82 protein-coding genes, 1 tRNA gene, 1 rRNA gene and 1 other RNA gene are annotated in these 105014 nt (G+C 70.9%); 30 read left to right on the top strand and 55 right to left on the bottom strand.

Going from position 1 to position 105014, the window contains the following annotated elements; all coding sequences use genetic code 11:
- Positions 1-302: 302 nt before the first annotated feature.
- Both ACWC2B_RS29185 and ACWC2B_RS29180 read right to left on the bottom strand, forming a co-directional pair.
- A complete protein-coding gene (locus tag ACWC2B_RS29185) occupies positions 303-2087 on the bottom strand; it encodes a DEAD/DEAH box helicase (protein ID WP_189966194.1) in 1785 nt (594 codons plus the stop codon).
- A 483-nt stretch (positions 2088-2570) separates the two neighbouring features.
- Complete coding sequence (locus ACWC2B_RS29180) at positions 2571-4007, bottom strand: MFS transporter (RefSeq protein ID WP_450721732.1); 1437 nt, start codon at positions 4005-4007, stop codon at positions 2571-2573.
- Between the two features lie 182 nt (positions 4008-4189).
- Here ACWC2B_RS29180 and ACWC2B_RS29175 point away from each other — a divergent pair.
- Positions 4190-4264, top strand: a tRNA-Cys gene (locus tag ACWC2B_RS29175).
- A 6-nt stretch (positions 4265-4270) separates the two neighbouring features.
- Here the strand turns inward: ACWC2B_RS29175 and ACWC2B_RS29170 are convergent.
- The 3 genes from ACWC2B_RS29170 to ACWC2B_RS29160 all read right to left on the bottom strand — a co-directional run bounded on the left by ACWC2B_RS29170 (position 4271) and on the right by ACWC2B_RS29160 (position 7730).
- The gene (locus ACWC2B_RS29170; protein ID WP_450721727.1) at positions 4271-4711 is read right to left on the bottom strand and encodes a hypothetical protein; all 441 of its coding nucleotides are present in this window, start codon (positions 4709-4711) and stop codon (positions 4271-4273) included.
- Between the two features lie 209 nt (positions 4712-4920).
- Positions 4921-7227: a hypothetical protein gene (locus ACWC2B_RS29165; protein ID WP_450721725.1), complete on the bottom strand. Its 2307-nt coding sequence runs from the start codon at positions 7225-7227 to the stop codon at positions 4921-4923.
- Between the two features lie 143 nt (positions 7228-7370).
- On the bottom strand, positions 7371-7730 hold the full coding sequence (locus ACWC2B_RS29160) for a hypothetical protein (RefSeq protein ID WP_450721723.1): 360 nt from the start codon (positions 7728-7730) through the stop codon (positions 7371-7373).
- Positions 7731-8143: 413 nt separating this feature from the next.
- Here ACWC2B_RS29160 and ACWC2B_RS29155 point away from each other — a divergent pair, with 413 nt between their 5' ends.
- The gene (locus ACWC2B_RS29155) at positions 8144-9022 is read left to right on the top strand and encodes an N-acetyltransferase family protein (protein ID WP_450721721.1); all 879 of its coding nucleotides are present in this window, start codon (positions 8144-8146) and stop codon (positions 9020-9022) included.
- Between the two features lie 64 nt (positions 9023-9086).
- Here ACWC2B_RS29155 and ACWC2B_RS29150 read toward each other — a convergent pair whose 3' ends face one another.
- From ACWC2B_RS29150 to ACWC2B_RS29110, 9 genes are all read right to left on the bottom strand, one after another.
- The gene (locus ACWC2B_RS29150; protein ID WP_450721719.1) at positions 9087-11405 is read right to left on the bottom strand and encodes a xanthine dehydrogenase family protein molybdopterin-binding subunit; all 2319 of its coding nucleotides are present in this window, start codon (positions 11403-11405) and stop codon (positions 9087-9089) included.
- On the bottom strand, positions 11402-13048 hold the full coding sequence (locus ACWC2B_RS29145; protein ID WP_450721717.1) for a 2Fe-2S iron-sulfur cluster-binding protein: 1647 nt from the start codon (positions 13046-13048) through the stop codon (positions 11402-11404). The genes ACWC2B_RS29150 and ACWC2B_RS29145 overlap by 4 nt, the downstream gene beginning before the upstream one ends.
- A complete protein-coding gene (locus tag ACWC2B_RS29140) occupies positions 13045-13944 on the bottom strand; it encodes an FAD binding domain-containing protein (RefSeq protein WP_393136561.1) in 900 nt (299 codons plus the stop codon). Before ACWC2B_RS29140 ends, ACWC2B_RS29145 begins: the two co-directional genes overlap by 4 nt.
- A 334-nt stretch (positions 13945-14278) precedes the next feature.
- Complete coding sequence (locus tag ACWC2B_RS29135) at positions 14279-15961, bottom strand: beta-N-acetylhexosaminidase (protein ID WP_450721714.1); 1683 nt, start codon at positions 15959-15961, stop codon at positions 14279-14281.
- 1464 nt (positions 15962-17425) lie between these two features.
- On the bottom strand, positions 17426-18262 hold the full coding sequence (locus ACWC2B_RS29130) for a carbohydrate ABC transporter permease (protein WP_450721712.1): 837 nt from the start codon (positions 18260-18262) through the stop codon (positions 17426-17428).
- Positions 18259-19203: a carbohydrate ABC transporter permease gene (locus ACWC2B_RS29125; protein WP_450721710.1), complete on the bottom strand. Its 945-nt coding sequence runs from the start codon at positions 19201-19203 to the stop codon at positions 18259-18261. Before ACWC2B_RS29125 ends, ACWC2B_RS29130 begins: the two co-directional genes overlap by 4 nt.
- A gap of 5 nt (positions 19204-19208) precedes the next feature.
- Positions 19209-20534: an extracellular solute-binding protein gene (locus tag ACWC2B_RS29120; RefSeq protein WP_450721708.1), complete on the bottom strand. Its 1326-nt coding sequence runs from the start codon at positions 20532-20534 to the stop codon at positions 19209-19211.
- 223 nt (positions 20535-20757) lie between these two features.
- Positions 20758-21045, bottom strand: coding sequence for a DUF3039 domain-containing protein (locus ACWC2B_RS29115; protein ID WP_450721706.1), 288 nt, complete (start codon positions 21043-21045; stop codon positions 20758-20760).
- A gap of 64 nt (positions 21046-21109) precedes the next feature.
- Positions 21110-21670, bottom strand: coding sequence for a YqgE/AlgH family protein (locus ACWC2B_RS29110; RefSeq protein WP_053727200.1), 561 nt, complete (start codon positions 21668-21670; stop codon positions 21110-21112).
- A gap of 240 nt (positions 21671-21910) precedes the next feature.
- Here ACWC2B_RS29110 and murA point away from each other — a divergent pair, with 240 nt between their 5' ends.
- A complete protein-coding gene (gene murA, locus ACWC2B_RS29105) occupies positions 21911-23251 on the top strand; it encodes a UDP-N-acetylglucosamine 1-carboxyvinyltransferase (RefSeq protein ID WP_450721703.1) in 1341 nt (446 codons plus the stop codon).
- Positions 23252-23342: 91 nt separating this feature from the next.
- Here the strand turns inward: murA and ACWC2B_RS29100 are convergent, their stop codons facing one another.
- The 10 genes from ACWC2B_RS29100 to ACWC2B_RS29055 form a co-directional block, all read right to left on the bottom strand.
- Positions 23343-23624, bottom strand: coding sequence for an HU family DNA-binding protein (locus ACWC2B_RS29100; RefSeq protein ID WP_003968811.1), 282 nt, complete (start codon positions 23622-23624; stop codon positions 23343-23345).
- Positions 23625-23970: 346 nt separating this feature from the next.
- Positions 23971-25404: a malic enzyme-like NAD(P)-binding protein gene (locus ACWC2B_RS29095; RefSeq protein ID WP_450721701.1), complete on the bottom strand. Its 1434-nt coding sequence runs from the start codon at positions 25402-25404 to the stop codon at positions 23971-23973.
- A gap of 436 nt (positions 25405-25840) precedes the next feature.
- Positions 25841-28246, bottom strand: a complete 2406-nt coding sequence (locus tag ACWC2B_RS29090) for a HelD family protein (protein ID WP_450721699.1) — start codon at positions 28244-28246, stop codon at positions 25841-25843.
- 117 nt (positions 28247-28363) lie between these two features.
- Complete coding sequence (locus ACWC2B_RS29085; RefSeq protein WP_450721697.1) at positions 28364-29125, bottom strand: anti-sigma factor family protein; 762 nt, start codon at positions 29123-29125, stop codon at positions 28364-28366.
- The gene (locus ACWC2B_RS29080; RefSeq protein WP_078966511.1) at positions 29122-29709 is read right to left on the bottom strand and encodes a sigma-70 family RNA polymerase sigma factor; all 588 of its coding nucleotides are present in this window, start codon (positions 29707-29709) and stop codon (positions 29122-29124) included. The genes ACWC2B_RS29085 and ACWC2B_RS29080 overlap by 4 nt, the downstream gene beginning before the upstream one ends.
- A 92-nt stretch (positions 29710-29801) precedes the next feature.
- Positions 29802-30362 carry a CGNR zinc finger domain-containing protein gene (locus ACWC2B_RS29075; protein ID WP_450721695.1) on the bottom strand — a complete coding sequence of 187 codons (561 nt, stop codon included), beginning with the start codon at positions 30360-30362 and terminating at the stop codon, positions 29802-29804.
- Between the two features lie 259 nt (positions 30363-30621).
- Complete coding sequence (locus tag ACWC2B_RS29070; protein WP_450721693.1) at positions 30622-30978, bottom strand: hypothetical protein; 357 nt, start codon at positions 30976-30978, stop codon at positions 30622-30624.
- A 513-nt stretch (positions 30979-31491) separates the two neighbouring features.
- The gene (locus ACWC2B_RS29065) at positions 31492-31776 is read right to left on the bottom strand and encodes a hypothetical protein (protein WP_450721691.1); all 285 of its coding nucleotides are present in this window, start codon (positions 31774-31776) and stop codon (positions 31492-31494) included.
- A 363-nt stretch (positions 31777-32139) separates the two neighbouring features.
- The gene (locus ACWC2B_RS29060) at positions 32140-32490 is read right to left on the bottom strand and encodes a hypothetical protein (RefSeq protein WP_450721689.1); all 351 of its coding nucleotides are present in this window, start codon (positions 32488-32490) and stop codon (positions 32140-32142) included.
- A gap of 270 nt (positions 32491-32760) precedes the next feature.
- Positions 32761-33006 carry a hypothetical protein gene (locus ACWC2B_RS29055; RefSeq protein ID WP_450721687.1) on the bottom strand — a complete coding sequence of 82 codons (246 nt, stop codon included), beginning with the start codon at positions 33004-33006 and terminating at the stop codon, positions 32761-32763.
- Positions 33007-33365: 359 nt separating this feature from the next.
- On the opposite strand from ACWC2B_RS29055, the gene ACWC2B_RS29050 reads away from it, so the two are divergent.
- Entirely contained in the window at positions 33366-34790 is a 1425-nt protein-coding gene (locus tag ACWC2B_RS29050; RefSeq protein WP_450721685.1) for a condensation domain-containing protein, read from the top strand.
- A 203-nt stretch (positions 34791-34993) separates the two neighbouring features.
- On the opposite strand, the gene ACWC2B_RS29045 is transcribed toward ACWC2B_RS29050, so the two are convergent.
- The 3 genes from ACWC2B_RS29045 to ACWC2B_RS29035 form a co-directional block, all read right to left on the bottom strand.
- Positions 34994-35287 (bottom strand): hypothetical protein, encoded by a 294-nt coding sequence (locus ACWC2B_RS29045; protein ID WP_450721683.1) that lies wholly within the window; start codon positions 35285-35287, stop codon positions 34994-34996.
- Between the two features lie 885 nt (positions 35288-36172).
- Complete coding sequence (locus ACWC2B_RS29040) at positions 36173-36454, bottom strand: hypothetical protein (RefSeq protein ID WP_053727213.1); 282 nt, start codon at positions 36452-36454, stop codon at positions 36173-36175.
- A 466-nt stretch (positions 36455-36920) separates the two neighbouring features.
- The gene (locus ACWC2B_RS29035; protein ID WP_450721681.1) at positions 36921-37394 is read right to left on the bottom strand and encodes a hypothetical protein; all 474 of its coding nucleotides are present in this window, start codon (positions 37392-37394) and stop codon (positions 36921-36923) included.
- A 537-nt stretch (positions 37395-37931) separates the two neighbouring features.
- Here ACWC2B_RS29035 and ACWC2B_RS29030 point away from each other — a divergent pair.
- The 4 genes from ACWC2B_RS29030 (at position 37932) to ACWC2B_RS29015 (ending at position 40449) form a co-directional block, all read left to right on the top strand.
- Positions 37932-38681: a hypothetical protein gene (locus ACWC2B_RS29030; RefSeq protein WP_450721679.1), complete on the top strand. Its 750-nt coding sequence runs from the start codon at positions 37932-37934 to the stop codon at positions 38679-38681.
- A gap of 74 nt (positions 38682-38755) precedes the next feature.
- Positions 38756-39031: a hypothetical protein gene (locus ACWC2B_RS29025; protein WP_450721677.1), complete on the top strand. Its 276-nt coding sequence runs from the start codon at positions 38756-38758 to the stop codon at positions 39029-39031.
- A 509-nt stretch (positions 39032-39540) separates the two neighbouring features.
- On the top strand, positions 39541-39717 hold the full coding sequence (locus ACWC2B_RS29020) for a hypothetical protein (RefSeq protein WP_450721675.1): 177 nt from the start codon (positions 39541-39543) through the stop codon (positions 39715-39717).
- 48 nt (positions 39718-39765) lie between these two features.
- A complete protein-coding gene (locus ACWC2B_RS29015) occupies positions 39766-40449 on the top strand; it encodes a DUF2637 domain-containing protein (RefSeq protein ID WP_450721673.1) in 684 nt (227 codons plus the stop codon).
- Between the two features lie 17 nt (positions 40450-40466).
- Here ACWC2B_RS29015 and ACWC2B_RS29010 read toward each other — a convergent pair whose 3' ends face one another.
- From ACWC2B_RS29010 to ACWC2B_RS28980, 7 genes are all read right to left on the bottom strand, one after another.
- The gene (locus ACWC2B_RS29010; RefSeq protein ID WP_450721671.1) at positions 40467-40985 is read right to left on the bottom strand and encodes a GNAT family N-acetyltransferase; all 519 of its coding nucleotides are present in this window, start codon (positions 40983-40985) and stop codon (positions 40467-40469) included.
- Between the two features lie 32 nt (positions 40986-41017).
- Complete coding sequence (locus ACWC2B_RS29005; protein ID WP_450721669.1) at positions 41018-42172, bottom strand: uroporphyrinogen-III synthase; 1155 nt, start codon at positions 42170-42172, stop codon at positions 41018-41020.
- A gap of 103 nt (positions 42173-42275) precedes the next feature.
- The gene (locus ACWC2B_RS29000; RefSeq protein WP_450721740.1) at positions 42276-43613 is read right to left on the bottom strand and encodes a nitrate/nitrite transporter; all 1338 of its coding nucleotides are present in this window, start codon (positions 43611-43613) and stop codon (positions 42276-42278) included.
- Between the two features lie 143 nt (positions 43614-43756).
- Entirely contained in the window at positions 43757-44914 is a 1158-nt protein-coding gene (locus ACWC2B_RS28995) for an acyltransferase family protein (protein ID WP_450721667.1), read from the bottom strand.
- On the bottom strand, positions 44911-47013 hold the full coding sequence (locus ACWC2B_RS28990; RefSeq protein ID WP_450721738.1) for a bifunctional polysaccharide deacetylase/glycosyltransferase family 2 protein: 2103 nt from the start codon (positions 47011-47013) through the stop codon (positions 44911-44913). Before ACWC2B_RS28990 ends, ACWC2B_RS28995 begins: the two co-directional genes overlap by 4 nt.
- Before the next feature lie 277 nt (positions 47014-47290).
- Positions 47291-48013, bottom strand: a complete 723-nt coding sequence (locus ACWC2B_RS28985) for a hypothetical protein (protein WP_450721665.1) — start codon at positions 48011-48013, stop codon at positions 47291-47293.
- Positions 48014-48264: 251 nt separating this feature from the next.
- Positions 48265-49275, bottom strand: a complete 1011-nt coding sequence (locus ACWC2B_RS28980; RefSeq protein WP_450721663.1) for a LysR family transcriptional regulator — start codon at positions 49273-49275, stop codon at positions 48265-48267.
- 103 nt (positions 49276-49378) lie between these two features.
- On the opposite strand from ACWC2B_RS28980, the gene ACWC2B_RS28975 reads away from it, so the two are divergent.
- Both ACWC2B_RS28975 and ACWC2B_RS28970 read left to right on the top strand, forming a co-directional pair.
- Positions 49379-50677, top strand: coding sequence for an MFS transporter (locus tag ACWC2B_RS28975; protein ID WP_450721661.1), 1299 nt, complete (start codon positions 49379-49381; stop codon positions 50675-50677).
- A gap of 59 nt (positions 50678-50736) precedes the next feature.
- On the top strand, positions 50737-51156 hold the full coding sequence (locus ACWC2B_RS28970; RefSeq protein WP_450721659.1) for a hypothetical protein: 420 nt from the start codon (positions 50737-50739) through the stop codon (positions 51154-51156).
- A gap of 64 nt (positions 51157-51220) precedes the next feature.
- On the opposite strand, the gene ssrA is transcribed toward ACWC2B_RS28970, so the two are convergent.
- From ssrA to ftsE, 5 genes are all read right to left on the bottom strand, one after another.
- Positions 51221-51590, bottom strand: a transfer-messenger RNA (tmRNA) gene (ssrA, locus tag ACWC2B_RS28965).
- Positions 51591-51691: 101 nt separating this feature from the next.
- Positions 51692-52204 carry an SsrA-binding protein SmpB gene (gene smpB / locus ACWC2B_RS28960; protein WP_399492966.1) on the bottom strand — a complete coding sequence of 171 codons (513 nt, stop codon included), beginning with the start codon at positions 52202-52204 and terminating at the stop codon, positions 51692-51694.
- A gap of 34 nt (positions 52205-52238) precedes the next feature.
- A complete protein-coding gene (locus tag ACWC2B_RS28955) occupies positions 52239-53435 on the bottom strand; it encodes a S41 family peptidase (protein ID WP_450721657.1) in 1197 nt (398 codons plus the stop codon).
- 80 nt (positions 53436-53515) lie between these two features.
- Complete coding sequence (gene ftsX / locus ACWC2B_RS28950) at positions 53516-54433, bottom strand: permease-like cell division protein FtsX (RefSeq protein ID WP_450721655.1); 918 nt, start codon at positions 54431-54433, stop codon at positions 53516-53518.
- A gap of 46 nt (positions 54434-54479) precedes the next feature.
- Entirely contained in the window at positions 54480-55169 is a 690-nt protein-coding gene (gene ftsE, locus ACWC2B_RS28945; protein WP_393137390.1) for a cell division ATP-binding protein FtsE, read from the bottom strand.
- 264 nt (positions 55170-55433) lie between these two features.
- On the opposite strand from ftsE, the gene ACWC2B_RS28940 reads away from it, so the two are divergent.
- Entirely contained in the window at positions 55434-55625 is a 192-nt protein-coding gene (locus ACWC2B_RS28940) for a hypothetical protein (protein ID WP_450721652.1), read from the top strand.
- Between the two features lie 123 nt (positions 55626-55748).
- The gene (locus ACWC2B_RS28935; protein WP_450721650.1) at positions 55749-56540 is read left to right on the top strand and encodes a hypothetical protein; all 792 of its coding nucleotides are present in this window, start codon (positions 55749-55751) and stop codon (positions 56538-56540) included.
- A 575-nt stretch (positions 56541-57115) separates the two neighbouring features.
- Here ACWC2B_RS28935 and prfB read toward each other — a convergent pair.
- From prfB to ACWC2B_RS28920, 3 genes are all read right to left on the bottom strand, one after another.
- Positions 57116-58222, bottom strand: coding sequence for a peptide chain release factor 2 (gene prfB / locus ACWC2B_RS28930; protein WP_450721648.1), 1107 nt, complete (start codon positions 58220-58222; stop codon positions 57116-57118).
- Positions 58223-58281: 59 nt separating this feature from the next.
- Positions 58282-59529, bottom strand: coding sequence for a serine/threonine-protein kinase (locus ACWC2B_RS28925; protein ID WP_450721646.1), 1248 nt, complete (start codon positions 59527-59529; stop codon positions 58282-58284).
- 142 nt (positions 59530-59671) lie between these two features.
- Entirely contained in the window at positions 59672-61330 is a 1659-nt protein-coding gene (locus ACWC2B_RS28920; protein WP_450721644.1) for a serine/threonine-protein kinase, read from the bottom strand.
- 399 nt (positions 61331-61729) lie between these two features.
- Here ACWC2B_RS28920 and ACWC2B_RS28915 point away from each other — a divergent pair, with 399 nt between their 5' ends.
- The 5 genes from ACWC2B_RS28915 to ACWC2B_RS28895 all read left to right on the top strand — a co-directional run bounded on the left by ACWC2B_RS28915 (position 61730) and on the right by ACWC2B_RS28895 (position 71191).
- Positions 61730-64813: an FtsK/SpoIIIE domain-containing protein gene (locus ACWC2B_RS28915; protein ID WP_450721642.1), complete on the top strand. Its 3084-nt coding sequence runs from the start codon at positions 61730-61732 to the stop codon at positions 64811-64813.
- A 232-nt stretch (positions 64814-65045) separates the two neighbouring features.
- Positions 65046-66443, top strand: a complete 1398-nt coding sequence (locus tag ACWC2B_RS28910) for an ABC transporter substrate-binding protein (protein WP_450721640.1) — start codon at positions 65046-65048, stop codon at positions 66441-66443.
- Between the two features lie 7 nt (positions 66444-66450).
- The gene (locus tag ACWC2B_RS28905; protein WP_450721638.1) at positions 66451-67803 is read left to right on the top strand and encodes a carbohydrate ABC transporter permease; all 1353 of its coding nucleotides are present in this window, start codon (positions 66451-66453) and stop codon (positions 67801-67803) included.
- A gap of 70 nt (positions 67804-67873) precedes the next feature.
- Positions 67874-68755 carry a carbohydrate ABC transporter permease gene (locus tag ACWC2B_RS28900; protein ID WP_450721636.1) on the top strand — a complete coding sequence of 294 codons (882 nt, stop codon included), beginning with the start codon at positions 67874-67876 and terminating at the stop codon, positions 68753-68755.
- Between the two features lie 186 nt (positions 68756-68941).
- A complete protein-coding gene (locus ACWC2B_RS28895; protein WP_450721634.1) occupies positions 68942-71191 on the top strand; it encodes a bifunctional glycosyltransferase/CDP-glycerol:glycerophosphate glycerophosphotransferase in 2250 nt (749 codons plus the stop codon).
- Positions 71192-71369: 178 nt separating this feature from the next.
- On the opposite strand, the gene ACWC2B_RS28890 is transcribed toward ACWC2B_RS28895, so the two are convergent.
- On the bottom strand, positions 71370-72002 hold the full coding sequence (locus tag ACWC2B_RS28890; protein ID WP_450721632.1) for a TetR/AcrR family transcriptional regulator: 633 nt from the start codon (positions 72000-72002) through the stop codon (positions 71370-71372).
- Positions 72003-72195: 193 nt separating this feature from the next.
- Here ACWC2B_RS28890 and ACWC2B_RS28885 point away from each other — a divergent pair, with 193 nt between their 5' ends.
- From ACWC2B_RS28885 to ACWC2B_RS28870, 4 genes are all read left to right on the top strand, one after another.
- Positions 72196-73095: an ABC transporter permease gene (locus ACWC2B_RS28885; protein WP_450721736.1), complete on the top strand. Its 900-nt coding sequence runs from the start codon at positions 72196-72198 to the stop codon at positions 73093-73095.
- Positions 73088-73897, top strand: coding sequence for an ABC transporter ATP-binding protein (locus tag ACWC2B_RS28880; RefSeq protein ID WP_450721630.1), 810 nt, complete (start codon positions 73088-73090; stop codon positions 73895-73897). The genes ACWC2B_RS28885 and ACWC2B_RS28880 overlap by 8 nt, the downstream gene beginning before the upstream one ends.
- 158 nt (positions 73898-74055) lie before the next feature.
- The gene (locus ACWC2B_RS28875) at positions 74056-75348 is read left to right on the top strand and encodes a glycosyltransferase 87 family protein (protein WP_450721628.1); all 1293 of its coding nucleotides are present in this window, start codon (positions 74056-74058) and stop codon (positions 75346-75348) included.
- Between the two features lie 272 nt (positions 75349-75620).
- The gene (locus tag ACWC2B_RS28870; protein ID WP_450721734.1) at positions 75621-77381 is read left to right on the top strand and encodes a serine/threonine-protein kinase; all 1761 of its coding nucleotides are present in this window, start codon (positions 75621-75623) and stop codon (positions 77379-77381) included.
- A 72-nt stretch (positions 77382-77453) separates the two neighbouring features.
- Here the strand turns inward: ACWC2B_RS28870 and ACWC2B_RS28865 are convergent, their stop codons facing one another.
- The gene (locus ACWC2B_RS28865; RefSeq protein ID WP_450721626.1) at positions 77454-82445 is read right to left on the bottom strand and encodes an NAD-glutamate dehydrogenase; all 4992 of its coding nucleotides are present in this window, start codon (positions 82443-82445) and stop codon (positions 77454-77456) included.
- A 461-nt stretch (positions 82446-82906) separates the two neighbouring features.
- On the opposite strand from ACWC2B_RS28865, the gene ACWC2B_RS28860 reads away from it, so the two are divergent.
- Positions 82907-83473: a DJ-1/PfpI family protein gene (locus ACWC2B_RS28860; RefSeq protein ID WP_450721624.1), complete on the top strand. Its 567-nt coding sequence runs from the start codon at positions 82907-82909 to the stop codon at positions 83471-83473.
- A 235-nt stretch (positions 83474-83708) separates the two neighbouring features.
- Here ACWC2B_RS28860 and ACWC2B_RS28855 read toward each other — a convergent pair whose 3' ends face one another.
- Complete coding sequence (locus tag ACWC2B_RS28855; protein ID WP_450721622.1) at positions 83709-84404, bottom strand: HAD family hydrolase; 696 nt, start codon at positions 84402-84404, stop codon at positions 83709-83711.
- Between the two features lie 68 nt (positions 84405-84472).
- Entirely contained in the window at positions 84473-84979 is a 507-nt protein-coding gene (locus ACWC2B_RS28850) for a DUF6912 family protein (RefSeq protein WP_450721620.1), read from the bottom strand.
- 279 nt (positions 84980-85258) lie between these two features.
- On the opposite strand from ACWC2B_RS28850, the gene ACWC2B_RS28845 reads away from it, so the two are divergent.
- Positions 85259-85666 carry an Rv3235 family protein gene (locus ACWC2B_RS28845; RefSeq protein WP_450721618.1) on the top strand — a complete coding sequence of 136 codons (408 nt, stop codon included), beginning with the start codon at positions 85259-85261 and terminating at the stop codon, positions 85664-85666.
- A gap of 91 nt (positions 85667-85757) precedes the next feature.
- Here the strand turns inward: ACWC2B_RS28845 and secA are convergent, their stop codons facing one another.
- Positions 85758-88610 (bottom strand): preprotein translocase subunit SecA, encoded by a 2853-nt coding sequence (gene secA, locus ACWC2B_RS28840; protein WP_450721616.1) that lies wholly within the window; start codon positions 88608-88610, stop codon positions 85758-85760.
- A 197-nt stretch (positions 88611-88807) separates the two neighbouring features.
- Here secA and ACWC2B_RS28835 point away from each other — a divergent pair, with 197 nt between their 5' ends.
- The gene (locus ACWC2B_RS28835) at positions 88808-89380 is read left to right on the top strand and encodes a GNAT family N-acetyltransferase (protein ID WP_450721614.1); all 573 of its coding nucleotides are present in this window, start codon (positions 88808-88810) and stop codon (positions 89378-89380) included.
- Between the two features lie 44 nt (positions 89381-89424).
- Positions 89425-90591, top strand: a complete 1167-nt coding sequence (locus tag ACWC2B_RS28830) for a winged helix-turn-helix domain-containing protein (RefSeq protein WP_450721612.1) — start codon at positions 89425-89427, stop codon at positions 90589-90591.
- Here the strand turns inward: ACWC2B_RS28830 and ACWC2B_RS28825 are convergent.
- The 7 genes from ACWC2B_RS28825 to mtnA form a co-directional block, all read right to left on the bottom strand.
- A complete protein-coding gene (locus ACWC2B_RS28825; RefSeq protein ID WP_450721610.1) occupies positions 90584-91342 on the bottom strand; it encodes a response regulator in 759 nt (252 codons plus the stop codon). The two genes, ACWC2B_RS28830 and ACWC2B_RS28825, sit on opposite strands and share 8 nt — an antisense overlap.
- Before the next feature lie 249 nt (positions 91343-91591).
- Positions 91592-92281 carry a ribosome hibernation-promoting factor, HPF/YfiA family gene (hpf, locus tag ACWC2B_RS28820; RefSeq protein ID WP_450721608.1) on the bottom strand — a complete coding sequence of 230 codons (690 nt, stop codon included), beginning with the start codon at positions 92279-92281 and terminating at the stop codon, positions 91592-91594.
- Positions 92282-92595: 314 nt separating this feature from the next.
- A complete protein-coding gene (locus ACWC2B_RS28815; RefSeq protein ID WP_450721606.1) occupies positions 92596-93423 on the bottom strand; it encodes a ComF family protein in 828 nt (275 codons plus the stop codon).
- Positions 93424-93492: 69 nt separating this feature from the next.
- Complete coding sequence (locus ACWC2B_RS28810) at positions 93493-95400, bottom strand: LpqB family beta-propeller domain-containing protein (RefSeq protein WP_450721604.1); 1908 nt, start codon at positions 95398-95400, stop codon at positions 93493-93495.
- A complete protein-coding gene (mtrB, locus tag ACWC2B_RS28805) occupies positions 95390-97390 on the bottom strand; it encodes an MtrAB system histidine kinase MtrB (RefSeq protein WP_450721602.1) in 2001 nt (666 codons plus the stop codon). The genes ACWC2B_RS28810 and mtrB overlap by 11 nt, the downstream gene beginning before the upstream one ends.
- A 1-nt stretch (position 97391) precedes the next feature.
- Complete coding sequence (gene mtrA, locus ACWC2B_RS28800) at positions 97392-98081, bottom strand: two-component system response regulator MtrA (RefSeq protein ID WP_189389435.1); 690 nt, start codon at positions 98079-98081, stop codon at positions 97392-97394.
- A gap of 4 nt (positions 98082-98085) precedes the next feature.
- Positions 98086-99234, bottom strand: coding sequence for an S-methyl-5-thioribose-1-phosphate isomerase (mtnA, locus tag ACWC2B_RS28795; protein WP_450721599.1), 1149 nt, complete (start codon positions 99232-99234; stop codon positions 98086-98088).
- A gap of 155 nt (positions 99235-99389) precedes the next feature.
- On the opposite strand from mtnA, the gene ACWC2B_RS28790 reads away from it, so the two are divergent.
- From ACWC2B_RS28790 to ACWC2B_RS28770, 5 genes are read left to right on the top strand one after another with little or no spacing between them, the layout of a single operon-like run.
- A complete protein-coding gene (locus ACWC2B_RS28790) occupies positions 99390-100634 on the top strand; it encodes a hypothetical protein (RefSeq protein ID WP_450721597.1) in 1245 nt (414 codons plus the stop codon).
- A gap of 4 nt (positions 100635-100638) precedes the next feature.
- Entirely contained in the window at positions 100639-101328 is a 690-nt protein-coding gene (locus tag ACWC2B_RS28785; RefSeq protein WP_450721595.1) for a DUF4129 domain-containing protein, read from the top strand.
- Positions 101325-102509, top strand: a complete 1185-nt coding sequence (locus tag ACWC2B_RS28780) for a DUF4350 domain-containing protein (protein ID WP_450721593.1) — start codon at positions 101325-101327, stop codon at positions 102507-102509. The genes ACWC2B_RS28785 and ACWC2B_RS28780 overlap by 4 nt, the downstream gene beginning before the upstream one ends.
- On the top strand, positions 102506-103489 hold the full coding sequence (locus ACWC2B_RS28775; RefSeq protein ID WP_450721591.1) for an AAA family ATPase: 984 nt from the start codon (positions 102506-102508) through the stop codon (positions 103487-103489). The genes ACWC2B_RS28780 and ACWC2B_RS28775 overlap by 4 nt, the downstream gene beginning before the upstream one ends.
- A gap of 9 nt (positions 103490-103498) precedes the next feature.
- The gene (locus ACWC2B_RS28770; RefSeq protein WP_450721589.1) at positions 103499-104809 is read left to right on the top strand and encodes a DUF58 domain-containing protein; all 1311 of its coding nucleotides are present in this window, start codon (positions 103499-103501) and stop codon (positions 104807-104809) included.
- A gap of 117 nt (positions 104810-104926) precedes the next feature.
- Here ACWC2B_RS28770 and rrf read toward each other — a convergent pair.
- A 5S ribosomal RNA gene (gene rrf, locus ACWC2B_RS28765) occupies positions 104927-105014 on the bottom strand; the annotation flags it as partial.

Raw genomic sequence — 105014 nt, 5'->3', positions numbered from 1 at the left:
ACGAAAGGGCTCCCACTTCCTCGCCTTCCTCGGCCTCGCAGCTGCCCTGACCTGCTACAAGAAGCTCGCAAAAATCGCCACATGAGACACGCTCTAAGTCCGTCTGAGGGAGGACCTTGGGCGGCCGGAATGGATTTACCGGGACATTACTGTGGCAGTCGTTCGAGGGGCGTCCGTGGGGGCCGGTCCTCGGGCTCATCCCGTAGTGGGGTCCTCGGGGCCATCCCGTACCCATGGGATCAAGCGGGGGAACGAGCGGGGCCCGGCAGCGCATGCCGGGCCCCGTTCGCCGTACGGGCCCGCTACTTCATGCGGGTGGCCCACTCCTGGACCTTCTTGATCCGCTCGCGGAGCTGGCCTGCCGTGGCCTCCGCGCTCGGCGGCCCGCCGCACACCCGGCGCAGCTCGGTGTGGATGACGCCGTGCGGCTTGCCGCTCTGGTGGACGTACGCGCCGACCATCGTGTTCAGCGACTTGCGCAGTTCCAGCAGTTCCTTGTGCGAGACGACGGGGCGCCGCTCGGCGGGCATTTCGAGCAGATCGGCCTGCTCGGCCGGCTTCTGGCGGCTGTGCGCGATCTGCCGGGCCTGCCGCTTCTGCAGCAGCATCTGCACCTGGTCGGGTTCGAGGAGCCCGGGAATCCCGAGATAGTCCTGCTCCTCCTCGCTTCCCGGGTGGGCCTGCATGCCGAATTCGGCGCCGTTGTACATGACCCGGTCGAAGACCGCATCGGATTCGAGGGCCTCGAAGGGGAGCATGTCGTCCCCGGTGTCCTCGTCCTGCTGCTTGTTCGCGTCGTCCATTTCCTGTTCGGACTCGGCGTACGGGTCTTCTTCCTCGCCGTCCTTCTTCGGCTTGTCGAGTACGTGGTCGCGCTCGACCTCCATCTCGTTGGCGAAGCCGAGGAGCATCGGAATGGTGGGGAGGAAAACGGAAGCGGTCTCACCGCGTCGCCGCGAACGCACGAAACGGCCGACGGCCTGGGCGAAGAAGAGGGGGGTGGAAATGGTGGTGGCATACACGCCGACGGCCAGGCGCGGCACGTCGACGCCCTCGGACACCATGCGGACGGCGACCATCCACCGGGAGTCGCCCTCGCTGAACTCGTCGATCCGCTTGGAGGCGCCGGTGTCGTCGGAGAGCACGACGGTGGCCTTGGTGCCGGTGATCTCGCGGATCAGCTTGGCGTAGGCGCGGGCGGAGTCCTGATCGGAGGCGATGACGAGCGCCCCGGCGTCCGGGATCGCCTTCCTGACTTCGGTCAGCCGCTGGTCGGCGGCCCGCAGCACATTGGGCATCCAGTCGCCGCGCGGGTCGAGCGCGGTGCGCCAGGCCTGCGAGATGGCGTCCTTGGTCATGGGCTCGCCGAGCCGGGCGGCGATCTCGTCACCGGCCTTGGTGCGCCAGCGCATGTTGCCGCTGTAGCTCATGAATATGACGGGCCGCACGACACCGTCGGCGAGCGCGTTGCCGTATCCGTACGTGTAGTCGGCGGAGGACCGCCGGATGCCGTCGTTCCCCTCCTCGTACGTCACGAAGGGGATGGGGTTGGTGTCGGACCGGAAGGGCGTACCGGTGAGCGCGAGCCGTCGGGTAGCGGGATCGAAGGCCTCAAGACATGCCTCACCCCACGACTTGCTGTCCCCGGCGTGGTGGATCTCGTCCAGAATCACCAGGGTCTTGCGCTGCTCGCAGCGGTTGCGGTGCAGCATGGGACGCACGCCGACACCGGCGTAGGTGACGGCGACCCCGTGGTACTCGCGGCTCAGCGGGCCTGCGCTGTAGTCCGGGTCGAGCTTGATGCCGACGCGGGCCGCCGCGTCCGCCCACTGCTTCTTGAGGTGCTCGGTCGGTGCGACGACGGTGATCTGCTGGACGACGTGGTGGTGCAGCAGCCACGACGCGAGCGTCAGCGCGAACGTCGTCTTGCCGGCGCCGGGCGTCGCGACGGCGAGGAAGTCGCGCGGCTGCTCCTGGACATACCTCTCCAGGGCACCCTGCTGCCAGGCACGCAGCTTGTTGGCGGTGCCCCAGGGGGCGCGGCCGGGGAAGGCGGGTGAGAGGTGGTGGGAGGCGGTAGTAGTCACGGTCTCCGGTTCGGGGCTCTCGGTTGTACGGGGTCAGGGGCATCCGGGGCGGGCCCCGGGGGAGCTGGCTTCTGAGCAGGTGCCCGAGCGTGGTTCGGGGACCGGCTCTTAGAGCCTGTGTCTGAACCCCGCCCGGATCAGGCCGGGGCGTCTGGTGCGTGCGATCGCAAGGCGCCGGAGCGTCCTCGTAGCGGAGCTACTAGGGCGTTTCGGCAACGCGGCGAGCGTGCGTGCCAGACGTCACGGGCCCGGGCGGGGTTCAGACACAGGCTCTTACGTACGACAACCGGGCCACCTTACCGGCGCGGGCCGGCGGCCCCCGGCGGATCGCCTCCCGGCGGGGCGGGGGTGAGAGCGGGGTCACAGGAGGTGCCGGGGCTCCGCCCCAGCCCCCGGCGGGGTCCGCCCACCCGTCCACCCGTATGCGCGGGGTCGCACGGCGGAGCCGCGGAGTGTTGCGGCGGGAAGGGGTGGGGTGGGGGCTCAACTCCCCCGCACCCGCCCCGCGACGAACGCCCCGCCCAACGCCACCACCCCCATCGGCAGGAACACCACCAGGAACGCCCCCGGGTGGGAGACCGAGGCCGCATCGGACACCGCACCCCCACCCAGCGCGGCGAACCCCGCCCCGCCCGCCGCGAGCAGCAGCACGTTGGACAGGCCGTCCGAGATCTGGAGGGCGGCGGAGTTCGCGCCCGCCTCCTGCGGGGCCGACAGCTTCAGGAGCAGCACACTCGTCGAGGCGATCACCACGCCCATGCCGAAGCAGCCCACGCCCCACGCGACGCCGACCACCCACACCGGCACCGCCGTGACGAGCACGCTCGGCGCGGCCACGATCGCGAGGGCCACGAGCACCATCCCGGCCACCATCAGCCGCTCCCGGTGCGCCTCCATCCGCGGCCGGGCCTGTACGTACGAGCCCAGCGCCCAGGTCGCCCCGCCGACGGCCAGCGAGAGACCGGCCATCGTCGGGGTGAGACCGCGCTGGGTGACGAGCATGAGCGGCACGAACGACTCCGCCGCGATGAACGACCCCGCCGCCACCCCGCGCAGCAGCACCACCGAGGGCAGCCCGCGCGCAGCCCGCCAGGTGCCGTGCGGCAGCAGGGCGCGCCGTCCCGCGACCGCCGGCGCGAGCAGGGCCACGCCCGCCACGAACGGCAGCACGGACAGCCACCTCAGTTCCTGTCCCGCGTACTGCAGCAGCCCGGCCCCGACCGAGATCCCCAGCGCCAGCTTGATCCGGCGCCGGTCGAAGGGCTCGACGGGCGCCGACGGATCGGCCGGCCCCGACGCCATCCGCCGCGTCGCGGGCAGCGCGAGCGCCAGCGGGAACACCACGAGCACCGGAATCCCGATGAACACCCAGCGCCAGCCGAGCTGTTCGGTGGCCGTCCCCGCCAGGAGCGGCCCGACCACCGAGGGCACCACCCAGCCCGCCGCGAACGCCGCCATGATCGCCGGCTGGAGCCGCGCGGGGTAGGCCCGCCCGATCACGACGTACAGCGCGACGATCACCAGTCCCCCGCCGAGCCCCTGCACGGCCCGCCCCGCGATGAACGTCCACATGTTCAGCGCCGTCCCGGACAGCAGCAGCCCCGCCGCGAACCCCGACATCCCGACACCGAGCGCCCCGAGCGGCCCGCGCCGGTCGGCCCACTGCCCCGCGACGACCATCCCGAACAGGCTCGTCGTGAAGTACGCGGAGAAGGCGAACGCGTACAGCGACACCCCGTCGAGCTCCCGCGCCGCGACGGGCATGGCCGTACCCACGGCGGTCGCCTCGAAGGCGACGAGCAGCACGACGGCGAGGATCCCGAAGCTCAGCGCGCGGTGCTCCCGCCCGAGAATTCCCCCGGCGGGGAGCTCGGCCACGGGGGTGCCCGCACGGGCATCGGACGATTCAAGGGCGCTCATCCGCCCACAGTAAGAGGCGTACCGCGCCCCGACCCGTGTCAAAGGACGGGACTACGGCTACGTAAATAGTCGTAGTCCCCGCCCCAACATGAACGCCGCATGGCAGTCCCGTTGCACCCCACCGGCTGCCCTTCCCCATCCCCCGCGCGGCCCCCTACGGTCATGTCAACGCACCAGCACACGGCCGTGTGCCCGAGTGGTTGAGGGGCTCGCCTGCAAAGCGAGTTACGCGGGTTCGATTCCCGCCACGGCCTCCAACAGCCCTATCCATTGCGACACTTGAGCTCCCGTTTGGCGAACTGGACGTACTGCTGCATCAGGGTGGTGAGCACGTCTTTCACGTGCTGCGTGCGGGGTGCGCTGTTTGCGCTCAGGCCCAGCTCGACAATCTTGACCTCCGCCGGAGAGACATTGCGCGGTGATGGCGGCAGGTCGGGGCGCTCGCAGCGGAAGTAAGCCCTGGCGCCGCCGCGGTAGACGATGCCCTTCTCGCCCGCCGCGATGGGCGTGGGCTCAAGCGGTGTCAACGAGCTCCAGACGTGCTTCTCCAGATCGCCGCCGTCGGACCACGAGCGGTCTCCCCAGGCGGCGAACCGGGACTCTCCATCGACATCGATCTGGCATCCCGCAGACTTGAAGCGCCCGTAGAGGTCGAAGACCGCGTCACCCTTGATCTCCGCGTTCGGATCCTCAGCCTTTGGCAACAGAGGGAGCACCGAGGTCCCGTCGAACGCTCGCCAGCAGACCTTCGGCGGCAGCGAGGGCCTGACGTGGTCGCCCTCCTTCGAACTGTCTGAGCATCCACCGAGCGCCGGTATCGCGATCAGCGCGACAGCGAGCGAAATCGACGCCCTCCTGCTCCTCCTGCCTCCGCGGGCACGGCCCGCGGAACGCGAGCCCCACCGGCGACGGGTCACTTCCCCGCACCGCTGGCCGTCGAACTGGCCATGAAGCCCCGGCCTGCCACATGACCAGCGGCGGCGCCGGTGGAAGCCGTCCCCCTGTACTCCTGGAGGTCATGCCCTGCGGCACCCGCGCTCCTGCCTGCGGTCGACACGGCGTCCGCCGCGGATCGCTTCACCTTCTCCTCGGCCTGCGAATACGCGGTCGCCGCCTCTTGAGCTGCCACGCCTGATGAGTCCTGATGGGCGTTCTCGACGGCGGACTTGGTAATTTCCTCCTTCAGCCAATCCACGGCGTCTCCTCCGACCGGGATCATCTCCACGTATTTAGCACCGACCGCGTCGATGATGCGGTTCGTCCATTCGACGTTGTTCTCGACAGCGGCGTTGAACTCGGAATCCGCAGCCGAATGCTTCTCGTAAATCGCCTCGACTCGCGCCTGGGTCATGATTCCCGCGATCTCTCCCCCCGGGTAGACCGCGTTCCGAATGGCCTCACCTACGTCGGATCCGTGGTTCTCCGGGTGGGCGAACACGTCTCGTACCAGCAGCGTCGTATACGCCTGCTGGGCGTTCGTGATCGCGCCGTACGCATCGGGGTCCTGGGCCACGGCCCCCAGAAAGTGGGCCACTTGGCCGGCGTCGGCGAACTTGGCCAGAACCCCGAAGGGTTTAGCCTGGTCCGCCCCATTCTCCACTCTCGCCTGCATATCAGCCATATACTCCGCAGCCATATCCCCAAAGTTCCCCGAAAGCCCCCCCAGCTTCCCCGGCGCGTCATCCTCGCCCAGGATCAAAGACGGATCCGCGCCGATCTTCGCGACGACCTTTTCCATCACGCTCGCCATCGCCGCCGTGTGCTCCACCGGCTTCGCCGCGCCGTCGCCCGGGACGCGGCCCGTGACGGCTGCCTCCAGGGCGTTGCCCAGGGCGGACTGGTACGGGGTGCGGTCGCCGGGGAGGGTGTCGTATCGGTCGTCCGTGGGGGGCTTGTCCAGGAGGTGGTCGACCATGCTGAGTTGGCCGCCCCCGGGGGCTCGGACGGCCGCGTCGTCCGCTGTCACCAGACCGTTGCCGTCGCTGTCCGCCCGGACGGGCTCGTTGAAGAACTGGGAGGACGAGTCCGGGTTGTTGGACAGCGCCGACATCAAGCCGGTCAGGGGGTCGAAGCCCCGGCCGCCCGACGGGTCGAGGTTGAACCTCATGTCGGCGACCTGGGGTACACCCCGCTCGAACACCTTCGGATTCTGGTGCTCGAAGCCCACCATGTCGCGGGCGACCGGCAGCAGGAACTCCTTGTCGTACGTGCCGTGCCGCAGCAGCGCGCCAAGGGCCTGGTACCCGTACACCTGCGTGGCCGCGCCCGCGAAGCCCCCGACGTCGATCGGCCGGCGGCCCGCCCGCATCAGGTCGGTCGTCCAGTAGGACGGCAGGTGGCCCGCGGTGTGCGGGTTCGTGGCGAGGCCCAGCATCGGGCCCAGGTCGTCCTGCACGTGGCGGACCATCGCGACCCGGTCCAGGCCCGCCGGGCCGAGGGCCGTCGCGTCGAGGGAGAGCCGGGTGTAGAACTCCAGCGTTCCCTGCGCGCCGAGGCGCCGGTAGAAGGCGGTCGAGAACTCGGGGTCGTGGGCGTTCGCGTCCAGCAGCGTCTGGAGCCGCTTGAGCTCCGCCACGTTGCGGGCCGTGCCGCCCTCGCCCGTGACCCGCTTGGCCAGGTCCACCGCCCGCGCGGCCTCCTCGTCGTCCAGGGAGGCGAACCGCGGCGCGGTGAAATCGTGTTCGTGCGGGACGTTCGCCGTCAGGGCGAGGCGCAGCGACTCGTCCGCCGCGTCGCACCCGGCGATCAGCGCGTCCACCTTGCGCTGCCATGCGGCCACGTTCGCCTGCTCGGCCTTCAGGTCCTTCGCGAGTCCCGCGTACTGGGGGTCGTGCCGCTTCGCGACATCGTCCGCGACCGGGTGGCGGGCGGCGACCCGGCCCTTCGCGTCCACCGCGATGCCGCTCTGCCACGCGCCGTCGAGGATGGCCTGCAGCCCGTCCTTCGCCTTCTTGAACTCCGTGTACGCCTCAAGGAGGAGCCGGTGCACACCCTCGGCCTCCTTCTCGGCGTCCGCGAACTCCTTCACCGTCTTGCGGATGAACTCGCGGGTGACCCCCGCGTTCACCCCGGCCCACCTGGCCGTCTCGGCATGCACCCGCATCCCGTCGTGGGCCTCGGCGGACAGCTTCTTCAGCCGGATCGCCATGTCCGACCAGTCGTCCACCGCTGTTTTGAGCTTGCCGACCGGCGCGTTCAGCACGTCCGCGTACTTCAGCAACTACAGCTCCGCTCCCTGTCCGGCACCTCGACAACTACTGCTCTGCTCCATGTCCAAGACCTCAACCCCCTACGACTCCCCCGGCCCCTCCGGCACCTCACCCCGCTCCCCCCTGACCGCCGTCAACTACCGATTCCCACCTGCTAGTTGATGTAGCCGCTGATGACCGACACCGCCGCCAGGGATCCCCGCACGCGCGCGTCGTCCTTCGCGTGCTGGGCGGTCGAGTAGTCGAGGTGGTTCGCGATCTGCGCGCAGGCGTCGCGGAACGTCGTGTACTGGCTCTGCCAGGTGTCGTGGACCTTCATCAGGGCGGCCCCGCTGGTGAAGTTGTCCGCGCTGAGCGCCCGCGCCGCCTCGAAGGTGGCTGCCCTCGCGTGGTCCCCGTCGCGCCGGAATGCGTCGTACAGCTTGTACGCGTCCGAGCCGATCAGCCCGAGATCATCGGCATGCGCTACGAGATCCCCGCCGCCCGAACCCTGCGCTGCCACCCCTGACGCCATCCCCAACTCCCGTTCCACACGCGCGAATTACGGATTCTTTGCCGTCAGCGTACGGGAGGGGGCTCCGCGAATCTGGTGTCAGCAGGCGCTCAGGGGTGAAAGCGCGTCCGCACTCATGTCCCGGGCATCACCCCGCAAACAGGGCGTCCCCGCACCCGGCCTGACAAGGCCGGGCGGACAAGGTGCGGGCGGACAAGGCGTTCGGCTCCCGGAGCAACAGCGGCGCCTACCTGCCTTGAGTCGACCCCTTTTAATCCTTTGCCGAGGAACCGATCGGCCAGCTAAGTTCACCCAGCCGTCCATCTCGTACCGGACCGGCGCCGTCAACGAGGAGGTGTGGAGCACATGCGCAGGAGTGCCCAGCAGTTGAGCCCGCGTACTGCCCTTTGCCACCTCCTCACGACGGAGACACCTTGTCGCTGCACATCACCCCACTGACCGACCCCGCTCACGGGGCGCACAGCCGACGCCTTGCATGGCTGGCGTCCGACGCCGATTCCATCCCCGTCGGGACGGCCTTTCTGCGCCTGTTCGACGGCGGACAGGAGCACCTGGCCGAACTGACCCTCCACGTCCACCCCGTGGAGCGCCGCGAGGGCGTCGGCTCCCGGCTCCTCAAGACGGCTGTGGCCGCCGCCCGGGACAACGCCCGACGCTGCGTCAGCGCGCAGGCCGAGGCCGGATCTCCCGGCGACCGCTTTCTGCAGGCCCGCGGCTTCCGCAAGGTGCTCACCTTGAGGTTCGCCCGCTTGTCACTGGCCGACGTGGACACCACCGTTCTCGCCGAGATCATCGAGCGTCCGCGTCCCGGCTACCGGATGACGTCATGGCAGGGGACCGTCCCCGACGCCCTCGCCCAGACCTTCGCCGACTCACGCCGCGCCATGGACGACATGCCCATGGAAGACACCGACTTCGGCACCGTGGCCTGGGACGTGGACCGGGTCCGGGCCGCGGCGAAGGCCGTCGAACAGCGCGGCGACCTGCTGCACACCGTCGTCGCCATCGATGCCCACGACGGCTCGATCGCCGGGTTCACCGAACTCGTCGTCCCCGGCAGCGGCAAGGGCGACGCCCAGCACTACGGCACCGGCGTGCTGCCCGAGCACCGCGGACACGGCCTCGGCCGATGGATGAAGGCCGAGTCGATCCGCCAAGCCCGCGAGCGCTACCCGGACCTCGGCGGCCTCCTGACCGACACCGCCGACAGCAACACGCACATGAGACACATCAGCGACAGCCTCGGTTACGTGCCCACGCACACGACACTCCAGTACCAGCTCGACCTGTAGGGACGAACGGACGGGCCGGACCCGGGCATCGCCTGGTCCGGCCCGTCAGTACTTCACAAAGGCCCTAGCCCTGCTGGACCACCGCCGCCTGCGGCCGGATCGGGAGGCGGTTGACCGGGCGGCCGGTCGCGGCGCGGACCGCGGAGGCGATCGCGGCCGGGGAGGTGACCACCGGGACGGCGCTCGCGGCCTTCGCGCCGAAGGGCGCGACCACGTCCCGCTCCTCGACCAGTTTCACGATGCGGATGTCGGGGGCGTCGAGCGCGGTCGGCAGGGCGTAGCCCGTGAGGTCGGGATGGCGGATCTGGCCGCGTACCGTACGGAGGTTCTCGGTCAGGGCCGCGCCCACGCCCTGCGTGACCCCGGCCTCGATACGGGCCGCGAGCTGGCGGGGGTTGAGGATGCGGCCGACGTCCTGGGCCACGGCGAGTTCCACGACCCGGACCGAGCCGAGTTCGATGTCCACGTCCACCACCGCGCGGATCGCGCAGAACGCGAGGCCCACGAACGCGTCGCCCTGGCCCGTCTCGTCGAGCGGCTCGGTGGGGTGCGGGCGGCACTGGGCGGTGGCCCAGAGTTCCTTGCCGTCCATCGCCTCCGTCACCGTGGTCGACAGGACACCGTCGTACGACGTGATCTTGCCGTCCGCGATCTGGAGCAGTTCCGTGGACATGCCGAACTTGTGCGCCAGGGGCTGGAGCAGTTGGGTGCGGACCATCTTGGCGGCGCGTTCCACCGCGCCGCCGGACACCCAGGTGTGGCGGCCGTGGGTGGCGGGGCCCGCCGGGGGCTGGTCGGTGTCGACGGGGGCGACGTGGACCTCGTCGATGCCCAGGGTCTCCTGGACGATCTGGCGGGCCAGGGTGGTGAAGCCCTGGCCGGTCTCGACGGCCGCGCAGATGACCGTCGCGACGCCGTCCTGGACCTTGACGGTGGCAGTGGAGACCTCGTCGGTGCCCTCCGCGCCGAGCATGTGGACCATGCCGAGCGCGTAGCCGACGCCGCGCCGCACCGCGTCCGGATCACCCGCGCCCTCGGGGCCGCCCGGCAGCAGCCAGTCGTCCTCGGGAGCGTCCTTGGGCAGGACCGGGAGCGGGAAGTCCCGTACGGCTGCGAGGAGTTCGGCCACGGGGGCGGGGCAGGTGACGGTCTGGCCGGTGGGGAGCAGGTCGCCGGTGGCGAGGACGTTGCGCATGCGCAGCTCGGCCGGGTCGATGCCCAACTTCGTTGCCAGCTTGTCCATTTGACCCTCGTACGCCGCGCACACCTGCATGGCGCCCTCACCCCGGACGTGCCCGGACGGCGGGTTGTTGGTTCGCACCGCCCAGCCCTCGACGAAGGCGTGCGGCACGACGTACGGGCCGCACGCGAACGCGACGGCCGCGGCAAGGGATTCGGAGGAGGCCTCGGCGTAGGCGCCCGCGTCGAGGAGGATCTGCGCCTCGACCTTGACGAGGCGGCCCTCGGCGTCCGCGTGGTGGCGGTAGCGGAGCAGCGTCGGGTGGCGGTGGGCGTGCCCGAGGAAGGACTCCTCACGGGTCGCGGTCAGCTTGACCGGGCAACCCGTCTTCAACGCCAGGAGCCCCAGCGGGAGTTGGAAGCCGAGGTCCTCGCGGTCGCCGGTCGCGCCGGGCACGCCGGTGACGACGACCTTCACCCGGTCCGGCTCAAGGCCGAAGCAGGCGGCGGCCAGATCGCGGTCGCTGTGCGGGTCGGTGGACGCGGTGTACAGCTCGACGCCGCCGTCGGGCCGGGGCACCGCGAGGCCGGCTTCGGCGCCGATCGGGGCCGGGTCCTGGCGGCCGATCCGGTACAGACCCTCGACCACGACCTCGCCGGTCACCTCGGGGTCGCCGTACTGGAGCGGGATGTGCCGGATCAGGTTGCCGTCGGGGTGCAGCGGTTCCGCCGCGAACGCCTTCTCCGGGTCGGTGATCGGTTCGAGCACCTCGTACTCGACCGCGATCGCGGCGGCCGCGAGGCGCGCGGTGTCCGGGTGGTCGGCGGCCACGGCGGCGATGGGCTCGCCGTGGTGGCGTACGAACTCGGCCGCGAAGACGGGGCGGTCGGCGATGCGGCGGCCGAACGACGGGTCGCCCGGCACGTCGGCGTGGGTCACCACGGCCCGTACGCCCGGCATGCCGACGGCGGCCGAGGTGTCGATGGAGACGATGCGGGCGTACGCATGCGGGGCTCGCAGCACGGCCGCCCACAGCAGGCCCTCGGCCCACAGGTCGGCCGCGTAGGGGAAGGTGCCCTCGGCCTTGGCCCGGGCGTCGACCGGGGCGAGCGAGGCGCCGATCCCGTGCGCGGGAGCCTGCTGCTCCGGCCCCGCCACCGGGGTGGCGCCGTCGACCGTCGCGGTGGCTGCGTCGTTGCTCACGCCATGCCTCCGTCGTGCGTGTGCTGGGGCTTGGCACTGCCGGCCCCGGGGGGTGCCTGGTGCGGAATGCGGGCCTCTTCGGCGTGGGCCGCCCCGGCCGCCTCCCGGCCCGCCACGACGTCCTTCACCGCGTCGAGCACGCCACGATAGCCGGAGCAGCGGCACAGGTTGCCGCAGAGCGCCTGGCGGGTTTCGAGCTCGGTGGGGGCGTGGTTGCCTTCGAGCAGGTCGTGCACGGTCATGGCCATGCCGGGGATGCAGAAGCCGCACTGCACGGCGCCGCTCTCGGCGAGCGCCCGCTGTACGTCGGAGGGTTCGCCGCCGGTGGCGAGCCCCTCGACGGTACGGACCTCGCTGCCGGCCGTGGTCGCCGCGGGCACCAGGCAGGAGGCGACGAGCCGCCCGTCCACCTGGACGTTGCAGGCCCCGCACTCGCCCTGCGAGCACCCGTCCTTGGCCCCGGCGAGCCCGAGCCGCTCACGCAGCACGTACAGCAGCGACTCCCCGACCCAGGCCTCGGTGACCGGCCGGTCGGCGCCGTTGACGCGCAGGACGTAGGAGGCGCGGGGGTGTTCCAGGTCGGGGGCGGGCGCGGACACGACGACGGGCTCGGCGTCCGAGCCGGAGTCGGCGTCGGAGCCGGTGGCGATCCCGGGTTCGACGGTGGCGTCGGGCGCGGCCTCGGACTCGGAGTCGGCTCCGGGCTGGGGCTCGGCTCCGGGCTTGGGCTCGGGGTGTTCGGCCGATTCTGGCGCTTGGGGCGCTTGGGGCGGTTCAGCCGACCCGGGTGTTACGGCCGCTCCGGGCCCCTCGGCCCCGGGAACGGCTTCGGCGGCGGCCTCCGGAAGCGGCTCGGACGCGAGCGGCGCTTCGGCTTCCGGCTGCGGCTGCGACTCCGGGGCGGCGCCGTTCGCCGGGCCGGCAGCACCCGATACGTCCCGTACTTCCGATACGTCCCGCGCATCCGGGATGCCGGCCGCCTGGGCCTCCGGCGCGAGCTCCTGCGCCTCGGGCCGAGCCTCGGGCCGGGCATCCGGCTGGGGCTCGGGCCGGGCATCCGGGAGCTGGTTCGCCCAGGGGGCGGGCGCGCCGCCGGGGAGGGTGGCGGGCGGGGTCGAGCCCCACTGCTCGATCAGCGAGGAGGTGGTGAACTCGCCCGATTCTTCGGGGAGTTCACCCTCGGCGACGGGAATGTTCCACTGGCCGGTGCCCGCGAGGGAGGGCTCGTCGGCGAAGTTCCACTGGGCGGTGGCGGCCGGGTCGTGGGCGGGCTCCGACGGGGTTGCGGGCGAGGGGGCGGGCGCGGCGGGCTCCGGCCACACCACGGTCTGCGCACCGGACGCGGGGTCGGTGTCGGGCGCGGGCCGCCCGGTCGGCTCGGTCGGGATGCGCCAGACGCCGGTCGCGCCCGGGTCCGTCGCGGCGGCCGGGGTGAGCGGCACGATCATCGGCGGTACGTAGCCGTGGCCGGGGGCCGCCAGCGGGGCGCCCATCATGTCCATGTCCGGGGGCAGCTGGACGAACGCCGTGGCGTCGGGCTCGTACTCGCCGCCGTGCGGAACCGGCTCCCAGCCGCCGTGGCGGGGCACCTGACCGTAGCCGTGCTCGTGCTCGTGTTCGCGCTCGTTGTTCCGGTCGGTCACGACAGCGCCCTCCCCAGTGCTCGTCGGGCCAACGCGGCGACGGTGCGCCGCAGATGCAGTACGGCCGGCGAGAGGGGCGGCGGCGGTGAGCCGTCCGCGGGTGGCGCCGGGTCCGGGATGCAGGCGGCGGCCACGTACTCGCCGAACGCGCCGAGCGCCTCCGGGGCCAGCGCCGCGCGCTCGCCGTCCCAGTCGATGAGCGAGGCGATCCAGCGCTCGGCCTCCAGGGGGCGCAGCGGCATCGGCGCGATGGCGCCGACCGCGCAGCGCACCCCGCGCCGGGCCGGGTCCAGGACGACCGCGACCGAGGCGGTGGCGCGGCCGGGCCCGGTGCGCCCGGTGGCCTTGAGGAAAACTTGGGGAGCGTGCAGCAGCGGCACCCGGACATAACCGATCAACTCGGCCGGGGCGAGCATGTCCCGGCCGGCCAGCAGGTGCGACACGGGAATTTCACGCCGGGCGCCGTCGGGGCCCGCGATGACGAGGGTGGCTTCGAGCGCGGCGAGCACGGGCAGTGCGTCGCCGGTCGGCGCGGCGGAGGCGATGTTGCCGCCGAGGGTGCCCGCGTTGCGGATCTGCGGGGGGCCTGCGGCGCGCGCGGCCGCGGCGAGCGCCGGAATGAGCGCCGCGAAGTCCGGGCGCCCCATGCGGGCGTGGGTGAGGCCGGCGCCGAGCAGGGCGTGGCCGTCCTGGTACTGCCAGCCGCGGATCTCGTTGATCCGGCCGAGTCCGACCAGGCCGGCCGGGCGCAGGAGGCCCCGGTTCACGGCCGCCATCAGATCGGTGCCGCCCGCTACGGGCACGGCGGCAGGCATGGCCGCGAGCGCCGCCACGGCCTCGTCCAGTGAGGCAGGCAGCGTCACGGACTGCGCCGCCTGCGGTGCGTGCGTGGTCAACCCAGCTGCCCCTTCCCGGTGTCCCGGCCGTACGACTGTGCCGTCTGTGGCCACCTGCTGATGGCCGTACCGTACGTGCTCACAGCCCGGACGTGGCAACTCTGGCACATCTTCCGGACCGGCCGACGGGAGGGTCCACGAAGCACGCTTCCGTCCCCGACCTGGGGAATGTTCCGGTTTGGAAAGCCTTGTACGACTTATGCGGTACGCCTGATTCCGCACGCCGGGTGTTCTTCACAGCGGTCTTCCTCGCAGCTGGTCAGGGCCGGGGCGGCCGTGACCTGGGGTCACGCTCCCAGGGACACGACCGCCGGGCATCCTCTTGAGCTCGGGCTCACCTGTTTGGGGGCGCCCCCTCGATCGGGCGTCCGAGCACACCTGGGCGCTGCTGCCACGGCAACGGGCCGGTGGGCGGACGGTAATCGACGCCGAGTGCGTCAAGTCGCTTGTAATGGGCCGCCATTCGCCGTTCGAAATCGGCGAAGTCGCGGTCGGCGGGGGCGGGCAGGGAACTCCAGGCCACCTCGGCGAAGGCGGCGAGCCGGGGGAACACCTGGTAGTCGACGCGGGACTGGTTCTCCATCACCTCGGTCCACACATTGGCCTGGGTGCCGAGAACGTGGGCGGCGGCCTCGGGGCCGAGCTGCGGCGGCACGGGCTCGAACCGGTAGACGTCCTCAAGGGTGCGTACGTATCCGATGGGCATCGGCTCGTCCTCGCCGGCGGCCTGGCGGTGGTCCAGGTAGACGTGCTGCTCCGGGCACATCACGACGTCGTGCCCGGCCTCGGCGGCCGCGATACCGGCGCCGTAGCCGCGCCAGGAGGAGACGGCGGCGCCGGGCGCGAGGCCGCCCTCCAGGATCTCGTCCCAGCCGATGAGCCGGCGCCCGCGCGCGCCGAGCCAGCTGTCGAAGTGCCGGATGAGCCAGGACTGGAGCTCGTTCTCACCCGCGAGCCCGAGCTCACGGATCCGCTCCTGTACGAGGTCCGACTTCTGCCACTGCTCCTTGGGGCACTCGTCCCCGCCGATGTGAATGAACGGCGAGACGTCCTCGGGGAAGAGATCCAGCACCTCCTCCAGCACCCCTTCGTAGAAGCGGAGGGTGTTGTCAGTGGGGGCGAGTACGTTCGGATTGACGCCCCAGGTGTCCCAGACGGAGAGGGAGGCGGTGTCGATGACGTCGGTGTTGCCGAGTTCGGGGTACGCGGCGATGGCGGCCTGCGAGTGCCCCGGGATGTCGATCTCGGGGACGACGCGGATATGCCGCTCGGCGGCGTACGCGACGATCTCGCGGATGTCGTCCTGGGTGTAGTAGCCCCCGTGCGGCTTCTCGTCCCACAGGGGCGATGCGCGATGCCCCCACTTGGTGCGCGAGCGCCACGCCCCGACCTCCGTGAGCCGGGGATAGCGCTTGATCTCGATCCGCCACCCCTGGTCGTCGGTGAGGTGGAAGTGGAAGACGTTGAGCTTGTGGGCGGCGATGAGGTCGAGGTAGCGCAGCACGCCGTCCTTCGGCATGAAGTGCCGCGAGACGTCGAGCATGAGGCCGCGCCAGGCGAAGCGGGGCCCGTCCTCGACGGTGACCTCGGGGAGGTCCCAGCGCCGGGCGCCTTCCAGCGGGGCCCGCCGGAAGGCCTCGGCGCCCAGCAACTGACGGAACGTCTGCATCCCCCGGAACACACCTGCCGCGCTGCCGCCCTCGATGAGTACGGCGACGTCGTCGACGGAGCCGTCGGTGGAGAGCCGGTACCCCTCGGGGCCGTGCCGCCCCGCGACCTCAGGGCTGATCCGCAGCACGATGCGGTCCTGCCCGGCGGCACCGTCGGGGAGCGCCAGCCCGGTGGCGGCACCGATCGTCCCTCGCAGGAGGGCGGCGAGGGGTTCTGTGCCGGGGGTGGTGTGGAGGGTGGTGTGGGGGGCGAGGGGGCGGCGGGTGGGGGGTTCGTGGGCGGTGTGCGGGGAGGTGGGGGCGGTGTGCAAGGTGCTGGGGGCGGGGATGAGGCTGTTGATGTCCATCAGGGGGGTTCCTTTCGTTCGGGGTGGTTCGGGGGTGGTTCGGGGGTGATTCGGGGGTGGTTCGGGGGTGGTTCGGGCGATGTGGTGCTGCGGTGTTTGTTTTGCCCCACCCCGCCCCTTCCCTAGACCCTCCGGGGGCAAGGTGGGTGGAGGCACGTTCCCCCGAGCTGCGCCCCGGGCCCCCTCGGGCTGCCGCCTTCGGTCGGCCCCTTCGGTTGACCCCTTCGGGTTGGCTCCTTCGGGTTGGTCCGCGGAACCGCGCGTGGCTGGTCCGCGGAACCGTGCAGATGGCTGATCCGGGGGCCGCGCATGGCTGACCCAGGGGCCGTGCATGGCTGATCGCGCAGTTCCCCGCGCGCCCAAACCCGCCTTCGGTCGAGGCTCGTTCGTGGTTGCTCGCGCAGTTCCCCGCGCGCCCGGCAGTACTGGTGCAGGGCCGGTGCCGGCCCGCAGGAGCATCCGCAGCCCGTCCGGGACGGAGCCCCGAACGGGGGTGCAGAGGGCCGGGATCCAAGGGGGCGGAGCCCAGCTGGGGCCGGGAGGAAGCCCCGGAGGGGTGCGGGGGCCGGAGGCCCGTAGGGGCCCAAGGGGGCAGAGCCCCGAACGGGGTGCAGGGGGCGCACCCCCCGCCGGGGTTCGAGGGGCGGAACCACACAAGGGGGTCTGGGGCACACCGCCGAGGGCCGAATCCTCCAACCCGCTGCACGGGCTGTGCGGGTGGGCAAGCCCCCTGAGGGTCTGGGGCACACCCCCGAACGGGGCGCAGGGGGGCAGAGCCCCGAACGGGGCGCAGGGGGGCAGAGCCCCGAACGGGGCGCAGGGGGCGCACCGACCCGCTGTGGGGTTCGAGGGACAGAACCCCACAGCGGGCCCGGGGCACACCCCCACGGACCGAACCCCCCAACCCGCCACACAAGCCAGGCAGGCGGGCAAACCCCCTGAAGGCCTGGGGCACAGCCCCGAACGGGGCGCAGGGGGGCAGAGCCCCCGTCGGGATTCGAGGGGCGGAGCCCCACAGGGGGTCCGGGGCGCAGCCCCGGGGGCCGGACCCTCCAACCCGCTGCACGGGCCGGGTGGGTGGGCAAGCGTCCTCGGGGTCTGGGGCGGAGCCCCAGGAGCCCAGGCCGGCCAACGCTGGGTATCGGGTGGGCGGGTGGGCAAAGCCCACCGGGGTCTGGGGCGGAGCCCCGGAAAGGCCCGAGCCGGCCAACGCCGAGCAACGGGCGGGCGGGTGGGCAAAACCCGCCGGGGTCTGGGGCGGAGCCCCCGGAAGGCCCGGGCCGGTCAACCCCGAGCAACGGGCGGGCGGGTGGGCAAACAGTCCCGGCCGGCCACCCCCCGCACCCCGAACTCCGGGGCCCCAGGGCCGTACCCCCCAGGGATCGCGGCGGACCACCCCGCAGGAGCGGCGAGGCCCCGAGCGGATCGAGGCCGGCCACCCCCGTGGGAGCGGCCGGGGTCCGCTCACTTGACCGCACCCCCCACCCCCGACACCAACCGCCGCTGCACCAGCACGAAGAACACAAGCACCGGCAGCGTCATCACCGTGGACGCCGCCATGATTCCGCCCCAGTCGTTCTCGTCCGGCTTGAAGAAGACGAGCAGCGCCATCGGCAGCGTGGACTGCGAGGTGTCGCTGATGATGAACGACTTCGCGAACAGGAAGTCGTTCCACGCGGAGATGAACGAGAACACGCTGGTCGCGACCAGCCCAGGAAAGACCAGCGGAAACAAGACCTGCCAGAGAAACCGCGTGCGGCTCGCCCCGTCCAGCGCCGCCGCCTCCTCCAGGGCGACCGGCACCCCCTTCACGAATCCCCGCAGCATCCAGATCGCGAAGGGCAGTGAGAAGGCCAGGTGCGGCAGGATCAACGAGCCCAGCGTGTTGAGCTGCCCCAGGTCCCGCATCCAGAAGAACAGCGGGATCGTCAGCGCCTCGACCGGCACCATCTGCGCCACCAGGAACATGATCAGCAGCGTGGTGCGGAACTTGAAGCGGAAGCGCGTCACGGCCGTCGCCGCCAGGAAGGCGATCAGGGCCGAGAGCAGCACCACCGAGCCCGCCACCATGAGGCTGTTGAGGAAGTACCGCCCGAAGTCCTGCTGTGTGAAGACGCGGCGGAAGGAGTCGAGGGAGGGCGAAAGCGTCCAGGGTCTGGGATGCGCCGACTGCACCTCCCCCGCCGGTTTGAAGGCGGAGAGCACCATCCAGTACAGGGGGAAGGCGACCACCACGGCCGCCACCAGCGCGATCCCCTCGGCAGCCAACCGGCCGGGACGGCGGACACGTACGGGACTCACAGCTCCTCCTCCCCCCGCCCCCGCAGCACCCGCAGATACACCAGCGTCGCCGCGAGCAGGATCAGCAGCATCACCACGCCGATCGCCGAGCCGAGGCTGTACTGCGAGGACGCGAACGCCTTCTGGTATGCGTACACGTTCAGGACCAGGTTCTGGCCCGCGATCCCGCCGCCGTTCGTCATGACGTAGATCTGCGTGAAGACCTTGAAGTCCCAGATGACGGACTGGATCGTGACGACCGTGAGGATGGGCCGCAGCATCGGGACCATGACGGACCGCCAGATCCGCCACTGCGAGGCCCCGTCGAGCGCGGCCGCCTCCAGGACTTCGCCCGGGATCGCCCGGATCCCGGCGTACACCGTGACCATCACGAACGGGAAGGAGCACCACACCACTTCGAGGAGTACCAGCAGGAACGCGCTGTAGCGGCCGTACGTCCACGAGTGGTCGCCCAGGCCCAGGACCCGGTTGACGGGGCCGAAGTCGGGGTCGAAGAGGAACATCCACACGGTCGAGCCGGTGATCGCGGGCGTCGCCCACGCGCCGAGCGCGGCCAGCATGAGCGCGAGCCGGGGTAGCGCCCGTACCCGCGTGAGCAGCACGGCGAGCGCGCATCCCACAGTGAGGGTGCTCAGGACACAGGCCGCCGCGAAGACGACGGTGGCGAGCAGCACCGACCAGAACTGGCCGTCCGAGAAGAGTGCGGAGTAGTTCCCGAAGCCCTGGAAGCTGGTCGGCTCACCCCCGCTGACCTGGGCCTGGGTGTACTCCAGGAAGGAGATCAGGCCGAGTTGGCAGATCGGGTAGACGAGGAGCGCGCCGAGAACGGCGAGCGCGGGGGCCAGGTACAACCAGGGGGTCCAGGTCGCCTGCCGGTGCGAGCGGCGGCCCGGCGTCGGCTTCGCCACGGGCGCCCGTACCGCGTTCCGGGTGGCGGTCACGGGGCTCAACCCGCCGCCCCGAACACGTCGTTCATCTTCTTCGCCGCGTCCGCCGAGGCCTTCGCGACGTCCTTCTTGCCGCTGACGATTTCCTGGAACATGGTCGGAAGCACGAGCGAGGAGTCGATCCTGCCCCAACCGGGCGATACGGGAACGGACTTGGCGCCGGACGCCAGGGTGCGCACGAACGGCTCGACGAACGGCTGCTTCTTCGCGACGTCCGCCCGTACGTCCGTGTACGTCGGCAGGAAGCCCATCGCGTCGAACAGCTCGCGCTGGGTGGCCTTGCCGGCGAGCCGCTCCATGAGGCCGACCGCGAGCGTGCGGTGCGAACTGCTCTTCAGTACGCCGATGTTGTTGCCGCCGGCGAAGGCCGGGGCGACCGATCCCGGCGCGAGGCCCGGCAGCGGCACGACCGCGTACTTGCCCTTGACGGTGCCCGCCTCGACGGCGGCGTGGTTGAAGTCGCCGCCGATCATCATGGCCGCCTTGCCGTTCGCGAAGGCGGTGACGGTGGCGTTGCCGCCCATCTGCGCGCACTTGGCGGCGGGACAGTTGGCGTCGCCGAAGAGCGAGGTGTAGGCCGCGATGCCCTTGCGGGAGGCCTCGCTGTCGATCGCCGAGGTGTATTTCCCGCCGTTCTCTGTGGCCAGTTCACCACCGTTGGCCCAGAGGAACGGCAGCGCGCCGTACGTGTAGGCGCCGCCCACCGCGAGCCCGTACAGGTCGGGCTTCGCCTGGTGGATCTTCTTCGCGGTCGCGATCAGCTCGTCCTGGGTCTTGGGCACGGCGAGGCCGAGGTCCTTGAGGACGTCGGTCCGGTAGTAGAGGGCGCGCACGCCCACGAACAGCGGGGCGCCGTAGACCTTTCCGCCCACCGTGACGGACTGCTTCGCCGTCGGATCGGTGTCCTTCGCCTCGGGCCAGGCCGCGAACTCGGCGCTCACGTCGGCGAGTCCGCCGTCCTTCACGTAGCCGGCCGTGTCGGTGTTGCCGTACTCGATCAGGTCGGGCGCGGAGGAGGGGTCGTTGAAGGCGGCCTTGATCTTCTGGGCGCGGGTGTCGACGGGTATGTACTCGACCTGCACGTCGGCGCCGTTGTGCGCCTGTTTGAAGGCGGCCACGGCCTTGTCCACCACCTGCCGCTTGGGCCCGTTGCTCACCTCCTGGAAGAGCCAGACCCGCAGGGTCCCGCTCCTGTCGTCGCTCCTCGCGCTGTTGTCGGACGTCCCCGGGGCGCAGGCGGCCAGGCCGGCGAGGGCAAGTGCCGCCAGTGGCAGGGCGGTCAGAGCGGCTCGGGCGGTTCGGGCGGTTCGGGCAGTGGGCTTCACGGCAGAGGTCCTCCCCATGACTGTTGCAACATACGCAACGAGCGTTTCGCATACTGCACAACAGGGAGGAGGTTATGGCGGGGGCAAAGCCCCGGGCAAGAGGTCTGGACAACCCGGCACACACAAAACGGCCCTCGGGGTGTGCGTCACGCACACCCCGAGGGCCGTTGGGGCCGCCTCGTCCCGGACCACCCGCTCGTCCGGGGCTACTTCTTGGCTACGGCTACTTCTTGTCCTTGCCGCCCTTGTCCTTGTCGCCACCGGCGCCCATGGACTCGTAGATCTCCTTGCACATCGGGCAGACCGGGTACTTCTTCGGGTCGCGCCCCGGCACCCAGACCTTGCCGCAGAGCGCGACGACGGGCGTGCCGTCGAGCACGCTCGCCATGATCTTGTCCTTCTGGACGTAGTGGGCGAAGCGCTCGTGGTCGCCGTCGCCGTTCGACACCTGCGGTGTCGGCTCTACGAGGGTCCCCGTACCTGCCCCGCGCTCGGGCTCAAGAGTGCTCATAACCACCAAGGGTACTGAAGGCAACAGGATTGAGTGGAAGCGCGTCGCCGGGGGCGGCAGGCTCTCAGTTGAGGGAGGGGTCGTCCGGATAGGTGGCGACCATCGCGAGCTCGCTGCGCTGGCGGCGCAGCACCGCCCGCCACAGGCTCTCGGGTTCCGGGGACGAGACGTCACCGGGCTCCGACTCGACCACGTACCAGGCGCCGTCGGTCAGCTCGTCCTCCAGCTGGCCGGGGCCCCAGCCCGCGTACCCGGCGAAGATCCGCAGCGAGCCGAGGGCGGCGGCGAGCAGTTCGGGCGGCGCCTCCAGGTCGACCAGGCCGATCGCCCCGTACACCCGCCGCCAGCCGAGCGGGCCCTCGTCGCCGGGGATGACGGCGACCCCGAGGGCCGAGTCGAGCGAGACCGGGCCGCCCTGGAAGACCACGCCGGGCTCGCCCGCAAGCCCCGCCCAGGACTCCAGGATGTCGCCGACGCCCACCGGGGTCGGCCGGTTCAGGACCACGCCGAGCGTGCCCTCCTCGTCGTGGTCGAGGAGCAGCACCACCGCGCGGTCGAAGTTCGGGTCCGCAAGGGCCGGAGTGGCGACGAGCAGCCGCCCTGTGAGCGAGGACACCTCGGTCATGCGGACATGATCCCGCATAACGCGCTGATTGGGGGAGCGCACGGCGGCAAGAGGACCTCTTCCCTCGTGCGCCCCCGGAAGCGGCCCGGGGCCCGTGACGCTGCGCTGAATTTCCTGCGCGGAGCGTGCTGTAGCGAATTCATTACCTTCGTGAACCCTCCCAGGCCTTATGGGGCAGGGGTGAAAGCCCCTTACCCTTTATCCCTGCCCCTTGCCCGACCACTCCGGAACGCGAGATTCATGACCGGCACAGACGATGTACTGCTTGTCCACGGCGGAACCCCGCTTGAGGGCGAGATCCGCGTCCGCGGCGCGAAGAACCTCGTGCCGAAGGCGATGGTCGCCGCCCTTCTCGGCAGCGGCCCGAGCAGACTGCGCAATGTGCCCGACATCCGCGACGTCCGCGTCGTACGGGGCCTGCTGCAGCTGCACGGCGTCACCGTCCGCCCCGGCGACGAGCCGGGCGAGCTGATCCTCGACCCGTCCCACGTCGAGTCCGCCAACGTCGCCGACATCGACGCGCACGCGGGTTCCTCGCGGATCCCGATCCTGCTGTGCGGCCCGCTCCTGCACCGCCTGGGCCACGCCTTCATCCCGGGCCTCGGCGGCTGCGACATCGGCGGCCGGCCCATCGACTTCCACTTCGAGGTGCTCCGCCAGTTCGGCGCGACCATCGAGAAGCGCGCGGACGGCCAGTACCTGGAGGCCCCGCAGCGGCTTCGCGGCTGCAAGATCCGGCTGCCCTACCCCTCGGTCGGCGCGACCGAGCAGGTGCTGCTCACCGCGGTGCTCGCGGAGGGTGTGACCGAGCTCTCCAACGCCGCGGTCGAGCCGGAGATCGAGGACCTCATCTGCGTGCTGCAGAAGATGGGCGCGATCATCGCCATGGACACCGACCGGACCATCCGCGTCACCGGTGTCGACAAGCTCGGCGGCTACACCCACCGCGCCCTCTCGGACCGCCTGGAGGCCGCCTCGTGGGCGTCCGCGGCGCTCGCGACCGAGGGCAACATCTACGTCCGCGGCGCCCAGCAGCGCTCGATGATGACGTTCCTGAACACCTTCCGCAAGGTTGGCGGCGCCTTCGAGATCGACGACGAGGGCATCCGCTTCTGGCACCCCGGCGGCTCGCTCAAGTCCATCGCCCTCGAAACGGACGTGCACCCCGGCTTCCAGACCGACTGGCAGCAGCCGCTGGTCGTCGCCCTCACGCAGGCCACCGGCCTGTCCATCGTCCACGAGACGGTGTACGAGTCGCGGCTCGGCTTCACCTCGGCGCTGAACCAGATGGGCGCGCACATCCAGCTGTACCGCGAGTGCCTCGGCGGCTCGGACTGCCGCTTCGGTCAGCTCAACTTCCTGCACTCCGCGGTCGTGAGCGGCCCCACCAAGCTCCAGGGCGCCGACCTGGTCATCCCGGACCTCCGGGGCGGCTTCTCGTACCTCATCGCGGCTCTGGCGGCCCAGGGCACGTCCCGGGTGCACGGCATCGACCTGATCAACCGCGGCTACGAGAACTTCATGGAGAAGCTGGAGAGCCTCGGCGCGAAGGTCGAACTCCCCAACGGTTCGCTGGTCTAGCGTCCGCGGACACGCAAAAGGGCGGCCACCCTGTTTCCAGGGTGGCCGCCCTCAGTGTTGCTGCCAAGCGGCCTTGCGGAGCAAGGAGCGCTTACTTGCCCTTGGCGGCTTCCTTGAGCTTCGAGCCCGCGGAGACCTTCACGCTGTAGCCGGCCGGGATGTTGATCGGGTCGCCGGTCTGCGGGTTACGAGCGGTACGAGCGGCACGGTGGGTGCGCTCGAAGGTCAGGAAGCCGGGGATGGTGACCTTCTCGTCGCCCTTGGCGACGATCTCGCCGACGGTCTCGGCGAGAGCGGCCAGCACGGCGTCGGCGTCCTTGCGGGTCACCTCGGCGCGGTCGGCCAGCGCGGCCACCAGCTCACTGCGGTTCATGTTCTTACTCCCGTGTTCTTCTTGCCTGTGCGGCGTGCCACGCGGCGGAAGCCGCATGTTGGGTACAGCGAAGCCGATGCTGCCAGGGCCCTCGGACAGTCCCCGGACCCGGGTCTGAGTCAGACCCTCGCGCCCGGTTACGCATCCTGCCCCCACCTACGGCGGGAAAGCCAATCCGGCACCCTCCCGAGTCACACCGAGTCACACGAAAAGCGCCACTGCCTCAACAAGGTGACGCTCCGTCGACATGGTGGGGGCTCCCGGGCCGGAGCCGGTGCGGATGCGGGTCATGGTCCGCCACCCTAAGGGGGCGTTACTGGGCCCGCATCCCGCGACGCGCCGGAGCTCAGGCCGACGTGGGCCCCGTCACAGCGCCCCCGGCGGCCTTGGCGGCGTTGCGGACGGCGCCCGCGACCGCTCCGGCGACCTTGTCGTTGAAGACCGACGGGATGATGTAGTTCGCGTTGAGTTCGTCCTCGGCGACGACGTCCGCGAGCGCGCCGGCCGCGGCCAGCATCATCTCGGTGTTCACCGTGCGGGACTGCGCGTCGAGCAGACCCCGGAAGACGCCGGGGAAGACCAGCACGTTGTTGATCTGGTTGGGGAAGTCCGAGCGGCCGGTGGCCACAACTGCCGCGCTCTGGCGGGCGATTGCGGGGTCGACCTCGGGGTCCGGGTTCGCGAGCGCGAACACGATGGCGCCGTCGGCCATCGCCGCGACGTCGTCGCCGTTGAGGACATTGGGGGCGGAGACGCCGATGAAGACGTCGGCGCCGACCACGGCCTCCTTGAGCGTGCCGGTCAGGCCCTCGGGGTTGGTGTTGTCGGCGATCCAGCGCAGCGCGGACTCGGGGCTCGCGTCCACCAGGTCCTCGCGGCCCGCGTGCACCACACCGTGGATGTCGGCGACGACGGCGTTCTTGACGCCGGCCGCGATCAGCAGCTTGAGGATCGCGGTACCGGCCGCGCCGGCGCCGGACATGACGACGCGTACGTCGCCAATTCCCTTGCCCACCACGCGAAGTGCGTTGGTCAGCGAGGCGAGGACCACGATCGCGGTGCCGTGCTGGTCGTCGTGGAAGACGGGGATGTCGAGGGCCTCGCGCAGGCGGGCCTCGATCTCGAAGCAGCGGGGCGCGGAGATGTCCTCCAGGTTGATGCCCGCGAAGCCGGGGGCGATCGCCTTGACGATCTGGACGATGGCGTCGGTGTCCTGGGTGTCCAGGCAGATCGGCCAGGCGTCGATGTCGGCGAAGCGCTTGAAGAGGGCCGCCTTGCCCTCCATGACCGGCATGGCGGCCATCGGGCCGATGTTGCCGAGGCCGAGCACCGCGGAGCCGTCCGTCACGACTGCGACGGTGTTGCGCTTGATGGTGAGGCGGCGGGCGTCCTCGGGGTTCTCGGCGATCGCCATGCACACGCGGGCCACGCCCGGGGTGTAGACCATGGAGAGGTCGTCACGGTTGCGGATGGGGTGCTTCGACTGCATCTCGATCTTGCCGCCGAGGTGCATCAGGAACGTACGGTCGGAGACCTTGCCGAGGGTGACGCCCTCGATGCCGCGCAGCTTCTCGACGATCTCGTCGGCGTGCGCGGTGGAGGTGGCCGCGATGGTGACGTCGATCCGCAGCTTCTCGTGACCGGAGGCGGTCACGTCGAGGCCGGTCACCGACCCGCCGGAGGACTCCACGGCCGTGGTGAGCTGAGAGACCGCCGTGCCGCTGGCGGGCACCTCAAGACGGACCGTCATCGAGTACGAGACGCTGGGCGCCGTTGCCATGACCGTGTTCCTCTGCTTTCCCTGGCTTCGTTGCTGGCGCCGCCCCGGCTGTGGCGCGGCGGTGCCATCCGATGGTCGCACCTACTGGCTGGTAGCCGATAATGGACGACTCGTTTCGGAAAGTTTTTTCCACCATACGAGAAAGTGGTGGTCTGACGGAAGACCCTTCCTGCGCCCCTGCCCGAAGGCCCGCGCCAACGACAACAGGCCCACGCCATCCGGAGATGACGTGGGCCTGTCGCTCACGTTAATGACACCGACCCGCCATGCTCGCCTCGCGGCAAGTGGTCGCTCTGAGCGACTAAGGTTGGGCCCGGGGGCTTGGATCGAGCCGGTGCCGTACCCAGGCTAACAAACCACCCCGGCAAGTGATCCCCGCATCGCGAGTTGACCCGGAATTCGGGTCCCGTGTCTAAACCCCGCCCGACACCAGCCCTCAGTCCCGGAGCAGGTCGGGCACCCCGTCCGCGTCGGGTTCGTCCCGGTCCCCGGAGACGACCGTGAGCTGCTGGGTCGCCCGGGTCAACGCCACGTACAGGACCCGCAGTCCGGCCGGGGACTCGTCCGCGATCTCGGCCGGCGAGACGACCACCGTGGCGTCGTACTCAAGCCCCTTGGCCTCCAGGCTGCCGAGCGCCACCACCCTGTCGCCGAGCCCCGCGAGCCAGCGCGCGGCCTGTTCGCGGCGGCGCATCGCGACGACCACGCCGACCGTTCCGTCGACCTGGTCGAGCAGGCGCGACGCCTCCTCGCGTACGGAACGGGCGAGGTCGCCGTCGCGCACCACCGCGAACCGGGGCTCGACGCCCGTCGAGCGGACGGCGGCCGGCGACTTCATGCCCGGCATCGCCAACGCCAGCACCCTGGAGGCCAGTTCGGCGATCTCAGCCGGGTTGCGGTAGTTGACGGTCAGCTCGAAACGGCGGCGCGGGCGGCTGCCGAGCGCCTCGTCGCGGGCCTCGGCCGCCTCGTCCGGGTCGGACCAGGAGGACTGCGCCGGGTCGCCCACGACCGTCCAGGTGGCGGTGCGCCCTCGCCGGCCGACCATCCGCCACTGCATGGGCGTGAGGTCCTGCGCCTCGTCGACGATGACGTGCGCGTACTCGGTACGTTCCTGGGCGAGCCGTTCGGCGCGCTCGCGCTGGGTCTCCTCGCGGTGCGGCATCAGCTCTTCGAGGCCGGTCAGCGCGTCCAGCGGGTCGTACTCGCGCTTCTTCTTCGGCCGGGCCGGGGCGCCGAGCAGCGTCTCCAGCTCGTCCAGGAGCGCCACGTCGTGCACCGAGAAGGCGCCGTCGGCGGTGCGCGCGAGCGAGCGGGCCAGGCGCCGCACCTCGCCCTGGTTGAGGACCCGGCGGGCCCAGCGCGAAAGCCGCTTCTCGTCGGCCATCGCGGCGAGCACCCCGCGCGGGGTCAGCTCCGGCCACCACGCGTCGAGAAAGGCGATGAAGGCGTCCTCGGAGGCGATGTCGTCGTCGAAGGAGGAGCGCAGTTCGGCGGCGAGTTCCGGGTCGGTGTGCCGGCCGTTCGCGCCCGACTTCGACCACAGGGCGTCGAGGAGCAGCCTGCGGGCGCGCGGGCGCAGCAGGTTGACGGGCGCGGTGCCGCTGAGCACGGTCTGGCGGATGCGGCGCAGTTCCTCGCCCTCCAGCTCGATGCGCGCGCCGAACGCGACGACGCGCAGCCGCTGGGCGGGCTGCTGGGCCTGCTGCTGAGCCGGCGCGTCGTCGCCGAGTGCGAGCTGCTCACCGCCGCGCCGACGGGACCGCCTGGGCTGCTCCCCCGGCCCTTCCAGGGCGCCCCTCGCGGCCCTGCGCAGCACGTGGAGCATGCGGGACGAGCCCTTGATCCGGGCGACCGCCGGGTCGTCGTACTCGGTGGCCTCCGCGCCGTCCACGAGGTTGCCCACCGCGCGGATCGCGACCTGGCCCTCCTCGCCGAGCGAGGGCAGCACGCCCTCGGTGTACGCGACGAGCAGCGGGGTCGGCGAGACGATCAGGATGCCGCCCGCGTACCGGCGCCGGTCCTGGTAGAGGAGGTAGGCCGCGCGGTGCAGCGCGACGGCCGTCTTGCCGGTGCCGGGGCCGCCCTCGACGTATGTCACCGAGGCGGCGGGCGCCCGGATGACCAGGTCCTGCTCGGCCTGGATGGAGGCGACGATGTCCCGCATGGTGTGGCTGCGGGCCTGGCCGAGCGCGGCCATCAGGGCGCCGTCGCCGATGACGGGCAGCTCGGCGCCGTCCAGGGTCGCCTTGAGCTCGGGGCGCATCAGGTCGTCCTCGACGCCGAGCACCTTGCGTCCCTTGGAGCGGATGACCCGGCGGCGTACGACCCGGCCCGGGTCGACCGGCGTCGAGCGGTAGAAGGGCGCCGCGGCCGGCGCCCGCCAGTCGATCACCAGCGGCGAGTAGTCGGCGTCCAGGACGCCGATCCGGCCGATGTGCAGGGTTTCGGCGATCTCCGCCGTCCCGTCGGGGCGCACGGCGTCCTCGGCGGGTTCCACCGAGGTGTAGGCGCCGTCCGGTCCCTTCTTTCCGTCCACGCCGAGCAGCAGGTCGATCCGGCCGAAGAGGAAGTCCTCGAACTCGTTGTTGAGCCGGTTGAGATGGACCCCCGCCCGGAAGACCTGGGCGTCGCGTTCGGCGAGGGCGCCGGGCGTGCCGACCTGACCGCGCTTGGCGGCGTCGTTCATCAGGAACTCCGCCTCGTGGATCTTCTCCTCCAGGCGGCGGTACACCTGGTCGAGATGTACCTGTTCCCCAGCGATCTCGCGTTCCCGGACCGAATCCACAGCGGATTCGGCGGTACCGGAAGCGGTATCGACAGCGGCATCCTGCGCGGCCACCGAGGCCCCCTTCTGACGTGCATTGGGCAGCCGTCAACCGTACGCGAAGGGGGACCCGATGTCAGGCCACAATTTGGTGCCGGACCGCATGTCGGGACGCTTGTCCCGCCGTGCGGCTCATGCCGGTACGTCCACGAGTGCCTTCCCGTCGAACGTACGGACCTCGAAGTGGTCGATCTGGTCGCGGTTCATCGCGGTGCCGCCGTGCACGTACAGCGGGTACTTCGCCGATTCGTGCGGGCTGTCCTTGATGCCGTAGCCCCAGTTCGGCACCGCCCACGACGTGACGGTCTCCTGGTCGCCGTTCTTGCCGACCGCGATCAGGCTGCACTTGAGCGGGCCCTTGACGTTCTTCAGCTCCAGGACGGTGTGGGTGCCCCAGGCCTTGGCCTCGGTGCCGACGGTCGCGGTGACGTCGGTCTTCGCGTCGGTCGCGGAGACCTTCTGGGTCATGTGGTTGAAGAAGGCGTCCTCGGCCGGGCTGGTCGGGTGCGCCTCGGCGCTCTGGTGGGTGCCCGTGTCCCCGGAGGTAGCCACCACCGCGATCGCCGGGCCGCCGACGATCAGCGCGGCCGCGGCCGCCACCAGGTACGTGGTGCGCCGCCGGCGCTTGGCCCGCTGGGCGGCGACCTCGTTGATCAGGGTCGTGGTCATGCTGGGCGGGGCCGGGCGCAACGGCTGGGCGGCGGGGCCCGGGAACTCCTTGAGGGTGGCAAGCATCGGCTCCATGCCCGCCAGCGCGTCGAGTTCGGCGGCGCACAGGTCGCAGCCCGCGAGGTGCGCTTCGAAGGCGCTGGCCTCGGCGTCGTCCAGGATGCCGAGCGCGTACGCGCCGACAGCCTCGTGCAGCGAGCCTTCCGCGTGTTCCCCGGTCGTCATGTCGTCACCCCCCGTTCCTCCAGTGCGAGTTTCATGGAGCGCAGGGCGTAGAAGACGCGGGACCGCACGGTCCCGCTGGGTACACCGAGCGCCTGGGCCGCCTCGTTGACCGTACGTCCCTTGAAGTACGTCTCGACGAGGGCCTCCCGGTGGGCCGGGGTGAGGTCGTCGAGCGCATCGGAGAGGGTCATCAGCCACAACGCCTTGTCGATCTCGTCCTCCGCGGGCATGACCTCCAGCGGCGACGGATCGACCTCCTGCGGCCGGGCCTGCCGGCTGCGGTGGCCGTCGATGACGATGCGGCGCGCGACCGTCACCAGCCAGGGGCGGACCGAACCGGTGGCCCGATTGAGCTGACCGGCGTTCTTCCAGGCACGGATGAGCGTCTCCTGCACGACGTCCTCGGCCCGCTGGCGGTCGCCGGCGACGAGGCGCATGACGTACCCGAGCAGCGGCCCCGCGTGCTCGCGGTACAGCGCCCGCATCAGCTCCTCGTCGGGCACGGAGCGGTGCTTGGCCCCTCGCGGACGGTCATCGGCCACGGCGGCATCCTTGCGCAACCGGCACCTCCAGGTCGAGACCATCCCGGCGCGCGGCTGCGAGCCGGTTCATCTCTCCATACGGGCGGTTGTCGGATTCCATTCAAACGCGGGACGAGTTTCTTCGAGCGGGTCTCTCAGAGCGCGGCGACGCGGCGGCGGTGCCGGGCCACCCGCTCGCGGTTTCCGCACACCTCGCTTGAGCACCAGCGGCGCCGGCGCCCGCGCGAGGTGTCGAGGTAGAGCAGCCGGCAGTTGTCGCCCTCGCACTGGCGCAGCCGGGCCCGGGCCTCGGGGTCGGTGAGCAGGTCGACGGCGTCCCGGGCGACCGCGGCGAGCAGCGCGCCGCATTCGGGGTCGCGGCTCAGGGTGCGGACGAGTCCGCCGTCGGCGCCCCGGATCGCCCGTACTCCCGGGGGCGGGGCGGCGGCGAGGGCGTTGACCCGATCCAGCGCGGCGGACGCGCCGTCGGCCGGCCCGCCGAGCTCGGCGTGGACCAACTTGTCGATGCAGAAACGGAGTTCGACGAATCTGACCGGCCAGTCGCGACCGACTCCGGTGAGCGGGGTCCCGTACGGGACCAGACCGGCGTGGAGCAGCCACTGGCCCAACTGTGCGGTGCTGTCGAGCTGTTCCCTCTCGTACGCTCCGGTCGCCAACAGATCCAGACAGATCCGCCCGGAGTCGAACCGCACCATGCGCCTGTCACCGCCTAGGGGTTACCGGTGAGAGCCTGTGTCTGAACCCCGTCCGGATCGGGCCGCGGTGTCTGGTGCGTGCGATCGCGAGGCGTCGCGGGCCCGGGCGGGGTTCGGACACAGGCTCTGAGTGCCATCCCCCAGAGTGCCCGCCCAGGGCCTCCCCCGGAAGCCCTCCTACCGGGCGGTTACCGGTGCGAGGGAGCCGACGCCCGCGTCCGCTCCCCCACGGCGGAGCCGCACCTTCGCCGGTCGCGCCTCAGAACTCGAAATGCGGCACCCTGACGCCCTTGGGCAGCTTCGTGTTGTTGGAGCAGTCCACGGTCGGCCCGACCTTCATGTTCGCCTGGTTCAGCTTGGCGTCCCCGGGCATCACCACATACGGCCGGTCCGTCGTGGAGCATTCCTGCGTCTGCTTGATGCTGTAGCTGCCGTTCTTCCTGTCGATGTGGACGGTCTCGCTCTTGTGGATGCAGGTGGTTTCACCCGCGGTGGAGGTCTTGCACTCGCCCTTGGGCTTGGGCTGCTCGGCGTGCGCCTGCGTGGCGCCGACGCAGATCACGGCGAGACTTCCGATGAGCCCCGAGACGGTTGCGATCTTCTGCCGACTGAACATGTGCTGCGTTCCTTTGCAATCGAGGCCCGGACGCCTACGCCATGGATGCGGCGTGCGCCCGAGCCTTGGAGGAGAGGGGAATACGGGGCCCCGGCGCCTGGCGCTTCTTCAGTCGCGTCCGGCGACGGCAGCGGTGCAGCCCGGGCGCGCACCCTGGTGGGTTTGTTGCGCGTCCGGGCTGACCTTGCCGTTGAGGGTTTTGTCCAGCACACCGTTGAGCGGCCCGAGCCGATCCTGCACATGGACTTGTCGCTCGTACGACTCTCATACGGTGTTCTGACGGATGTCGATACGCCTGCCGTGATACTCCGAGGCGATGTGCGACCCCATGGTCCGCATGGTCCGCGAGGCGACCGGCTGCTGAGCCGACCAGGGTGCGGGCTGCGGCGCGACCGCCTGCGAACCGAACTATGGGGTCCCGTGCGGCGCGGAGTTGGGACTTGCCCGACCCGTGGCCGCCGCGGCTACGGCCGCAGCTCCCCGAAGCCTGCGCACCGAGCTCTGGGTGTGTCCTTAGTGGCCTTCCCCGTCCTGGCCGTGGTCCTGACCGTGGTCCTGGCCGTGGTCCTGGCCGTAGCTGACACCGGCACCGTTCTCCGGCGCGAACACCGGTGCGCCACCACGGCCGTGCTCCGGGCCGCCGTCCCAGCCGCCGCCACCGTAGTTGGCCACGGCGTTGGCCTGCGAGGAAGCCACCGCGGTGACCCCACCGTCGTGGGCGGAGCTGACGCCGGCACCGAGGATGGACAGGCCCGCAACCGCTGCGGCTACGGCCGCAACCCGCTGAAACTTGCGCATGATTCGACTCTTCCCTATCTAGGTGTGAAGCCCTGACCGGACTACTTAATGTGAGCATATACACACGGAACGTAGTCATTTGGGATCTTTCGCCCTTTCTGTGCGCCGTGTCGGCCTATGGCAAGGCGCCCTTCGTCCACCAAGGGGCTGAAGGGATACAGGAGTTGGTGATGCGGTCGGGCGATCGTGCGCGCACCGCTCCCCCTTGAAACGACGTCTCCCCGGGGGTGGGTCACGGGCGGTGGGGGACGGTCACTCGTTTGCCCGCCGGTACGAGAACGGCGGATGGCCGGACCAGGTCAACCGGTCCGGCCATCCGCCGTCTTACAGGTGAGGAAGGTGTCGCGAGATCCCGCCTCGGGCTCAGCTCATCAGGCCGAGGGGGCTCACACCCTCTTCTCCCCTTTCGGGTCCCGGGGTGGTCGGGGAACAGGTCACCTGAGGACCGATCTGCATGTTCCCCCGGTTCAGCAGGCCCACAACGGGCAGCGACAGCGGCTCCGTCGGCGTACAACCCTGCGCCTGGCGCACGACGTACCCGTCACCTTCGGGCGTGCTGCCGACGATCCGCTGGACGCAGGTGGTGCTTTCCGCGGTGTGGCTGCACACCGGCGCTGCCGCGGCGAACGCCTGGGTGGCGCCGATGCCGGCGCAGGTCACGACGAGGCTGCCGAGAAGCCCCGAGACGGCCGCGATCTTCTTCCTACTGAACATGTGATGCGTTTCCTTTGTGAGGGGCGCCCAGGGCGCCGCGAACCGGCCGCACCGAACCCTGGGCACGCCGGAAAGCCGGGCTCCAGCGTCCGACCCATGTCCGGGACGTTCGGGTCCGTTTCGCTTACGAAGTGAAGGGCTTGCCTGTTGCAGGCACCGTTACTGCAGTCAGCGGCCTCGCGCTCCAGGTGGCCGCACATGAACGAGCCCCTTCGGGGATGACCCCGAAGGGGCCCGCGGAAAGCGTCGGGCTCGATTACGCCGCCGACCTCACCTGGTGAATGCGTTGTTGAACTGGCCGCAGGTGTTGCCCAAGGTGTCGGAGAGACCGAGCACGGCGATGGGGAGGTTGCCCTCGGCTCCCGCCTGCGGGCTGCACTCCTGGTAGGGGCGGTAGTGGTCGGTCTGGTGCACGCCTTCGTTGGCGTAGGCGGTACCGGCGGTACCGGCGCCGACGGCGGCAAGGCCGCCGGCCGCCGCCACTGCTGCGATCATGGCCTGCTGATACTTACGCATGGAACCCTCGGTCCTCCATTGCCTGTACATGTTGCCTGTACATCGAGACTGATTGCCCACCGTTACCGGCTGAACACTAACGGTAACGATGCGCCTGCCCAGACGTTGCGCCCATCTCGCCGACAATGACTCTCCTGGACTCGAACAACTCCGCGTCGTAGACCTCGACATGCTCCTGTGCCGAGACGTTTCGGCTGGCGCCCAGGGGTGCCCGGTGGACCGATTGGCTCACATCCGCCGATCACTCAATCCACTCAAAAGTGGTAACACGTCATGTTCTGGGTGCCTCCGTTCGCGCTCGCGGCTTTCCCTTGAACGGGTCCGCCCGATCCGGGCTCCAATTGCGAACGGAGACGCCCGTGCGAATCACCGACATCCAGCGTTGCGAGGTCCGGCCCGGACGGCTCGTCGAGTGGGCGCTCAGTCCGGCGACCGTCGCGGCGGCGGCGGACCTTCCGGTAGACCCGCGACCGCCCGCGTACCTCCAGGAGTCGCACATCAGGACGGCTCAATCGGTGCACGAGGACGGCCTGTTCGTGCCGACCTGGATCGGTACGGCATTCGACATCCCGGGCACGGTCGACCTCGACGCACTGCAGGACGCGCTGCGCGGCTGGACGCTCCGGCACGAGACCCTGCGCAGCGGCTTCCGCTGGGACGACGACGAGATGCGCCGGTTCACGCTCGACACCGAGGCCGTGTCACTTCAGCGCGAGGACGTCGGCGACTTTCCCGACGCGACGCAACTCGTCGAGCACCTCCAGAGCCGCTTCGACACCGTCGCGAACGCGCTGTGCTGGCCCAACTTCCTTTACGCGGCGGTCATCAGGGACGACTGCACCAGCGTGTACATCGCCTTCGACCACAGCAACGTCGACTCCTACTCCATCCAGCGCATCCCCGCCGAGATCCACGAGCTCTACGCCGCGGCCGTCGAGGGCCGCCCCGCACAGGAGTCGCCGACCAGCAGTTACGTCGACTTCTGCGAGATCGAGCGGGCGGACGCCGACCGGATCGACGGCAGCCACGCGATCGTCGGCCACTGGCGGGAGTTCATCAAGCGGTGCAACGGGAAACTGCCCAACTTCCCCGTCCCACTCGGCCTTGAGCCCGGCGGCCCGCTGCCCACGCAGAAGTTGATGCGCGAGATGCTCGTCGACGCCGACTCCGCCGCCGCGTTCGAGGCGTACTGCCGGCCCTTCGGCGGCAGCCTCGTCGGCATGCTGGCCGCCACCAGCCTCATCGTCAACGAGATCGGCGGACAGCCCGTCTACCGCTCCGTCGTTCCTTTCCACACCCGCGTGAAGTCCAAGTGGTCCAACTCCGTGGGCTGGTACGTCGGCGGTGCGCCCATCGAGGTCCCCATCGACGAGGCACCCGACTTCCTCAGCGCCCTGAAGGTCGTGCGCGCCGAGCTGCAGGCCAACAGGTCGCTGGCACGCATGCCGATCGCCCGGGTGCTGCGCCTGCTCGGCGCGGACTTCCGCCCGACCTCGCCCGACCTGTACTCGATCGTCTCGTTCGTCGACGCACGGAGCCTCTCCGGTGCGGAGCGCTGGGACGAGCTGACGGCCTACGCACTGGTGCGCGTCTCCTACGGCGACCAGGTGTGCATCTGGCTGAACCGGCTCCACGAGGGCCTGTGGTTCACCTGCCGCTACCCCGACACCGACATCGCGTACAAGAACATGCGGCTGTACACGGAGCGGTTGGGGAGCGTCATCCTCGAAGTGGCCCGCGAGTACCGCGCCCGTGAACTCGCCCCACACGATCTCGCCGGGTGACCGATCCGCGACACCCACCCCACGCGTCGGCCACCGCCGGTACGACCAGCGACCCCCGCCCCCAACTCGCCCCCGACCACAGGGTCGGGGGCCTGCGCGCGTCCGGGCCGGGCCGGGGGACGTACGCCGTGGACGTGACCCGGCACCCACAAATGCCTCGGTGCCCCGGCCTGTGGCCGGGGCACCGAGGCAGGTGGTGACTATTACTTGCTGAAGGCGCTGTTGCTGCAGCCCATGCTCGAACCCATGGAGGTCTGCTGCGAGCCCGCGTTGCCCTCGCCGTTCAGGAGGTTGCCGCCCAGGCCGTTGAGGATGCCGACCTGACCGAGGATGTCGACGTTGCCGTCATGCGACCGGCAGGTGCTGCTCTGCTGGATGTTGAAGAAGTCGCCCCCCTTGCCACCTCGGCCCCCGTCGGCGTGGGCGGTGCCGGCGGCCAGGAGCCCGACGCTGCCGAGGGCAGCGACCAGGACGGCGGCCTTGCGAAGCTTGTGCATGTCATCTCCGATGGAGTGAAGTGGACGCGATCCGTGACAGATCGACTTCGTGTAGTTACAGAGGTAATACGACGTATCCCCAAAGCGCCCGGCGGCGCGCCGAATTCAGAAAATCCCTCACCATGTTGGTCGATTGCAGGACATAACCCGCCCCGTACGTGCTGAGGTTGAACTCGCGGACGTGGGAACAGGTGGTCGAGTAATGCGGTCCCCAGGCCGACCGGAACACTGCGGCAGACCGTGGACAGATACCCTCTGCAGAATTCAACTCCGGTGCATGGCAGGGGAATTGATGAACACTTACAGCCGGTCGGAGCATTCAGTGAACTACTCATATTTATTGGTGCAGTTGCACACTCAAATCCTCCCGGCTCCCGGACGGGCACAACGGGTGCGCTCAGCCGGGTGTGGGCGCGTACCGCAAAACGTCCCGGCAGTCCGGCCAGGTGAAGCCCGGCTATCGAAGGCCAGGACCTTGAGGCAGGCCGCGTGACCAGTCACCTCTGGAACTCCAGGGGCGCGGCACCGCCGCCCCACAATTCGCGCCCCACAATTCGATAGTCCGCATATGAATCCGTGGATCAGTGGATCAGCGGATCAGCGGTGATCTCCCTCAGACTTCTTCACCCCGTGCGAACGTTCCGCCACCTCAAGATGTAGCGCCCCCGCCACCCCCTCGCCCCGCTCTCGCCGTCACATCCCCCACCACCCCCGTACCGCAGCCTCAGGGCGCACCCCAGGGGTCGGGAAGAGCCCCCAGCCAGTCATGGCCGCCTGGACACAGGCCTGGACCTGGACACAAAAAGAGGTCCCGGCACCAAGCCTGGGGCTCGGTGCCGGGACCTGTTTCCCGCTGTTCGACCGGCTATGTGACCGGACACGTTCTTAGAACGCGCTGTTGTTGCAGCCCATGCTCGAACCGATGTGGGTGTTCTGCGCACCCGGGTTGCCCTCGCCGTTGAGCGCGTTGCCCAGCAGACCGTTGAGCAGGCCGACCTGGCCGAGGACGTCCAGGTTCAGGTCGTGCGACTTGCAGTTGCTGCTCTGCCCGATCTTGAACTGGTCGCCACCCTTGCCCCCGTCGTGCGCCTGGGCCGTGCCAGCGGCCAGCATTCCGAGGCTGCCGAGGGCAGCGACCAGGACGGCGGCCTTGCGAAGCTTGTTCATGTCATCTCCGTTGGAGTGAAGTGGATACGATCCGTGGCAGATCGATTCCTTACGGTCACGGAAATTAATACGAAATACCCCCAAACCGCCCGATGACGCGCCGGGTGTCGCGATGTTGTTCTGGAAGCACCCTGAAGTCGTAATGCCTACGAGCGGGCCCTTCGGCGTCATCCACCACCCACACCTTCGGTCGCGCCTCGGCGGGCGCGCGGCCAACCGCTGCCCCGCCGCGCCGACCGGCCAGGTCGAGGAGGCGTCGAGGAGTTCACGAACAAGCTCTTCCGGATCCGTACCCCCAGTACCCCGGCGCTCCCGCGCGGACGATCTTCGCGATGCCAGGGTTGGATCACCGACAAAGCCGATCACCGGTCACGGCAACTGCCGTTGCGGCCAGGGCGCTTCTGATGGCTCCTGGTCCGACGCGGCTGGTCAGAAGCCATCAAAACGGCCTGGCGGCAAAGCCCTACTAGTGGGCGTGGGCGAGGGAGTTCGCCTGGCTGTTGGCCTGGCCACAGCTGACGCCCTTGGTCTCGGCGCCGGCGAGCACGGCGACCGGGAGATTCGCGTTGAGCAGGTTCTGCGGGCTGCATTCCTGGGACGGGCGGAAGAGGTTGTTCTGGTCCACCGGGCCGGACGGCGCCGCCGGGGCCGTCTGCGGGGAGATCTGCGGAGAGATCAGCGGGTTCAGCTGCGGGTTGACCTGCGGGCTGACCTCGGAGGGCTGGGGCAGGGACATCCGCTGCGGGGCGGGCGAGCCGTAAGACTGCGCGGTGGCCTGCGAGCTGGTCGACGAGACGGCGTGGGCATCCGGCTGCCCGATGGGGGGCGGAGCAGCGCCGTTGTACCCGGCGGGAGCGACGGCGGCGCTGGAGCCGACGCCGATGGCGGACAGCCCGCCGGCCGCTGCGAAGACGAGCGCGGCCTTGTGAAACTTGCGCATGGAACCCTCGGCCCTTCGTTGACCTGTGCGTGGAACGTATGGGATTGCAGATGAGCCAGTGCAGCCGATGCTGTTTTCGCTGTCCTGTGCGGCTGCGATGGGCCATCGTCCTGGCCCTGTGCGGAACGAGATGCATGCGGGTCCCGTCACGGGAGGCGGGGTGTGGTCACCCATTTGCCGAGGGGTGCGAATCATCATCTGAATCGTCAACGCGGGAGTGCCGGCCTCCCACTTGTTCGTGACAGGGGCGGCAGGCCCTCACTCATCCGTGGCGTGCCGGGTCATGGCAAATGGGTGACGGATTTTTGGATCCCGTGACCGGTCCGGAGGAAACCTCGTTGCCAACTGGGAGAAGGCGGCGGCCACGAATTCGAAGAGAGAGCAACGGGATCCGCTGTCGGCTCCGGCGTGAAGTCCACAAGGCAGCCTCCATTTCCCCCAGTTGAGGCGCAGTGTGAATATCGGACTGAGCGCACGCAAGACTCCACTGAATGCAACGGATTTCCCCTGTACAGGCATTGAAGGGCCGAGGGTTCCATGCGAAAGCTTCACAAGGCCGCGCTCGTAGTAGCAGCGGCCGGCGGTCTGTCCGCCGTCGGCGTCGGCGTCAGCCATGCCGACTCTCCCGTCGGGTACGGAGGTCCCGGTCCGGCACCTGGTCCCCGGTACTCGGCACCCGACGTAGCCCCGCAGTACGGGCCGCCCCCGCAGTACGCCGCCCCCCAGTACCAGGCTCCCCCGCAGTACGCGCCTCCGCAGTACGCACCCCCTCAGTACGGGCCGCCGCCGCAGTACGCGCCGCCGCCGCAGTACGCGCCTGCCCCGCAGTACCAGGCGCCCCCGCAGTACGCGCCGCCGCAGTATTCGCAGGCCACGGCGACGTCCAACGCGGCGGGCACGGCGCAGGCCTACGGTCCGCAGCCGTATGCCCAGCCGATGATGCAGGCCGCTCCTCCGGCGCCCGCCCCGCAGCAGGCAGCCGCCTACGCCACGTCGACGGGTGTCGCGCAGGCCGGACAGCCGGCGCAGGTCACTCCGCAGGTCTCCCCGCAGGCGGCGCCGCAGGTCACGCCGCAGGTCGCCCCGCAGGTCGCCGTGCCCCAGGTCTTCAACCCGGAGCCCGCGCCGCGTGTCGCCCCGCAGGTGAACCCCCAGGTGAACCCGACGGTGAACCCGCTCATCAACCCGCTGATCGCACCGGTCGGCGCCCCGCAGGTGCCCGGTCTCGGCCTCGGCCAGCTCGCGGCCCCGCCGGTGGGCCAGCTGGGTCTGCCGCGACTCGGCTGATCGCCTCCCCGGGTTCGTCCACCGTCCCCACCCCATCTGTCGCACACCACACCAGCTAGACCAACGGAGAAGAAATGCGCAAGATCCAGAAGGTCGCCCTCCTCGGCGCCGTCATCGGCAGCATCGGCGCCTTCGGCGGCACCGCCTTCGCGCACGGCGAGGAGGGCGCGCACGACACCGACATCATGCAGAACGCCGAGTGCCGCTCGCACGACATGAACATCAACGTCCTCGGCAGCGTCGGCGCGCTCAACGCCCTGCTGGGCAACGGGCTCAACGGCGAAGGGGCCCCGGGTGCGCAGCCCAGCCACCTCGGCTCGGACATGGGCTGCAACAGCAAGGTCGGCTGAGCAGCCACGCCCCCCTCTTTCCCGTCTTTCCGCACAGACCCCGCCCTCGTCATGTTCTTCGCGGTTCCGCACGAGGGCCACTGGCCTCCGGGTCCGGCATGACTCCCACCCCCGGCGAGCAAACGGCCGGGGCGGTGTCACCGGGCCCGCGAGGTGCCGTGGGCATCGCAGGGCTCCCGCCGCATCGCCGGCCGTCGAACCCGACGCCCGGCCGCTGAGCCCGGCGCCGCAGTCGCAGCCCGGGGCCGCCGCCCATCTCGCTCGCGCACCTTCAAGAACAGCAACGCCCGCGTACGGTTCCGCCTGCAAGATCAGCGGAAACGATTCGCCAGTTAAACCTACAAGTCGCCACCGGGGATCATGGCCGAAAACACCTTCAGAAATTCCATGTAATACGTTTCGGAATTTCATCGACCATGGACTGTAATCCGATATGCGGGAGGGTGCCGACGTCCAATATTCCCCCGGATGCACGACGCCGCGCGCCGCGTGATGCTCGTTAGGCGATCGTGACTTTGAAGGAAAAGGACGTAGAAAAGGCCCACCTGTTCCTCTCGGACCAGGAAGGCCTCATGCACTGCTCAGACCTGCTTGAGGACTTCCTCGCGACCATCAGCCGGATGGAGCGGGAATACCTGCAGGCTGCGGCGAAGGGATGGCAGACGGGGGGTCCGCACTCCGAATAAAACATCCACAACCGCGCGCGGAGAAGCCCAGGACGGAAAGGGTTCGGAATGAGAACCGACTATGATGCGGTAGACCAATACCCTGATTACACCCAGCCGATCGATGTGCAGCACATGTGGCGCACCGAGCCGGAGACCCCATCGGACGGATGGGATCCGGACGAAGAGCTGGCCCGGATCCTGCAGCCGACCCTCAGCGTGGATCCAGTGCCGCCCCCATCGGACGGCGACAGGCACTCGCACCGCCAGGTCAGCCGACGGCGGCCCCGGTCAGGGTTTCACGTCCTGGCCGGAAAGCGGAGGATCATCGCCGTCTCGATCCTGATCGCCATAATCACCATCTGCGCGGTGACGATACTGACCTGGTCCATCTCCTATTCGTACAATCAGCTGCGCATCATCGCGCTGCTCGGGGCATCGCCGCACTTGGCGCGATGGTGGCCGCTGACCGTGTACGGACCGTGGCTGCTGGCAGGTCTGTCCATCCTGCGGGCATCCGTTCAGCACCGGACCGCTCGGCGGTCCTGGGCCGTGATGCTGATCTCCTCCGGCACGGCGGTGGCTCTGTGTATCGGCCAAGCACCGCATTCGCTTTTCGCGATGGTGGTCGTCGGAATTCCGCCGATCACCGCCCTGGTCTGTTTCCGTGAACTCGTCGGGCAGTTCTCGCCCCGGCCCGGTCCTCGGCACGCCTTCGACGTGGTGAACGGGCTCAAGAAGACAAGGCCGTAGGTTTTGGGCCCACGCTCTCAGCGAGCACGCCGCTCGGGTGGGCCGTCGTGCAGGATCCGCTGGAAGAGCCGGTGGTCGCGCCACTCGCCGTCGATGTGCAGATAGCGCGGCGCGAGGCCGAACTCCTCGAACCCGGCCTTGGCGAGGACCCGTTGGGACGCGATGTTGTGCGGCACGGTGCCCGCCTCGACCCGGTGCAGCCCGATCTCGTCGAGCGCCACCCGGCAGATCTCCTCCACGGCCCGGGTGGCGAGGCCGCGGCCGTTGTACTCGGCGTCGATCCAGTACCCGAGGCTCGCGCTGCGGAACGGGCCGAGCGCGATGCCGGAGAGGGTGGCCAGGCCGACGACGCGGTCCCCGTCGGCGAGCACGATCCGGTACGCCCCCACGTCGGAGAGCCGCTCCGCCTGCCCGGCGGGTGTGTAGAAGGCGTCGGGCCGGTGCGGCTCCCAGGGCCGCATGTGGTCCCGGTTGCGCAGCAGGGCCGCGGCGAGGGCGGGTGCGTCGTCGAGGACCGCGGTGCGAAGCGTGATCATCCCCGTACCGTAGCGGCCGTGGGCGGGCCCGCTCAGCCCTCCGCGTACTTCGCGTCGGCCGCCGGGTCGAGGGCGAGGCGGTAGCCGCGTTTCACCACTGTCTGGATGACCCGGGGGGCGCCAAGTGCCGTGCGCAGGCGGGCCATCGCCGTTTCCACGGCGTGTTCGTCGGTGCCCGAGCCAGGCAGGGCGCGGAGCAGTTCGGCGCGGGCCACCACCCAGCCGGGGCGGCGGGCGAGGGTGCGCATCAGAGCCATGCCGGCCGGGGGGACGGATTTCAGCTCGCCGTCCACCAGGACCGCGTGGCCGCGGATCTCGACGCGGCGGCCGGCCAGGGGCAACACCCTTGAACGGGCCGGGAGTTCGGTGCACAGGAGCTGGACGAGGGGGCCGAGGCGGAAGCGTTCGGGGGCCAGCGTGGTCACGCCGCGGGCCTGCAGCGGCAGCGCGGTGACCGGGCCCACGCAGACGGGCAGCACGTCGTGGTGCAGGGCGAGCAGCAGCTCGGCGAGCATGCCGCGCTCCTCGGCCCGGCTCAGGAGGGAGGCCGCGGCCGGGGCGCTGGTGAAGGTGAGCGCGTCCAGGCCGTGCGAGACGGTGGCGTCCAGGAGCCGGTCGAGCGGCGCCGGGTCCTGCGGCGGCAGCCAGCGGTAGACCGGCACCCCGACGACCTCGGCGCCGCCCGCGCGCAGCGCCTCCACGAAGCCCGGCAGCGGTTCGCCGTGCAGCTGGATCGCGATGCGCCGGCCGGCGACACCCTCGGCGAGCAGCCGGTCGAGGACCTCGGCCATCGACTCGGACGAGGGCGACCACTGTTCGGTGAGCCCGGCGGCCCGGACCGCGCCCTTGACCTTGGGGCCCCGGGCGAGGAGTTCGACGCCCTTGAGCGTGGTGAGGAGGGCGTCCCCTATCCCCCAGCCGTCGGCGGCCTCGACCCAGCCGCGGAACCCGATGGCGGTGGTGGCCACCACCGTGTCGGGCACCTTGGCGATCAACTCCCGGGTGGCGGCGAGGAGTTCACTGTCGTCGGCGAGCGGCACGATCCGCAGCGCGGGCGCGTGCAGCACGGCGGCCCCGCGGCGGGTGAGCAGCGCCGCGAGCTCGTCGGCCCGGCGGGCGGCGGTGACCCCGACGGTGAACCCGCCGAGGGGCCCGCTCGGTGCGGCCACTTCTGCTTGTGCGGACATGACTCTCCAGGTGGTGCGGGGACGTCCGAGCCTGCCAACGGAGCGTGACGCCCGGGGTTCACCCTGGTTTCCCGGGTGTTACGTCACCCCCCACCGACAAGGATCACACCTCGGCGTAGGCGGGCGCGGGAGCGGCGGCGACGGTCGTTCGGGCAGGTCGGCGGACGTATACCGCCCAGGTCACCGTGAAGCACGCCGCGTAGCAGGCCAGGAAGGAGGCGAAGGCGGCGGTGCCGGTGCCCACCGTCTGGAAGGACTGCCGGAAGGCGAGGTTGATGGCGAGCCCGCCGAGCGCGCCGATGGCTCCGACGAACCCCATGGCCGCCCCCGAGAGCCGCCGCCCGTAGGCCGCCGCGTCCTCCCCCGAGAGCCCGCGGGCGAGCGCCTTGGCCTGGAAGATGCCGGGGATCATCTTGTACGTGGAGCCGTTGCCGAGGCCGCTGAGCACGAACAGGGCGATGAACCCGGTGAGGAAGACGGGCAGCGACTTCTGGACCGAGGCGTACAGGACGATGCCGGTCGCGGCCGCCATCGCGGCGAAGTTCCACAGGGTGATGCGGGCGCCGCCGTACAGGTCGGCGAGGCGGCCGCCGACGGGCCTGATCAGGGAGCCGAGCAGCGGCCCGATGAAGGTGAGCGAGGCGGCCTGCAGCGGGGTCCGCCCGAACTGGGTCTGGAGCACGAGGCCGAAGGCGAAGCTGTAGCCGATGAAGGAGCCGAACGTGCCGACGTACAGGAACGCCATGATCCAGGTGTGCGCGTCCCGCAGCGCCTCCTTGGCGGCGCCCGTGTCGTTGCGTACCGGCGCCAGGTTGTCCATGCCAAGGGCCGCGCAGATCCCGGCGACCACGATCAGCGGGATGTAGGCGGCGAGCACGATGCGCGGGTGGGTGGCCCCGGCGGTCGCGATGACGAGCAGCCCGACGAGCTGCACCACCGGTACGCCGATGTTGCCGCCGCCCGCGTTCAGTCCGAGCGCCCAGCCCTTCTTGCGGAGCGGGAAGAAGGCGTTGATGTTGGTCATCGAGGAGGCGAAGTTGCCCCCGCCGACCCCGGCGAGGGCAGCGACCAGGAGGAACGTGGTGTACGAGGTGCCCGGCTCCATGGCGAACCAGGCCGCGACGGCCGGCACGAGGAGCAGCAGGGCGCTGAAGACGCTCCAGTTGCGGCCGCCGAAGCGGGCGACGGCGAAGGTGTACGGGATCCGGACGAGGGCGCCGACGAGGGTCGCCACCGAGATCAGGAAGAACTTGCCCGCGGGGTCCACTCCGTAGCCGGGGCCCATGAAGAGCACCATCACCGACCACAGGCTCCAGATGGAGAACCCGATGTGTTCGCAGAACACGGACAGGAAGAGGTTGCGCCGGGCGACGCGCTCGCCCGTCTCCCGCCAGAACGTGTCGTCCTCCGGGTCCCACCGCTCGATCCAACGGCCAGCCATCATGCCTCCACGGTCGGTTCGCTTCACGTCACAGCGACCGTAGGGAGGGAGGGTTTCGGCCGCGTGGCGCCGGGTGACCGGGGTGCAACCTTGTCTTCACGAGGTCCGGGCGGCGGCGGTGAGACCGCCGCCGCCGGGGTTCGTCAGGCGGGCCAGAGCCTGGGCCGGCGCTTGGCCGCCACGTCCTCGACCCAGCCGAAGCACAGCACGCACAGGCCGATGAGGACCCAGGTCACGGCGAGTACCGGCCACGAGCTGTTCAGGAACTTGCCCGCACCCGCGAGCGCGTCGATGCTCCAGAGGTCGTCCCAGACGGTGGCGGCGACCAGGATGCACAGGTTGTGCCACAGGTAGACCGTCACGGCCCGCGAGTTGAGCAGGGTGATCAGGCGGTCCCAGCGGCGCAGCGGGGCCGGCCACTGCTCCCACGAGGGGCTGATGTGCAGCAGCAGGAGCACCGCGCCGAGCGACCACAGGGTCTGCGCGAGCGGGATCGAGTCGAGCTCGGTGTCGCCGGTGACCGAGAACCCGCCGCGCACGGCCCACCAGTAGCCGAGGGCCATCACGATGGGGGCGAGCGAGGGGATCAGGAAGTTCGGCAGCTTCCGCGTGACGCCCGCCTGGTGGGCCATGCCGAGGATCCAGCAGGCTCCGAAGGTGGCGAAGTCGGTGAGCGCGGAGTCGATGCGCGTGGGCAGGCCGAGATCCACGAAGTCCACGAGCGCCGCGATGGCGACCGGGGCCAGGACCGTCAGCCACGGCAGGCGCCGCAGCAGCATCCGGAACAGCGGCGAGAGCAGCACGAACCACAGGTAGGCACGCAGGTACCAGAGCGGTTCGGCGAGGTTGGCGCCCCAGTTGTCGCCCAGTACGTGGTGGATGCCGGGCAGGCCGGCCGCGTACGGCGGGTCGCTGAGCGGGACCACCCAGAACAGCAGGTGCCCCCACCACCAGGCGGGGTGCCCGTCGGAGTCGGGGCCCCAGCCCTGGGCGAGCATGCCGGTGATGCCGACCGCGCCGAGCAGCCACATCGGCGGGAGCAGCCGGCGCAGGCGGCCCCGTACGACCTGGACGGCGGGCCGCTTCAGGGAGCGGGCCATCAGGTTTCCGGCGAGCGCGAACATCACGCCCATGGAGGGGAAGGCGAGCGGCAGCCAGGCCCAGCCCATCAGGTGGTAGAGCACCACCCGGAACAGGGCGAGGGCGCGGAGGAAATCGAAGTACCGGTCGCGCACGGGCGCCCGGGGTGCCGGGGCGGCGGGGGTGGCCGCCGCTCCCGGAACCTCCACATACGAGGTCATCCCGCCGCCTTCCGTTCGGCCGGGTTGCCCGGCGCCTCGACCACGCCGGTGCGGCGCAGCTTCTGCCAGCGCAGCCGGCCGCCGGTCACCGCGGTGATCCAGGACTGGAGCAGCACGACGTACATCAACTGCCGGTACAGGACCTGCTGGAGCGGCAGCGAGAGCAGGTGTGTGAGCTTCTCCTTGTCGAGCCGGAAGGCGTAGGCAGCGCACACCCCCTGGATCAGGAGCACGACGAGCCAGGCCACGATGGTCTGCCCGGTCTTGCCGAAGACGATCCCGTAGAGCAGGAAGATGTCGATCAGCGGGGCGAGCAGCGGGGCCGCCACCATGAACAGGGCGACGAGGGGCAGGCCGATCCGGCCGAAGCGGCCCGAGGGGCCCCGGTCCTTGATGGCGCCGCGGTGCTTCCAGATCGCCTGCATGGTGCCGTACGACCAGCGGTAGCGCTGCGACCAGAGCTGCTGGACGGACTCGGGGGCCTCGGTCCAGGCGCGGGCGTTCTCGCTGTAGACCACCTTCCAGCCGTCGCGGTGGATGGCCATGGTGATGTCGGTGTCCTCGGCGAGGGTGTCCTCGCTCATGCCGCCGACCCGCTCCAGGGCCTGGCGGCGGAAGGCGCCGACCGCGCCGGGGATGGTGGGCATGATGCCCATCAGGTCGTACATGCGGCGGTCGAGGTTGAAGCCCATCACGTACTCGATGTGCTGCCAGGCGCCGATGAGCGAGTCGCGGTTGCCGACCTTGGCGTTGCCGGCGACGGCGCCGACGCGCAGGTTGCCGAAGGGCTGCACCAGTTCGCGGACGGTGGACGGCTCGAAGACGGTGTCGCCGTCCATCATCACGACGAGCTCGTAACGGGCATGTGCGATGCCGTTGTTGAGGGCGGCGGGCTTGCCCGCGTTCTCCTGGCGCACCACGCGTACGTTGGGGTAGCCGAGGGCCTCGACGATGTCGGCGGTGCCGTCGCTCGAACCGTCGTCGATGACGATCACTTCGATCGGATGATCGCTCGCCATGAGCGAACGAACGGTGTTGGCGATGCATTCGCGTTCGTTGTACGCGGGCACGAGCACCGAGACGGGTTCGGTGACCGGCGGGCCCCACTGGAAGTCCTTCTTGCGGACCTTGCGGGCGTGCACGAAGGAGAGCACCAGCATCAGCCCGAAGCGGGCGAAGACCAGCACGCCGACCATGGCGAGGCCGACGACCAGGAAGTCTGTGGTGTGCTCGGCGACCTGGACGGCGCCGACGAACGCCTCGCCCTTCCACAGGTCCATGCCCTTGACCGGGGTCAGCGCGCTCGGTGCGCCGAGCGCGGTGGTGAGGTTGACGAAGGTGTAGCCCGACTCCTGCATGTCCGGCAGGAACTTGTCGAGCGCGGCCACGGTCTGCGAGCGGTCGCCGCCGAAGTCGTGCATCAGGACGATGGCGCCCTTGTCGTCCTCCGGGGTGGCGTTGTGGATGATCTTCTTCACCCCGGGCCGCTGCCAGTCCTCGCTGTCGGTGGAGTCGAGCGCCACGACATAGCCCTTGCTGCCGACGTACTGGACGACCGGCCAGGTGTCGTTGTCCATGGCGTCGGCGAACGAGGAGTACGGCGGCCGGAACAGCGAGCTGTGCACGCCCGCGGCCCCCGCGAGCGCGAGCTGGTTCTCGGAGAGCTCGCGGTCGATGCGCGACTTCGACTGGTAGGACAGATCGGGGTGGTTGAAGGTGTGGAGGCCCACCTCGTGGCCCTCGGCGACCATGCGCTTGATGAGGTCCGGGTAGCGCGAGGCGTTGGTTCCGGTCACGAAGAAGACGGCGTGCGCGTGGTACTTCTTCAGCTCGTCCAGGACCTTCGGCGTCCAGGTGGGGTCCGGGCCGTCGTCGAAGGTGATGACGATCTTGTGGTCCGGTATCCGCAGGCTGACCGGCTTGCCGGGGGTGCGCGCGTCGATGACCGGGCCGCCGTCGATGATCTTGTCGGGCACCTTGTCGGTGGGTGCGGGGTCCCGGACGCGGTGGTCCGCGGAGATCTCGCTGTGCACATAGCCGCGCAGCATCAGCATCGCGACGAGCGCGACGAGCAGCAGCAGCGGCAGCAGGTAGCGCATGGGCAGCCGCTTGCGCCGCGTTGGCCGCGGCTTGGCCTTGGTGGTTCTCATGGCAGGTGTCGTTACGCCTTCGGGCCGGTACGCCGTGGTGGCCGTACGGGGTTGGTGCCAAGCGCTCCGCGGGATGTGGAGCGCGTCGCGTGCGAGCCTGTGGGGGGTGGCTGGTCGCGAGCGGTTTCCCCGCGCCCCTTTCGGGGTGCGTGTTCCGCAGCTGACTTCACGAAGATCACTCGGGGCCGCTGTCCGGACCCCTGCGGGCGGGCCGGGACGGCGGTGCTCAGGCGGGGGAGGCCGCCCGTGTGGCCGGCTTGCGCGAGGTGGTGGGGCGAGGGGAGACCTTGGTGTTCACCGGGCTGTGCCCCGTGACGGGCGTGCGCGACGACTTGGGGGTCTTGGGCGAGGGCGCCTTGGAGGCGCTGTGAACGGGAACCACGGCCTTCTTCGAGGGCGACGCCTGCGGCTGCGGGGCCTGCGAGGCGGTCGCCTTCGGCGGCGCCGTCACGGCGTCGGCCTTGTCGGGCAGGTTGAGACCGGGGGCGCGGGCGCTGCCGCCGAGCAGCGAGCCGACGAGCGCCACGGCGAAGCCGGTGGCCGCGAGCCCGAAGACCCAGCCGAGCCGGCGCAGCTTCTTGCCGCGCTTCCCGCTGGCGTCGACGAACACGGCCTGCTCGGCCGAGGCTGCCCGCAGCGGCTTGAAGACCGGGATCTTCTGGGTCATGGACCGCGAAACGGGCTCGGGATCGGGCTTGGCCACCTGCGGCTCGGGCCTGACCGCCTGCTGTTCGGGCTTGGCCGCCTGGGGTTCGGGCTTGGTGAACTGACGCGTGGGCGTCGTCGCCCGCGGCTCGGGCTTGGTGAGCCGCGGCGTAGGAATGGTCGCCTGCGGCTCGGCCCTGGCCACCCGCGGATCGGGCTTGGCCGGTCGCGGATCGGGCTTGGCCGGTCGCGGATCGGGCTTGGTCAGCCGCCGCGTGGGCGTGGTCGACTCCTGCGCGAACACGCCGAGTTGCATCGTCCCGTCGCGTGGCGGCTGACCACCCCCCGGGTGGCCTGGACCGGGCTGCCCGCCCGGCCCATTGGTTATCCGACTGTCCATTTTCGTACGCACTCCCTGAAATATGTTTCGCGGGTTGCGCGCACGACTCCCGGGCACCACCATCCGGAACGGGGAGACCCCACCCGTTCCGGGCGCCCCCACTATCCCGCCGCACCCGGGCGATGAATGTAGCGCACGCAGCTGTGGACATGTGTTCACGTATCGCGTGATGTTCGCTTTCGGTGGGCCACGTGCGGTGCATCAGCTGCCATCAGGGACATGTCGGACTCGGGAAGCCAGCTTCCGGGGGGCTTTTCGAGCCAGCCGTGCGCCGCCGAGGCTTCGTTCGCGACCCGCCGCAGGACGTCCACGCCGGGATGCGAGAGCCCCTTGCGCCACACAAGCGACACCGGCGCGAGCGGTACGGGGTCGGTCAGCGGGCGTACGACCATGCCGGGCACGTCCATGAACTCGGTGCTGGCGAGCACCGACCAGCCCTGTTTGCGCACCACCCGGACGAACTCCTCCTCCCCCGCGATCTCCGGGAACGGCGCGGCCATCTCGATGCCGCGCCCAGCGAAGAGCCGCTCGGCGAGGTCGGTCCACTCGGCGGTGGCCGGATTGCCCGCCGCCACGTACAGGGTCTCTCCGGCCAGCGCGTCCAGTGGCACCTCGGCCAGGCTCGCGAGCCGGTGCTCCGCGGCGAGCAGCACCGCCATCCGCTCGTGGCGCACCGGCTGGTGGCCGAGCCCCGCGAGCACCGCCGGGTCGAGCCCGGCCACCCGGCCGAAGGAGACGTCGAGCCGCCCGGCCAGGATCTCGGCGGCCGCCCCGGTGAGCCCGCTGATGAACCGGGCCACGAACTCGACGCCGGGGGCCTGTTCGCGGGCCTCGGCGAGCACCCGCGCACCGGTGCCGACGGGCGCCGAGATGTCGACGAGCAGGGGCCGCGCGGCGCCCCCGCCCGCCCACGCGGTACGCAGCTCGTCGTGGGCGTCGAGCACCTTGCGGGCGTACGGCAGCAGCCGCGTCCCGTCCGCCGTGAGCGCGACCGCCCGGGTGGTCCGTACGAAGAGCTCGGCGCCCAACTCCCGTTCCAGGCGCCGGACATCGCGGCTCAGCGCCTGCTGGGCGACGAACAGGCGGGCGGCGGCGCGGGTGAAGTGGAGCTCGTCGGCGACGGCGGCGAACGAGCGGAGGAGGCGCGGGTCCAGGTCGTGGGGCACGGGAGGTGAGTCAACAACATCAGACGCGTTGACAACAAGAGTGCGTGAATGGCTCCTGATCAGGTGTTGGACCCCACCATCCGGCCTCCACAAGGATCGGGGCATGCCGCAAACGCCCCCGCTCGCCCGCCGCCCGAACCCCTACATACGCCTCTTCCGCACCCCCGGCGCCCGCGCCTTCACCCTCGGCAACCTGGTCGCCCGGCTCCCCATGGGCATGTTCGGCGTCAGCGCCGTGATCATGATCGCCGGCGCGCGCGGCTCGTACGCCCTCGCGGGGGCCGTCACCGCCACCGGGCTCGCCGCGACCGCGCTCGTCGCCCCGTGGACGGCCCGGCTCGTCGACCGGTGCGGCCAGGCCCGAATTGCCGTGCCCGCCACGGCAGTTGCGGTATGCGGCTCGCTGGCCCTGCTCCTGTGCGTGCACTTCGGCGCCCCCGACTGGACCCTGTTCGCCGCGTACGCCGCGACCGCCACGACCCCCAACACCGGCGGCATGTCCCGCGCCCGCTGGGCCCACCTGCACCGCGGCTCCTCCCCGGAAGCCACAGCCGCGCTGCACACCGCCAACTCCTTCGAACAGGCCGCCGACGAGCTCTGCTTCATGCTCGGCCCGGTCGCCGCGGCCTTCCTCTGCTCGGCCCTGTTCCCCGAGGCCGGCACGCTCGTCGGCGCGGTCCTGCTGATGACGGGCGTCCTGCTCTTCGCCGCCCAGCGCACGACCGAGCCGCCCGCCGCACCCCGTACGCCCGCTGCCAAGTCCCCTGTCTGTACCAGGGGGTTCGCCCCGCTGCTCGCGGTGTTCCTCGCCACCGGCGCGGTGTTCGGCTCCCTGGAGATCGTCACCATCGCGTACGCCGACGGGCTCGGCCACCATCCCCAAGCTCTCCACTCCGGTCGAGCAGGGGAGACCCCATTGGCGGCGGGCGGGGTGCTCGCTCTCCAGGCGGCCGGATCGTGCGTCGCGGGGCTCCTGTACGGGGCGGCGCGCCCGGCCCGCAGGGTGGCCCAGCGGCTCGTCGGCTGCGTCGGGGCCATGGCCGTACTGATGTGTCTGCCGCTGCTCGCGGCGCGGACCAGCGGCTCGCTCGTCGTGCTCGCCGCGGCCCTGCTGTGCGCGGGCGCGGCCACCGCGCCGACCATGGTGACCGGCATGACGCTGGTCCAGCGCCTCACCCCCGAGGGCCGGTTGAACGAGGGCATGACCCTCGCCGTCACCGCGATCCTGGGTGGCATCGCGGCCGGCTCGGCCACCGGCGGCCAGGTCATCGAGCAAGCGGGCGCGGAGATGGGCTACTTGGTCCCGGTCTGCGCGGCGGCCGTCGCCCTGGTGGTGAGCGTGGCCGGATCCGGGCGGTACGCTGCACCGCCCCCGGTAAGCGGGACGCCCCCTTCCGCTTAGACATGACCGCTCGGACATGACCGCTCAGGCATGACCACGTATCAGGAAGGCCCATCCCCATGGCCATGAAGAAGTCGACCATCCAGCAGCAGGTCGCCGAGGCGATCGCGCAGGCCAACCCGCAGGACCGCCCGATCGTCATGATCCAGGCGGTGGCGGGCCCCAGCGTCTGGCTGATGAGCATGCTCGGCCTCATAGGCCAGTGCTTCCTGACGTACTACTTCATCACCGTGACCCAGCAGGCCGTGCTCCTTCACCGGGCCAGCCGCTGGAACAACCGACCGCAGGAGATCGTCACCGCGATCCAGCCGGCCGAGGCGATGCGGATGATCAGCGACGTCCGCCGGAACACCCTGTGGAGCTCGTTCCGCTGCCAGCTGCCGGGACAGCCGAAGCCGACCCGGATGAACGTCCACCGCCTGTGGCGCAACGAGATGGACCAGCTCCTCGGCATGCTGACCGGCCAGCCGGTCGCCTGACCACGGCCCCGGGCACGACAAAGGCCCCGCTGCCGAAACAGCGGGGCCTTCGCCTACATGGGAATTGTGGAGATGGCGGGAATCGAACCCGCGTCCAACGGTGCAAAAACAGGGCTTCTCCGTGTGCAGTTCGCTGCGATTTTCTCGGCCCCGGCAATCACGCGAACAAGTCGCCGACGGGCCCAGTCACTGTTTGATTTCCTTCTAAACCCCGTGACCGGGTCTAGAAGTTTAGTTCCCTAGCTGATGCCAGGATCCGGGTCGGGAACAGCCCCGGGCTGACACTTCGCAAGTCGCTACTTAGGCAGCGAGGGCGAAGGAATCGCGCTTGGTGTTGGCGATTATTGTTTGCGACATATGGTTTACGAGATCATTGCCGCTTCCTCGACACGCTTCCCCTGCTTCGACATCCGCTGTCGAAACCGATCATCCCCATGTGTTTTTTTCAAAAGGCGCCCCTGCGTGAGGGGCTGATGCCATCGTACGTGACCAACGCCCGAAGGTGCCAGCCTATTCCGCGCGGGCCGCTGCCTGCCTAGCGCAGGCTCGCCCGCTCCTTGCGCTTGACCGCCGAGATGGCCCGGTCCGTCTCGCGCCGGTCCTGCTTCTCGCGCAGCGTCTGCCGCTTGTCGTACTCCTTCTTGCCCTTGGCCAGCGCGATCTCGATCTTGGCCCGGCCGTCCTTGAAGTACAGGGCGAGCGGCACGATCGTGTGGCCCGACTCCCCCGACTTCGACTCCAGCTTGTCGATCTCCATCCGGTGCAGCAGCAGCTTCCGCTTGCGCCGCGCGCTGTGGTTGGTCCAGGTGCCCTGCGCGTACTCCGGCACGTGCACGTTGTGCAGCCAGGCCTCGCCGCCGTCGATCTGCACGAACCCGTCGACCAGCGAGGCGCGGCCCTGGCGCAGCGACTTCACCTCGGTGCCGGTGAGCACCAGACCGCACTCGTAGGTGTCGATGATGAGGTAGTCGTGCCGAGCCTTCTTGTTCTGCGCGACCAGCTTGCGCTTGCTGTCCTTCTCTTTGTCCTTGCCCGTGTTCTTAGCCATAGTGCGGCCATTTTCGCACCTCGGCGCAACAGGTTTAAGACGTGCCGCCCAGGCCGCTCAGGACGGTCTCGGCATGTTCGAGGAGGCGGTCGGTGACCGGGAGGTCGGGGGTGATGCCCTTGCCGTCGAGGCCGCGGCCCGAGGGGGTGCGGTAGTGGCCGACGGTCAGTTCGGCGACCGAGCCGCCCGCGAGGCCGGTGGGCATCTGAACCGACCCCTTGCCGAAGGTGCGCGAGCCGACGGTGACCGCGCGGCCGCGGTCCTGGAGCGCGCCGGTGAGGAGTTCGGCGGCGCTCATGGTGCCGCCGTCGACCAGCACGACCAGGGGTCTCGCGCCGTCGCCGTCGTCGTCCGCGTACAGCGCCTGCTGCTTGCCGTGCACGTCGTACGTGGCGACCAGGCCGCCGTCGAGGAAGGCGGAGGCGGCGGTGACGGCCTCGCCGACCAGGCCGCCGCTGTTGCCCCGCAGGTCGAGCAGGATCCCGGCGCCCTTCGGGGCCTGCCGCACGGCGGTACGCACCCGCTCGCCCGAGCCCTTGGTGAAGGCCGACACCTTGATCATCACGACCTCGGCGGAGAGCTTCTTGACGGCCACGTCCTCGGTGCCGAGGACCGCCCGGTCCAACGTCTGGCTCCAGCTGCGGGAGCCGCGCTGCAGGCCGACGGCGACCTTGCTGCCCGCCGCGTCGCCGCGCAGGCGGGAGACGGCCTCGGTGACGGGCTGCCCGTCGGCGGACCAGCGGTCGATGCTGCGCAGGAAGTCGCCGGGTTCGATGCCGGCGCGGGCCGCGGGGCCGCCGGCCTGTACCCGGGTCACCTGGGTGCGGCCGTCGGCGGTGCGGGCGACCCAGAGGCCGACGCCGGTGTAGCGGCCGTCGAGGGCGTCCGTGTACTGCTCGTACTGAGCCTTGTCGTAGACCGCGCCCCAGCGGTCCCCGATGCGGCCCACGGCCTCTTCGGCCGCGCGGGTGGCGGACTTGCCGTCGGCCTGCGCCTCGGCGGCCGCCCGGGTCACGTCCTCGGCGGCGCGGTCGCCGCCGCGGGCGGTGTGTCCCTCGCGCGGATCGAGGGCGGCCGCCGCGGTCCCGGCCGGTAACGCGCCGGGGCTCTGCTCCACGCGCGGCAGGCAGTTGGTGGCTGCCGCCGTCATCAGGACGCTCGCGAAGACCAATGCCAGAGCCGCCCCGCGGCGCACGCCGCGGGGCCTGGGACAGAGTTCCGGGCCCGACATGGCGCCGAGTCTAGGACAAACGTCGGGCGCGGTAGGGGCTGTTGCTCCTACCGCGCCCGGGGCGTATGTCACACGCGGGGTCAGACCTTGAGGTACTTGCGCAGCGCGATGAACGCGGCGAGTGCGGGGATCAGGACGCTCACCGCGAGCACCAGCGGCAGCTTGGCGAAGACCGCGTCCCAGCCGATGAAGTTGATCAGGTTCAGCTTGTGCGCCAGGTCGAGGCCGTGGTCGATCAGGAAGTACCGGCCGACCAGCAGCATGGCCGAGGCGACCGCGCCGCCGATGAGTCCGGCGAACGCGGCCTCCATGATGAACGGCGCCTGGATGTAGAAGCTGGAGGCACCGACCAGGCGCATGATCCCGGTCTCCCGGCGCCGGCTGAAGGCCGAGACCCGGACCGTGTTCACGATGAGCATCAGGGCGACGACCAGCATCAGGATCATGACGTAGAAGGCCACCCAGTTCATGCCGTTGAGCAGCCCGAACAGGTTCTCCAGGATGCCCTTCTGGTCCTGTACGGACTGGACGCCGTCGCGGCCCGCGAAGGCGGTGGCGACCACGGCGAACTTCTCCGGGTCCTTGAGCTTGACCCGGAACGACTCCTGCATCTGGTCCGGCGTGATCGACCCTGCCATGGGGGAGCTGCCGAACTGCTCCTTGTAGTGCTTGAACGCCTCGTCGGCCGACTCGTACGACACCGTCTGGACGACGTCCAGCTTCTTGAGGTCGGCCTCGATGTCCTTCTTCTGCTGGGCGGTCACCGCGCCCTTGGCGCACTTGGCGACGCTCTCGGCGTCGGCCTTGTTGCAGAGGAAGATCGAGACGTTGACCTTGTCGTACCAGTAGCCCTTCATGTTGTCGACCTGGTCCCGCATCAGCAGCGAACCGCCGAACAGGGCCAGCGAGAGGGCGACGGAGACGACGACGGCGATCGTCATGGTCAGGTTGCGACGGAGACCGACCCCGATCTCCGAGAGAACGAACTGGGCGCGCATGGCGACGATTTCAGCCTTTCAGTGCTCGACGAGTGCTCTACGGCGCTCAGTGCTGGTAGCCGTAGACGCCGCGCGCCTGGTCTCGTACGAGACGGCCGGACTCCAGCTCGATGACGCGCTTGCGCATCTGGTCGACGATGTTCTGGTCGTGGGTCGCCATGACGACGGTGGTACCGGTCCGGTTGATCCGGTCGAGCAGCTTCATGATGCCGACGGAGGTCTGCGGGTCGAGGTTGCCGGTCGGCTCGTCCGCGATGAGCAGCATGGGCCGGTTGACGAAGGCGCGGGCGATGGCCACGCGCTGCTGTTCACCACCGGAGAGCTCACCGGGCCTGCGGTCCTCCTTGCCGCCGAGCCCGACGAGGTCGAGCACCTGCGGTACGGCCTTGCGGATCTCGCCGCGCGGCTTGCCGATGACCTCCTGGGCGAACGCGACGTTCTCCGCGACGGTCTTGTTGGGGAGCAGCCGGAAGTCCTGGAAGACCGTGCCCAGTTGGCGCCGCATGTGCGGCACCTTCCAGTTGGAGAGCCGGGCCAGGTCCTTGCCGAGCACGTGCACCTGCCCCTGGCTGGCGCGCTCTTCACGCAGGATCAGTCTCAGAAAGGTCGACTTCCCGGAGCCGGACGAGCCGACGAGGAAGACGAACTCCCCCTTCTCGATGTCGAGGGAGACTTCCCGCAGGGCTGGTCGGTTCTGCTTGGGATAGGTCTTGGAGACATTGTCGAATCGGATCACGGGTGCACCACGGTCGGCCGGGAGTATAGGTGTGCGTGACCTTACGCGAACGCGACGAGCCCGCGCAGGCCGCGTCCAGGGATGCCCCTTATGTCCCTTCGGTTACGGGGGCGGGACCGGGATGAATCAGGCGGGCCGCGCCGAAACGCGCGGGAGCTGGCACAGTGGTAGGGGGAACGGTTGCGTTTCCCTGAGCGTTGAGCGGAGAGATAGCGGCTTGATGGCTACATGCGCCGGCTCCGCCGCGCGGGAGGAGGAGAGCGCATGACCTATGACCGATTGGTGTGCGCCAACTGCGCGGCGCCCGTGAGCGAGGGCCGCTGCCGCGTCTGCCGGGCGAACCGGGAGCGCCTGCAGCAGGAGAACCAGTGGGGGGCCCTGAGCCCCGCGGCGCTGGTGACCCTGCTGATCGTCCTGATAGGGGCCTTTGCCCTGCTGGCCCACCAGACCGTCTGAATCGTCGGTCCGTACGTCAAGAGGGCCCCGGGTGCTTGATCGCACCCGGGGCCCTCTTGAGCGTCAGCCGCTACTTACGCAACGTTACGGCCGCCCGCGAGACGCGGCATGAGGCGGAAGCCGATGCCACCCGCGATCATGGTGGCGGCGCCGACCAGCAGGAAGGTGGTCCCGCCCGCACCGGTGGCGGCGAGCTCCTCCTTCTGCTTGCCCTGCTCGACCGGCTGCGACCCGACGGCGTCGGGGTTGGTGCCGGTGTTGCCGGTGGAACCGGTGGCGCCCGTGCTGCCCGTGGTCCCGGTGGAGCCGGTCGAACCGGTGGAGCCCGTCGAACCGGTGGAGCCGGTCGAGCCGGTGCTCCCCGTGGAGCCGGTGCTACCCGTCGAACCGGTCGAGCCGGTGCTGCCGGAGGTGCCGGACGTGGTGGAGCCGGTGCTGCCCGAGGTACCGGAGGTCGTGGAGCCCGAGGTGCCGGAGGTCGTGGATCCCGTGGTGCCCGAGGTCGTCGACCCCGAGGTGCCGGACGTGGTGGAGCCCGTGGTGCCGGACGTGGTGGACCCCGTGGTGCCCGAGGTCGTCGACCCCGAGGTGCCGGAGGTCGTGGAGCCCGAGGTACCCGAGGTCGTCGACCCCGTGGTGCCCGAGGTGCCGGACGTGGTCGAACCGGTGGTGCCCGAGGTCGTCGACCCCGAGGTGCCGGACGTGGTGGAGCCCGTGGACCCCGTGGTGCCCTCAGAGGTGGTCGAGCCGGTCGTACCCGAAGAGGTGGTCGAGCCGGTCGTGCCCTCGGAGGTGGTGGAACCGGTGGTTCCCTCGGAGGTGGTCGAGCCGGTCGAACCGGCGGTGGTCGAACCGGTCGACTGGCCGCCCGTGGTGTCGCACAGCGGCGTACCCGGGATGCAGGGCTCGTCGTAGGTGCTCTTGGCCTTGCCGTCGTTGGAGTCGAAGCCGACGGCCTGGGCCGCCCCCGCGGCGGTCAGCGACGCGCCGGCGGCAATCACCGCACCGGCTGCTATCCGCGCGACGCGGACCCGCGTGTTCTTGGTCATCTGCCTGCTACCCCCAGTAGCTGTCTCGTCATGGAGCAGCGCCCGGGGCGGCAACGCAGGGGGAGCGATTGGGCCCCTCCCCCGTCACACGCGCCCCAGAAATACGCATGCCGCGCGCTAGCTTTGCCAGTTTTAAAGATGACGTCAAGGTCGTTGCGTACGCAATGCCCGACATCGCCCCAATTGCCGGGCGTACGGGAATACGACTGTGACAGAAGACCGGAACCGGCGCCTCTTGCACGCGAGTTCGGATGTCGACAAAGCGCCGAGTCGCTCAATTCCCGCTTGCGCCAGCGAATTCGGCCGCAGGACATGTGCTCGTCATGCACCCCGATACGGAACCGCCACCCTGGGCACACTCATCCACCACAACAGAAGACGCCGGGTCCCCTTTCCGGGGGCCCGGCGTCGTCGCGTACTCAAGGCACGTCAGTAACTGGCTTACTTCTCCTGCTGCTTGCGCCAGCGGATGCCCGCTTCCAGGAAGCCGTCGATCTCGCCGTCGAGGACCGCCTGCGGGTTGCCGACCTCGAACTCGGTGCGGAGGTCCTTCACCATCTGGTACGGGTGCAGGACGTACGAACGCATCTGGTTGCCCCAGGAGTTGCCGCCGTCGCCCTTGAGCGAGTCCATCAGCGCCTGCTCCTCCTGGCGGCGGCGCTCAAGGAGCTTGGCCTGCAGGACGTTCATGGCGCTCGCCTTGTTCTGGATCTGCGAGCGCTCGTTCTGGCAGGAGACGACGATGCCGGTCGGGATGTGCGTGATGCGGACCGCGGAGTCGGTGGTGTTGACGCCCTGTCCACCGGGGCCCGAGGCGCGGTAGACGTCGATGCGCAGCTCGGACTCGTCGATCTCGACGTGGTCGGACTGCTCGACGACCGGCAGCACCTCGACGCCCGCGAAGGACGTCTGGCGGCGGCCCTGGTTGTCGAAGGGCGAGATGCGGACCAGGCGGTGCGTGCCCTGCTCCACGGAGAGCGTGCCGTAGGCGTAGGGCGCGCTGACCACGAAGGTGGTCGACTTGATGCCGGCCTCTTCCGCGTACGAGGTCTCGTAGACCTCGGTCTTGTAGCCGTGGCGCTCGGCCCAGCGCAGGTACATGCGCTGGAGGCGCTCGGCGAAGTCGGAGGCGTCGACGCCGCCGGCCTCCGCGCGGATGTTGACCAGCGCCTCGCGGGAGTCGTACTCGCCGGACAGGAGGGTACGGACCTCCATCTCGTCCAGCGCCTTGCGCACGGACTCCAGCTCGGCCTCGGCCTCGGTGCGGGTGTCCGGGTCGTCCATCTCCTCGGCGAGCTCGAAGAGCACCGCGAGGTCGTCGATCCGGCCGCGCAGGGCCTCGGTCTTGCGCAGCTCCGCCTGGAGGTGCGAAAGCTTGCTGGTGATCTTCTGCGCCGCCTCCGGGTCGTCCCAGAGGGACGGGGCGGCCGCCTGCTCTTCGAGCGCAGCAATATCTGCCCTCATCGTGTCGAGGTCCAGGACGGCCTCGATCGACCCCATGGTCGAGGAGAGGGACTTCAGCTCTTCGGATACATCGACGACTGCCACGGGTCCAGCGTAACGGCTGCGCGCTCCGGCGTTCCCCGGGCCGCTTGATCATCCCTGTCCTAGGGGACGACTGGCGCCGAGTTCTTGGTGTCCTGGGGCGGCGGCTGCTTGCCGGAGTCGTCGCTCAGGGCCAGCCAGCCGCCGACGCCGACGGCCGCGGCCAGGGCGACCGCCGCGGTCGTCAGGACGAGTCGGCGCTTGCGGACCTGGTCGGCGCGGTGGCGGGCCGAGCCGGGGCGCGGGGCGCCCGAGGAGCGGGGGGCGCGGGCCGTGCCGAGCGGGCCGCCGGCCAGCTCGTCGGGGCCGGGGACGCGCATGCTGGTGTGGGTGTCGCGGTTGGCGGAGTCGTGCTGCGCCCCGGGCACCAGCGGGACGGCGCCGCGGCGGGGGGCGCTGTTGGGGGCGGTGGGGTACGGATCCTCGTACGCCTCCTCGTCCTCGGTGCCTTCGGCGTCCGGCTCGTCCACGTCGAGCGGGGGCATGCCCGCGACCAGGGGGAGCAGTTCGCGCAGCCGCACCGACAGTTCGGAGGCGCGCAGCCGCGAGGCCGGGGCCTTGGCCAGGCACTGGACGATCAGCTGCCACAGCTCGTCGGGGATGCCGGGGAGCGGGACGACCGTCTCGGTCACATGGCGGCGCAGTACGGCGCCGGGGTGGCCGCCACCGAACGGGGTGAAGCCCGCGAGCAGTTCGTAGAGGACCGTCGCGAGCGCGTAGATGTCGACGGCGGCGCGCGGCGGGAGGCCCTCGACGATCTCGGGTGCCAGGTAGTCCGGGGTGCCGATGATCCGCGTCGCCTTGGTGCGGCGGGGGGTGTCGATGAGCTTGGCGACGCCGAAGTCGGTGAGGAGGGCGGGGTGGGCGCCGCCGGGGCCGAGCGGGCCCTGCATGTCCAGGAGGATGTTCTCGGGCTTGACGTCGCGGTGTACGACACCGGCCGCGTGGGCGGCGGCGAGACCGTCGGCGACGTCGGCCGCGATGGCCACGGCCGCTTCGGGGGCGAGGCGGCGCTCGCGGTCCAGGCGGGTGCGCACGTCCGTGCCCCGGATCAGGTCCATGACCAGGGCGAGGTCGTTGCCGTCGACCACCAGGTCGCGCACGCCCACCACGTTGGGGTGGTCGAGGCCGAGCAGGGCGGTGCGCTCCTGCACGAAGCGGCCGACCAGCTCCTGATCGGCGGCCAGGTCCTCGCGCAGCAGCTTGATGGCGACGGGGCCCTCGGGCCCTTCGCCGAGCCACACCGTGCCGGCGCTGCCGCGGCCCAGGATCTGGTGGGCGGTGTACCGGCTGCCGATATTCCGTGCCAAGACTGCTCCCTCAGCGGCTGGCTGTGCACGCTGAGGCTACGCGGCCGGGACGCCAACCTTCACTTCTGGCGCCGAAATCACCCTCTGGAAGTCGACAAATCCACGAAGTCGCGTCCCGGACCGACGGAGCAGAGCCCTTTACTCACTGCTTTCCGGAGTCGCCGATGCTCTTTATCCAGCCGGATACCGTCGAAATCGCGTCACCGATGGCCTGCCAGTAGCTCTTGCCCTGGGCGACCCAGTCCTGGAGCGGGGTGAGCTCCCAGATCAGCCAGCCCGCGACGAAGAGCAGCAGGAACGTGAACAGACAGCCCTTGAGGCAGCCGAGCCCCGGGATCCGCATCCGGTTCGGGCTGCGCCGACGCGGCTCGCGGGGCTCCCGCGGCTCACGGGCGGGAGCCTGCGGCTGCTGTGGCGGCGGGGGCTGCGGAGGCGCGTACTGCTGGCGCTGCGGCGCGTACTGCTGCTGCGGTTGCTGCTGCTGGTAGGGCTGCGGGGGCGGGGCGTACTGCTGGCGCTGCGGCGGGCGGCCCTGCGGCGGGCCCTGCGGGGCATAGCCCTGCGGAGGCTGCTGGCCGTAGCCCTGCGGGGGCTGCTGCTGGCGGTGCGGGCGGCGGCGCAGCGGATCCTGCTCGGGGGGCAGGTAGCCGACCTGGGTCTGCTCGTTGCGGTCGCGCGCCGCCTGGAGCTGGGACTGCCAGGGGTGCGGCTCCTGCGGCTGCGGCTGGCCCTGCGGGACCGGCGGCAGGACGGCCGTCGGGTCGGCGTTCGGGGCCTGGCCGGTCTGCGGCAGGACCGAGGTGCGCGCCGCCGGGTCGTACGAGGCCGCGTTGCTCGGAAGGACCTGGGTGGGGTCGGCCGCGCCCGGGGCCTCCGGGACGGGGGCCGGTGCCGGGTCGGGCGCGAGCAGCGCGCCCACGCCGTCGGCCGCCTCGACCTGGGCCGGGGTGGAGTGGACGCCGATGCCGGCCGCGACGACGCGCAGCCCGCGCGCCAGGTTCTCGGCGCTGGGCCGGCGTTCCGGGTCCTTGCTGAGGCAGCGCTCTATGACCGTCCACAGCGGCGCCGGCACGGTGGTGGGCCTGCGCGGCTCCTCGCTGAGGTGGCGGTGCAGGACTTCGAGCGCGGTGCCGCCCGCGAACGGCGGACGGCCTGTGACCAGCTCGTACAGCAGGATTCCGGCGCCGTAGATGTCGACGGCGGAAGTCTGCGGGCGGCCCTCGGCGGACTCCGGCGCGACATAGGCGGGCGTGCCCACGAACTCGTGCGTACGGGTCAGGCCCGGGGAGTCGGCGAGGCGCGCGATGCCGAAGTCGGTGAGCATCGGGTGCATCGCGCCGTCGCGCTCGTCCAGGAGGACGTTGGCGGGCTTCAGGTCGCGGTGGACGACGCCGTCGGCGTGGCTGGCGGCGAGCGCGTCCGCGATCTGCGCGGTGAGCAGGGACGCGGCGACCGGGGTGAGCGGGCCGTTCTCGCGGATGTAGCGGTGCAGGTCCGGACCGTCGATCAGGTCCATGACCAGGGCGAGCAGATCGCCCTCGACGACCAGGTCCCGGGTGCGCACGATGTTGTCGTGGCGCAGCCGCAGGAGCACGGAGCGTTCGCGCAGGAAGCGCATCACCACGTCCGCGTCGTTGGCGAGCTCCTCCTTGAGGACCTTGATCGCCACGGTCTCGCCCGGCTGGCCCGCGACGGATGCCTCGGAGCCCGCGGTCTCGCGCTGGCGGGCTCGCCAGACGGTGCCCGTGGCGCCGCGTCCGAGCGGCTCCTCGAGCAGGTACTTGCTGCCTACCGGCCGCACGTCATGCGCTCCCTGCTGCTCGCGTCCATTGCTGTGTGGGTTTCCGGCCCACTCTAGTGCCGCTCCCGACGGCGCCGACGGGTCGTGGGGTCGGTGCCACCAGGTTGTTCACCGTCTTCTCATGGTTCCCAGGGAAGACGCGGTCTTCGCACGGAAGGTTGCCGAACGGCCGTGCCCGGCGTCCCTTCGAAATGCCCCACTCGGTCGCAACCAGCCACTTTTACGTCCACATTTGCGTCCCGAGCCGACCAATCAAGATCAATTAAAGGTGGCCGACGGGCGTGTTGTCAGTGGCAGGTGCGAGGATGCCCTCAGCACGAATTGTGTGCCGGGTGGGGGGAATCACAGGGCTGCTCTCCCCTTTCTCGGCACCCCCGCGCAGAAGGGACCGCCGAGGCGATGCAGATCCGGCTGACCGTCCTCGCGCCGCGCAGCGGCCACACCGCGGCGCGCGCCTGCGACGTGCTCGTCACCGCCCCGGCGGGGACGGCACTCGCGGCCGTCGCGTCCGGCCTGGCCTCGGCCGCCTCCGGCGCGGAGGTCTCGGGCGCTTCCGTGGTGCTGTACGCGGGCCGCGAGCGGCTCGACGCACAGCGCCGCATCCTCGGCGAGCCACCCCTGGTGGACGGGGCGGTGCTCTCGCTCGCCTCCCCCGCCGAGGACGGCCCGGCCCACGACGGCCCGGCCCCGGCCCGGCTCCACGTGGTGGCGGGGCCCGACGCGGGCGGCGTCCACCTGCTGCACGGCGGCCGCATCGGCATCGGCCGCTCCACGGAGTCGGACGTCCCGCTGGACGATCCGGACGTGTCGCGCCAGCACTGCGAGGTGACGGTCGGCGAGGACGGCCGGGTGAGCGTCGCCGATCTGAACTCCACGAACGGCACCCGCCTCGACGGCCGGGAGATCGGCGCCCAGCCGGTCCGGCTCGCCCCCGGCGCGCTGCTGCGGATCGGCGAATCGGCCCTGCGGCTCTCCCCCGGCGCCTCCGAGGCGGAGCCCTCGCTCGCCACCACGCCGGACGGCGAGGGCCACCTTCGAGTGACCCCCTGCACGCCAGGAGCCGAACAGGCCGGTTCCGTAACGGAGTTGACCCCTCCGCCAGGTGGGACGAACCAATTCTTCGGCGCGGCCCCGGACCGTGTCGCTACGCCGGGCGGGCCCGAGGAGGCGTACGGCGGCGGGTTCGACGCGCTCGGGGCGCCGTCCGGGTACGGGCACGACGGGCGGGACGACCACCGCGAACCAGGGCCGCCGAGCAGGCGGCAGGGCACGCCGACGCGCGGCACCCGGCTCCCCGAAGGCCTGCCCGGTCCTGACGAGGTCGAGCACGCCCGCGCGGATGCCGACGGCGGCCGGCGGCGCGGCGGGATAGGGGCGTGGGCCCGGCGGCTGACCGGCGGGCGCGGCGAGGTGGCGCCCGAGCAGGCGCCGGCCGAGCCGCAGCGTCCCTTGGCCGAGCCCGCGCCGGAGAGCTGGCCCGACCCGGCCGCGCTGCTCCTGACCGCGCTCGGGCCCGGCCCCCGGCTGTGGGAGCGCGAGCCCGGTCATCCGGAGGCGCTCGCGATCCGGGTCGGCACCGCGGACCGGGGCGAGCTGGCGGCCGTGCCGGTCACGGTGGGGCTGCGCGAGGCGGGCTCGCTCGGGCTCGCCGGGCCGCGCGATCGGCTCGCCGGGCTCGCCCGCTCGGCGATCGCCCAGCTGGCCGCGCTGCACGCGCCGACCACCCTGGAGATCGTCCTCATCAGTACGGACAGGGCGCGCCCCCTCCAGGCGCGTACCGCCGAGTGGGACTGGCTGGGCTGGCTCCCCCAGGTCCGCCCGGCGCACGGCCAGGACTGCCGGCTGCTCCTCGCCTACGACCGCGATCAGGCGACGGCGCGCACCGCCGAGCTGGTCAGACGGCTCGACGCGGGCCCGCTCGGCCCGGGCTGGGCCTCGGCCGACCGCGCTGCGGTGGCCGAGGCGGCCGCCCGCTACGAGGGCCCGCTCACGGTGGTCGTCGTGGACGGCGACCCGGGTTCGGCCCCGCTGCGCGAGACCACCGCACGCCTCGCCGCGGCGGGCGCGGCGGCCGGCATCCATCTGCTGTGCCTCGCCGAGACCCCGCCCGCATCCGCCGCCTCCCCGGTCGCGGCGACGTACGAGACGGCGTGCGCGGCCTCGCTCGCGTTCCGCGAGTGCGGGGCGGTCGCGCTGCTCAGCGGTGATGTGGCCACCGCCCTGAGGCTGCTGCGCATCGCGGGCGGGCGGCCCGCCGGGCACGGCACGGTGGCCATCGTGGACGCGGTGTCGCGCGCCTGGGCCGAGCGGTTCGCCCGCGCGCTGGCCCCGTTGCGCACCGGCGACGGGACGGCGGCCTCGGCCGGGCGGCTGGCCTCCTCACTGCCTCAAACCTCGCGTCTGCTCGACGAGTTGGGGCTCGCCCGGGCCACCCCGGCGTCCCTCATGGCCCGTTGGGAGTCGGCACCGGACGGAGCGGTCGTGCTCGGCACCGGGCCGCGCGGCCCGGTCGGCGTGGACCTCGCGTCCGACGGACCCCACCTCCTGGTCGAAGGGCCGCCCGGCAGTGGCCGCACCGAGCTGCTGCGGGCCGTCGCGGCCTCGCTCGCGGCGGGCGCCCGGCCCGACCGGCTCGGCCTGATCCTGGTCGACGGCGCGGGCGGCGAACGCGGCGAGGGCCTCCGTCCCTGTACCGAACTCCCGCATGTGTCAACCCACTTGATCGCCTCCGACCCCGTACGGATGCGGGAGTTCGCGCAGGCGCTCGGGGCCGAGCTGAAGCGCCGGGCCGAGGTGCTCGGCGGGCTCGGCTTCGCGGAGTGGCAGACCCAGCGCGAGGTCGCCGGGCGCATCGTCGGGCAGCGGCAGGCGCCCGCCGTGGAGAGCCGGGGCGACCTCGATCCGCCGGGCAGCAGCACCCTGCGGTTGCGCCCGGTGGCCCGCAGCCGCACCGAGGAGGGGTCCTCGCTGCCCCGCCTGGTCGTCCTGGTCGACGATCTGGACGCGCTGGTGGCGCCCGCCCTCGGCAGTCCCGGCCGGCCGGCCGCGGGTTCGGTCGTACGGGCCCTGGAGGCGGTGGCCCGCGAGGGCGAGCGGCTCGGGGTGCACCTCGTGGCCGCCTCGGCCCGGCCCGACCGCACGGCCGACACGGAGCTCGCGCGCGGCGCCCGGCACCGCGTCGTCCTCGACCCGCCGCCCGCATCGCCCTCGCCGGAGGAGCCGTCCCCGGGAAGGGGCCGGCTGCACCAGGCGGAGGGGGTGTCCGTGCCGTTCCAGGGCGGCCGGGTCACCGGGCGCATACCGCGCACCGCGACGCAGCGGCCCACCGTCGTGGTCCTGGAGTGGGAGCGGATGGGCGACCCGCCGGCCCGCCGGCCCGTCCGCGAGCTCGGCAACGGGCCCACCGACCTGGCCCTGTTGGCCAGCGCCCTCGACCGCGCGGCGTCCTTGGTCAACGCGCCCTCGGTGCCGCCGCTGCCGTGACGGCGGGGCCGCCGCGTGCGGCCCCAGTGGATCAACCCGGCTGCAAAGGGAGGCAGTTGGGACATCCCGCGACACCCAACGTCACAAGCCCATCACGATCATCAATTTGACAGCGAAGGCGGTATTGCGGCGCCCCCGCACCCGGCGTAGGACTGTCGCACGGGACGAGAGCGGCGGCGCCTGCGTCACCGGGCGCGGCGGTTCGTACGCGCACGGGAGAGACGGGGCACGCATGCGCAGCACTCGTACAGGCCGCACCACCACACGCACCACGACGACAGGTCGCACCCTGATTTCCGCCCTCGCCATCGGCAGCCTCGCGCTCGGCGCGGCCGCGTGCAGCAGCGACGACGGGAAGAAGAGCGGGCCGTCCGCCAGCGCCTCGACCTCCGCGTCCAAGGGCGGCGGTGTCCAACTCCCCAAGCTCGACGGGGAGAAGATCGAGGTCGCGGCCGTGTGGACGGGGCCCGAGCAGGCCAACTTCGTGAAGGTGCTCAAGGAGTTCGAGGCGCGGACCGGGGCTACCGTCACCTTCGTGCCCGCCCAGGACCCCATCGTCAACTTCCTCGGCACGAAGATCGCCGGTGGCAGCCCGCCCGATGTCGCGATGCTCCCCCAGGTCGGCGCGATCCAGCAGGCCGTGGCGAAGAAGTGGGCCAAGCCCGCCGGGCCCGAGGCCAAGACGCAGCTCGCCGCGAACTACTCGAAGGTGTGGCAGGACCTGGGTTCGGTCGACGGCACCCAGTACGGGGTCTACTTCAAGGCCGCCAACAAGTCCCTGGTCTGGTACAACACCAAGGTCTTCCAGAACGCGGGCGTCAGCGTGCCCGCGAAGTGGAAGGACTTCCTCAGCACCGCCGACACCATCTCCGCCTCCGGCGTGACCCCGGTGTCCGTCGGCGGCGCGGACGGCTGGACGCTGACCGACTGGTTCGAGAACGTGTATCTGTCCCAGGCCGGGCCCGAGAAGTACGACCAGCTGGCCAAGCACGCGATCAAGTGGACCGACCCGTCCGTAAAGGACGCGCTCACCACCCTCGCCGAGCTCTTCGGCAAGCCGAACCTCATCGCGGGCGGCACCAACGGCGCGCTCCAGACCGAGTTCCCGGCCTCCGTCACCCAGACCTTCACCGGCGGCGACCAGCCCAAGGCGGGCATGGTCTTCGAGGGCGACTTCGCCGCCGTCAACATCGCGCAGACCTCCGCCAAGATCGGCACCGACGCCAAGGCGTTCCCGTTCCCGGCCGTGGGCGACAAGGCCCCGGTCGTGACGGGCGGCGACGCGGCCGTGGCCCTGAAGGACACCAAGGGCGCCCAGGCACTGCTCACGTGGCTCGCGTCCACCGACGCGGCGGAGATCTGGGCGAAGGCCGGCGGCTTCGTCTCGCCCAACAAGTCCCTGAACTTCGGCGCGTACCCCAACGACGTGCAGCGCGACATCGCCAAGTCGCTGATCGCGGCCGGTGACAACGTGCGCTTCGACATGTCGGACCAGGCGCCGCAGTCCTTCGGCGGCACTCCTGGCAAGGGCGAGTGGAAGGACCTCCAGGACTTCCTGAAGAACCCGTCCGACATCGCGGGCACCCAGTCCAAGCTGGAGGCCGACGCGGCCGCGGCGTTCAAGAGCTGATCCGGCGATGACGACCGCCACGGCGGGAGGCGCCCCGCCTCCCGCCACACCGCCCGCGCCCAGGACCGTCAAGAGCGTCACCGGTACCCGCAAGTGGATCGCGGCAGCCTTCCTGCTGCCCGCGCTCGTGCTGCTCGGTGCGCTCGTGGTCTATCCGATCGGATTCTCGATCTATCGATCGTTCTTCGATCAGTCCGGCCATTCGTTCGCCGGAATCGACAACTACAAGACGCTGTTCACCGACCACACCATCCGCACCGCGGTGAAGAACAACGCGATCTGGGTCGTCTGCGCCCCGACGATCGCCACCGCCCTCGGCTTGATCTTCGCCGTACTGACCGAACGGGTGCGCTGGGGAACGGCGTTCAAGCTGATCGTGTTCATGCCGATGGCGATCTCCATGCTCGCCGCGGGCATCATCTTCCGGCTGGTGTACGAACAGGACCCGGCGCGCGGGGTCGCCAACGCCGTGGTGGTGGGCGTGCACGACACGTTCGCCGAGTCGGCCGGCTACCCGAAGGCGCATCCGCTGCCCAGCGCCTCGCTGAAGGACGGGGGCGGCGGCACCTTCATCACCCGGGACGCCGTGCACGTCGGGCAGCCCGCCCTGTTGCCCCTCGTGGGAGTCGCCGCCGACAAGATGCCGACGTCGGCCGGGACCGCCAAGCCCGCCAGGACCGACCCGGGCAAGGTCACCGGCACGGTCTGGCTCGACTTCACCAAGGGCGGCGGCGGCCGGCCGAACGTCATCGACGCCAAGGAGCTCGGCCTCAAGGGCATGAAGGTCGAGGCCGTCAAGGACAACAAGGTCGTCGCCTCGGCCACCGCCGCCACGGACGGGACGTTCACCCTGCCGGCCTCGGCCGACGGGGCCCAACTCCGTCTCCCCGAAAGCAACTTCCACGAGCCGTACAACGGTGTCGAATGGCTCGGCCCCACGCTGGTCACCCCGGCCATCATCGGCTCGTACATCTGGATGTGGGCCGGGTTCGCGATGGTGCTCATCGCGGCAGGGCTCGCCGGGCTGCCGCGCGAACTCCTCGAAGCCGCCCGCGTGGACGGCGCGAACGAGTGGCAGGTGTTCCGCCGGGTGACCGTGCCGCTGCTCGCGCCGGTGCTCGCGGTCGTCCTGGTCACGCTGATGATCAACGTCCTGAAGATCTTCGACCTGGTCTTCATCATCGCGCCCGGCTCCAGCCAGGCCGACGCGAACGTCCTGGCCCTCCAGCTCTACCGCTCCTCCTTCGGCACCGAGGCGGACCTGGGCATAGGCAGCGCGATCGCCGTCCTGCTGCTGCTCCTCGTGATCCCGGTGATGCTCTTCAACATCCGGCGCATGCGCAGGGAGGCCAAGCGATGAGGGCCCGTGGAGGCGGTCGTCGCCCGGGACGGCACAGCACTGTCCGGTGTAGGCGCGAGGAGGCCAGGCGATGACCGCTGTCGAAGGGATCGTCAAGGCCCGGCAGTCGTTGCCCGCGCGCATCGCGTCGCGTACGGGCGGGGGCGTGCTGCGCGTGTTCCTCATCCTGGTCGGCCTGTTCTGGCTGATGCCGACCGTCGGGCTGCTGCTCTCCTCGGTGCGCAGCCCCTCCGACATCGCCTCGACGGGCTGGTGGAGGACGTTCACCGACCCGTCCCAGCTCACCTTCCACAACTACGCGAACCTGCTGGACAACAGCACGATCACCAACTCCCTGCTCTCCACGGTCACGATCACCGTCCCGGCCACGGTTTTGGTCGTCGTCATCGGCTCGCTCGCCGGCTACGCCTTCGCCTGGATGGACTTTCCGGGCCGCGACTGGTGGTTCATGGTCGTGGTGAGCCTGCTGGTCGTGCCGGTGCAGGTCGCCCTCGTGCCGGTCGCCAAGCTCTTCGGGCAGGTCGGCATCTTCGAGACGACGATCGGCGTGATCATCTTCCACGTCGCGTTCGGCCTACCCTTCGCGATCTTCCTCCTCCGCAACTTCTTCGCGGAGATCCCGAGGGAGCTGCTCGAAGCGGCCCGGCTCGACGGGGCGGGCGAGATCCGGCTCTTCACCCGTGTCGTGATGCCGCTCGGCGGCCCGGCGATCGCCTCGCTCGGCATCTTCCAGTTCCTGTGGGTCTGGAACGACATGCTGGTCGCGCTGATCTTCGCCGACTCCAAGCACCCGCCGATCACGGTGGCCCTGCAGCAGCAGGTCCGCCAGTTCGGCAACAACATCGACGTGCTGGCCCCGGGCGCCTTCGTCTCGATGGTCATCCCGCTCGCCGTCTTCTTCGCCTTCCAGCGGCAGTTCGTGTCGGGGGTGATGGCCGGCGCGGTGAAGTGACCGTACGCACAACGGACTTGATCACGTGATCACCCGATCGAACGATCACGGCCGCGCGCCCGCATGACACCACGTCAAGCGCATGATCGCGCGACTACGCCGGACGGCACCGTCGGCGTAACCGGATCACTCCTTCGGACGTTCACGGGCCATCCGCCCGTGCCTCTCACGCCCCCAGGATGTCCGTTGCCCCGGTTCAGCGTCATCGTGCCCGCGTACAAGCTCCAGGCCTGGCTTCACGCCTGTCTGGAATCGGTACTGAGTCAGACGTACGAGAGTGACGAGAGCCCGGCGTTCGACCTGGAAGTGATCGCGGTCGACGCCGGCTCCCCCGACTCCTGCGGCGAGATCATCGACGAGTTCGCCGCCCGCGATCCCCGGGTCGTCGCCGTCCACCTGCCCCCGGACCCCGCCGACCCGGGCCAGGGCCCGGGCCCCGCCCGCAACGCCGGGCTCACCCGTGCCACCGGCGAGTACGTGCTGTTCCTCGACGGCGACGACACTCTCGCCCCGCACGCCCTGCGCGACATCGCCGACCGGCTCAAGGCCTCCGGCGATCCCGACGTCCTGGTCTTCGGCCACGCCCACACGCACTGGTCGGGCGAGACGGAGGGCCTCCCGCTGCCCCCGCACCTCACCGAGTCCGGCCCCGTCTCCTTCCAACTGGCCGATCGCCCGGCCCTGTTGATGCAGCCGTCTCCGTCCTGGAACAAGGTGTACAGGCGGGAGTTCATCGAGCGCGAGGGGCTCGCCTTCCCGCCCGGCCGGCACACGGACACCTACTGGTCGTACGCGGCGCTCCTCACGGCGGGTTCGCTCAGCACTCTGCAGCGGGTCTGTGTGCACCACCGCAGACGGCGCGGCCCGGGCGCCGCGCCCGGGCGTCACTTCGACCTCTTCCCCCAGTACGACCGCGTCTTCGACTTCGTCGGCTCCCGCCCCGCGCTGAGCGGTTGGCGCCCGGTACTCGCGCGCCGCATGGCCGACCACCTCGCCGCCGCCTGCGCCACCGTCCTCACCGCGCCAGGCCTGGCCGCGCGCACCCGCGCCGAGTTCTTCCGCCTGGCCCGCGCCCACTACGGCCGCCACCGCGTGCCGGGCGCGGCCGGGCTGCGCGACGCCGGGGTCCGCTTCGGCACGTACCGCGCCCACCGCGTGCTGCGGGGAATCCGCGTGCTGCCCGCCCGCACCCTGGCGTTCGCCGCCGCCGTGGCGCGCCCGGCGCTTTCGGCCGCGCTCTGGCTGCACTACCGCGTCCAGCTGCGCCTGCCGGTCCGCGACAACCTCGCCGTGTTCGCCGCGTACTGGAACCGCGGTTACGCGTGCGGCCCGGCCGCCGTCGAGGCGAAGCTCCGCGAACTCGCCCCCTGGATGCGGACCGCCTGGATCACCACGCCCGAGCAGGACGCGACCGTGCCGCGGGCCACCCGTCTGGTGCGGCCGGAGAGCTTCGAATACTGGTCGGCGCTGGCCCGCGCCAAGTACCTGGTGAACAACGTCGAGTTCGACCACCGGCTGGTCAAGCGCCCCGGCCAGATCCTCATCCAGACCCACCGCGGGACGCCGCTCAAGAGGGTGGGCCTGGATCTGACGGACCGTCCGGCGGCTTCGCGCGGCACCGACTTCGCCCGCCTGCTCGCCGACGCCGACAAGTGGGACTTCGTCCTGTCGGCCAACCGGCACGCCACCCTCACCGGCGAGCGCGCCTTCCCGGCCGCGTACACCACGCTCGAATACGGCAGCCCCCGCAACGACGTGCTGCGGCGCACCACCCCCGCCGAATCGGCCCGGCTGCGCCAACGGCTGGGCATCCCGGGACAGTCCACGGTTGTCCTGTACGCGCCGACGTACCGCGACTACAGCCGCAGCCAGCGCCTTCCGCTGGACCTGGAGCGGCTCGGCCGCGCGCTCGGCCCGGAGTTCTTCCTGCTGACCCGCGCGCACTTCGCCTACCGGGCGCCGCTGAGCCGGACCCCGCTGCCCCGCGTCCTGGACGTGACGGGACACCCGTCGGTCGAGGAGCTCTTCCTGGTCTCGGACGCGCTGATCACGGACTACTCGTCCCTGATGTTCGACTACGCCAACCTGGACCGGCCGATCGTGATCCTCGACGACGACCGCGAGGCGTTCGATGCGGCCCGGGGCACCTACTTCGACCTGCGGAGCTGCCCGCCGGGCGCGGTCGCGCGCACCGAGGACGAGCTGATCGACATCTTCACCACCGGCCACTGGCGCGGCTCCCGCTCGGCCCAGCTGCGCGCCGCGTTCCGCACGCGTTTCTGCCCGTACGACGACGGTCACGCGGCGGAAAGGGTGGTGCGCCGCGTGTTCCTGGGCGACACGGGGTTGTACCCGGCGGCCCGGAAGGTACCCGAACAGCGCGCACGGGGAAGGGAGTTCACCCCCGCGACGATGGATTCCCGGGCCGGGTGTTGAGAGCCTGCCGCTGAGGTGGGGGTACCGCTGCGCCCCTTTCAGGGGCGCGGGGCTGTGGCACGTGCGGCTCCGCCGCGATGGGGGTCCCCCCTGTTCGAGCGAAGCCGAGAACTTGGGGGAGCGACCAGCCCCCACAGGCCCGCAGCCGACGAAACGGGGCGCGGAAGCCCTCTGAAAGCTAGGCGACAGCCTTGAGCGCGGCAACCGCCGACGTGGCCAGATCGTCGAGATACCCCTTCGGCAGCGCCCCCTTGACGACGACCAGCCGCCAGTACAGGGGGCCCACGATCAGATCGAGCGCCCGGTCGGGGTCCGCCCCCGGCGACAGCTCACCCCGCTCGACGGCCTCGCGGACGACCACCGCGGCAACCCCCTGCTGCCCGTCGAGCAGCGCGGCTTTGATCGCGTCCGCGATCTCCGGGTGGCGTACGGACTCGACCAGCAGGTCGGGGATGACCTGCGAGGCGATCGGGTGGCGCAGGGCGAGCGAGGCGACCGCGAGCAGCGCGCGGATGTCCCCGTAGAGGGAGCCCGTGTGCGGCACCGGGAGGCCCTGTTCCGCGAAGGCCGACACCAGGTCGAGGACCAGGCTCAGCTTCGACTTCCACCTGCGGTAGACGGCGGTCTTGCCGACCCCCGCGCGGCGCGCGATGCCCTCGATGGACATCCGGGCGAAGCCGACCGCGGCGAGCTCCTCGAAGACGGCCGCCCGGATGGCGTCCGTCACGTCCTCGCGCAGCACGGCGGCGCCGGCGGGGGCACGGCGCGGCTGCGGGCGGTTCGCGGGGATCTCCGGGTCCGTCTTGGTCATGCCTTGAGCATAGCGTTGCGACGAGACGGTTGCGTTGCGACGTGGAGCGTCCTACTCTCGCCGTAGCGACGATACGGGTCCGTTCCGTCGCAAGTGATCCTCGCCCCGGGAAGACTCCCGGGATCCCCCGGCGAAAGCGACCGTAGTGAGCCAGACCGCAGCTGCGCGCCAGACCGCAGCACCATCGGCCTCCATCCCGGTGCAGTCCGCCCGGTCCACCGACGACCAGGGCCTCAGCCCGGCGGAGCTGGCCGAGAAGTACGGCCTGAAGGTGAGCGGCGCCCGCCCCTCGCTGCCCGAATACGTGCGGCAGCTGTGGGCCCGGCGCCACTTCATCACCGCGTTCGCCACCGCCAAGCTGACCGCGCAGTACAGCGAGGCGAAGCTGGGCCAGATCTGGCAGCTGATGACGCCGCTCCTGAACGCGGCGGTGTACTACTTCATCTTCGGCGTCCTGATGGGCAACAAGGGCAGCACACCGGACTACATCCCGTGGCTGGTCACGGGCGTGTTCATCTGGACCTTCACGGCCAACTCGATCATGGCGGGCACCCGCGCGATCACCGGCAACATCGGCCTGGTCCGCGCGCTGCACTTCCCGCGCGCCTCGCTGCCCGTATCGCTCGCCCTCCAGCAGCTCCAGCAGCTCCTGTTCTCGCTGGCCGCGCTCGCGATCATCATCATGTGCTTCGGCCAGCTGCCCGGCGTCTCGTGGCTGCTGCTGGTCCCGGCGCTGGTCCTGCAGTCGATGTTCAACACGGGCCTGTCTCTCGTGATGGCCCGGATCACGGCGAAGACCCCGGACATCGCCCAGGTGATGCCGTTCATCCTGCGTACCTGGATGTACATGTCCGGCGTGATGTGGAACCTGGGCCCGCAGCTCAAGAAGATGGACCCCCTGGTGGGCCAGTTGCTCGGGCTCAACCCGGCGGCGGTCTACATCGACCTGGTGCGGTTCTCGATGATCCGCAGCTTCCACGCGAACAAGCTGCCCCCGCATGTGTGGGCGGTGGCCGGCGGCTGGGCGGTCGTCGCACTGGCCGCGGGCTTCATCTACTTCTGGAAGGCAGAGGAGCAGTACGGACGTGGCTGAGACCCTCACCCGGGACGCGGGGACCGAGCGGTCGGCGCTCGGCGAGCCGACCGTGATCGTCGACGACGTGCACATCGTCTACAAGGTCAACGGGACTGGATCCAAGGGCAGGGGCGGGGCCACCGCCGCGCTCAACCGGATTGTCTCGCGCAAGGAGACCCCGGGCATGCGCGAGGTGCACGCCGTCAAGGGCGTCACCTTCGTGGCCCGGCGCGGCGAGGCGATCGGCCTCATCGGCTCCAACGGCTCGGGCAAGTCGACGCTGCTCAAGGCGGTCGCGGGGCTGCTTCCGACGGCCCGGGGCAAGATCTACACCCAGGGCCAGCCCTCGCTGCTCGGCGTGAACGCGGCCCTGATGAACGATCTGACCGGCGAGCGCAACGTCACCCTCGGCGGGCTCGCCATGGGCATGTCCCGCGAGGAGGTGCGCGAGCGCTACGACGACATCGTCGACTTCTCCGGGATCAACGAGAAGGACGACTTCATCTCGCTCCCCATGCGCACGTACTCCTCCGGCATGAGCGCGCGGCTCCGCTTCTCCATCGCGGCCGCCAAGAACCACGACGTGCTGCTCATCGACGAGGCCCTTGCCACCGGTGACGCCCGGTTCCAGCGCCGCAGCCAGGAGCGCATCAACGAGCTGCGCCAGGAGGCCGGCACCGTCTTCCTGGTCAGCCACAGCAACGCCTCGATCAAGGAGACCTGCGAGCGGACGCTCTGGCTGGAGTCGGGCACGCTGCGGATGGACGGACCGACGGCCGAGGTGATCGCCGCGTACGAGCGGTTCACGAAGAAGAAGTAACCCGCCCGCTGGTACGCGACCGGCCCCGGGGGTGTGCGGGGCGGCCGCCGGGCCGCCCCGCATCCCCCTGTCGGAGCGCCTCTCAGAGCCCTGCCGGGGTACCTCCCGAGGCTGCGACAAAATGCACATAAGCGGAAATCACGCATAAAATTCCCGCGATGACGCCCTCTCAGATGCCCCCGCCGCCCGCCCGGCTCCGCATCCCAGCCCCGGCGCCCGCGCCCGACCCGGGTGCCTTCGGCCGCCGTACCCGGTCGGCCGCACTCGTCGCCGGCTGGCTCGCCACCCGCGCCGTGATGCTCCATCTCCTGGTCACCGACCGGCTCGGCGTCGGCGGCGTGACCGGCGAGGTGTACGGCCTCTACCGGCGCTGGTACGAGCAGCTCGGCACGGGCACCTTCCCCTTCGGGGACCCCACCTGGCAGTACCCGCCGGGCGCGGCGGCGGTGCTGCTCGCCCCCGCGCTCCTCCCCTTCCTCACCTTCTTCCAGGCCTTCACCGCCGTCACCGTCGGCTGCGACGCGCTGATCGCCCGCGCGCTGGTCAGGGCCGGCGCCCGCCCCGGCGGCAGTGCGGCGGGCGCCTGGCTCTGGGTGTGCGGCCTCCCGCTGCTCCTGCACATCCCGTACGCCCGCTACGACGTGCAGGTCACCGCGCTCGCGGTGGGTGCGCTGCTCACGCTGCGCCGTCGGCCCGGCCTCGGCGGCGCGCTCGCGGGGCTCGGCGCCCTGGTCAAGGTGTGGCCGCTGCTCACGCTGGTCGGCGCCCCGCCCGTACGCGGTGCCCGCCGCGCGCTGCTCGGTGCGCTCGGCTCGGCGGCCGCCCTCCTCGCCGTGCTCGCCCTCGTCTTCGACCACACCCTGGACTTCGCCCGGCAGCAGAGCGGCCGGGGCATCCAGATCGAATCCCTCGGCGGCACCGCGCTCCAGCTCGCCCACCTGATCGCCGACCACCCCTGCCAGGTCGTCTACCGGTACGGAGCCATGGAGTTCACCGGCCCGTACGTCTCCGCGCTCGCCGCTCTCAGCCTCGCCCTGACCGGACTCGCGCTCACCTGGCTGGTGTTCTGGCGCGTGCGCGCCCGGCGCTGGACGGTGGCGGTGCCGCTCGACGCGGCGCTGTGCGCGGTGCTCCTGTTCACCGTGACCAGCCGGGTGATCAGCCCCCAGTACCTGATCTGGCTGCTCGGCCTGGCCGCCGTCTGCCTCACCTCGCGCCAGACCACCCAGCGCCCGGTCGCCCAACTCCTGTTCCCCGCGACCGCGTTGAGCGCACTCGCCTTTCCCTGCCTGTACGGCGAGGTCATGGCCACGACCCCGCTCGGCACCGGGATCATGGCCGCGCGCAACGCGCTGCTGCTCGCGGCGGCGCTGGTCTCGTGCCGCAGGCTGTGGACGGCCACCGTCACCTCCTCGACAACTCCGACCACCCCTGTCAGCGGGGCGCGCTAGTCTCTGACCCAACTGGCCGGATCCGACCGGCAGTTCACCGGGTGACCAGGGGGGCCGAGGTGCCGGACACGCGTTTCCCGCCACCGCGCGCGGACGATCCGAGCGAGATCCCGGGCCACGACGTCGGCAGGGCCAGGCGCAAGCCCCCCAGCGCGCCTCGCCCTCAACTCCGTTTACTTTCAAAGGGGTTGGAGGGGCCGGCGCCACAGGGCCGGGGGAATCACCCCTGATGTCACCCGACCCAGCCGCAACCCAGCACCCAGGAGGAACCCATCCTCGGCGACACACTCGGCCCGCTCGGGCCGGAGGACCCGCGCGAGACCGCCGGCTACCAGCTGCTCGCCCGCATCGGCGAGGGCGGCATGGGGACGGTCTACCTCTCGCACACCCGCGGCGGCCAGCCGGTCGCACTCAAGGTGATCCGCCGCGAGTACGGCCAGGACAGCGAATTCCGGCGCCGCTTCGAGCAGGAGGTGCAGGCGGCCCGCCGCGTGCAGGGCTACCACATCGTGCCGGTCGTGGACCACGACACCAGCGGCGACCGCCCCTGGCTCGCCACCCAGTACGTGCCGGGCCTCGCGCTGCACGACGCCCTGAACCGGTTCGGCCCGCTGCCGCTGCCCGCCGTCTTCCAGCTCATCGGCTGCGCCGCCCAGGCGCTGACCGCGATCCACGCGGCCGGGGTCATCCACCGCGACCTGAAGCCCAGCAACATCCTGCTCGGCTCCGGCGGCCCGTACGTCATCGACTTCGGCATCGCCCGGGCCGCCGACGCCACCCAGCTCACGGCGAGCGGCGGCATGATCGGCACCCCGCAGTACATGTCGCCCGAGCACGCGCTCGGCGAGCAACTCACGCCCGCCACCGACGTGTTCTCGCTCGGCCTCATAGCCGCCGTCGCCGCGACCGGCCGGCACCCCTACGGCAACGGCGGCGCCATCACGGTCGCCGCGCAGATCGCCAACTCCGCGCACCGCCCGCCGGACCTGAGCGGCTACCCCGACGAGCTGCGCCCGCTCCTGGAGTGCACGCTCGCGGCCGACCCGGCGCAGCGCATTACCCCCGCCGAGCTCACCCCGCTGTGCGAGCAGGCTGCGGGCCGCCCGCTGCGCGACTTCGCGGGCTGGCTGCCCGCCCCGGTCGCCGCCGAGATCGTACGCAGCGAACAGGCGGCGGCCTCACCCCCGCCGCCCGCCCCGGCCGCGCCTCCGCAGCAGCCGACGGTGCCCCCTGCGATGCCGCAGGGCCCGCCCGCCGGGCAGGCCCCCGGATACACGCCGACGTACGCACCGCCCGCGCAGCAGCCGGGGTTCAACGGAACGTACGGCCATCAGCCGCCGCCCGCCCACGGCACGGCCGCGCCGCAGGCTCCGGGCAAGCGGCGCGGGCGCACCGTGCTGATCGCGGTGGCGCTGGTGGTCGCCCTCGGGGCGGGCGCCGGCGCGGCGGTGTGGCTGACCCGCGACAAGGGCGACGACAGCGCGAAGAACAGCGCCGCCAAGGACGACAAGCCGTCCGACTCCCCTGCCCCGAAGGCCTCTTCGAGCGGCGAGGCCGATACGGCCACGCCGGCCGACGACTCCTCGGGCAGCCCCGAGGCGCCGCCCGCCGACGCCACGTACACCGTGGTCTTCCAGGACAAGCCGCTCACCGTGCGCACTCCGTCCTCGCTCGACCACACCTCGGTGGACTTCGATGCCCCGACGGTCGACCCGACCGGCAAACTCGACTCGTCGGACGAGGAGTTGGAGTTCCGTGACGACCGGGTGGACTTCACCCGGGCCATGGGCAAGGCCTCGGGGCCCACTCCCGAGCAGTGCCGGGCGGGCGCCCTGCAGAACCCGCTGCCGTCCACCGAGGACGGCAAGGCGATGGCCGGGGACGCCGTCATCAAGGCGGGCGACGCGATGTGCACCGTCACGTCCAAGGGCAATGTGGCCATGTGGAAGATCACCAAGGTGACCCCGGACAGCAGCACGAGCCACGTCCCGACCTACGAGGGCACCCTGACCCTGTGGAAGGCGGGCCAGTAGCCGGGTCGAGGCACTGACAGGCGAAAGGGCGCCCACCGTTCAACGGCAGGCGCCCTTTCAGCGGGGTGCGTGTCAGCTGTGCGTGCGCAGCAGCGTCCTCATGGTCCGCATCGCGACGGACAGGTTCGCGAGGTCGAACGCGTCGGAGGACTGGATCTCCTCCAGGGTGGTGCGGGCACGGCCCAGGATCGCCGCGTTCTTCTCCTCCCACGCCTTGAAGCGCTGATCCGGCGCCGTCGCGCCGTTGCCTGCCGACAGGACGTCCTGGGTCAGCCCGGCATGCGCCGCGAACAGGTCCTCGCGGATGGCCGCGCGCGCCATCGACTGCCAGCGGTCGGCCCGCGGCAGCTCGATGATCCGGTCCAGGAGCTGGGTGATCCGCAGCCGGTCCGCGAGGTCGTAGTAGACCTCGGCGACCTGGAGCGGCTCCTTGCCGGTACGGGCCGCGATGGCCACGATGTCGAGCGCCGGGAAGGCCGAGGAGAACCCGGCGACGCGTCGCGCGAGCTCCTCGGGCACGCCCACGCCGGTCAGCTCGTCCAGGATGCCCTGGTACCACTCCAGGTCGGCGCCCCGCAGCAGGTTCGCGAGCGCGTCCCAGACCTGGGCCACCCCGGTCGAGAAGTCCTCGATCGTCTCGGCGATCTGGAGCGGCTGCGGCCGGTTGTTGAGCAGCCAGCGGGTGCCGCGCTCGACCAGACGGCGCGAGTGCAGCCGGATGCGGGTCTGGACGTCGGCGGCGACCTTGTTGTCGAGCGCCTCGACGGCGTCCCACACCCCGTTCACGCCGAAGATCTCGCGGGCCGCGGCGTGCGCCCGCACGATCTCTTCGAGCGAGGCCCCTGTCTCCTCGCGGAGCCGGTGCAGGAAGGTCGAACCGCCGATGTTGACGGTGTCGTTGACCAGGACGGTCGTGATGATCTCGCGGCGCAGCGCGTGCCCGTCGACGGCCTCGGTGAACTTCTCGCGGAGCTGCTGCGGGAAGTAGGCGTGCAGCAGCTTGGCCAGGTGCGGGTCGTCCGGCAGGCCGGTGTGGATCAGCTCGTCGGCCACCGTGATCTTGGTGTACGCCAGCAGCACGGCGAGTTCGGGCTGGCTGAGGCCCTTGCCGCTGTTGAGCAGTTCACGGATCTGGCGGTCGTTGGGCAGGAACTCCAGGGCCCGGTCCAGGTGGCCGTCGCGACCCAGGCGGCGCATGAACCGCTGGTGGGCGTGGAGCAGCGAGGGCGACTGCGCGACCGCGTTGGCCAGCGCCACGTTCTGCGCGTAGTTGTTGCGCAGCACCAGGTGGCCGACCTCGTCGGTCATCGCCGCGAGGATCTTGTTGCGCTGCTTGACGGTCATGTCGCCGTCCGCCACCAGGGCGTTGAGCAGGATCTTGATGTTCACCTCGTGGTCGGAGGTGTCCACGCCCGCGCTGTTGTCGATGGCGTCGGTGTTGACCTTGCCGCCCTGGCCCTCGGGTCCGCCCTTGCGGTCGAACTCGATCCGGCCGAGCTGGGTCAGGCCCAGGTTGCCGCCCTCGCCGACGACCTTGACGCGCAGGTCCTCGCCGTTGACGCGGATCGCGTCGTTGGCCTTGTCGCCGACGTCCGCGTTGGACTCCGCCGACGACTTCACGTACGTACCGATGCCGCCGTTCCACAGCAGGTCGACCGGGGCCTTGAGGATGGCCTGCATCAGGTCGGCCGGGGTCAGCTTGGTGACGCCGGGTGCGATGCCGAGGGCCTCGCGGATGTGGGCGTTCAGCGGGATCGACTTGGCGGTGCGGGGGTGGATGCCGCCGCCCGCCGAGAGCAGTTCCTTGTTGTAGTCGGCCCAGCTGGAACGCGGCAGGTCGAACAGGCGGCGGCGCTCGGCGTAGGAGACGGCCGCGTCCGGCTTCGGGTCGATGAAGATGTGCCGGTGGTCGAAGGCCGCGACCAGGCGGATGTGCTCGGAGAGCAGCATGCCGTTGCCGAACACGTCACCCGACATGTCGCCGACGCCGACGACGGTGAAGTCCTCGTTCTGGCTGTCGTGACCGAGCTCGCGGAAGTGCCGCTTGACGGACTCCCAGGCGCCGCGGGCGGTGATGCCCATGCCCTTGTGGTCGTATCCGGCGGAGCCGCCGGAGGCGAAGGCGTCGCCGAGCCAGAAGTTGTAGCTGATCGCCACGTCGTTGGCGATGTCCGAGAACGTCGCGGTGCCCTTGTCGGCGGCGACCACCAGGTAGGTGTCGTCCTCGTCGTGGCGGACCACGTCGGCCGGCGGGACGACCTCGCCCGCGACCAGGTTGTCGGTGATGTCGAGCAGCGCCGAGATGAACGTCTTGTAGCTGGCGATGCCCTCGGCGAGCCAGGCGTCGCGGTCCACCGACGGGTCGGGGAGCTGCTTGGCGACGAAGCCGCCCTTGGCGCCGACCGGCACGATGACGGTGTTCTTGACCATCTGTGCCTTGACCAGGCCGAGGATCTCGGTGCGGAAGTCCTCACGCCGGTCGGACCAGCGAAGGCCTCCTCGGGCGACCTTGCCGAAGCGCAGGTGGACGCCCTCGACGCGCGGCGAGTACACCCAGATCTCGAACGCCGGGCGGGGCGCCGGCAGGTCGGGGATCGCCTGCGGGTCGAACTTCATCGAGACGTAGGCGTGCGGCGTGCCCTCTGCCGTCTTCTGGAAGAAGTTGGTACGCAGCGTGGCCTTGATGACGGTGAGGAAGGAGCGCAGGATGCGGTCCTCGTCGAGGCTCGCCACCTGGTCGAGTGCCCCGTCGAGCTCTTCGAGGAGTCCGTCGATGAGCTCGGTGCCGGCCTTCTGGCGGTCCGGCGAGAGCCGCGCCTCGAAGAGCGAGACGAGCAGCCGGGTGGTGTGGACGTTGTCGCGGAGGGTGTCCTCCATGTAGTCCTGGCTGAACGTGGAGCCGGCCTGGCGCAGGTACTTGGCGTAGGCGCGGAGCACCATCGCCTGGCGCCAGTTGAGGCCGGCGCGCAGCACCAAGGAGTTGAAGCCGTCGTTCTCCGCGGCACCCGTCCAGGTCGCGGCGAAGGCCTCCTGGAAGCGCTCGCGGGCGTCGTCGGCCAGGTAGTCGCCGTTGCCGTTGGTCTTCTTCGGCATGCGCAGGCCGAAGTCGTAGATCCAGGCGTGCGTACGGTCCGCGCAGCGCAGCTCGTAGGGCCGCTCGTCGGTGACCTCGACGCCCAGGCGCTGGAGCACCGGGAGCACCGCGGACAGCGAGACCTGCTCGCCGATCCGGTAGATCTTGAAGCGGCGCTCGCCGGGGGCCGCGCCGACCGGCTCGTACAGGGAGAGCGCGAAGTCGTTGCGCCCGTGGGTCAGTTGCTCCAGGTGCACGAGGTCGGCGACCGCCGCGCGCGGCGAGTGGTCGGCCTTGTAACCCTCGGGGAACGCGTGGCCGTAGCGGCGCAGCAGCTCGGCGGCGCGCTCCTCGCCGCACTCGGCGTTCAGCGCGTCGGAGAAGCCGTCGGCCCAGGAACGGGCCGCGTCGACGAGGCGGGCCTCGATGCGGTCGGAGTCGGCGTCGGTGAGCTCGGTCAGCTCGGTGCCGGCCGGGACGCGCACCACGAAGTGCAGCCGGGACAGGATCGACTCGGTGTTCCAGGCGGTGAAGTCGACGCTGATGCCGCCGAGCTCCTCCTTGAGGATGTCGATGAGCCGCAGCCGTACGCCCGTGGTGTAGCGGTCGCGCGGCAGGTAGATCAGCGCCGAGTAGTAGCGGCCGTACTCGTCCTGGCGCAGGTACAGGCGCAGCCGGCGCCGCTCCTGGAGGTACAGGACGGAGGTGACGATGGAGCGCAGCTGGTCGGCCGGGGTCTGGAACAGCTCGTCGCGCGGGTAGGTCTCCAGGATCTGGAGCAGGTCGCGGCCGTCGTGGCTGTTGGGCGAGAAGCCGGCGCCCTTGAGGACCTCGTCGACCTTGCGGCGCACGACCGGCACCCGGCGCACGGACTCCGTGTAGGCGGCCGAGGAGAACAGGCCGAGGAACCGGCGCTCGCCGATCACGTTGCCCTGCTCGTCGAACTTCTTCACGCCGATGTAGTCGAGGTAGGACGGCCGGTGCACGGTGGAGCGGCTGTTGGCCTTGGTCAGCACGAGGAGCTTGTGCTCGCGGGCCTTGGCGCGGGCGTCGGCGGGCAGCCGGCTGAAGGACGGCGAGACGGGGTGGCCGTCGTCCTCGCCGTGCTGCGGGTCGGAGCGCAGGATGCCGAGACCGGTGCCGGGGACGGCGGACAGCGAGTCGTCGTCGGTGAGCTGGTACTCGCGGTAGCCGAGGAAGGTGAAGTGGTCGTCGGAGAGCCAGCGCAGGAGCTCGCGGGCCTCGTCGACTTCCTGGTCGCGCAGGTCGCCGGCCTTCGGCTCCTTGGGCAGCTCGTCGGCGATGCGCAGCGCGGCGTCGCGCATCTTCTCCCAGTCCTCGACGGCTTCTCGTACGTCGGACAGGACGCGCAGCAGGTCGGCGGTGATCTGCTTCAGGTCGGCGCGGTCGGTCTCGCGGTCGATCTCGACGTGGATCCAGGACTCGGTGAGCGCGTCGTGCGGCAGCTCGGCGGTCTGGGCGCCGGTGTCGAGGACCTCGATGAGCTTGCCGGTGAGGTCACGGCGCACGACGACCTGCGGGTGGATCACGACGTGGATGCCGCGGTTCTGCCGGGACAGCTCGTTGGTGACCGAGTCGACCAGGAAGGGCATGTCGTCGGTGACGACCTCGACGACGGAGTGGCTGCAGGTCCAGCCGTTCTCCTCGACGGTCGGGGTGTGCACCCGGACGTTCGCGGTGCCCTGCGGCCGGTTCTCCGCGAGGCGGTAGTGGGAGAGCGCTGCGCCGAAGACGTCGACCGGGTCGCGGTCGGCCAGGTCCTCGGGAGCGGTGTGCAGGTAGTAGCGCTGGAGGTACCCGAGAAGGACGCCCTGGTCGGGACCTTCCTCGCTCGTGGCCCCGGTCGTGGCTGCCCGGTCGGTCCGGGGGGTGTCCCCCAGGCCTCCGGGCCCCCCGGCCGGGCTGTTCTCAGCTACCCGGGCCGCCCGCGCGAGCAGCTCGGCCTTGGCTTCGTCCAGCTTGGTCTGCATGTCCTCTGGCTCCTGTCGCGCGCCGTTGCGTGACGTAGGGGAAAGAAGCGACGCGACGCCACGACGCGGGGTGTCCGGTCGGTGTCGACGCTATGCCGCGATGAGAGATACCCGGGCGCTTACCGGCCAATTTTGTGGCTTCGGGCCTTGATTCCGGGTGGAGGGAATCAGCGACTGCCCGGGCAGGATGCTGCTCCGGGCGCAGGGCAGAGGCGTCAGTGCCTCCGCGGCATATCGCGCTGATCACGGGTCCAGGCTATCGCCCCTTCCCCCGGAACCGTCATGAGCCTTATGTGTACAAAAGCTGGGCCCGAAGTTTGACACTCTGGACAGCGACGTGGCGGCAAGAACGAGCCCTCTTGGCAAACCGGCGCCGCGCGGGCAGGTTGACGGTACGGAATCCGCATGTGCGATCGACCTCCAGCCACCTGAGCTCCAGCCCCCTGAGAGGGAGTGCACTCATGGCAGCCAAGATCCTCATCGTGACCGGCGACGCCGCCGAATCCCTGGAAGTCCTCTACCCGTACCAGCGCCTGCGCGAGGAGGGCTACGACGTCCACATCGCGGCCCCGGCCCGCAAGAAGCTGCGGTTCGTGATCCACGACTTCGAGCCCGGCTTCGACACGTACACGGAGAAGCCCGGCTACACCTGGCCCGCCGATCTGGCCTTCTCGGAGGTCGACCCCGGCCAGTACGCCGCATTGGTGATCCCGGGCGGGCGGGCCCCCGAGTACCTGCGCAACGACCCGGAGCTGAGGAAGATCCTCAAGGCCTTCTTCGACACCGACAAGCCGGTCGCCCAGATCTGCCACGGCCCGCTCCTGACGGCCGCGATCGGCGGCCTGAGCGGCCGCCGGGTCACCGCCTATCCCGCGCTTGAGCTGGACATGCAGACGGCGGGCGCGAGCTTCCAGGACGCGGAGACGGTGGTGGACGGCACCCTGGTCTCCGCCCGCGCCTGGCCGGACCACTCCCGCTGGATGCGGGAGTTCCTGACGGTGCTGCGGGCCAAGGCGCCGGTGACGTAACCCGGCTCGGCCGGCCAGTTCCTCCGCGCCGGCCACGGCCTCGGCGGGGAGCGCCGGTGCCGTACGCCGCTCAGAGCCTGTGTCTAAACCCCGTCCGGATCAGACCGCGGCGTCTGGTGCGTGCGATCGCAAGGCGCCGGAAGGCTCTCGTAGCGGAGCTACTAGGGCGTTTCGGCAACGCGGCGAGCGTGCGTGCCAGACGCCGCGGGCCCGGGCGGGGTTTAGACACAGGCTCTCAGCCCACCAGCTCCTCAGCGACGGCCACCGCTTCGGCGAGGGAGTCGACGACCGGCACCCCCGCCGCGGCGAGGCTGGCCCGGCTGTGGGAGCCGCCGGTGAACAGCACGGCCGCCGCGCCCACCGCGGACGCTGCCACCGCGTCGTCGACGGCGTCCCCGATCACCACGACCCGCTCGCCGGATATCTCCGGGTCCGCGGCACGCAGCGCGGTCAGGTGGCGCACCATGTGCTCCGCCTTGCTGCCGTGGGAGGGCCCGGTGCGTCCGTCGACCCGTACGAAGTGCTCGGTGATGCCGTGCCGCCGCACGATCGGCACCAGGTGTTCGTGCGGCGCCATGGAGAGGAGCGACTGGCTGAGCCCGGCCGCCCAGCGCGCCGCGAGGAGCTCGGCCGCGCCCTCGGTGAGCCCGCAGGCGTCCGCCCGTGCCCAGTACTGCTGGTGGAAGGCCTCGTCCATGACCAGCCACTCGGCGTCCGTGGGCAGGCGGCCCATCAGGCGCTGGTAGAACCGGGGTATCGGCACGCAGTACAGATCGCGGTACCGCTCCAGCGTGATCGGCTCCAGGCCGAGCTCCGCGAAGGCGGCGTTGGTCGCCTCGATGATCGCCGCGTTGTCGTCGAGCAGCGTGCCGTTCCAGTCCCAGACGAGATGCGTCGGGCGCTTCCCCGTGTCCTGCCTGCCGTTCCCCATGCCAAAACGGTACCCACCCCCACCGACAATCGACCGTACGCAGCCGTTTCCGCAGGTCAGGCGGTAGCTCAGGCGATCAGATTGGGGATCTCCTGCACCCCGAACCAGAGCAGTTCGTGGTCCTCGGCCCCGTCCACGGTGAACTGGGCGTCGTCGTCGCCGTGGTCGGCGGCGCCGAGCGCGTCCGCCGCGGCCGTCACATCGGCCACCGCGTCCTCGGCGTCGACGTGCACGGCGGCCGCCTTGGCCAGCGCCACCGCGGCGGCGATCCGGACCTCGCCCAGGGAGCTCGTGTCCAGGGCGCTGTCGGGGTCGGCGGCCACGGTGTTGTCGGGCACGTCCACGGCGATCACGACCCGGCGCCTGGCCGTGCCGGGCGCTCCGGCGAGCAGCCGCAGCGAGGCGGCCGCGGCCCGGCTGAGCGCCGCGTACTCCAGCTCCTCGATGTCGTCGGAGACGTACCACTCGCGCAGGCCGGGGGTGACGGCGTAGGCGGTGAGCGGCCCGGGGCCGAGCTCTCCCGCACGGTGTGCCGCCGCAAGACCCGAGATGGTCAGGGGTACGTAGACGCGCATGACAGACCGCTCTCTTCTCGTCGTCCCATCCGGTCGTGAGACGGGTTCAGGATACGCGCGGGAGTCCCCCTTCGAGCTGCCGGTACCGGCACGGCGCCCTTGTCCGCCGGAACCCGTCGCACTGGCCCCCACCTGGGAAGACAGCCCACCAACTCACCCGGATAGGTGAATCTTCCAGGCCTTCGCCGCACCCCGGTCCGGTCCTTGCGGCCGCTCCCGCCGCCCCCGTACAAGATCCCCAACAGAAGTTACCCACTGGTATCGAAGGGGGCGGCAGCCATGACCAGGACCACGACCGGGCCGGCGGGACGCGGCGACCAGCGCAGGCCCGGCAGCACCGGAACCCGGCGCCCACAGCGGCTGACCCCGCACGAACTGTTCGCGCAGAAGCTCCTCGCGGTGCTCAGCGGCGAGCGCCCGGTGCACTGGATGCTGGGCCTGACCGTCGGGGACGCGTACGAGCAGCTGGTGCGGCTCGCCCCGCGCACCCCGTTCCGCACCCGCGGCACCCGTCCCGTCGTACGGTCCTGCCGCGCGGCCCCGCTGGACCGCGGCATCGTCGAGGCGGCCGCCTGCATCGCCGCGGGTGAGCAGGTGCGCGCCATGGCCTTCCGCCTGGAGCAGGGCGCCGACCTGCGCTGGCGGTGCGCGGCGGTCGAGCTGGGCGGCGAACGCGTCCCGGCATAGCGAAGGGGCCCGGCACCTTTCCCGGTGCCGGGCCCCTCGACGACGCACAGCCGCTGATCGCTTCTCGCGGCGACTCGCCTCTGGCGGCGAGCTACTTCTTGCGGCGGCGGCCGCCCGTGGTCTTCTGGGCCTTGCGGCGCTCGGCGCGCGTCAGGCCGTCCGACTCCGAGCGGGCGGGCTCGTCGTCACCGTTGTCGAAGTCGCCCTCGACGACGCCGCCCTCGCCGTCCACCGTCGGCGCCGAGAAGTGCAGCCGGTCCGGGCGCTGCGGGGCGTCCAGGCCCTTGGCCCGGATCTCCGGACGCGCGGCCGGGATGGCGTCCTCCTTGCTGAGCGAGGGCACGTCGGCCGGAGCGTCCTCGACCGGGACCTCCTCGACCTGCTGCTCGACCTGGACCTCCAGGTTGAACAGGTAGCCGACCGACTCCTCCTTGATGCCCTCCATCATGGCGTTGAACATGTCGAAGCCCTCGCGCTGGTACTCGACCAGCGGGTCCTTCTGCGCCATGGCCCGCAGGCCGATGCCCTCCTGGAGGTAGTCCATCTCGTAGAGGTGCTCACGCCACTTGCGGTCCAGGACCGAAAGGACCACGCGGCGCTCCAGCTCGCGCATGATGTCGGAGCCGAGCTGCTCCTCACGTGCCGCGTACTGCTCGTAGATGTCGTCCTTGACGGACTCGGCGATGAACTCGGCGGTGATGCCCGCCCGGTCGCCCGCCGCTTCCTCCAGCTCCTCCACCGTGACCTTCACCGGGTAGAGCTGCTTGAAGGCGCCCCACAGCCGGTCCAGGTCCCACTCCTCGGCGAAGCCCTCGACGGTCTCGGCCTGGATGTAGGCGTCGATCGTGTCGTCCATGAAGTGCCTGACCTGCTCGTGCAGGTCCTCGCCCTCCAGGACGCGGCGGCGCTCGCCGTAGATGACCTCGCGCTGGCGGTTGAGCACCTCGTCGTACTTCAGGACGTTCTTGCGCGTCTCGAAGTTCTGCTGCTCGACCTGCGACTGGGCGGACGCGATCGCGCGCGTCACCATCTTGTTCTCGATCGGGACGTCGTCCGGAACGTTGGCCATCGACATGACGCGCTCGACCATCTGGGCCTTGAACAGGCGCATCAGGTCGTCGCCCAGCGACAGGTAGAAGCGGGACTCGCCCGGGTCGCCCTGACGGCCGGAGCGGCCGCGCAGCTGGTTGTCGATGCGCCGCGACTCGTGCCGCTCGGTGCCGAGCACGTACAGGCCGCCGAGCTCCTTGACCTCTTCGAACTCGGCCTTGACGGCCTGCTCGGCCTTCTCCAGGGCGGCGGGCAGCGCCGCGGCCCACTCCTCGACGTGCTCGACCGGGTCGAGACCGGCCTGGCGCAGCTCGGCCTCGGCGAGGTCGTCCGGGTTGCCGCCGAGCTTGATGTCGGTGCCTCGTCCGGCCATGTTGGTGGCGACGGTGACGGCGCCCTTGCGGCCGGCCTGGGCGACGATCGTCGCCTCCCGGTCGTGCTGCTTGGCGTTGAGCACCTCGTGCTGGATGCCGCGCTTGGAGAGCTGCTGCGAGAGGTACTCGGACTTCTCGACCGAGGTGGTGCCGACCAGGATCGGCTGGCCCTTCTCGTGCTTCTCGGCGATGTCGTCGACGACCGCCTCGAACTTCGCGACCTCGGTGCGGTAGATCAGGTCGGACTGGTCCTTGCGGACCATCGGGCGGTTGGTGGGGATCGGGACGACGCCGAGCTTGTAGATCTGGTGGAACTCGGCGGCCTCGGTCATCGCCGTACCGGTCATGCCCGAGAGGCCGGGCATTTCCTTGCCGTCCTGGTCGTGGCGCTTGTACAGGCGGAAGAAGTTCTGCAGGGTGATCGTGGCGAGCGTCTGGTTCTCGTCCTTGATGTCCACCCCTTCCTTCGCCTCGATCGCCTGGTGCATGCCCTCGTTGTAGCGGCGGCCGGCGAGGATACGGCCGGTGTGCTCGTCAACGATCATGACTTCGCCGTCCATGACGACGTAGTCCTTGTCCTTCTTGAACAGTTCCTTCGCCTTGATGGCGTTGTTCAGGTAACCGACGAGCGGGGTGTTCACCGACTCGTAGAGGTTGTCGATGCCCAGCCAGTCCTCGACCTTGGCGACGCCCGGCTCGTGGATGGCGACGGTGCGCTTCTTCTCGTCGACCTCGTAGTCGCCGGTCTCCTCGATGCCCTTCAGCGGGTTGCCCGCCTCGCCCTTGGTCAGGCGCGTCACCAACTTGGCGAAGTCGCCGTACCACTTGGTGGCCTGGTCGGCCGGGCCGGAGATGATCAGCGGCGTACGGGCCTCGTCGACCAGGATCGAGTCGACCTCGTCGACGATCGCGAAGTTGTGGCCGCGCTGGACGAGCTCGTCCTGGGACCACGCCATGTTGTCGCGGAGGTAGTCGAAGCCGAACTCGTTGTTCGTGCCGTACGTGATGTCGCAGTTGTACATGGCACGGCGCTCGGCGGGCGACATGTTGGCGAGGATGCAACCGACCTCAAGACCGAGGAACTTGTGCACCCGGCCCATCATCTCGGAGTCGCGCTCGGCCAGGTAGTCGTTGACCGTGATCAGGTGCACACCCTGGCCGGACAGCGCGTTCAGGTAAGCCGGCAGCGTGCCGACAAGGGTCTTGCCCTCACCGGTCTTCATCTCGGCGACATAGCCGAGGTGCAGGGCGGCGCCACCCATCATCTGGACGTCGTAGTGACGCTGGCCGAGGACGCGCTTGGCGGCCTCGCGCACGGTCGCGAAGGCCTCGGGGAGCAGGTCGTCCAGGCTCTCGCCGTCCGCGTACCGCTGCTTGTACTCGTCGGTGAGGGCACGCAGCTCGGCGTCGGAGAGGTTGACGAAGTCCTCTTCGATGGAGTTGACCTGGTCCGCGATGCGGTGCAGCTTGCGCAGGATCTTGCCTTCGCCTGCACGCATGATCTTTGAGAGGACGGACACGGGGGTTGGTCTCCTTGCCGGTCGGGCCTGGCGCGGTCGAGTGGCTATGGGTATGGGTACAGCAACGGTCATCGTATGCGAGGACCCGGCCGCGCCGGGAGGTCTGCCGTTACGACAACGGACGGGACTGTCCGAAGGTGCCGGGCTGACGGGGAAATGAGGTGGCCCCGCCTGCCCGGCCCACCGAGAATCGGGCGATGGAACCCGTGACACTCACCACCGAACGCCTGCTCCTGCGCCCCGTCGGCCCCCAGGACGCCGATGCCACCTATGCGGCTTGTCAGGACCCCGACATCCAGCGCTGGACCACTGTCCCGTCCCCGTACCTGCGCGAGCACGCGGAGGGCTTCACCTCGTCCTACGGGCCCGACGGCTGGCGCAACGACACCGACTACACCTTCGCGGTACTTACTGCGGACGGCTCGTCCCTGGTGGCCATGATCGGCGTGATGCGGCGCGGGCCCGGCCTCGCGGAGCTGGGCTTCTGGACGGCCAAGGAGCACCGGGGCCGCGGCTACATGGTGGAGGCGGCGGCCAGGGCGGCCCGCTGGGCCTTCGAGGCGGCCGCCGTCGACCGCCTGGAGTGGCGGGCGGACGTCGGCAACGAGGCTTCCCGCGCGGTCGCCCTGAAGGTGGGCTTCACCATGGAGGGCACGCTGCGCTCGGCGGCCGTGCACCAGGGCACCCGCCGCGACAGCTGGGTCGGTGCCCTGCTCCCCTCGGACCTCGGCCTGCCGGGCGTGCTCCCCTACCTACCCGCGCAGAGCTGATCTCGGCCCGGGCGTTGTCAGTGGCGGCCACTATCGTGCGGAGCATGACGAGCCTGCCGCCTCCCGCCGCCGCACTGTCCGCCGACGAAGCCCGCCGGATAGCCCTGCGCGCCCAGGGCTTCCTCGGAGCGGTTGACCGGCGGGCCGGGGTGCGCGGGGTGCTGCGCCACCTGGGCGCGGTCCAGCTCGACACCATCTCCGTGCTCGCCCGCTCGCACGAGCTCATCCCGTACGCCCGCCTCGGCGCGGTCGGCCGCACGACCGTGGAGGACGCGTACTGGAGCGGCGGCCGCTCCTTCGAGTACTGGTCGCACGCCGCCTGCATCCTGCCCGTCGAGGAGTGGCCGCACTTCGCCTTCCGCCGCCGCGCCTACCGCTCGCGGCCGCACTGGAACCACGAGCTGCCGGACGGCACGTACGAGCAGGTGATCAAGCAGCTGCGCGCCGAAGGCCCGCTCACGGCAACGGACTTGGGCGGCGCCAAGAACAAGGGCGAGTGGTGGGACTGGTCGGCGTCCAAGGTCGCCGTCGAGCGGGCGCTGATGTATGGCGAGGTGGTCTGCACCGAGCGGCGCGGCTGGAAGCGGGTGTACGACCTGGCCGAGCGGGCCATTCCGGACGCGGTGCTCCACGACGACCTGGACGACGCCGAGTGCCTGCGCCGTCTGGTGCGGCTCGCCGGGCAGTCGCTGGGGGTGGGCACCCGCACCGACATCGCGGACTACCACCGCCTCAAGGGCGAGCAGTTCGACGCGGTGGTCGCCGATTCGGGCCTGGTGCCGGTCACCGTGCAGGGCTGGTCCAAGCCCGCCTGGGCGGATCCCGAGGCGCTGGCCACCGAGCCCCGCGGCCGCCACCGCACCACGCTGCTTTCGCCGTTCGACTCACTGGTCTGGGAGCGCGCCCGCACCGAGCGCGTCTTCGGCTTCGCCCACCGCCTGGAGGCGTACGTCCCCAAGCCCAAGCGGATTCACGGGTACTTCGCGATGCCGCTGCTCTCCGGCGGCAGGCTGATCGGCCGTGTCGACCCTGCGCGCGAGGGTCGCACCCTGGTCGCCAAGCAGGTCTCGCTGGACTCGCCGAAGGCCGTACGGCCCATGGCCCAGGCCCTGCTGGAGGCCGCCGAGTGGGTGGGCTGCGACTCCGTCCGGGTCGAACGGGCCGGGACGCCGCAGGAGGTGTCGGCGCTCACCTCGGCGCTGGCTACCTGATCTCCAGGATCTTCTCGCGCATCGCGTAGACCACCGCTTCCATTCTGGAGTGCAGCTGCAGCTTCTCCAGGATGTTGCGCACATGGTTCTTCACGGTGTTCTCGGAGATGAACAACTGCTTGGCGATGTCACGGTTGTTCATCCCCGTGGCGACCAGCTTGAGGACCTCCAGCTCGCGGTCGGTGAGCCGGGGCGCGGGCACCAGGCGGCGCTCGTCGGTGCGCTGGATCATCGACTTGAACTCGGTGAGCAGTTTGGAGGCCATCGAGGGGCTGATCTGCGACTGCCCGTCCGCGACCGCCCGGATCGCGGTCGCCACCTCGTCGGTGGAGATCTCCTTGAGGAGGTAGCCGGTCGCGCCCGCCTTGATGGCGTCGTAGAGGTCGGCCTCCTCGTCGCTGATCGTCAGCATGATGATCTTCGCGCTGGGAGCCACCTCCTTGATGGAGGTGCACGCCTCGATACCGCCGCGCCGGGGCATCCGCACGTCCATCAGCACGATGTCCGGCAGCAGGTCGGCCGCCTTGTCCACCGCCTCCGCGCCGTCCCCCGCCTCGCCGACGACCTGGATGTCCTCCTCGGCGGCCAGCACGATCTCCAGGCCCCGGCGGAAGAGGGCGTGGTCGTCCACCACCAGGACCCGGATCGGCTCCTTGCGGGAGCTTCCCGCGTCCATGCCGGCCTCGCGGTCCCCACCGTTCGGGCTGTCGGCATGGGAACCGTCGTGCACCGGCCCGAAGCTGTCCGCCATCGTTCCTCCCCCTGAAGGCCGTGGCCCGAGTTGGTGTGCGGCACCAACCACGCTCCAGGGAGCTGCGGTTGGCGTGCGACGCCATGATTTCATGCCCGGCCGACAGAAGGGTGGTCCAGTGGTCGCACGGTGGTGCCCCTGGGGGCGCACGAGGGCTCCAGGGGCACCTTCACCCGTTCGTACGGCGCTCCGTCCGCGGACGTTCAACGCGCCGGCCGGCGGGTCCTTCGCGATCCTTCCCGGCCGGGGTCAGCCGCCGAGCGCACCGCCCGCACCGCTGGCGTCCTCACCGGCGAGCGGGTCGGTCTCCAGGTGGATGACGCCGTAGTCGTAGGCGTGCCGCCGGTAGACGACGCTGGGCTGCTTCGACTCCGAGTCGACGAACAGGTAGAAGTCGTGCCCGACCAGCTCCATCTCGTAGAGCGCCTGGTCGAGCGTCATCGGGGCTGCGACATGGTTCTTCTCGCGGACCACCAGCGGTCCTTCGCCCTGTACTTCGAGCGAGCCGATCCTGGTGGTGGGAACACGGTCTTCCTTCGAAGCGTCCACAGGCTTGCCGTTTCCGTTCAACTCCGCCACACCCGGCACGACATCGACGACCTCGGCGGCCGAGAGCCGACCGTTGCCCCGGCGCGTGTAGCGCTTGTCGTGCTGCTTGCGCAGCCGCGCCTCCAGCTTGCCGGTCGCCAGGTCGAGCGCCGCGTACGGGTCTGCTGCCGCCGCCTCCGCACGGATCACCGGGCCGCGCGAGTGGAGGGTGATCTCCACCCGGTCCGAACGGTCCGCCTGCCGCGGGTTGTGTTCCTTGGACACCTCGACGTCGAGGCTGATTACCTTGCCGTCGAGCTTCTGGATCTTCTCCAGCTTCAGCTTCTCGGCCACGTGCTTGCGGAACCGCTCGGGCACCTCGGTCTTGCGGCCCTTGACGACGATGTCCACGCAGAACTCCGTTCCCGGATCACTCCGCCTCAGTGCGGAGCTGCTCCCTTTTGCACCAGACCCCGGTGAGTGCCGGGGCGTCGGACTCGGTGACGTATCACCTCCTCCTCCCCCGTCGAGAAGATCCCCACCCCACCAAGTCGGGGGTAAGTGAAAACGCGCCGAAGCTCAGCCGTGCATTAAGTGAACGGTCTTTCGCCATTCCTCACAACCGAACATAGCTCGCCCGGCCCGATGTCGGCACCCGCTACTCGCACGTACCTCCACTCAGGTACTTCTGCCCTCTCACTACCTGCAACGATGCAAGTTCGCGGTCAGTTCCGGTTTATTGCGAACGATTCCGGAGTGGCCGCGACAACCGCGGCCACCAGGTGCGGAACACCGGTGTTCCGCACCGCCGCCCCGGCTCCCGGCCGATGATGCGAAGCCCCCGCGCGGGGAAATCCTGGAATTCCCTGCCCCGGGCATCGGTCTCCGGCGTAAGAGCCGCTGCCGGGATCGCCTACCCCCACCGCCCGCACCGCACGCGCCGCCTCCACCAGCGATGCGCCCGTGGTCATCAGATCGTCCACCAGGACCACTCGGCCGCCCTCCAGCAGCCGTGCGCCACCGCCCGCGACCACCAGAGCGCCGGACAGATTCGCGAGCCTCTGCGGGGCACTCAGGCCCGCCTGGTCGGCCACCGCACGACGCTGGCGCAGGACCGCGGCCACCCGGGCATCCGTCCCGGTCCGGCGCAGTTCCCCCGCCGCGGCCAGCGCGATCCGCCGCGTCGCGTCGTGGCCACGGGCCCGCACCGCCCGCCGCGACGAGGGCACGGGGACCAGCAGCAACGGCCCCTGCCCATGAGGGCCCGCGACCGCCCGGGCCGCGCCCGCCAGCGCCTGGCCGAGCACCCCGGCCGTGCCGAGCGCGCCCCGCTCCTTGTGCCCGAGCAGCAGCGCGCGCACCGCGTCCTCGTAGGGCGCGGCGGCGTACACCGCGGGCAGCCCGGCAGGCTCCGGCGCCGGGCGGACCCGACACGCGGGCACCCCGAGCAGCGCCGCCCGGCACCCCTCGCACAGCGCCGTACGCGGCCTCCCGCAGCCGCCGCAGGCGGTCGGCAGCACAAGGCCGGAGAACTCCCGCCACCACCCCCGCATGGCCTCCACTGTGCCAACGGGAACGGGGCCGGGCCACCCCTGTGGACAACCTGTCCACGCCCCCGGCGGCTACCCCGGATACGCGGGCGCCGAGCCCTTCTTGACGGCCGTCTTCCAGTTCGCGCCGGGCGGCAGCCGGACGATGCCGTCCTCCTGCGAGTGCGCCACCAGCGGCATCCGGTCGTCGTCGGTGGCCGCGATGTCCGTGAGCTTGTTGACACTCGGCAAGGTGCCGGCCGCCGAGGTCGACCCGTCCGTCTGCACATAGCGCATCTGCTGGGAGACCCCGCCGATCTCCTTGCCGACCACGACCAGGCGGCTGCGCCCGGCCCAGGACACGGCGGTCACGTCTTCCATCTGCGGTGCCCCGGGGCGCAGTTCGACCACCGAGGCCACGCTTTTGTCAGCGTCGCCGGTCCGCTCGACCCGGCCGATCCGCAGCGTCGTGTGCCCGCCCTCGGACACGAGCAGCGCGACCCGCACCCCGTCCGCGGACATGCGCACCTGCTGAATCTGCGCGCCGTTGAGACCGGCCACATCGACCGCCTCGGGCTCGCCCGTGCCCTGCGCGAGGCGCAGCAGCCTGGACTTGGCCGGATTGCGGTCGGCCACCCACAGGTCGCCCCGCCCGTCCCAGCTCGGCGCCGAAAGGCCGCCGTTCCTGGCGTCCTTGTCGTCACTGGTCACCGGCGTGCGCACCAGTTCGCCGCCGGCCGCGAGCGGGGCCACGAGCAGGGACTTGCCGTCCGCCGACACCCCGGCGGCCCGCTTCTCGTCCCGCGAGACCGCGACCGTACGCATCTGCTGCTCGCCCTTGCCGAACGGGCCCTGCACCGGCTCGGTCACCACCGAGGCGTCCGGACTGTCCGAACTGTCGGTGCTGCCGCCCGAGCTGTCCGAGCTCCCCGCGTCGGCCCGCATCCGCTCCACATGGCCGCCGGCGTCCACGAAGTACTGCCCGGGGCTGGTCGACATGCGGTCCGGCGCGTACGTCTCGGCCTGGTCGCCGCTGAGCACACACAGCTGGGAGCCGTCGGCCCGGTCGAGTTCCACCTGGCCGATCCGAGTCGTCGTCAGATCCCGCAGGGTGAACACGAGTTGGGCCGCCATCCGCTTGCACTGCGGCTCACCGGCGTTGGAAGCCCGCTCGTTCAGCGGCACCTTCAGCGCGTTGCGGTCGTCCAGGGAAAGCGACTTGGTGTCGCTCTTCAGCGCCGTCCCCGACGGAAACTTCGAAGCGACCACCGGTTTCAGCCAGTTGGTCGGGCCGTCCAGGACCGACTGCACCGTCTGCGTGATCAGGTTCATCTGCGTCTCGGGGTCGGTGCGCTGGCGCACGTACACCGGGTCGGCGACCAGACGGTCCTGGCCGGCCGCGAAGTAGTACTTGTTGACGGAGCGGTAGATGCGCTGGAAGTCGGACTGCCCGAGCAGCAGCCCCTCCGGCAGCGCGTCGATGCGCCACTCCTTTCCCATCCCGTCCGGACCGCTCTGCCGCACCAGGTGGATGGTCTGGCTGTACGTGTCCTGCGGCTTGGCGGGCTGGTAGGCGCGCTGCTTGTCGACGACGGCGACGGGCTTGCCGGACACCGTGAAGGTGAAGCCGCTTGAGTCCGCTCCCCGGTCGCCGGAGCGGTTCGGCTGCGGGTCGGGGCCGTCGGCGAGGACGGTGACCTGATTCGCCTGCCAGTCCTTCGCGGCCTTCGCGGTCAGATACTGGCGAGCCATCGCGAACTGGGGATCGTCGCTGGTCATGGCCTCCAGGAAGCCCGCGACGATCTCGTTGGGCTCGGCGCCGGGCCGCGGCGGCACGGCGTACACCTGCACCTGCGAATCGGCTCGCTGGGACGCCGACACCGAGTGCACATCGCCGCTGCTCGGCATGGACGCACAGCCCGACACCAGCAGCGAGCCGCTGCCCAGCACGACCACCGCCCGCGGCAGCCTGCCGCGGGCCCTCCCCCGGTCAGCGCCCACGGGCCGATCCTTCCTGGTCAGTCACTTCGGCAAGCCGCTCGGGACCCGCCGCTCCCTCCCCGGGCTCCGCGGCGGGACGTGCGCCCGGTTCCGCCTCGGTCAGCCGGGCCACCACCCGGCCCCCGCCGCCTCCAGGCAGCCCCGCCGGGCTGGCACCAGGGCCCGAGGTGCGCGGACGCACCGGGGCCGTGGGCGGCACGGGCAGCGTGGAGCGGTCGAGGCGCGGCGTCGGTACGGAGGAGAGCCGGTTGCCCTGCGCCTGCGCGGCCGCCACCTCGGCCTTGTCGCGCTCACGGGCGGCCCGTGAGTCCTCCGGCTCCAACGGTATCGGCGATCCGCGCAGCGGCTCGTCGGCGGTACGTGGCAGGGTCAGGCGGAACTGGGAACCGCCGCCCGGCTCGCCCCAGGCCTGCAGCCAGCCGCCGTGCAGCCGCGCGTCCTCGACGGCGATCGACAGGCCGAGCCCGGTGCCGCCGGTGGTACGGGCGCGCGCCGGGTCGGCCCGCCAGAACCGGTTGAACACCCGTGTCGCCTCGCCGGGCTTGAGCCCGACGCCGTAGTCCCGCACCGCGACCGCGACAGCCCCGCCGGCCGCCGCGAGGCGCACCACGACGTCCCGGCCCTCGCCGTGCTCGACGGCGTTGACGACCAGGTTGCGCAGTACCCGCTCGACCCGGCGGGCATCGGCCTCGGCGACCACGGGCTGTTCGTCGCCGGCCACCCGTATCCGGGTGCCCTTGCGCTCGGCGAGCGGCTCGGCGCCCTCGATCACCCGGCGCACGACCTCGCGCAGGTCTATCGGCTCGGCCTCCAGCGCCGCCGCGCCCGCGTCGAACCGGCTGATCTCCAGGAGGTCGGCGAGCAGCGACTCGAATCGGTCCAGCTGCCCGGCGAGCAGCTCGGCCGAGCGCGCCGTCACCGGGTCGAAGTCGACCCGCGCCTCGTGGATGACATCGGCTGCCATCCGCACGGTCGTCAGCGGGGTGCGCAGCTCGTGCGAGACGTCCGAGACGAACCGCCGCTGCATCCGCGACAGCTCCTCCAGCTGGTTGATCTTGCCCTGGAGGTTCTGCGCCATCTTGTTGAAGGCCTCGCCGAGCCGGGCGATGTCGTCCTCGCCGGTGACCTTCATGCGCTCTCTGAGGACGCCCGTGGAGAGCCGTTCGGCGACTCCGGCCGCCATCCGGACCGGCGTGACCACCTGCCGCACCACGAGCCAGGCGATCGCCCCGAGCAGCACCACGACGAACAGCCCGGCGGTCGCGAGCGTCGTCTTGACCAGGGTGAGCGACTTCTCCTCCTGCACCAGCGGGAAGAGGTAGTAGAGCTGGTAGGACTGCCCGTCGACGTCCTTGAGCCGGGTGCCCACCACGAGCCCGGGCTCGGCCTCCTGACCGTCGGTGAACTTGATCGAGGTGTACGTCTTGAACGCGCCGGTGCCCTCGTCGACGCTGTCGCGCAGGCTCTGCGGAACACTCGCGCGGGGGTCCACGAAGCCGGAGGCGCGCGGCCCCCGGTTGCTGGACGCCGAGTCCGAATCCGATGAGGCCGACCCCAGGGCGACGACGTAGAACGCGCCCTGGCCGCTGCTCGCGAGCTGGGTCACCAGGTTGTTGCGCCAGCTCACCGAGGAACCGGAGCCGCGGCCCGAGGTGGGGTCGTCACCGGACGAGACGGTCGTGCCGGCCTTGTCCTTCGCGACCGCGAAACCGCCCGCCGACTGGCTCACGGCCGCCTTCTCCTTGGTTTCGAGCAGGCCGTTGCGCACCGCCCCGATGACCACGAAGCCGAGCAGCACGACCACGCCCAGCGACATCAGCAGGGTGGCCGCGACCACCCGCAGCTGGATGTTGCGCCGCCACAGTCGCGCGGCGGGCAGCAGCGGGCGCCGCAGCCAGCGCACGACGAGGCGCAGCACCGGACCGCCGGGCGCTCCGTCCTGGAGCAGCCGGCCGCCCCAGGACGTCTTGCGCCCAGCTTCTTGGGTCATCTCAGCTCGGTCCTGCCTTGTAACCGACCCCACGGACGGTCACCACGATCTCCGGCCGCTCGGGGTCCTTCTCGACCTTCGAGCGCAGCCGCTGGACATGCACGTTGACCAGGCGGGTGTCCGCCGCGTGGCGGTAGCCCCAGACCTGTTCGAGGAGTACTTCTCGAGTGAACACCTGCCACGGCTTGCGGGCGAGCGCGACCAGCAGGTCGAACTCCAGCGGGGTCAGCGCGATCGACTGCCCGTCCCGCTTCACCGAGTGCCCGGCGACGTCGATCACCAGGTCGCCGATGGCGAGCTGCTCCGGCGCCGGCTCCTCGGACCTGCGCAGCCTCGCCCGGATCCGGGCGACCAACTCCTTCGGCTTGAACGGCTTCACGATGTAGTCGTCGGCCCCCGACTCCAGGCCGACCACCACGTCCACGGTGTCGCTCTTTGCGGTGAGCATGACGATCGGCACACCCGACTCGGCCCTGATCAGCCTGCAGACCTCGATGCCGTCCCGTCCGGGCAGCATGAGATCGAGCAGCACCAGGTCGGGCTTGGCGTCACGGAATGCCGCCAGTGCCTTGTCGCCATCCGCTACGAACGACGGCTCAAAACCTTCTCCACGCAACACAATGCCGAGCATCTCGGCCAGTGCGGTGTCGTCGTCGACGACAAGGACGCGTCCCTTCATAAACGTCATCATCCCATTAGCTAATCGTTACCCGGCGTGACCTGGCACACAGCTCCCTCAGCCCGCCCCCTGTCACCGGGGAGAGCACCCCCTCCTCCGTGACGATCGCCGTGACCAGTTCCGGCGGTGTCACATCGAAGGCGGGGTTGTACGCCTGTGTCCCCAGGGGCGCCACCGGCAGCCCGGAACCGGACCCCCAGCCGCCCCCCGGGACCTGCGGCGCAGTGAACTCTGTCACCTCCTGGCCGGGCCGCTGCTCGATCTCGATCGAAGCGCCGTCGGGAGTCTCCAGATCCACCGTGGTGACCGGCGCGACCACGATGAACGGCACGTGGTGGTACTTGGCGAGCACGGCGAGCGGATAGCTGCCCACCTTGTTCGCCACCGAGCCGTCGGCCGCGATGCGGTCGGCGCCGATGAGAACGGCATCGACCTCGCCCGCAGCGAACAGCGAGCCGGCCGCATTGTCGCTCAGCAGGCTGTACGCCATCTCGCTGCCCGCCGCTTCGTACGCCGTCAGCCGCGCGCCCTGCAGCAGCGGCCGCGTCTCGTCGACCCACAGCCGCCGCAACCGGCCCGCCCGGTGCGCGGCCAGCGCGACCGCGAAGGCGGTGCCCTCGCCGCCGGAGACCAACCGGCCGGTGTTGCAGTGGGTGAGGACGCGGTGGCTGCCGCCCGGCAGCAGCTCGTCGAGCAGCGCGAGCCCGTGCCGGGCCATCCGCGCGCTGCCCTCGGCATCGGCCCGGTGCAGTTCCTTGGCCGCGGCCAGCGCCGCTGCCCCGGCCTCTGCCGGACCCGCGCCCTTCTCGATGGCCGCCCGGTACGCCCCGGCCGCCAGCCGCACCCCGTACCCGAGGTTGACCGCGGTGGGCCGCGCTCCCGCGAGCAGCGCCGCCGCCTCGTCCACGTCGTACCCCCGTGTCGCGGCGAGCGCGACCCCGTAGGCCCCGGCGATGCCGAGCAGCGGAGCCCCCCGTACCGCGAGGGTCCGGATGGCGAGGACCAGCCCCGGCACATCCGTGCAGACGAGCTCCACCTCCTCGGCGGGCAGCCGGGTCTGGTCCAGGAGGACCAGCACGGGCCCCTCCGGCGGCTCGTCCCAGCGCAGCGATTCAATCCTCGAAGGACCGGGCCCCATGGTGGTTCGCACGTCCTGATCAGCCATCCGCCCAGTCTGCCCCGTGAGCCACCGACAATTGAAGGTGCGAACGAGATACGGGGGCAGGTCCGTGGCCAGGATCCACGTGGCACGATGGCAGCCAACCCGAAGGAGCCGGCAAGCGCAGCCGGTCCCGCGACCAATCCACGAGGTGGACGACCGTGAACGACTCTCCGGGCTGGGCCTCGCCCGGATCGGCCCCCTCCGACGGCGAAAACTCCGGCACTCCCCCGACGCCCGAGCCCTCCGAACGGGCCCGTGCCGCCTCCAAGTGGTCGCAGGACCAGCCCCCGGCCGCCCAGTGGTCCCCGCCGGACGCCGGCCGGACACCTCCCCCGTCGGCCCCCGGCTGGGGAGGCCCGCAGCAGGGCCCCGGCGGCTGGGGCCAGGTCCCGGGGCAGTCTCCGGGCGGCAACTGGAACCGGAACTACGGACGTCCGCCCGCCGCCAAGCCGGGCGTCATCCCGCTGCGCCCGCTGGGGGCCGGCGAGATTCTCGACGGCGCGGTCTCCACCGCGCGCGCCCACTGGCGCACGGTCCTCGGCCTGACGCTGACCGTCGCGGTGATCTCCCAGATCGCCCAGATCCTCGCCGACCGGTTCATCCTGCCGACCCCGGCCTCGGTCGACCCGAACGCCACCGGCACCGAGGCCGTCAACCAGGCCTTCCACGCGCTGCAGTCCAGCCTGATCGACTTGACGCCGCCCCTGATCATCGGTCAGCTCGCCACGCTGTTCACCACGGCCGTCCTCACCATCGTCGTCAGTCGCTCCGTGCTCGGCCGCCCGGTGAGCCTCGGCGAGGCCTGGACGGAGGCCCGCCCGCGTCTGCTGAGCCTGTTCGGTCTGCTGGCCCTCCTGTTCGGCATGTTCTGCGCGATCTTCGCCGTCGGCATCCTTCCCGGCGCGCTCCTCGGGGGAGGCGGCGGCGCCGCGCTCTCCGTGCTCGGCGGCCTCGCCGCGTCCTTGGTCGCCCTGTGGCTGTACGTCCGCTTCAGCCTCGCCTCCCCGGCACTGATGCTGGAACGGCAGAGCATCGTCCAGTCGCTGCGCCGCTCCGCCAAGCTGGTCAACGGTTCCTGGTGGCGCATCTTCGGCATCACCCTGCTGACGTCGATCCTGATGGCCATCGTCTCGATGATCATCGTGTTCCCGTTCGCCGCGATCGCGATGGCCGTGGACAGCAGCGACTTCCACGGCATCCTCAGCGGCACCACCCCGGAGTTCGGCTGGGCCTACCTGATCATCTCCGGCATCGGGGCCGTGATCGCATCCGCGATCACCTACCCCATCGCCGCCGGTGTCAGCGTCCTGCTCTACATTGACCAGCGCATCCGCCGCGAGGCCCTCGACCTCGAACTCGCCCGCGCCGCAGGCGTTCCCGGCTACGAGACACCCGGGAGCTGATGCAGTGTCAGGAGCGGGGGGCTTCATCACGGCACGACTGCTGAACAGCGCATCCGGCGAGCCTCCGGTGGACATCGGACGCGACCCCGCCCGCGAGGCGGCCCGGCGCGAACTGTCCGACCCGGCGTACCACCAGAACGACCCGAGCCTCCTCCAGCGCGCCCTCGACGCATTCTGGGACTGGGTCGGCTCGCTCTTCGACTCGGCATCGGGAGCCACCCCCGGCGGCCCGCTCGGCCTGGTCGTGATCGCGGTCGTCGTCCTCGCACTGGTCGCCGCACTGTGGTGGCGGCTCGGCACCCCGCAGCGGACCGCCACCGCCGGCGGCACGGTCTTCGACGACCGCCCGCGCAGCGCCGCCGAACACCGCACCGCGGCCGAGACACACGCCGCCGCCCGCCGCTGGAACGAAGCCGTCCAGGAACGGATGCGCGCCATCGTCCGCTCGCTGGAGGAGCGCGCCCTCCTCGACCCCCGCCCCGGCCGCACCGCCGACGAAGCAGCCGCCGAAGCGGGCCGCGCCCTGCCCGGCCACGCGGACCGACTCCGCACCGCCGCCCGGTCCTTCGACGACATCACATATGGCGGCCGCACCGCCGACGAAGCAGCGTACGGACGCCTGCGCGACCTCGACCGCGACCTCGACCGCGCCAAACCCGCGTTGAGCGACGCGGTCCACGGAGGGGCCGAATGACCGCTCCCACAGCCGCCCCGACCTCCACCTCGGTCACGGTCCGCCAGCTGTGGACCCGCAGCCGGGGCCTGCTGCTCGCCCTCGCCATCCTGGCCGCGGCCGGCATCGCGCTGGCCGCGCTGCACTCCAACTCCCAGCACGGCAGCCTCGACCCGCGCTCCGCCGACCAGTACGGCAGCCGCGCCGTCGCCCAACTCCTCAAGGCCCAGGGAGTCTCCACCCGCGTGGTCACCACCCTCGACGAGGCGACAGCGGCCACAGGCCCCGACACCACGCTCCTGATCACGGTCCCCGACCTCCTGACCGAGGGTCAGCAACGTCAACTCCGCGCCGCCACCGCCGACTCCGGCGGCCGTACGGTCCTCATCGCCCCCAGCGCGCCCTCCCTGGGCATCCTCGCCCCCGGGATACGCGCCGAGAGCCCCGTCTCCGTCAAGCCCCGCGACCCCAACTGCTCCCAGCCCGCCGCGACCCGAGCGGGACGCGCGGACACCGGCGGCATCCGCTACGCGGCCCCGAATGAGAACAGCGACGGCTGCTACCCGGCCGAGGGCCTGCCCACCCTGCTCCGCACCGCGCATCAGGGCCAGGGCGACACCGTCCTGCTCGGCGCCCCCGACATCCTCCTCAACCACCGGCTCGACAAGGAGGGCAACGCCTCCCTCGCCCTCCAACTGCTCGGCTCCCGCCCCCATCTGGTCTGGTACCTCCCCTCGCTGGGTGACGCGTCGGCCACCGACGGCGGCAAACGCTCCTTCTTCGATCTGATCCCGTCCGGATGGCGCTGGGCCGCCCTCCAACTCGCCCTCGCCGCCGTGCTCGCCGCCATCTGGCGGGCTCGCCGACTCGGCCCGCTCGTCACCGAGCAACTCCCGGTCGCCATCCGTGCGTCCGAGGCCACCGAGGGCCGCGCCCGCCTCTACCGCAAGGCCAACGCCCGCGACCGCGCGGCCGACACCCTCCGTTCGGCCACCCGCACCCGCCTGGCCGCCCTCCTGGGCGTGGCCGCCTCGGCGGCACACTCCCCCGAGGTCCTCGTCCCGGCCGTCTCCGCCCGGCTCCCCGCGGCCGGCCGTGACCCCCTTTCCCTGCTCTTCGGCCCACCACCGGCCGACGACGCCGCACTTGTCCGCCTCGCGGACGAACTGGACGCCCTCGAAAGAGAGGTACGCACTTCATGAGCGACCGCACCCCGGAGACCGCAGCGGACCCGGACAGCGCCCGCGCTTCCCTGGAAGCCCTGCGCGCCGAGATAGCCAAGGCCGTGGTGGGCCAGGACTCCGCCGTCACCGGCCTCGTCGTCGCCCTCCTCTGCCGCGGCCACGTGCTGCTCGAAGGTGTACCGGGCGTTGCCAAGACCCTCCTGGTGCGCGCGCTGGCAGCCTCCCTCGAACTCGACACCAAGCGCGTCCAGTTCACCCCCGACCTGATGCCCAGCGACGTCACCGGCTCACTCATCTACGACGCCCGTACCGCAGAGTTCTCCTTCCAGCCCGGTCCGGTCTTCACCAACCTGCTGCTCGCGGACGAGATCAACCGCACCCCGCCCAAGACCCAGTCGTCCCTCCTCGAAGCCATGGAGGAGCGCCAGGTCACGGTCGACGGCACCCCCCGCCTCCTGCCCGACCCGTTCCTGGTGGCCGCCACTCAGAACCCGGTCGAGTACGAGGGCACGTACCCCCTGCCCGAGGCCCAACTTGACCGCTTCCTGCTGAAGTTGACGGTCCCGCTGCCCTCACGCCAGGACGAGATTGACGTGCTGGCCCGCCACGCGAACGGCTTCAACCCCCGCGACCTCCAAGCGGCAGGCGTACGCCCTGTCGCCGGACCCGCCGACCTCGAAGCCGCCCGCGCAGCCGTCGCCAAGACCTCGGTCTCGGCCGAGATCACCGGCTATGTCGTCGATATCTGTCGTGCCACGCGTGAATCCCCCTCGCTCAGCCTCGGGGTCTCCCCCCGAGGCGCCACGGCCCTGCTCTCCACGGCCCGGGCCTGGGCCTGGCTCACCGGCCGGGACTACGTCATCCCGGACGATGTGAAAGCCCTGGCACTCCCCACACTTCGCCACCGCATCCAACTGCGCCCCGAAGCCGAGATGGAGGGCGTCACCGCCGACTCCGTCATCACCTCGGTTCTCGCCCACGTCCCCGTGCCCCGCTGAGGCGCCCCCATGGCTCTCACCGGACGCTCCGCACTCCTCGCCGCCCTCGGCTCCATCCCGGTAGGTGTCTTCACCCCGGGCTGGACCGGCATGCTGGCGGTCAACGCTCCCCTTGCACTCGCAATTCTGTGCGACTACGCATGTGCAGCGCCAGTGCAAAAGCTCCAGTTCACCCGAAGCGGTGACACGTCAGTTCGACTGGGTGACGCGGCCGAGGTGGGCCTCACCGTCACCAACCCGTCCGGCCGCCGTCTCCGCGCCCAGCTCAGGGACGCCTGGCCCCCCAGCAGTTGGTCTTCAGGGGCCGAACAGGCGGCATCCCGGCACCGGTTGACGGTCCTGGCGGGCGAACGGAGCCGCCTGTCCACAACGCTGCGGCCGACCCGCCGCGGCGACCGCCACGCGGACCGCATCACGATCCGCTCGTACGGCCCCCTCGGCCTGGCCGCCCGCCAGGGCAGCCACCGCGTCCCTTGGACGGTCCGCGTCCTGCCACCCTTCGCAAGCCGCAAACACCTGCCCTCCCGCCTTGCCCGACTCCGCGAACTCGACGGCCGCACCAGCGTGTTGACCCGCGGCGAGGGCACCGAATTCGACAGCCTGCGCGAGTACGTCCCAGGCGACGACACCCGCTCCATCGACTGGCGCGCGACCGCCCGCCAGGGAAATGTCGCCGTACGCACCTGGCGCCCAGAGCGCGACCGCCACGTGCTCGTCGTCCTCGACACGGGCCGCACATCGGCCGGCCGTGTCGGCGACGTGCCCCGGCTCGACGCCGCCATGGACGCCGGACTACTACTCGCCGCCCTCGCCTCACGAGCCGGCGACCGAGTCGATCTCCTCGCCTACGACCGCCGGGTACGCGCCCAGGTACTGGGCCGAGCCGCAGGCGAACTGCTGCCCGCACTGGTCAACGCGCTGGCCCCGCTCGAACCGTCCCTGGTGGAGACCGACGCCCGCGGGCTCAGCGCAGCGGCCCTGACCCACGCGCCCCGCCGCTCCCTGATCGTCCTGCTGACCAGCCTGGACACCGCAGCAGCCGAGGAGGGCCTCCTCCCCGTACTGCCTCAACTCACCCAGCGCCACACGGTCCTAGTGGCGTCGGTGGCCGACCCGCACATCCAGCAGATGGCAGCCGCACGAGGCAACGTCGAGGCGGTCTATGAGGCGGCCGCAGCCGGCCAGACCCAGCAGCAGCGCCGCCGCACCGCCGAGAAACTAATGCGCCACGGGGTCACAGTCGTCGATGCAACCCCCGACGAACTGGCCCCAGCCTTGGCCGACGCATACCTAGAACTCAAGGCGACGGGCCGCCTGTAAGAAAAGGAGGAGGGGGAGAAGGGAGCCTTTTTCCACTCCTCCACTCCTCCCCTGAAACGCAGAAAAGCCCCGCACCGTGACTCCGAAGAGTCTGGTGCGGGGCTTTCCCCAAAATTTGTTCGGCGGCGTCCTACTCTCCCACAGGGTCCCCCCTGCAGTACCATCGGCGCTGAAAGGCTTAGCTTCCGGGTTCGGAATGTAACCG

Source organism: Streptomyces sp. NPDC001415 (genome assembly GCF_053597395.1).
The sequence above is the reverse complement of the archived record's forward strand: the minus strand, read 5'-3'. Positions and strand labels throughout refer to the sequence as shown.

Coding starts and splice junctions, on each gene's coding strand:
- ACWC2B_RS28780 (WP_450721593.1), top strand. CDS start 101,325: ATGACCGCTCCCACAGCCGCCCCGACCTCCACCTCGGTCACGGTCCGC.
- ACWC2B_RS28910 (WP_450721640.1), top strand. CDS start 65,046: ATGCGCAGCACTCGTACAGGCCGCACCACCACACGCACCACGACGACA.
- ACWC2B_RS28825 (WP_450721610.1), bottom strand. CDS start 91,342: ATGGCGGACAGCTTCGGGCCGGTGCACGACGGTTCCCATGCCGACAGC.
- ACWC2B_RS29100 (WP_003968811.1), bottom strand. CDS start 23,624: ATGAACCGCAGTGAGCTGGTGGCCGCGCTGGCCGACCGCGCCGAGGTG.
- ACWC2B_RS29015 (WP_450721673.1), top strand. CDS start 39,766: ATGAGAACCGACTATGATGCGGTAGACCAATACCCTGATTACACCCAG.
- ACWC2B_RS28995 (WP_450721667.1), bottom strand. CDS start 44,914: ATGACCTCGTATGTGGAGGTTCCGGGAGCGGCGGCCACCCCCGCCGCC.
- ACWC2B_RS28855 (WP_450721622.1), bottom strand. CDS start 84,404: ATGGGGAACGGCAGGCAGGACACGGGGAAGCGCCCGACGCATCTCGTC.
- ACWC2B_RS29030 (WP_450721679.1), top strand. CDS start 37,932: ATGCGAAAGCTTCACAAGGCCGCGCTCGTAGTAGCAGCGGCCGGCGGT.
- ACWC2B_RS29005 (WP_450721669.1), bottom strand. CDS start 42,172: ATGTCCGCACAAGCAGAAGTGGCCGCACCGAGCGGGCCCCTCGGCGGG.
- ACWC2B_RS28775 (WP_450721591.1), top strand. CDS start 102,506: ATGAGCGACCGCACCCCGGAGACCGCAGCGGACCCGGACAGCGCCCGC.
- ACWC2B_RS29075 (WP_450721695.1), bottom strand. CDS start 30,362: ATGGTGCGGTTCGACTCCGGGCGGATCTGTCTGGATCTGTTGGCGACC.
- ACWC2B_RS28815 (WP_450721606.1), bottom strand. CDS start 93,423: ATGCGGGGGTGGTGGCGGGAGTTCTCCGGCCTTGTGCTGCCGACCGCC.
- ACWC2B_RS29135 (WP_450721714.1), bottom strand. CDS start 15,961: ATGGACATCAACAGCCTCATCCCCGCCCCCAGCACCTTGCACACCGCC.
- ACWC2B_RS29095 (WP_450721701.1), bottom strand. CDS start 25,404: ATGGCAACGGCGCCCAGCGTCTCGTACTCGATGACGGTCCGTCTTGAG.
- ACWC2B_RS28970 (WP_450721659.1), top strand. CDS start 50,737: ATGGCCATGAAGAAGTCGACCATCCAGCAGCAGGTCGCCGAGGCGATC.
- ACWC2B_RS29060 (WP_450721689.1), bottom strand. CDS start 32,490: ATGTTCAGTAGGAAGAAGATCGCGGCCGTCTCGGGGCTTCTCGGCAGC.
- ACWC2B_RS28860 (WP_450721624.1), top strand. CDS start 82,907: ATGGCAGCCAAGATCCTCATCGTGACCGGCGACGCCGCCGAATCCCTG.
- murA (WP_450721703.1), top strand. CDS start 21,911: ATGACCGGCACAGACGATGTACTGCTTGTCCACGGCGGAACCCCGCTT.
- ACWC2B_RS28845 (WP_450721618.1), top strand. CDS start 85,259: ATGACCAGGACCACGACCGGGCCGGCGGGACGCGGCGACCAGCGCAGG.
- ACWC2B_RS28865 (WP_450721626.1), bottom strand. CDS start 82,445: ATGCAGACCAAGCTGGACGAAGCCAAGGCCGAGCTGCTCGCGCGGGCG.
- ACWC2B_RS29070 (WP_450721693.1), bottom strand. CDS start 30,978: ATGTTCAGTCGGCAGAAGATCGCAACCGTCTCGGGGCTCATCGGAAGT.
- ACWC2B_RS28830 (WP_450721612.1), top strand. CDS start 89,425: ATGACGAGCCTGCCGCCTCCCGCCGCCGCACTGTCCGCCGACGAAGCC.
- ACWC2B_RS29025 (WP_450721677.1), top strand. CDS start 38,756: ATGCGCAAGATCCAGAAGGTCGCCCTCCTCGGCGCCGTCATCGGCAGC.
- ACWC2B_RS28890 (WP_450721632.1), bottom strand. CDS start 72,002: ATGACCAAGACGGACCCGGAGATCCCCGCGAACCGCCCGCAGCCGCGC.
- ACWC2B_RS29085 (WP_450721697.1), bottom strand. CDS start 29,125: ATGACGACCGGGGAACACGCGGAAGGCTCGCTGCACGAGGCTGTCGGC.
- ACWC2B_RS29040 (WP_053727213.1), bottom strand. CDS start 36,454: ATGAACAAGCTTCGCAAGGCCGCCGTCCTGGTCGCTGCCCTCGGCAGC.
- ACWC2B_RS28835 (WP_450721614.1), top strand. CDS start 88,808: ATGGAACCCGTGACACTCACCACCGAACGCCTGCTCCTGCGCCCCGTC.
- ACWC2B_RS28770 (WP_450721589.1), top strand. CDS start 103,499: ATGGCTCTCACCGGACGCTCCGCACTCCTCGCCGCCCTCGGCTCCATC.
- ACWC2B_RS29080 (WP_078966511.1), bottom strand. CDS start 29,709: ATGGTCTCGACCTGGAGGTGCCGGTTGCGCAAGGATGCCGCCGTGGCC.
- ACWC2B_RS29160 (WP_450721723.1), bottom strand. CDS start 7,730: ATGGCGTCAGGGGTGGCAGCGCAGGGTTCGGGCGGCGGGGATCTCGTA.
- ACWC2B_RS28900 (WP_450721636.1), top strand. CDS start 67,874: ATGACCGCTGTCGAAGGGATCGTCAAGGCCCGGCAGTCGTTGCCCGCG.
- ACWC2B_RS29065 (WP_450721691.1), bottom strand. CDS start 31,776: ATGCGCAAGTTTCAGCGGGTTGCGGCCGTAGCCGCAGCGGTTGCGGGC.
- ACWC2B_RS29045 (WP_450721683.1), bottom strand. CDS start 35,287: ATGCACAAGCTTCGCAAGGCCGCCGTCCTGGTCGCTGCCCTCGGCAGC.
- ftsX (WP_450721655.1), bottom strand. CDS start 54,433: ATGCGCGCCCAGTTCGTTCTCTCGGAGATCGGGGTCGGTCTCCGTCGC.
- mtrB (WP_450721602.1), bottom strand. CDS start 97,390: ATGACCCAAGAAGCTGGGCGCAAGACGTCCTGGGGCGGCCGGCTGCTC.
- ACWC2B_RS28905 (WP_450721638.1), top strand. CDS start 66,451: ATGACGACCGCCACGGCGGGAGGCGCCCCGCCTCCCGCCACACCGCCC.
- ACWC2B_RS29035 (WP_450721681.1), bottom strand. CDS start 37,394: ATGCGCAAGTTTCACAAGGCCGCGCTCGTCTTCGCAGCGGCCGGCGGG.
- ACWC2B_RS28850 (WP_450721620.1), bottom strand. CDS start 84,979: ATGCGCGTCTACGTACCCCTGACCATCTCGGGTCTTGCGGCGGCACAC.
- smpB (WP_399492966.1), bottom strand. CDS start 52,204: ATGGCTAAGAACACGGGCAAGGACAAAGAGAAGGACAGCAAGCGCAAG.
- ACWC2B_RS29055 (WP_450721687.1), bottom strand. CDS start 33,006: ATGCGTAAGTATCAGCAGGCCATGATCGCAGCAGTGGCGGCGGCCGGC.
- ACWC2B_RS29115 (WP_450721706.1), bottom strand. CDS start 21,045: ATGAGCACTCTTGAGCCCGAGCGCGGGGCAGGTACGGGGACCCTCGTA.
- ACWC2B_RS29110 (WP_053727200.1), bottom strand. CDS start 21,670: ATGACCGAGGTGTCCTCGCTCACAGGGCGGCTGCTCGTCGCCACTCCG.
- ACWC2B_RS28990 (WP_450721738.1), bottom strand. CDS start 47,013: ATGCGCTACCTGCTGCCGCTGCTGCTGCTCGTCGCGCTCGTCGCGATG.
- ACWC2B_RS28955 (WP_450721657.1), bottom strand. CDS start 53,435: ATGTCGGGCCCGGAACTCTGTCCCAGGCCCCGCGGCGTGCGCCGCGGG.
- ACWC2B_RS28975 (WP_450721661.1), top strand. CDS start 49,379: ATGCCGCAAACGCCCCCGCTCGCCCGCCGCCCGAACCCCTACATACGC.
- ACWC2B_RS29010 (WP_450721671.1), bottom strand. CDS start 40,985: ATGATCACGCTTCGCACCGCGGTCCTCGACGACGCACCCGCCCTCGCC.
- mtrA (WP_189389435.1), bottom strand. CDS start 98,081: ATGATGACGTTTATGAAGGGACGCGTCCTTGTCGTCGACGACGACACC.
- ACWC2B_RS28940 (WP_450721652.1), top strand. CDS start 55,434: ATGACCTATGACCGATTGGTGTGCGCCAACTGCGCGGCGCCCGTGAGC.
- ACWC2B_RS29180 (WP_450721732.1), bottom strand. CDS start 4,007: ATGAGCGCCCTTGAATCGTCCGATGCCCGTGCGGGCACCCCCGTGGCC.
- ACWC2B_RS28875 (WP_450721628.1), top strand. CDS start 74,056: ATGACGCCCTCTCAGATGCCCCCGCCGCCCGCCCGGCTCCGCATCCCA.
- mtnA (WP_450721599.1), bottom strand. CDS start 99,234: ATGGCTGATCAGGACGTGCGAACCACCATGGGGCCCGGTCCTTCGAGG.
- ACWC2B_RS28915 (WP_450721642.1), top strand. CDS start 61,730: ATGCAGATCCGGCTGACCGTCCTCGCGCCGCGCAGCGGCCACACCGCG.
- ACWC2B_RS29000 (WP_450721740.1), bottom strand. CDS start 43,613: ATGGCTGGCCGTTGGATCGAGCGGTGGGACCCGGAGGACGACACGTTC.
- ACWC2B_RS28935 (WP_450721650.1), top strand. CDS start 55,749: ATGCCACCCGCGATCATGGTGGCGGCGCCGACCAGCAGGAAGGTGGTC.